Below are 115,343 nucleotides of genomic sequence, written 5' to 3'. Positions count from 1 at the left end.
TCCACGACGCCGCCCGGGAGGTGCTCGCGCAGTGCTGCCGCACCGCACCGCATGCCCGCTCGGTCATCAAGTCGAGCCTCGACAACTACATCGGCCTCTACGACCGCATCGGGATGCAGTCGAGCCTGGGCGCACCCGAGTCGATCGAGGGGTTCATGGCCTTCAAGGAGCGGCGCTCACCCGACTGGGTGCACCCTGAGCTGCGGATCGACGGGCGGTTGTGACCGCGGCATAGCTCAACTGGTTGAACTCGGGACCAATGGCCCTGGTGTGCCGGCCGGACGGAATGCGACGTTCGGTGCGTGGAGCACCTGACGACCCTGGACGCGGGCTTCCTCGAGGCCGAGGACGCGGACCCGCACGTGAGCCTCGCAATCGGCGGCGTCGCCGTCCTCGACGGCCCGATGCCCGACTTCGCCGCGCTGACGGCCACCCTCACCGAACGGCTGACGGCCGTGCCGCGGCTCACGCAGCTCGTCCACACCCGTCCGCTGGACCTCGGTGCGCCGGAGTGGGTGCCCGACGAACACTTCGACATCTCCCATCACATCCGGCGTGCGGCCCTGCCGCGACCGGGTGGCGATGCGGATCTCGACCGCCTGGTCGCCGACATCATGGAGCGCCGGCTCGACCGGGCCCGGCCGCTGTGGGAGTGCTGGGTGATCGAGGGGTTGTCGCGCCACCGGTGGGCGGTGCTGATGAAGGTGCACCACTGCCTCGCCGACGGTATCGCCGCGACGCAGATACTGACCGCACTGTGTGACGACGGGCCCACCGCGGCGCTGCGCCCGTATCCGCGGGCGGTGCCGTCGCCGGGCTGGTCGCTGCGCATCGATCCCGTCGGCTGGATGTCGAGCGCGGTGCGCACATCGTTGGGACTGACCACCGCGGCGGTCCGCGCGGTCCGTGGCGCGATCGACCTCGCGGGCGGCGTGCTGCGGCCGGCGCCCTCGTCGGTCCTGAACGGCCCGGTGGGCAGCATGCGCCGATACGCCGCCGTCGACGTGTCGCTGCCCGATGTGCGCCGCGTCTGCGACGAGTTCGGGGTCACGCTCAACGACGTGGCACTGGCCGCCATCACCCACAGCTACCGCGAGCTGCTGATCCGACGCGGCGAGAACCCCGGTCGTGACTCGCTGCGGACGCTGGTGCCCGTCTCGGTTCGTCCGGCAGACGCCATGGACGAACCGGACAACCGGGTGTCGTTGTTGCTGCCCCGCCTGCCGGTCGACAAGGCCGATCCGCTCCACCAGCTGCAGGCGGTGCACCGCAGGCTCACGTACGTGAAGGGCAGCGGACAGCGGCAGGCCGGAAGTGCCGTCATGTCGGCGGCGAATGCGATCCCCTTCGCGGTGACGGCATGGGCGGTCCGGAACCTGACGCGGTTGCCGCAGCGCGGTGTCGTCGCGCTGGCGACCAATGTTCCCGGCCCGCAGGAGGAACTGACGATCATGGGCCGCAAAGTCGGGCGGCTGTTGCCGATCCCGCCGATCGCCCTCCAATTACGCACGGGCATAGCGATTCTCAGCTATGCCGACAAACTGTTCTTCGGGATCATCAGCGACTACGACGCGGTGCCCGACGTCGACGAGCTGGCCCGCGGGATCGCGCAGGGAGTCGGGCGCCTCGCCGACCTCGCCTCCGTCCCGCATCGGTCGACACCGCTTGGCACGCTGGCGCTGGTGACCTGACACCTCCTTGTTGGCGCGAGGGTGTGCGCACGCGCGCTGACTCTCGAAACCTCTTTCGTCACAGTGGTTTCCACAGTCACATCGCCGGCGGTTTTGTCAGACCCTCGAACTAGTGTTCGAAGCATGGATGGATTGTCTGGCGCGGTCGACCACCTCGTGGCGTCCATCGCCGCTCTGCAAACCGCCTCCATCGACGATCTCTCCTACGAGCAGATCGTGGCCGAACTGGACCGCATCAAAGCAGCGGTGTGGGCGGTGCCCAGTGTGGAGCACCGCCTGACCGCGCGGCTGATGGACGCCGACCCGCATGAACTCGGCGCCACCTCTATCAAGGAGGTGCTGGCCAACCACCTGCGCATCTCCCGCAAAGCCGCCGGTGAGCAGCTCACCGACGCGCGCCAGTTGGGGCCGCGCTACACCCTGACCGGGGAGCGGGTGCAGACCGAGTTGGCCCACACCGCCGATGCGGTCGCCCGCGGCGACATCGGCACCGCCCACGTGCGGATCATTCAGGAGTTCGTCAAGAAGCTTCCGGCATGGGTGTCCTGGGAGCGCCGCGACCACTACGAACGCGACCTGGTCGGCCACGCCAGCGCACTGCGGCCCGAGGACTTCCGCAAGGTCGCCGACACCCTGCTGGGGTTCATCGATCAGGACGGCACCGAACCCGACCACCACACCCACCAACGTCGCCGTGAGTTCACCGTCGGCCGCCAGCAGGCCGACGGGATGAGCCGGGTCTCGGGGTGGCTCACCCCTGAAGCCCGCGGGCACTGGGATGTCATCGCCGCCAAATACGCCGCCCCCGGCGCCAACCTGCCCCACGACGACGCCCACACCGGCCGCGACGACCGCACCACCGGCCAACGCCACCACGACGCGCTCACCACCGTCCTACGCGACGCGGTCACCTCCGGCTCCCTCGGCCAGGTCGCCGGCGTTCCCGCCAGCATCGTCGCGACGATGACGCTCAACGAGCTCGAACGTGCCGCCGGGTGGGCGCACACCGGCGGCGGCAACAAGATCCCCATCCGGGATCTGATCCGGATGGCCGCCCACTCGCGGCACTACCTGGCGGTGTTCGACGACCACACCGAAGAAATCCTGTATTTCGGCCGCGCCAAACGCTGCGCCACCACCGCCCAACGCCTAGCCCTGTTCGCCCGCGACAGGGGCTGCACCCACCCCGGCTGCACCGTGCCGTTTTACTGGGCCGAAGCCCACCACACCGACGACTACTCCCGCGGTGGGCGCACCGACATCGACGACCTCACCCTGGCGTGTCAACCCGCCAACCTGCTCATCGAAAAGACCGGATGGACCACCCACCGCCCCGGCAACGGCCGCACCGAATGGACCCCACCCAAGGAACAGGACACCGGCCAACCCCGCATCAACAACCACTTCCACCCCCACCGCTACCTCACCGACAAGGCAGACGACGACGAACCCGAATAGTCAGCCCTTCGGGATCGCGTTCTCGATCTCGTCGAGCCACACTCGCGCGGACATGTCCGACGGCGCGCGCCAGTCACCGCGCGGGGACAGGGAACCCCCTGCGGACACCTTGGGCCCGTTCGGCAGCGCCGAGCGCTTGAACTGGCTGAACGAGTAGAACCGCTGGGCGAACACCTGCAGCCAGTGCCTGATCTCGTCGAGGGTGTAGCTGGGCCGCTTGCTGTCCGGGAATCCGGTGGGCCAGTTGCCGCTGTCGGCATCGCGCCAGGCGTGCCACGCCAGGAAGGCGACCTTCGACGGCCGGAACCCGTAACGCAGCACCTGGAACAGCGAGAAGTCCTGCAGGACATAGGGTCCCACCTTGGCTTCACTGCTCTGGATCTCCTCGTCCTCACCGGAGGGCACCAGTTCCGGGGTGATCTCGGTGTCGAGCACCGACTGCAGGACCTCGTTGACGGTGTCGTCGAACTGCTTCGAGAGGATGACCCATCGGATGAGGTGCTGGATCAATGTCTTCGGCACACCCCCGTTGACGTTGTAGTGCGACATCTGGTCGCCCACACCGTAAGTGGACCAGCCCAGCGCCAGCTCGGACAGGTCGCCGGTGCCCAGCACGATGCCACCGCGCTGATTGGCAAGGCGGAACAGGTAATCCGTGCGCAGTCCGGCCTGCACGTTCTCGAACGTGACGTCGTAGACCTTTTCGCCGCGCGAGAACGGGTGGTCCATCTCCGTGAGCATCAACTTGGCCGTCGACGTGATGTCGATGGTCTCGAATGTCACACCGAGCGCCTCGGCCAGCCGGGTGGCGTTGTTCCTGGTGTGCTCACCGGTCGCGAAACCCGGCAGCGTGAACGCGAGGATGTCGCTGCGCGGCCGCTCCTCCCGGTCCATCGCCCGCGCGGCGACGATCAGCGCGTGTGTGGAGTCCAGGCCGCCGGAGAGCCCGAGCACGATCTTGGGGTAATGCAGTGCGCGCAGCCGCTGTTCGAGGCCGGCCACCTGAATGTTGTACGCCTCGTAGCAGTCCTGTTCCAGCCGGGCGGGATCCGCGGGTACGAACGGGAACCGCTCCACCTCGCGATACAGACCGATGTCGCCGGTCGGCGGGTCGAGCGTGAACTCGATGCGGCGGAAGGAGTCCTCGTCGATCAGATGGTGGCGGCGGTTGTCGTCGAAAGTACCCATGCGCAGTCGTTCGTTGCGGAGCAGCTGGAGGTCGACATCGGCGATCGAGCGGCGTTCACCCTTGGGGAATCGCTCGGACTGCGCCAGGCACGACCCGTTCTCCCAGATCATCGTCTGCCCGTCCCAGGCCAGATCGGTCGTGGATTCCCCTTCTCCCGCGGCGGCGTAGACGTAGGCGGCCAGACACCGCGACGACGCCGAACGCGCCAACAGGCACCGGTCCTCGGACCGGCCGATGGTGATCGGGCTGCCGGACAGGTTGGCCAGCACCGTCGCCCCGGCCAGCGCCGCCTCGGCGCTCGGGGGCACCGGAACCCACATGTCCTCGCAGATCTCGACGTGCAGCACGAAACCGGGGACATCGGTCGCCTCGAACAGCAGATCCGGACCGAACGGCACCTCCTGCCCTCCGACCCGGATCTCACCGCGCTCCTCGTCGCCGGCGGCGATCTGGCGATTCTCGTAGAACTCACGGTAATTGGGGATGTAGGACTTCGGGACCACGCCGAGGACCTGCCCGCGGTGAATGACCACCGCGGTGTTGTAGACCCGGTGGCGGTAACGCAGTGGCGCACCCACCACGAGAACCGGCAGCAGCTCCGCCGACGCCGTCACCACCTGCAGCAGGGCGGCTTCGACCGCCTCGAGCAACCCGTCCTGCATGACGATGTCCTCGATCGAATAACCCGTCAGCGTCAGTTCGGGGAACACGGCCAGCGCCGCGTTGTCGTCATGACAGTCACGCGCCATCCGCAGTACGGACTCGGCGTTGCCCTTGGGGTCCGCGATGGACGTGTGGTGCGTGCACGCGGCGATCCGCGCGAAGCCGTGACGGTACGCCGAGTAAAAATCCATGCCACATTGTTGCCCGCATTGGTCGCGGGGTATGCAAGCGACATGACCAAGACCGCGGTGCTGATCATCGACATGATGAATACCTACGACCATCCGGACGCCGAGAAACTGACGCCGAACGTCGAAAGGATCATCGATCCGTTGGCGAAACTCATCTCCGACGCCCGCTCCAGGGACGACGTGGACCTCATCTACGTCAACGACAACTACGGTGACTTCACCGCCGAGTTCAGCGACATCGTGCGCTCCGCGCTCGACGGCGAGCGCCCCGACCTCGTCAAACCGATCGTGCCGCAACAGGGTTGCCGGGTCATGACCAAAGTGCGCCACAGTGCGTTCTACGCCACATCGCTGGCCTACCTGCTCAACCAACTCCGACCGGAGCGCGTCGTGCTGACCGGGCAGGTGACCGAACAGTGCATCCTCTACACCGCACTCGACGCCTATGTCCGGCACTTCCCGGTGGTCGTCCCCCGCGACGGGGTGGCCCACATCGACGCGGAACTCGGCGAGGCGGCGCTGCGGATGATGGAGCAGAACATGAGCGCCGAACTGATCGCCGCCGCCGATTGTCTGGACTGACGTTTAGTCTGGATGAGGTGGAATCACCGGAACTGGTCGCGCTGCTGGCGGGCCGCCGCGTCGCGGTACTCACCGGGGCCGGGATGTCGACCGACTCGGGTATCCCCGACTACCGCGGGCCGGACTCGCCGCCGAGCAATCCCATGACCATCCGGCAGTTCACGTCCGACCCGGCGTTCCGGCAGCGGTACTGGGCGCGCAATCACGTCGGCTGGCGGCACATGGCGGCCACCCTGCCCAACGCCGGACACCGCGCGCTGGCCGCAATGGAACGCACCGGGGTGGTCCTCGGGGTCGTCACGCAGAACGTCGACCTGCTGCACACCAAGGCCGGCAGCCGCAACGTCGTCGACCTGCACGGCACCTACGCCCGGGTGATCTGCCTCGACTGCGGGTACACGATGTCGCGGGCCGATCTCGCCGAGATGCTCGAGGCGGCCAACCCCGGATTCCTCGAACGCGCCGAACGGGTCGGCGGCATCGCGGTCGCCCCGGACGCCGACGCGATCATCGGCGACACCGACCGCTTCCGCATCGTCGACTGTCCGGCCTGCGGCGGCATGCTCAAACCCGACATCGTGTACTTCGGTGAGAGCGTGCCCAAACCCCGCGTCGAGCAGGCCTTCGCGATGGTCGACGACGCGGACGTGCTGCTGGTCGCCGGCTCCTCGTTGACGGTGTTCTCCGGCTACCGGTTCGTCCGGCACGCCGCCGCGCATGGGATGCCGGTCGCGATCATCAACCGGGGGCCCACCCGTGGTGACGATCTCGCGACGGTGAAACTCGACAACGGTTGTTCGCCGATGCTGGCGCTGCTGGCCGACGAGCTGCCCGCATTCGCCTCATCGGCGTAGATGGCATTAGATGGCGAGGTGCTCTCTGTATTCGGTCTACGGCCCGCACCCGGCGCGATCGACGGACGCTGGGCCGTGGGGCTCGGCGACGCCCTCGCCAGGCTGGTTCCGGCCCCCGAACCGCTGCGCGGCCTGCTGCGGCTGCTGAACCACTTCGGCGGCCTGGCCATCAGCGGTGACGAAGTGGAGTTCGACGGCGACGGCGTGCAGTGGTCGGACGTCAAGGAGATCGAGACACACAAGCTGGCCGGCTATCTGCTCTCCGGTGCCCTCGACAAGCAGATCGACAAACTGCCGGTGCCCTGGTTCCCGTTCCGCGGCCTCGCGCTCAGCGCCGCCTCGCAGGCGGCGCTCACGGTGATCGTCGCCACCGCTGACGGTGTGTTCCGCGGCGCCTTGGACGTGGCGATCCCCGCCGAGGTGCACTACCGCGGGTTGCTGCGGGAGCGGACGCTCACCCCGGGGATGCTGGCCACCGTGCTGCTCGCCGACCCGGCGGTGCGCAAAGCCCTCACCGCGACGGCCGAAGCGCACGGCGTGGAGATCCGCCCCGCCGACGACGACGTCCTCGATGCCGCGCGTCGCCGGGCCCGGCGGGTGAAGGCGCTGCTGAACGCCGTGCGCTCAGACGGCGACGAGGTCGTCGGCGTGGACGGCCGGCCTGCGCATGTCGGCGGGTAGGTCCGACGTCGAACGGCCCAGCATGGTGGCCAGTTCGGTCGCGTCGTAGGCCACCACGCCACGGGCGACCATGGTCGCATCGGGTGCGCGCAACTCCACGACGTCGCCGCCGTAGAACCGTCCCGACACCCCGGTGATACCCGCGGGCAGCAGCGAACGCCGTTGCCGCACAACGGCATTGACCGCACCCTCGTCGAGGGTCAACGCACCTGTGGACTCGGCGGCGTACCGCACCCAGAAGCGCCGCGCCGACATCCGCTCCGCGCGAGGGGCGAACACCGTGCCGACCGACGCATCCGACAGTGCGGTGGCAGCGTCGGCGGCGGCGGCCAGCAGCACCGGAACACCGGCATCTGCGGCCAGCAGCGCCGACGACAACTTCGACGCCATACCGCCGGTGCCGAGGTGGCTGCCGCGCCCGGCCACCACCCCGTCGAGGTCGTCGGCTCCGTTGACCTCGGCGATGAAGCGGGCCGGGTTGTCCGGGCCCGCTTTCCGCGGATCGCCGTCGTAGAGGCCGTCGATATCGGAGAGCAGCACGAGCGCATCCGCCCCCACCAGATGCGCCACCAGTGCCGAGAGCCGGTCGTTGTCGCCGAACCGGATCTCGTTGGTCGCGACCGTGTCGTTCTCGTTGACGATCGCCACGGCGTGCAGTGCGCGCAACCGGTCGAGGGTGCGGGCGGCGTTGGTGTGCTGCACGCGCATCGAGATGTCGTGGGCGGTGAGCAGCACCTGTCCGACGGTGCGCTCATACCGGGCGAAGGCGGTGTTCCACGAGTTGATCAGCGCGACCTGCCCGACGCTGGCGGCGGCCTGTTTGGTGGCCAGATCGGTCGGCCGCTTGGACAGCCGCAACGGTTCGATACCGGCCGCGATGGCGCCGGACGACACGATGACGACGTCGGAGCCCGCCTTCATCCGCTTCTCGATCGCCTCGACCAGCGTGGCCAGCCGGTTGGCGTCGAATACGCCGGTCGGCGTGGTCAGCGCGGTGGTGCCGATCTTGACGACGACACTGCGCGCGGTGCGGACGGCCTCGCGGTGCACGGACGGACGGGTGGCGGCCTCGGTCATTCCTCACCGCCGGGCTCGTCGGTGGACTGCCGACGCTCCCGCCGGGCGATCTTGCGCTCGGCCGCCGAGACGCGGTCGGTCTGCTCGAGGCGGGTGTCGGTGCCGCGGCCGGACATCTGCACGTCCACCCCGGCGGGCGTCTGGGGCTCCCAGTCGAACGTCATGTCCCCGATGGTCACCGCACAGCCGGGACGCGCGCCGAGCCGCAGCAGCTCCTCTTCGACGCCGAGGCGGGCCAACCGGTCACCGAGGTAGCCGACCGCCTCGTCGTTGTCGAAATCGGTTTGGTTGATCCAGCGTTCGGGCCGCGTGCCGCGCACCACGAACCCGCCCTGTCCGTCGGGGTGCACGGAGAACCCGGTCTCGTCGACGGCGATGGGCCGGATGATCGGGCGGCGCGGGACGACGGGCGGTTGGGCCTCGCGGTAGGTGCGGACCATGTCCCACAGCGCGAAGATGAACGGCCGCAGACCTTCTCGCGCCACCGTGGAGACCTCGAACACCGGCCAGCCGAACCGCTCGGCCACCTCGTCGCGGACGAAGTCGGCCAGTTCGCGGGCGTCGGGCACGTCGATCTTGTTGAGTACCACCGCGCGCGGACGTTCGGCGAGGTCGCCGAGCGTCGAATCACCCTGCAGTGTCGGGCGATAGGCGGCCAGTTCGGCTTCGAGCGCCTCGATGTCGGAGATCGGGTCGCGGCCGGGTTCCATCGTCGCGCAGTCGACGACGTGCACCAGCACGGCGCAGCGTTCGATGTGGCGGAGGAATTCCAGGCCCAACCCGCGCCCTTCGGAAGCGCCGGGGATCAATCCGGGCACGTCGGCGACCGTGAAGGTGTGGTCACCGGCCGAGACGACCCCGAGGTTGGGCACCAGCGTGGTGAAGGGGTAGTCGGCGATCTTCGGTTTGGCCGCCGAGATCGTGGACACCAGTGAGGATTTGCCCGCCGACGGGAACCCGATCAGCCCGACGTCGGCGACCGTCTTCAGCTCGAGGGTGAGCTCGCGGACCTGCCCCTTCTCGCCGAGCAGCGCGAAGCCGGGGGCCCTGCGGGAGCGGGAGGCCAGCGCGGCGTTGCCGAGGCCGCCGCGACCACCCGCCGCGGCTTCGAACCGGGTGCCCGCGCCGACGAGGTCGGCCAGCACTCGACCTTCTTCGTCGAGGACGACGGTGCCGTCGGGCACCCTGACCTCGAGGTCGGCACCGGCCGCACCGTCACGATTGCTGCCTGCGCCCTGCTTGCCGGAGGGCGCCACGACATGCGGGTGGAAGTGGAAGTCGAGCAGTGTGTGCACCTGCGGATCGACGACCAGCACGATGCTGCCGCCGCGACCGCCGTTACCGCCGTCGGGACCGCCGAGTGGTTTGAACTTCTCGCGGTGCACCGACGCGCAGCCGTTGCCGCCGTTGCCGGCCCGCGCGTGGATCACGACACGGTCGACGAAGCGGGGCATAGTCGATCACTCCTTCGCCGAATGAACAGATGGGCGCTAACTTGCGAGAAGCCGGCGCACAAACGTCGATCTCGGCGCCGGGATCAGGCCTCCGGTCGGGCGACCGGAACGATGTTGACGGTCTTGCGACCGCGACGGCTGCCGAATTCGACGGAGCCGGGGGCAGTGGCGAACAGCGTGTCGTCGCCGCCACGGCCGACGTTGACGCCCGGATGGAAGTGGGTGCCGCGCTGGCGCACGATGATCTCGCCGGCCTTGACAACCTGACCGCCGAAGCGCTTCACACCGAGCCGCTGGGCGGCGGAATCACGACCGTTGCGCGAGCTGGACGCGCCCTTCTTGTGTGCCATGTCATCGCCTCCAGTTACTTGATGCCGGTGACCTTCAGGACCGTCAACTGCTGACGGTGACCCTGACGCTTGTGGTAGCCGGTCTTGTTCTTGAACTTGTGAATCCGGATCTTCGGGCCCTTGGTGTGCTCGAGCACCTCGCCGGTGACGGCGACCTTGGCCAGATCCTCGGCCTTGCTGGTGACATTGGCACCGTCGACGACCAGGGCGACCGGCAGCGACACCGACGCGCCCGGCTCGGAGTCGAGCTTCTCGACCTTGACCACGTCACCAACGGCGACCTTGTACTGCTTGCCGCCGGTCTTGACGATTGCGTAGCTCGCCATCGTGTCCTAGTCCTCTTCCGTAGCCGGTGCGCGCACTGCGTTGCCCGGGGGCTGCGTGCGCGGGTCTGGGTGCGGGTGTCGATTCGATCCCGCCGCCGCCGGCAGTCAGCCTGGCGGCAACTGGTCAAGGGTACGTGACCAGCAGGTAAAGGGTCAAACCGCCTACTCGCTGCTGGGCGGACCCGCCGGACGTGCGGCAGCGCGTCGGCGCGGACGCCGCACCGGGACCGCGATCACCTCGGGTTCGTCCTCGTCATCGGAGTCCTCATCGGAGTCTTCATCGGAATCCTCGTCGGAATCCTCGTCCTCGTCGGAATCCTCGTCCTCGTCGGAATCCTCGTCGTCGAGGACCTCGATGTCGTCGTCCTCTTCGTCGTCGTCGTTGTCGAGGTCGATCTCGTCCTCATCGGAGTCGTCGGAATCCTCGTCCTCGTCCTCATCGGAATCGTCGGAGTCCTCCGCGTCCTCCGCGTCCTCGAAGTCCTCGTCGTCGAGTTCTTCACCGACGGCCTCGTGCACCTTCTCGGCGGTGTCGTCCTCGCGCGCACCGGACTGCTCATCGGCCGACTCGTCGGACTCGTCCTCGGACTCGTCGTCGCGGCCGTTCGCGGCGGCCATCGCCTTGAACATCGGGTGCTCACCGGCGGGGTGCGGCGGCACCTTGATCACCGGCACGGCCGCGGGCGCCTCCTCGGGCTTACCGCCCTTCTTGCCGCGCTTGCTGCGCCTGCCCGTCCCCGGCTCGGACTTGCGCCCGTTACCCGAGGCGTTGTCGATCGGATCGCCGTGCAGCACGATGCCGCGCCCCGCACAGTGCGGACACGGGGTGGAGAAGGCCTCGATCAGCCCGGTGCCCAGCCGCTTACGCGTCAGCTGCACCAGACCCAGCGAGGTCACCTCGGACACCTGGTGGCGGGTGCGGTCACGGGCCAGCGCCTCGGTCAGCCGCCGCAACACCAGATCGCGGTTCGACTCGAGCACCATGTCGATGAAGTCGATGACGATGATGCCGCCGATGTCGCGCAACCGCAGTTGGCGCACGATCTCCTCGGCCGCCTCGAGATTGTTGCGGGTGACCGTCTGCTCGAGGTTGCCGCCCGACCCGGTGAACTTGCCGGTGTTGACGTCGACGACGGTCATCGCCTCGGTGCGGTCGATGACCAGCGTCCCGCCCGACGGCAGCCACACCTTGCGGTCCATGGCCTTGGCGAGTTGTTCGTCGATGCGGTGCACGGCGAACACATCCGGACCCTCGCCGTTGGGGTTGCCTGCCGGTTCGTACTTGGTCAGCCGCGGCATCAGGTCGGGCGCCACGGACTCGACGTAGGAGTTGATGGTGTTCCACGCCTCGTCACCCGAGACGATCAGCCCGGAGAAATCCTCGTTGAACAGGTCGCGGATCACCTTCACCAGCACGTCGGGCTCTTCGTAGAGCGCGACGGCGGCGCCGGCCTTCTTCGCGGTGATCTCGGCGGCCTTGGCCTCGATCTGTGTCCAGCGCTCCTGCAACCGGTTCACGTCGGAGCGGATGTCGTCTTCCTTCACGCCCTCCGACGCGGTGCGGATGATCACCCCGGCGTCGGCGGGCACCACTTCGCGCAGGATCTCCTTGAGCCGTTGCCGCTCGGTGTCGGGCAGCTTGCGGCTGATCCCGGTCGACGACGCACCCGGCACGTACACCAGGTAACGGCCGGCCAGCGACACCTGCGTGGTCAGGCGGGCACCCTTGTGCCCGACCGGATCCTTGCTGACCTGCACGACGACGTAGTCGCCGGGTTTGAGCGCCTGCTCGATCTTGCGGTTCTGCCCGCCGAGACCCGCGGCCTCCCAGTTCACCTCACCGGCGTAGAGCACGCCGTTGCGACCGCGACCGATGTCGACGAACGCGGCCTCCATCGACGGGAGCACGTTCTGCACGATGCCCAGGTAGATGTTGCCGACCAGGGACGCCGAGGCCGGCGACGTCACGAAGTGTTCGACGACGACCCCGTCCTCGAGCACCGCGATCTGGGTGTAGCGCGCACCCTCGTGGGGCGGTTCGGTGCGGACCTTGTCGCGCACCACCATGACGCGTTCGACGGCCTCGCGGCGGGCGAGGAACTCGGCCTCGGACAGGATCGGCGGGCGGCGGCGTCCGGCGTCCCGACCGTCGCGACGGCGCTGCCGCTTGGCTTCCAGCCGGGTCGAGCCGCTGATGCCCTGGATCTCGTTGTCGTCGCTGTCGCCGGACTTGCCACCCCGCTCACGCGGCGGGCGTTCGTGCACGACGGTGTTCGGCGGGTCGTCGGGTGAACCGTTGTCGGAGTCGTCCGACGCGCCGGACTTGCGCCGACGCCGGCGGCGACGCCTCCGCGAACTGCCGTCGCCACCCGAGGTGTCCTCGTCGCCGTCCTCGTCGGAGTCGTCGCCGGTGTCCTGATCGGAGTCGGCCTGCCCGTCGGTCTTCGTCTCGGTGCCCTCGGCGGCGTCGGGCTCCCCGTTGTCGTCGCTCTGTTCGCCGCGCCCCCGGCCCCGGCCGCGGCGTCCCCGCCGGCGGCGCCGCGCGGCGGGCCGCTCCGACTGGTCGTCCTCGTCGTCGTCCTCGCTGTCGGCCGACGCGGCGACGTCGTCGTCCTCGTCTTCGTCGTCGTCCTCGTCGGCGGGCTCGAACCGCACCGGCTGGGGTGCGACAAACAGCGGCAGGTAGTCCGCCCGCTCGACGGGGGCCGTCTCGAGGATCGTCCGCGATTCCGGCTCGTCCTCGGGTTCCGGCACGTCCGGCGTGTCATCGACGGGAGCCACGTCGATCGTGACCTCGACCGACTCGACCGTCTCGATGACCACCTCGGGGGCATCGGCGACCGACTCGGCGATCTCCGCGGGCGCCGGGGCTTCGACGGGGGCGTCCCCGTCGCTGCCGGCGAGCACTTCGCGGACCCGCTCGGCCTCGGTCTTGTCGACGGTCGAGTGCGCGCTGCGAGCGCGGCCGTCGAGTTCGGCCAGTGCGTCGAGGACCCGCCGGCTGGTGGTGCCCAGCACCCGGGCCAGTGAGTGCACCCTCAGGCGTTCGGGAAGTCTTTCGCGAGGCGAAGCCTCTTCTGAAGAGTCCGGCGAGTCTTGGGCTTGAGTATTTTCACTGTCGGCCACGTATTCTCCTCAAGCCCCCGGGCGCGTCGTACGACGCGGCCACGCGAGGGCTTCCGCTGTTGTACCCGGTGAGACTTCCCCGGGTTTGTTGTGGTCTCGCTCCGAGCGGCCCCAGGTCAGAACCCACTCAGTGCCTGGCTGAATGACGGCTGGACGGTCGGCGCCGCACCGCGGTCGCGGTGGTCGCGCACGTCGAAGTCTTCATTCGGGCGACGAACTCTGGTTGAAGTCCGGCTACCCGCGACCAGTATCCCACACGACGCGGCGCCCACCGACCAGGCGCCGCAAACAAACGTCAGCGGCCGGGGAACCAGAGGTCGATTTCGCGGGCCGCGGACTCCGGCGAATCGGAGCCGTGCACCAGGTTGTCCTGGGTGACCAGGGCCAGGTCGGCGCGGATGGTGCCGGGTGTGGCCTTCTCCACCGGATCGGTGCCGCCGGCGATCTGACGGAATGCGGCGATCGCGCGCGGACCCTCGACGATCGCGGCGACCACGGGGCCCGAGGTGATGAATTCCAGCAGCGAACCGAAGAACGGCTTGCCCTCGTGCTCGGCGTAGTGCCGCCGGGCCAGTTCGTCGTCGACGGTCTTCAGTTCGAGCGCGGCGAGGGTCAGACCCTTGCGCTCGATCCGGCCGAGAATTTCCCCGACCAGGCGCCGTTGCACGCCGTCGGGCTTGATCAGAACCAGGGTCCGCTCAGTCACGGCGGACAGCGTACCGGCCCCGGTTTCGGGAACAGTCAATGCGCAGCTCAGAGGCGGTTCTGGGCCATGATGGCCCCACCCAGCCAGCGGTGCACGAAGCGGCGGAGATCGTCGCGGGAACGCGACGGCGGATTGGGCGCCACGAAGAACGACAGCATGGTGCGCAGCGTGAACTCCACGAGGTCCACCAGCGCCGCGTCGTCGTAACCGTGGTCGACCCAGTCGACGTCGAAGCGGTTGACCATCCGCATGCCGATCGCCCGCGCCTCGTCGGAGGCGACTTCCCCGGAGTGGGTGTTGACGTAGGGCTCGGACAGCAGGATGCCCAGATGCGGGGTCCGCGCCACCTCGTCGAGCACGTACAGCACGCCCTCGGTCATCGCCTCGGCGGGATCCTCGATGCCGCGGACGGCTTCGGCCAGGCGATCGAGGAAGTCGTCGACCGAGGCGATCGCCGCTGCCCGCATCAGCGCGTCGGCGGTCGGGTAGTAGCGGTACACGGTCTGGCGGATGACGCCGAGTGAGGCGGCGACATCCGAGATGCTGATCGCGGTTCCAGTCTGGGCCAGCAGCCCCACCGCCGCCTCGACGATGCGCCGGGAGGCCTCCTCGTCGTCGGCGGGCGGGCTACCGTTCCACCCTCTTCTACGGGCCATGGGCCTGCAGGGTAGCGCGCACGCTTGACGAGCAGCGCCTGAACATACAAACATACAGAGATCGTAGTGTTTGTATGATTACAGAGGGGCGTCGATGTCCGAGCTGATCGTCCGCAAGATGCGTTTCGCGTTCGCCGAATCGCCGGTTCCGTTCTGCTGGAACGAGGACAACCCCGCGTTCTCGTCGATGGCCAACGCCGTCTCGTTCCTCGCGGTGGCGTTCGAGAAGATGATCGGCGCGATGGTCCCCGAGGTGATGCCGCGGATCACCGATCCCGTGGTGGCCGCCGAGGCCGACGCCTTCACCCGGCAGGAAGGCCAGCACTCGATGGCCCACCGCCAGCACACCAAGGCGCTGATCAAGCAGTACCCGGGCCTCAAGCAGACCCTCGACGAGGTGATCGCCTCCTACGACGACCTGACGGCCAACACCCCCCTCGAGTACCGGCTCGCCTACACCGCCGATCTCGAGGCCACCTTCACCCCGGCGTTCAAACTGATGCTCGACAACGACGCCACCCTGTTCGCCCCGGGCGACGACCGGGTGGCCTCGCTGTTCCTGTGGCACTTCGTCGAGGAGGTCGAACACCGCAGTTCCGCGCTGACGATCTACGACGCGGTGGTCGCCAGCCCCTGGTACCGCATGCGGGTGGCGCCGTCGGTCTTCGCCCACGTGTGGGCCGCGCTCAAGATCGCCTGCGCGGGCTTCAACGTGCACGTCCCTCTCGAGGACCGGCGGATCGACGCGATCTCGATGTTCGGCATGCAGGCGCGGAAAAAGGCTCTGCTGCAGCGACTTCCACTCGTGACGGCGCCGTATGACGGTCCGGTCGCCAACGCCTTCGCCCGCCTGCCCAAACGCGAGATGCTCACCGCCCTGACCGGTGTCGTGCGCAGCCAGATACCCGGCCACGATCCCGCGCAGGAGGCGCTGCCCGATCTGGCCCAGAAGTGGTTCGATCGATACGACGCCGGTTACGAGGTCACCCGCTGGTACACCGCGGCGACGAACGAGAGCGACGCCCATGTCTGATCTGTGTTCCCCCACCTTCGCCGATCTGGCTGAGCGGCTCGGCTTCTCGTGCGACGAGGCGGGCGGTCTGGTCGAGTTCCGCAATCCGTTCGGGTTGGAGAACTGGACGCTGCCGGTGCTCGAGGTCCTGATCGTCGTCGGCGCGGTGCTGACGCTGGTGTACGCGATCAACCGCCTGCGCCGGCACGGCGATCCCACGAACCTGGTGCTGTGGTTCGGCGCGATCGCCTATCTGCTGATCATCGAACCGCCGCTGTACTTCCCGTCGGCGTTCGGCATCGACGAGCACGTCGACACGATGTTCGCCCACAACGTGTTCACGGTGGAGTTCCTGTGGGGCCGACTGCCGCTGTACATCGTCGCGATCTATCCGATGATGGCGACGGTCTCCTTCGAGATCGTCCGCCGGCTCGGCGTTTTCCGCCGCTACGGCACTTTCGTCGGCGCGCTGTGCGTCGGGTTCGTCCACCACGCGTTCTACGAGATCTTCGACCACCTCGGCCCGCAGTTGCGGTGGTGGGAGTGGACTCTGGACAACCCGCTCAACCAACCGTTCTTCGCCTCCGTGCCGTTGCCCAGCGTGGTGGTGTTCGCGGCGCTGTGGCCGACGTCGCTGGCGTTCTGCGTGCAGTTCTTCGTCGGACGCCACGTCGATGCGGGCCGCAGCTTCTCCGGGGGAAGCCTGGTGCTGCGCACGGTCGTGGTCGGTGTGCTGGCGTCGGTCGGTACCTTCGTGCTGCCGCTGCCCGCGACCATCGCCGGTGGCGTCTCGGGCAGCACCGACGTCGGCGGCGTCGTGTACGCGCTCGAACTGGTTGTCCTGAGCGTCATCTCGGCGGCGGTGCTGGCCGCGCAGTGGCGGCGCCTACGCGCGGGCCGGCCACACCGAGACCCGTCGCCCACACTGATTTTCGGTTACGCCGGCGTGTACCTCGCGGTGATGGCCGTACTGTGGCTCACCGCGCTGCCGGCCTTCTTCGGCGCGGTCGACGGTGTCACCGCCGACGGCGATCCGATCGGCAGCCTCTGGTACACCGTCGCGTGCTTCGTCGTCGCCGCACTGTCGTTGGCGGCCGCGGCGACGGTGCCGACCCGGCGGGTCACCGCCGCGGACGAAGCGGTCGACGTGACCACCTAGCGGCCTACTCGCGCGGCTGCTGGCCCGGCAGCAGTCCGCGCTTCTGCCTACGCAACACCTCCGCGCGCAGGTAGACGATCATCAACCAGACCACCGCGAAGATGACGCCGATGATCCCCACCCCGGGATAGACGGCCCATCCCGCGATCAGGCCCACCTGCACTGCGAGGTTGGCCCAGATCGCCCACGGCCGCCCTTGGATCCCGGACATCAGCACGAGCACGACCGCGAAGCCGATCAGGTAGCCCGTCGACGCCGCGGTCAGCCCGCCACCGACCGAACCCACCACCGGCAGCGCCAGTAGTACGACGATGGCCTCGAGGATGAGCGTGCCGGCCATCACGCCGCGGAAGCTGCGCCACGGGTCGGGCGCCTGGGGCTGACCGGACGGGGTCTGCTCGCTCATTGCGGATCCCGTCCGAACAGGGTCCTCGCGGCACCCGCGGTGACCACGGACCCGGTGATGACCATCCCGGCACCGGCGAGTCCTTCGCCGCCGGAGTCCTCGACCACCGCGGTGGCCGTCTCGATGGCGTCCGGCAGCGTGGCCGCCCGGATCACCCGTTCCGGGCCGAAACGCTCCTCGGCGCGTACGGCGAGCGCCTCGACGTCGAGCGCGCGCGGCGAACCGTTGTGGGTGACGACGATCTGGTCGAACGCCGGTTCCAGCGCCGCGAGGATGCCGTCGACGTCCTTGTCCCCCATCACCGACACCACCCCGACCAGGAAACGGAAGTCGAATTCGGTCTGCAGCGCATCGGCGAGCGCGGCGGCGCCCGCGGGGTTGTGCGCGGCGTCGATGAACACCGTCGGCGCGCTGCGCAGCCGCTCCAACCGGCCGGGACTGGCTGCGGCGGCGAATCCGGCCCGCACGGCGTCGATGTCGAGTTGGCGCTCCGCGCCCGCGCCGAAGAACGCCTCGACCGCGGCTAGGGCGAGTATCGCGTTGTGGGCCTGGTGTTCACCGTGCAGCGGCAGGAAGATCTCCGGGTACACACCGCCGAGGCCCTGCAGTTCGAGAAGCTGGCCGCCGACGGCGACCTGGCGGGACAGCACCGCGAATTCGGAGTCCTCGCGGGCCACCGCGGCGTCCGCGCGGACGGCCTGGGCCAGCAGCACCTCCATGGCCTCGGGTGCCTGGCGCCCGATCACCGCGACCGTGTCCGTCGGGACGAGGTCGTCGGGCTGGCGGGTGATGATGCCCGCCTTCTCCCCCGCGATCTCGGCGATCGTGTCCCCGAGGTAGTCGGCGTGGTCGATGCCGATCGGCGTGATCACCGCGACCGGGGCGTTGACCACGTTGGTCGCATCCCACCGGCCACCCATACCGACCTCCACGACCGCGACGTCCACGGGTGCGTCGGCGAATGCGGCGAAGGCCATCGCGGTGAGCACCTCGAACTTGCTCAGCCGCGGTCCGCCTGCCTCTTCGGACCGTTCGTCGACCATCAGGACGAACGGTTCGATCTCGCGGTAGACCTCGACATATCGGGCCGGGGAGATCGGTTCGCCGTCGATGGCGATGCGCTCGACCGCCGACTGCAGATGCGGGCTGGTGGTGCGTCCGGTGCGCCGGCTGAGCGCGGTCAGCAACGCATCGACCATCCGGGCCACCGACGTCTTGCCGTTCGTGCCCGCAATGTGGATCGACGGATAGCCGCGCTGGGGGTTGCCGAGCATCTCGAGCAGCGCGCTGATCCGCGCGGTGCTCGGCTCGATCTTGGTTTCCGGCCAGCGGGCGTCGAGCAGGTGCTCGACCTGCAGCAGCGCCGCGATCTCGTCGGGGGTGGGCTCGGGCCGGCTCATCGCAACGCGCTCAGGCGAGCCGTGATGCGCTCGACCTCCTCGCGCGCCACCTGCTGGCGGCCGCGGATCTTGTCGACCACCTCCGCGGGCGCCTTGGCGAGGAAGGCGTCGTTGCCGAGTTTCGCAGCCGTCCCCTTGAGTTCTTTCTCCGCGGCGGCGAGGTCCTTCTCGAGCCGGCGGCGTTCGGCGGCGACGTCGACGGTGCCGGAGGTGTCCACCTCCACCACGACCGTCGCAGCCGACAGCCGCACCTCCACCGACGCCGAGGGGGTGAATCCGTCACCGGCCTCGGTCAGCCACGCGAGTGCGCGCACCGCGGGAACGTGCTCGTCCAATCGGGCCGCCCCGATGTCGGACAACCTGGCCGGCACCCGCTGCCGGTCGGCCAGCCCCTGATCACTGCGGAACCGGCGCACTTCGGTGATCAGCTTCTGCGTGTCGGAGATGCGTTGCGCCGCAGCGACGTCCGCAACGAAGCCGGACGGCTCCGGCCAGTCGGCGACGACCAGCGACGCACCACCGGTCAGCGTCTTCCACAGCACCTCGGTGACGAACGGCATCACCGGGTGCAGCAGTTTGAGCAGGGTGTCCAGAACCGCGGCCAACACCGCTGTTGTATGTGAAACACCCTCGCCCAACTGGACTTTCGCCAGCTCGACATACCAGTCGCAGAACTCGTCCCACGCGAAGTGGTACAGCGATTCACACGCCCGGCTGAACTCGTAGGCCTCGAATGCGGCGTCGACCTCCGCGCGCACCTCTTCGAGACGGCCCAGGATCCACCGGTCGGCGTCGGTGAGCGCCGCGACGTCCGGAAGCGGCGCCGGGGCGGCGCCGTTCATCAACGCGAACCGCGTGGCGTTGAACAGTTTCGTGGCGAAGTTCCGCGATGCGCGCGCGTGGTCCTCGCCGATCGCCAGGTCACCGCCGGGGCTGGCACCGCGGGCGAGCGTGAAGCGCAGCGCGTCGGCGCCGAAGGTCTCCACCCAGTCGAGCGGGTCGATGCCGTTGCCGCGGGACTTGCTCATCTTGCGACCGTGTTCGTCGCGGATCAGCCCGTGCAGGAACACATTCTCGAACGGCACGTCGGCCGTGCGCTGTCCGTCGAGCGTGAGCGCGGGATCGTCGGCGACGAAGGTGCCGAACATCATCATCCGCGCCACCCAGAAGAACAGGATGTCGTAGCCGGTGACGAGCACCGTGGTCGGGTAGAACTTCGCCAGCTCCGGGGTCCGGTCGGGCCAGCCCATGGTGGAGAACGGCCACAACGCCGAGGAGAACCAGGTGTCGAGCACGTCGGGATCCTGCTCCCAGCCGTCGGGCGGGGTCTCGTCCGGTCCGACGCAGACGGTTTCCCCGTTGGGACCGTGCCAGATCGGGATCCGGTGGCCCCACCACAGCTGCCGGGAGATGCACCAGTCGTGCATGTTGTCCACCCACGCGAACCATCGCGGCTCCAGGCTGGGCGGGTGAATGACGGTGTGTCCGTTGCGGACCGCGTCGCCGGCGGCCTTGGCCAGCGACTCGACCTTGACCCACCACTGCAGCGACAGCCGCGGTTCGATCGGCTCACCGCTGCGTTCGGAGTGTCCGACACTGTGCAGATAGGGCCGCTTCTCGGCGACGATGCGGCCCTGGTCGGCCAGCGCCTCGCGGACCTTGACCCGCGCCTCGAACCGGTCCATCCCGTCGAACTGGGTGTCGGTGTTCGCGATCCGGCCCTTCGTGTCCATGATCGAGGGCATCGGCAGCGAATGCCGAAGCCCGATCTCGAAGTCGTTGGGGTCGTGTGCGGGTGTGACTTTCACTGCGCCGGTTCCGAATTCGGGATCGACGTGGGTGTCGGCGACGATGACGATGCGACGATCCAGGAACGGGTGCGGCAGCGAGGTGCCGACGAGGTGGCGGTAGCGGTCGTCGTCGGGGTGGACGGCGATCGCGGTGTCGCCGAGCATCGTCTCCACGCGGGTGGTGGCGACGATGATGTGGGGCTGTGCGTCATCCAAAGAGCCGTAGCGGAACGACACCAGCTCACCCTCGACGTCTTCGTACTTGACCTCGAGGTCGCTGATCGCCGTCTCCAGCACCGGCGACCAGTTGACCAGGCGTTCGGCCTGGTAGATCAGACCGGCGTCGTAGAGCTTCTTGAAGATGGTCCGCACCGCGCGGGAGAGCCCGTCGTCCATGGTGAAGCGGTCGCGGCTCCAGTCGACGCCGTCGCCGAGCCTGCGCATCTGCGCACCGATGGTGCCGCCGGACTCCCGCTTCCAGTCCCACACCTTGTCGATGAACAGTTCACGGCCGAAGTCCTCTTTGGTCTTGCCGTCGACCGCCAGCTGCTTCTCCACCAGCGTCTGGGTGGCGATCCCGGCGTGGTCCATCCCGGGCAGCCACAGCACCTCGAACCCCTGCATCCGCTTGCGCCGGGTGAGCGCATCCATCAGCGTGTGGTCGAGCGCGTGGCCCATGTGCAGGCTGCCGGTCACGTTCGGCGGCGGCAGCACGATCGAATAGGCCGGCTTGTCACTGTCCGGATCGGCGGTGAAGTACCCGGCTTCCACCCAGCCCTGGTAGATGTCAGCCTCTACCGCCCCCGGATCCCACGACTTGGGCAGGGATTCGGCGTGTGCGTCAGGGGTGGCGGTCACCCGTCAATTCTAGGGAGCGGCGCGACCGCCTACCGCCCGGGTCCCACCCCTGCTCAGGCCAGTCGCGAGGTCTCCAGCGAGACACCGGCACCCGGGAACCGCGCCAGCAGCGCGTCACCCATCGCCGCCGCCGGCGTGAGCACCCCGCGCAGGTCGGACAGCTTGTCGCGGTCCAGTGCCAGCGCCAGACCGCACTCCCCGAGCAACACCGACGTGGCCTTGTAACCGGGGTCACCCCGCTGCGACATCCGGGCGAGGTAGCGCGCCCCGGTGGTGGTCGTGGTGTAGGTCTCGACGGTGTAGTGCCCGCGTTCGCGGGTCTGCTCGCTGGGGCCGGTGCCCGGCGCGGGCAGCACCCGGTCGACGAGTTTGCGCGGCAGCCGGTTGAAGTAGCGCGAACCGAGACCCATGACGGCGGCGCTGCCCGCGGTGGTCAACGCGGCGACGGCGGGTGCGACCGGTGTGCGCCCGGTGCTCATCACCTCGGAGTATTCGAGTCTGCGTCCGTAGGCGTAGCCCAGCAGCGCGTTGCTGCGCCGGACGATGCGGGTGTTCGGCCCGGCCATCGCGAACGCCGCGGTCCAGTAGCCGGACAGTTCGGGCGCGATCTCCGCACCGCGCCGCCAGCGCATGTCGGGCTGGGCGCCGAGTTCGGGTTCGGCGCTGCGGTCCGGCGACAGCGTGTAGGGGTCGGTCATCTCCCGGCGGGCCTCGGGGTCGGTCGAGGCGGTGTTCAGGACTTCCAAGATCGACGCGATCGTGCCCCCGGACGCCCCGCCGGCGAGGGTGCGCACCACCATGCTGGTGTCGCCGAGCTCGCCCTCCCCGTCCGCGGCCACCTTGCGGTGCAATGCGTAGACGGTGAGATCCGAAGGGATGGAGTCGAATCCGCAGGCGTGCACGATCCGGGCGCCGGTGTCGACCGCCTGTTTGTGGTAGTGGTCGATGCTGTCGCGGACGAACATCGTCTCGCCGGTCAGGTCGGCGTAGTCGGTGCCGGCGGCCGCGCACGCGGCGACCAGGGGCAGCCCGTACTTGGTGTAGGGCCCGACGGTGGTGATGACGACGCGGGCGCGGGCGGCCATCGCGTTGAGCGTCGACGGCTGCGAGGCGTCGGCGGTGATGAGCTCCCAGTCGGTGGCCTTCGGCCCCAGCGACTCGCGGACCTCGAGCAGTTTGTCCTGCGAGCGGCCGGCCAGCGCGATGCGGGCCCCGGCACCGTGGTCGGCCAGGTATTCGGCGGTCAGTTTCCCGACGAATCCGGTGGCTCCGTAGACGACGATGTCGAACTCACGCTGCTGTGCGGGACTCATGGTTTCGACGCTACCCGAGCAGTTCGGGCAGCTCGACGTCCCGCCCGAGCACGTGCCGGGCCAGGAATGCGAAGACGACCTGGTACCAGAGCTTCGCATGCTGGGGAGCAAGCACCCAGTGGTTCTCCGAGGGGTAGTAGAGGAAGCGGTGCGGTCCGGTGCCGTCGTCCGCGGCGGGCAGGCGCGATCTGGTGAGCAGCTCGTACCAGAGCCGCAGCGCTTCGCCGATCGGCACCCGGTAGTCCTTGTCGCCGTGGATCACCAACATCGGCGTGGCGATGTTCTCCACGAACAGGTGCGGTGAATTGCGTTCGGCCATCTCGGGTGTCATCTCGCGCGCCCACCAGTACGCGCCGTCGGTGGTGGGACCGAACTGATCGAGCGCCCACAGGCTGGCGTGGGTGACGATCGCATCGAACCGGTCGGTGTGCCCGGCGATCCAGTTGGCCATGTATCCGCCGAACGACCCACCCATCGCCGCGGTGCGGGTGCCGTCGATGCGCGGGTCGGCGGTCACCGCGTCGGTGGCGGCCATCAGATCCGTGTAGGGCGCCTCGCCCCAGGCGCCCCAGCCCCGCTGGATGAAGTCCTGGCCGTAGCCGGTGGACAGGGCCGGATCGGGGAGCAGCACGGCGTAGCCCTGCGCGACCATCAGCCACGGATTCCACCGCCAGTGCCAGGCGTTCCAACTGGCGAGCGGTCCGCCGTGGATCCACAGCAGCAGCGGCGCCGGGGCGTTCTCGCCGGCGCCGTCGGGCAGGGCCAGCCAGGACCGCACGGCGGCGCCGTCGGGTGCGGTGGCGGTGATCTCGCTCAGCGTGCCCGGCAGCCTCGGGGCGTCGACGGTCGGCAGGACGGTGACGGTGCCGTCGGGGTCGATGCGCACCGGGTGCGGTGGGGCGGCGTAGTTGTGGCGGATCGCGAAGAGCACACCGCCGGGTGCGGTGACGACGTCGGTGTAGGTGTGGTCGTCGTCGGTCAGCTTGGTGACAGCGCCGGTGTCCGGGTCGATCAGGAAGATCGGCCCGCGGCCGTTGTCGTCGGCGGTGACGATTAGTTTCGCGCCGTCGCGGCTCCAGGTGACCGATGTCGGCCACCGGTCCCAGTGGGCTGTCAGTTCGCGCACCTCACCACCGAAATGCAGGCAGCACAATGTGATTCGCGGGGCCTGCAGCGGAGTGGAGATCGTCTCGCGGGTGAACGCCAGCATCCGGCCGTCCGGGGAGATGGCCGGATGGCCCAGATCGGCCCCGGGGTCGTCGGCGACCGTGGTGCGCTCACCGCTGCCGACCTCGACGCGTACCAGGGTGTCGCGCAGCGCCGCCCCGGCGGACGGGTTCTGCCAGGAGGTGACGAGAAAGCTGCCGTCGTCGCTGACGTCGACGGCGGCGTCGCGCAGACCGCCGCCCGGTCGGGGTGTGAGGTCGCGGCCGTCGGCGGCGTCGAGCAGATGCGGCTGATCGGGTCCGAGGTCGTGATCCCAGGAGCGCACCGGATACCCGCTGTGCAGGACCGCGGAGACCTTGTTGTCCTTTCTCAGCGCACGCAGCCTCTTGTCGTCGTCGAGGTCGGCGGCCGAGACCAGCATCGGCGCGCTCACCACCGCGACCCCCGCGGCCCGGGCGCAGCGCACGGACGTTACACCGCCGGGCGGGGTGAGTTCCTCGACCGCTTCCCCGCCCTGTGCGGGCAGCCGCCACAGCGCCGCGGGCGGCGAGTCCCCGTCCTCGGCGGAATCCCCGGTGGGGCGCGACGCGAGGAACAGCAGATCTCCGCCCGGGGTGAACGCCGGCGCCCGCTCCCCCTTCGCGCCGCGGGTGAGGCGGCGGGCGGGGCGCCTCCCGGCGGGGTCCAGTTCCCAGATCGCGGTGACGAACGCGGTGCGCTTGTCGTCGAGCTCGCTGATCGTGGTCACCACCCGCGACCCGTCGGGAGACACGGCGAGCCCGGCCACCCGTGGGAGTGCGAGGTAGGCGTCGAGCTCCGCGAACGGCGAGACAGTGTCCGGCATGACTTCAAGTAGGTAGCACACCGTGCGCGTTAGGTTCGACCGATGTCGCAGCAGATTCTGGTCGTGGGCGCGGGTATCGCCGGTCTGGCCACCGCGGTGGCGCTGCAGCGGATCGGCCACCCGGTCACGGTCGTCGAGGAGAAGGCGGACACGTCGGCCGGTGCGGGCATCAGCATCTGGCCCAATGCGCTGGCCGCTCTCGACGCGTTCGGCCTCGGCGACGCGGTGCGCGCCTCCGGTGGCCGGGTGACAGCGGGCGCGCTGCGGTGGCACGACGGCACGTGGTTGCGCAGGCCGTCGGCCGACCGGATGGTGCGAGCCCTGGGTGAGCCGCTGGTGGTGACCCGTCGGGCCGACCTGACCGCAATCCTGGCCGGCGCCCTGGCGCCGGGGACAGTGCAACGCGGTGTCGCCGCCAGCGTGATCGACACGACACCGGCCGGGGTGCGCATCACGCTGTCGGACGGATCGGTACGCGATGCGGCCGCGGTGATCGGCGCCGACGGGGTCGGCTCGATGGTGGCCCGCCACCTCAACGGACCGCTGCGCCACCGCTACGCCGGGTACACCGCGTGGCGCGGCATCGCGGCCCACCGCCTCGACCCGCAGTTGGCGGGCCAGACGCTGGGGGCGGGCACCGAGGTGGGCCACGTCCCGCTGGGACCCGACCACACCTACTGGTTCGCCACCGAACGCACCGCCGAGGGCGGTTCGATACCGCAGGGTGAGCTCGACTACCTGCGGGAAAAGTACCGCAGCTGGGCCGAGCCGATCCCCACGCTGCTGGCCACCAGTGCCGCACAGGACGTACTGCGCAACGACCTCTACGACCGGGAGCAGATCCGCGTCTGGTCGCGAGGCTTGGTGACCCTGGTCGGTGACGCCGCCCATCCCATGCGGCCGCACCTGGGACAGGGTGGTTGTCAGGGCCTCGAGGACGCGGCCGTCCTGGCGCGGTTCGTGGCGGCCGCCACGGGCACCGAGACCGACTTCGCGACCGCATTCGTCCGATTCGCCGGCTTCCGCCGAGCCCGGGTACGGGCGCTGGTCCGGGAGTCCAAGTTGATCGGCCGCGTCGTCAATCTGCGCCCGGCCGTTCTGAGCGCGCTGGCGAGCAGGGCGACGGTGGTGATCCCCGAGGCTGTCCTGGGCCGCCACCTGGCCGCGGTCGCGGCGGGCTCGGCATTCACGCTCCCGGAGGCGCCCGGATGACCGCCACGCTGGGGCCCTTGCTGGTGGACGCCGCCGATCCGCCGGCGATGGCGGCGTTCTGGTCGGCCGCGCTGGGGCGCCCGGAGCAGGAGCGCCTGTTGCGCTTCCGGGTCCAGCGGGCCCCGAAGACGGTGAAGAACCGCGTACATCTCGACGTCGCGGTCGGTCCGGAGGGCCGGGGTGTCGACCGGCTGCTGAGGCTCGGCGCCCGGGTACTCGCCGACCACCTACCCGACTGGGTGACGCTGGCCGACGTCGAGGGCAACGAGTTCTGCGCGTTCCCCGGTCGGCCCGACGACGACGCGGCTGCCCGGGTGTTCGCGGTGTGCACCGACAGTGCGCAGCCCGAACAGCTGGCCGCGTGGTGGGCGGCGAGGGTCGGCGCGCGGATCGGTCCTGGACCGGATCAGACGCCACGCTGGCTGCACGGGTGCGCCGGTTGGCCGGGACTCATCTGGAAGTTCGTCCGCGTCGACGATGCGCGCATCACGCCGAATCGCTGGTGGCCGACGCTGGCGGAGTCGGTGGACGACCTGGTGGCCGCCGGTGCACTGATGCGCTCCGACGGCACGCTGGTCGATCCGCAGGGCAACGAGTTCAGCGCTGACCCAGAGTCCCCAGCGGGCTGAGCACCGTCGAGCAGAGCTGCTTGAGGTCCACGATGCCCAGGACGCTGCCCGAGCGGACCGCGGCGCAGCCGGTGGCCGGACGCGGTGCGGCGGCCGGGGCGGCCACCCGGGGGGTCTGCGGGTTGTTCCACACGGCGGCGCGGGTGGCGACGCCACGCGGACCGCACTTCGGCCAGGCCTTGAGTCCCTGGGTGGCGAGCACGCGCTCGGCCACCTGGATCTGCTCGCTGCGCGATGCATTGGCCGGATTGCCGCGCCCGCCGTGCGACGACCAGGTGGTGGGCTTGAACTGAAGCCCACCGAAGTACCCGTTGCCGGTGTTCGTCGACCAGTTGCCGCCTGATTCGCACTGCGCGATGGCGTCCCAGTTGACCGAGTCGGCGCTCGCCGTTGCCGACGAGAAGAACGTCGGGACCAGCGCGAACGCCGCGCCGATGACGGTGAGCCAGATACCTCGGGTGAGAGCTTTACCGATGTTGATCATGTGCGGTCCTTCCCCGACCGTTTGACACCAGGACCGCGGTGGAAGGACTGCTCTCTCCCGATGCGGTTATGGGGAGTGTCGGGTGACGGACATCACGTGTTACCAGGGTTGCGAAAGTTTTAGTCGTTACTTATCTGACGTAAGAGGCCAATGAGAGCAAAGGGGCGGCACCTGTCGGTGCCGCCCCTTTTTGCGTCTCGATGTGCGTCAGCCACGCCCACCGCAGGTCGGCCATGCGCCGATGCCCTGGGACTGCAGCACGTTCTCGGCCACGCGGATCTGCTCTTCACGCGAGGCGTTGTGCGGCGAACCCGAGCCGCCGTTGGACTGCCAGGTGCCCATCGTGAACTGCAGGCCGCCGTAGTAGCCGTTGCCAGTGTTGATCGACCAGTTGCCGCCCGACTCGCACGCCGCGACGGCGTCCCAGTTGACGCCACTGTCCGCATTCGCGGTGCCGGCGCCCAGCGCCATCGGAGCCACAGCGAGCGCCCCGGCAAAGGTGGCCAGACCAAGCGTCTTGCGGATGTTCTTCAAAACTTCTTCCTTTCGCCAAGCGCGCGCCATCCACGCCCGGCAAGCCGGGCGCGCAGCCTGAAGCACAGGCAGGAGAGCTGAGCCGCACCGTCTCGGTCAGGTGCGACATGGGGAGCTCGACATGCTCCGCCGGACTTCAGCCCGACGTCCGCTGGGCGATCTCGCCGTCCGCGGCCCCACTCACGCGCAGGTTCGTGGTTTGGAATTATTTGCTCCGGGTCAGGAGCTGTCGAGGACGCTACAAAGCGTTCGCCGAGAAGTCATATCCACCGAACGCCGGATCACCGCAGATAACGAGATGATCACGACAGCCTGTGAGCCTCTTAACTCGCAGGTCAGCGCATGATCACCGAGGCGCGCGCGACCGCATGCGACGACCTGTTTTCGTGAGTCAAATCACGCACATTTTGTGAGCTGGACCACGTCGCAGGAGGTTTGACCAGCACAAATGTGGTCACGACGGCGATTCGGTGGTCCGGGGCGGGCACCTCCCCATGAACCGATTCGCTCACCGGCACCGGCCGATGCGACGCGTCTCCGTCCACCAATATCGTGGCACACCAACTACTTTCGTGCTTTAAGCCGCGGTGCCGCTTCGATCAGCCATACCGGCAAGACAGCGAATCACGTTGCCGCACAATTCGATTCCCGGTCGATGACCGCTCCCCTTCGAGGCCCACGACTGGCCCTTACGCCCGCGAAAAGGCCTACACCGGCCTATTCAGCCAATTTTCGAGGCTGCCGCCGGAATGTAGCACCCACCCGCGCCGAAAGCCACGGTCGGTCAGTGAGCCGAAATCCGCACTGCGCGAGGGGATTCGAGCAGAGTCATCCAAAAAATGGCCGGTGCGAGCGCATTGATGCCACACATTTTCGCGCCGTTGATCACGAACCGGTAAATGGCGTATTCACGCGGCGATTCCGCCGAATTGTTCACAACGGAACAAATCATGCCCGGCAAGACAATTTGCTGGGGAGATCAGCGGGTAACGGGCAGATCGGCAGGGGTGTTGGCGTTGGTGAGCGCCCGCTGTTCGGGCATGACGATCCGCTGGGTGTCGACGGTGTCCACCAGGGCCCGCATACTGCGCTCGCCGGCGGCCACCAGAGCGGAGATGTGGCCCGCGAGTGAGGTCCGGTAGACACCCGCCAGGTAGTGGTCGCGGCCGTCCCACGGCAGCACGACGTCGACGCCGAGTCGTGCGGCGGGCACGGCCAGGTCGTCGACGAAGTCCATCGTCAGATACGGCATGTCGACGGCGCAGACGAACGCCCACTCACAGCCGGCTTCGGCGGCCGCGCGCAGCCCCCGGCCGGTGGCCAACAGTGGACCCACCCCGCGCACCTCGTCGCGCAGCACGTGCGCCTCGAGTTCGGGAAGGGGTTGGCCCGGTGCGGCGATCACGAACACCTGCGAACAACGCCGTCCGACGGTGGTCACCACGTGCTCGACCAGGGTGGAACCGTCGACCACCAGCGTCGCCTTGTCGCGCCCCATACGGCGGGACGCCCCGCCCGCCAGCACGACTGCGGCCAACGGTACGGGTGAGGTCGTCGCCCCTTGGGTCACCTGGGCGACGTTAGTCGACGGTCCAGGTGTCCTTGCCGCGAAGCAGCGATTGCAGTGCCGCCGTGTCGTGCGGCTTGGCCTCGCGCGCCGAGCTGACCTGCTCGCGGGCGGCATCGTCATAGGTGGGCCGGTTGACCTGCCGGAAGATGCCCATCACCATGTGGTCGAGGTTCTGCTCGGACAGGCGGGACAGCGCGAACGCGTACGCCGGGTCGTCGATCTGGGCGTTGTGCACCACGATCTCCTCGGCAGGCACGTCGGCGGTCTTGGCGACCTCGAGGCCGTAGCCGGATTTCACGACGCAGTACTCGCCGTCGGCGCCGAAGGTGATCGGCTCGCCGTGGCGGACGTTGATCAGCCGCTCCTCGGCGCCCTCCTTGCGCAGCGCGTCGAACGAACCGTCGTTGAAGATCGGGCAGTCCTGCAGGATCTCGACCAGGGCGGCGCCGCGGTGCTGGGCCGCGGCGCGCAGCACCTCGGAGAGGCCCTTGCGGTCGGAGTCCAGCGCGCGGCCGACGAACGTGGCCTCGGACCCCAGCGCCAGCGACACCGGGTTGAACGGGTAGTCCAGCGAGCCCATGGGCGTCGACTTCGTGACCTTGCCGACCTCGGAGGTCGGCGAGTACTGACCCTTGGTCAGACCGTAGATCCGGTTGTTGAACAGCAGGATCGTGATGTTGATGTTGCGGCGCAGCGCGTGGATCAGGTGGTTGCCGCCGATCGACAGCGAGTCGCCGTCGCCGGTGACGACCCACACCGACAGGTCGGGACGCGCCAGCGCGAGCCCGGTGGCGATGGTCGGCGCGCGGCCGTGGATCGAGTGGAAGCCGTAGGTCTCCAGGTAGTACGGGAACCGGCTCGAGCAGCCGATACCGCTGATGAACGCGATGTTCTCCCGGCGCAGGCCCAACTCCGGCAGGAAGTTGCGGATCGTGTTGAGGATGACGTAGTCACCGCACCCGGGGCACCAGCGCACCTCCTGGTCGCTGGTGAAGTCCTTACCCTTCTGGGGCTGGTCGGTGGTGGGCACCCCCGCGGTCTTCGACAGCGGCGTCAGGCTCAGGTCGGTTCCGATCAACTGAGTGGCGCGATCCGCTTCGCTTCTCGCTGTTGTCATTCGTCAGCTCCCACGCCAGCTCCCACGGTGGCCGCAGCCAGCCGCGCGAACGTGGCCTTCTCGTTTTCCTTGTCTCCCAGTGTGCCGTCGATCGCCGCATCGATGATGCCTTCGACCTCGTCAGCCAGGAATGCCATGCCCTCGACCTTGGTCACCGACTGCACGTCGGCGAGGTAACGCCCGCGCAGCAGCAGCGCCAGCTGCCCCATGTTCATCTCCGGCGCCACGAGCTTCGGATACCGCGCGAGCACGTCACCGAGATTGGCCGGGAACGGGTTGAGGTGCCGCAGGTGCGCGTGGGCGACCTTGACGCCCTTGCGCCGGGCCCGGCGGCACGCCTCACCGATCGGTCCGTAGCTGCTGCCCCAGCCGATCAGGAGCAACTCCGCGTCGCCGGTCGGATCGTCGACCTCGAGATCGGGCACGGTGATGCCGTCGATCTTGGCCTGCCGCAGGCGGACCATGAGGTCGTGGTTCTTCGGCTCGTAGCTGATGTTGCCCGAACCGTTGGCCTTCTCCAGACCGCCGATCCGGTGTTCGAGACCCGCGGTGCCGGGCACGGCGAACTGGCGGGCCAGCGTCTCCGGATCGCGTGCGTACGGCGCGAAGTCGTCACCGGACTGCGCGAAGGTGTGGTCGATCCGCTCGTACCCGGTGATGTCGGGGATGCGCCACGGCTCCGAACCGTTGGCGATCGCGCCGTCGGACAGGATGATCACCGGCGTGCGGTAGGTCAGCGCGATCCGCGCCGCATTCACCGCGATGTCGAAGCAGTCCGACGGCGACCGGGGTGCGAGCACCGCGACGGGCGACTCGCCGTTGCGGCCGTAGAGCGCCTGCAGCAGGTCGGCCTGTTCGGTCTTGGTGGGCAGGCCGGTCGACGGGCCGCCGCGCTGCACGTCGACGATCACCAGCGGCAGTTCGGTCATCACGCCGAGGCCGATCGCCTCGGCCTTGAGCGCCACACCGGGACCCGACGTGCTCGTCACGCCCAGCGCGCCGCCGTAGGAGGCGCCGAGAGCCGCACCGATGCCGGCGATCTCGTCCTCGGCCTGGAAGGTGAGGACGTTGAAGTTCTTGTGCTTGGACAGCTCGTGCAGGATGTCCGACGCCGGGGTGATCGGGTAAGTGCCGAGCACGAGCTGCGTGTTCGCGAGCTGCCCGGCGGCGACGAGCCCGTACGCCAGCGCGGTGTTACCCGAGATCTGCCGGTACTCACCGGACTTCAGCTTGGCCGGCGACACCTCGTAGGTGGTGGCGAACGCCTCGGTGGTCTCACCGAAGTTCCAGCCGGCCTTGAGCGCCAGCACGTTGGCCGCGGCCACATCGGGCTTGCGGGCGAACTTCTCCTGGATGAAGGCTTCGCTCTGGTGCAGTTCGCGGCCGTACATCCACGACAGCAGGCCGAGGGCGAACATGTTCTTCGCGCGCTGCCCGTCCTTCTTCGACGCGCCGATCTCCTCGACGGCACCGAGGGTCAGCGTGGTCATCGGGACGGCCTGCACGACGTAGTCGGACAGCTCGTCGGTCTCCAGCGGGTTGGCGTCGTAGCCGACCTTGGCCAGGTTGCGCTTGGTGAACTCGTCGGAGTTGGCGATGATCAGGCCGCCGCGGGGCAGGTCGGAGACGTTGGCCTTGAGCGCCGCCGGGTTCATCGCCACCAGCACGTCGGGCCGGTCGCCGGCGGTGAGGATGTCGTAGTCGGCGATCTGGATCTGGAACGACGAGACACCGGGCAGGGTGCCCTGGGGGGCGCGGATCTCGGCGGGATAGTTCGGCTGGGTCGCGAGGTCGTTTCCGAACAGCGCCGCCTCGGAGGTGAACCGGTCACCCGTGAGCTGCATACCGTCACCGGAGTCACCGGCGAACCGGATGACGACCTTCTCGAGCTTCTGCCGCGGTGCGGCGCCGTTGCCGTTCAGCCCCATCCCCCTGCCTTTCCCACTGTGAGCAGCGGGTCCACCAGTTCGCGGGCGCTGCGGCGCGCCGTCGGCGGACGACCCACATACGTTCGAATAGAAGTTGATGTCACTCTTAGTACCGATTATTGCACTGTTCTTAGGCAACCCGGTACCACACGGCACACCGCCACGCCGGGCAGGGTGGATTGAATGCGCTGTTCAGCGCGGTGAAGCCCACCCGGAACACGGCGATGTGTGGTCTTCGTCACGTTTGGAGAACGCGATTCTCCTAAGAAAAAGTTACCCACCGGTAGCTGTCGGCTAGCACAGTTTGAGGCGGTGGATCTACGGCCGGCGACCGCCGCGCGGTGACGAGTGACGGCGCTCGGTCCACCGGAACCGGAGCATGAGGATCTGGCGGTGCGCACGCCACCCGGCCGACAGCGGGTCGCGCCAGGCCGGCGTACGCGACCAGTCGGATTCGACGTCCATGCCTCAATTGTGCAGATCCCGGCCCGGTCGGCACGCCGGCGCGCATGTGACGTCGGCATCGGATCGGTGAACAGTGTGTTGCGGATTCGGCGCGTCAGATCTTGAACCGGCCCGCGAACCCGCGCAGCGGTAGATCGGCGCTGGTCAACAGTCCGGGCGGGGCGGCGACGACGGAGGCGATCGCGTTGAGCGCGGGAAGCCCGGTGACGGTCATGCCGATCGAGGCGAACGATGCGGGGTCGGACAGGTCCACGCCGGGCTTCGGGAAGATCATGTGTTTGTTGTAGATGCACGGATCGCCCTTGATCTGGGTGATGTAGCAGCCCTTGATGTCCCAGCTGGGGTCGGTGTACGGGGTCATCTGCCACTCGAGGTGCGTCTCGACGCGGGGCACCCCGTCCACCATGCCCTGGTACTTGATGTAGTTGCCCCCGAGCGATCCCTTCGGCAGCTGGTACCAACCGAGGTCGACGTCCTTGGTGCAGGCACCGAGCTCGTAGGAGAAGGTCACCTCGTCGAGTTGCAGGCCGAAGCAGTCGGCCATCATCAGCACGCTGTCGGCGAAGACGCGCGTGTACTTCTCCAACTTGCCCGGGATGTCCGGATCGTCGACGGGTTGGCCGTAGCCGACCTCGATCCAGGTGTCCCTGCTGTGGTGGCACGACACGTCGACCGACTCGATGGTCGTGACGTTCTCGATCTCGGCGACGTCGGCGGAGCACACGACCCCGAGGATCTGGTTCACGCCGGGGTTCATCCCGGTGCCGTAGAACGTGGAACCACCACGTGCGGCCGCTTCCGCCAGGACCTGGGTGACCGGTCTCCCCGACGGGTGCGGGTGGTTGTGGTCGCGGTGCCATCCGGTGATCCAGTCGGCGGTGGTGACGATGTCGATGCCGGCCTCGAGGACCTTGACGTAGAGGTCCTCGTCGGGGAACACGCCATGAAACGTCAAGACGTCGGGCCGTGCCGCGATGATCTCGTCGACCGAACCGGTGGCGGTCACGCCGATCGGGTCGATGCCGGCGATCTCGCCGGCGTCGCGGCCGATCTTGTCCGGTGTGTAGCAGTGCAGGCCGACCAGTTCGAGGTCGGGCCGGTGCTGCAGCCGCTTGATCATCTCGGTGCCGACGTTGCCGGTCGCGACCTGGAAGACCCGGATCGGGGAAAGCCTGTCGGACATGGTGATTCAGCCCTTCTGTAGTGCGGCGTGGACTTCGGCGGCGCTGCCACCGATGCCGTCCGGGTAGAACTGCTTGGCCCACTGGCGGATCGCGGTGAAACCCTCGAACTCGGCGGTCGCCAGCGCGGGCGGATCGGAGTAGCGCTGGTGGCTCCAGATGTGGATGTCCTGGGCGAACTGCCGGATGACCTCCTCGCCGAAGCCGCGCGCCTTGTCCGCGGCCCGCTGGTCGTCTCGACCGGGAGTGCGTCCGATGTAGACCATGAACCGGACATCGGAGGTGCGCTCGTCGACGGGGGTGACCGCCGAGATCGTGCGGTTGTCGACCATCCCCCAGCTCTTGGTCACCGCGATGCCCAGCCCGCCGTTGATGGCCTCGACGCCGCTGCGCACATCGTCGATGGACTGACCCTCGTCACCTTCGAACGTGATGGTGAAGTCGACGTAGGACACGGGTGCGGAGAAGTCGTGACGGGTGAACACCGGGACGATCGGCGTCTGGTGCACGTACTTGAAATGCGCGAAGTCGACGCCGTTCTCGAGGACGTACTGCGGGTGCATCTCCAGCGACCCGCGGAAGAGCCGCTGCTGCGGGTAGTAGCCCGCGGCGCTGCTGCCGTCGGCGAACGAGGCGAACACGTCGGGGGCGTCGAAGAAGGGTTCGCGGCCGTCGACGTCGTGCCAGATCCAGATGGCGTCGTTGCGCTCGACCACCGGGTAGGTCCGCATCCGCCTGCCGCGGTTGGGCCGGTCCTGATACGGGATGCAGACGTTGCGACCCTCGGCGTTCCACTGCCAGCCGTGGAACGGGCACTGGATGACCTCGTCGACCACGTGACCGCCGTGGCCGAGGTGCGCGCCGAGGTGTTCGCAGTAGGCGTTCATCACGGTGACGCGGCCCGACTGTGTGCGCCAGGCCACCATCTCCTCGCCGAAGTAGTGCATCGCGCGCACGTCCCCGACGCCGACCTCGTCCGACCACGCCACGCAGAACCAGCCGGTCGGCTTCATCGACAACGGCGGTTTGGCCATTGGACAAGAATCACAGAGGGCTCTACGATTCGTCAAGTGGTAGAGGTGAACCGGCGCCCGAACCGGCGCGGACAGGCCACCCGTGAGGCGATGCTCGACGCCGCGCTGCGGACTCTCGCCACGGGTGACGCCACCGCGGCGTCGGCCAACCGCATCGCCAAGGACGCCGGTGCCACCTGGGGTGCGGTGAAGTACCAGTTCGGGGACATCGACGGGCTCTGGGCGGCCGTGCTCGCGCGCACCGCCGAGCGCCGCGGACAACTCGCCCCGGCGCTCTTCGCGAGGACGCTCATCGGCAGGTCGAGCACCACACCCGAAGCGCCCCTGCGGGCACGGGTCGCCGCCATCATCGACGTGCTCTTCGACGGTCTGTCCGCTCCGGACTCCCGCGCGATCGAGACGCTGCGCGCGGCGCTGCCACGCGACGGCGCCGAACTGGAACGGCTCTACCCTCGGACCGCGGCCGAACTGCAGTCGTGGGGCCAGAGCTGGATCGCGGCCTGTCAGACCGCGTTCGCCGATGTCGACGTCGACCCCGAGCGTGTCCGCGAAGTCGCCTCGTTCATCCCCGGCGCGATGCGCGGTCTGGTCTCCGAGCGCCAACTCGGTTCGTACTACGACCTGGACCTCGCCCGGCGCGGACTGACCAACGCGATCGTCACCTACCTGCAGCCGGCCCGGGGATCTGTGCCCGGCGCCGACTGACCGCCGCGCGGAACAGCCGTCACCATCGCGTCATCGCCGGCGCGCGCGTCAGCGTCGGCGAGCGGGTACCGCACCACCATGGCCCTGCTCCGCGCCGCCGCGGCCGCGGCCGCCGTCCTCACCGTGGTCGGCGGGTGCGCGTCGGAACAGTCGGCGCAACCACCGTCGACGTCCGCCGCCACCGCGACGACCACCGGGCTGCTGCCGTCCGGAGTGCCGACCGAAGGCAGCCGCCCACCCGTCGAGGGGCTGCCGCCACCGGCCGAACCACAGCGGGCGCCGGCCCCGACGACACCCGTGCCCGGTCGCACCGTCGCGGTCGGAGCCCAGCCGGAGGGCATCGTCGTCGACGCGCAGACGCGCACCGTCGCCGTACTGAAACGTCAGCCCGACGAGCTGGTACTTCTCGACGCCGATACCGGAGAGGTCACCGGCCGTACCGCGCTGCCCGGGTTCGGCCGTCACCTGCAGCTGGCGCGGCCCGGCGGCCCGGTGCTGGTCCCCGTCGAAAGTGCCGACGCGCTCATTCGCGTCGCGCTGCCCGGTGGCGAGTCCCAGTCGCAGATCGTCACCGGCACGTTCCCGCACGACGCGTCCGAAGCCCCCAACGGCACGGTCTTCGTGGCCAACGAACTCGGCGGGACGGTGACCGTCCTGCGCGGCGACGAGATCGTCAAGGTGTTCACCGACAGTGTCCAGCCCGCCGGTCTCGCGCCGGTCGGCGACTCGATGGGGTTGCTCGACGTCCGCAAGAACGACCTCACCGTCTACGACACCGAAGAGCTGACGATCGTCGGTGCAACAACCGCCGGCGAAGGACCGACCCACCAGGTCGCCGACAAGCACGGCCGGCTGATCGTGACCGACACCCGCGGTGACGCCGTGCGCGTGTTCACGCCGCGGCCGGAGCCGCGAGAAGTGGGGCTGGCGGCACAGCCCGGCGGGCCCTACGGCATCACCTATGACCCGAACCACGACCGGGTGTGGGTGGCGTCCTCGGGCACCAACGAGGTCGTCGGGTACGACATGGCCGAACCGACGCCGCGGGAGGTGGCGCGGTTCCCGACGGTGCAGAATCCCTACACCGTCGCCGTCGACCCCACGACCGGCAGGCTGTTCGTCGCCGGTGTGACCGGAGGCGTGGTCCAGATCATCGACGTCACCTCCTAGGCTGGAGGCATGGGTCGTGTCACCGCGCGGCGGCGCATACACCACATCACCGCCGAAACCAGCGTCGCGCGGCCCGAGACGCTGGCGGTCGAAGAGCCACTCGAGATCCGCGTCGGGGGCGAACCACTCACCGTCACGATGCGTACACCCGGGTCGGATGTCGAACTGGCACAAGGCTTTCTGCTCACCGAAGGAATCATCGGGCACCGCGACGACGTGCTGACGGTGCGGTACTGCCGCGGCGCGGGCGATGACGGCGTCAACACCTACAACGTGCTCGACGTGGCGTTGGCGCCGCACGTGTCCGCACCCAGTCCGGATCTGCGGCGCAACTTCTATTCCACCTCGTCGTGCGGGGTGTGCGGCAAGGCCTCCCTGGAGGCCGTGCAACTCATCAGCCGACACGGACCCGGAGACGACCCCACCCGGGTGGGCGCCGACACGTTGTCCGCACTGCCGGATCGGCTACGGGCGGCGCAGAAGGTGTTCGCCACCACCGGCGGGCTGCACGGCGCCGCGCTGTTCACCGCCGACGGCGGGATGCTCGTCGTGCGCGAGGATGTCGGTAGGCACAACGCCGTCGACAAGGTGATCGGCTGGGCACTCGAGGCCGACCGCATCCCCCTGACCGGAACGGTGCTTCTGGTCAGCGGCCGGGCATCCTTCGAGCTGACGCAGAAGGCCGTCATGGCGGGTATCCCGGTGCTCGCCGCGGTATCGGCGCCGTCGTCGCTGGCGGTCGACCTGGCCGGCCAGTCCGGCCTCACGCTGGTGGCCTTCCTGCGCGGCCAGTCGATGAACGTCTACACCCGGCCGGACCGCATCACCCGCTGATCTCCACGCGATCTCCACGAAACCTCCAAGTCCGTACGCCGTCACCTGGCTGACCATCGAAGTCCGATGGACACCGCCAAGCCAGGAGTTCGAGATGCCGGAAGTACTGATCGCGTCCATGTCGCCGATAGGCCACCTCGGGCCGTTGCTCAACCTCGCCCGCGGCCTCGTCGACCGCGGTGACCGGGTCACGGTCCTGACCTCGGCCGCGCGCGCCGGGATGATCCGCGCGGCCGGGGCACGACCCCGCGCCCTGCCGCCGCAGACCGACATCGACGAGAGCCGGCTCAACGAAAGCCTCCCCGGGCGCGAGAAGACGTCCGGCATCAAACGGGTCGACTTCGACATCACCAACGTCTTCGTGACCCCATTGCCCCATCAGGCGGCAGCCCTGGCCGAGGCGTTCGCCGAGACACGGTATGACGCCGTCATCGTCGACGCGATGTTCCTGGGCATCCTGCCGTTCCTGCTCGGTGAACACGCCGCCCGCCCACCGGTGCTGGCCTACTCGACCACGCCGCTGTTGATCAGCAGCCGGGACACCGCTCCTCCGGGGTTGGGTCTGCCGCCGTCGTCGAGCCCGCTCGGGTGGCTGCGCAACTCGGCGCTGACCACGCTGACGCACCGGGTCCTCCTGCGAGGCTGCCACCGGGCCGCCGACGAGGCGCTGCACCGGATGAACAGCCGCCCGCTGCCGATGTTCGTCACCGACGCCGCGTTGCTCGCCGACCGCTTCATCGCCCCTACCGTCCCCGAATTCGACTATCCGCGCGGCGATCTGCCGCCTCATGTGCGCTACGTGGGCGCTGTGCATCCCGCACGGACGCAGACGTTCACCCCGCCCCCGTGGTGGGGGGCGCTCGACGGCGGACGCCCGGTGGTGCACGTCACCCAGGGCACCGTCGACAACGCCGACCCCCGGCGGCTACTGCTGCCGACCGTCGAGGCGCTGGCCGGTGAGGAAGTCACCGTGGTGGTCACCACCGGTGGCCGTGGACTTTCCGTACCTCACACCGCCCTGCCGACGAATACCCATGTGGCCGAATTCATTCCGCATGACGTGTTGCTTCCGAAGGTCGACGTGATGGTCACCAACGGCGGGTTCGGTGCGGTGCAGCGCGCGCTGTCCCTCGGCGTGCCGCTCGTGGTCGCGGGCGACACCGAGGACAAGCCGGAGGTCGCCGCGCGCGTCGCCTGGACCGGTGCCGGTGTCGACCTGCGCACCGGCACGCCGACTCCCGGTGCGATCCGCTCGGCGGTCCGCGACGTGCTCGACCGCGCGCACTACCGGGAGAACGCCCGACGGCTCGAGGTCGCCTTCACACGCCGCGACGGAGTGGCCGAGATCGCCGCGGTGATCGACGAAGTCCTCGCCGAGCGTCGTCAGACAGTGCGGTGACGGTGACGAAAAACGCGGTTGTCGACCCATCGGCGGCCGCGGCCGGGAATCATCTCCGTCATCGGCCTTCTGAGCGGAAAGGCAGGGCCCATGGAATTCGAGACGTCGAACATGTCGCGGCGGCAGGTCGTTGTCGGAGCCGGGGTGGGCACCCTGGCCGCGGCGTTGAGCGCGTGCGGTTCCGGTGGTGAGGCGCCGGCCGAGCAGCCGGCCGAGTCACCCGACGCCGGCGCGTCCGCCGGCGAATCCCTTGTGAAGGTCGCCGACGTCCCCGTCGGTTCGGGTGTCGTCCTGGAGGACCTGGTCGTGACGCAGCCGACGCCGGGTGCGTTCACCGGATTGTCGAACGTGTGCACCCACAAGGGCTGCAAGGTGTCCGAGGTGGTCGGCGGCGAGATCGTCTGCCCCTGCCACGGCAGCCGCTTCGGCCTGGACGGTTCGGTCGTCAAGGGGCCGGCGACCGAACCGTTGAAGAGCCGGCCCGTCGCGGTCGAGGGTGACGAGGTCGTTCTCACCTGAGGCCGCCGGGTCCGTAGACTCACCTCGAGGAGCCGGTCCTGACCACGGGGCGCAACACACATGCGAGTGTGTACTCCCCCACCGACCCGAGGACTCATGTGGCAATAACGGACGTCGCCGCCTACGCGCATCTGAGCGAGGCGGATGTCGAAGCACTCGCAACGGAGCTCGACGCCATCCGCACCGACGTCGAGGCCTCACTGGGTGCCCGCGACGCCGCCTACATCCGCCGCACGATCCGTGCTCAGCGTCTGCTCGACGCGGCCGCCCGGATCCTGATCCACCGCAGCCGCGGGAAGGTGGGCTGGGTGCTGGGCACCGTCGCGCTCGCGACCGCCAAGAGCATCGAGAACATGGAGATCGGCCACAACGTCGGGCACGGGCAGTGGGACTGGATGAACGATCCGGAGATCCACTCGAACACCTGGGAATGGGATATGGCGGGTCTGTCGTCCCAGTGGCGCTACTCGCACAACTACACCCACCACGTGTACAACAACATCATCGGCGTGGACGACGATCTGGGTTTCGGCGTGCTGCGGGTGTCCCCCGACCAGGAGTGGAAGCCGGACTACCTCGCGGCGCCTGTACGAAACGTGTTGCTGGCGTTGATCTTCGAGTGGGGCATCGCGCTGCACGGTCTGCACTCGAGCCGGGACCGCGCACTGCTCGTCGGCGGTTCGAAGGGCGGCCGGGAACTGCTGGCCAAGGTCGCACGCCAGGTCGGCAAGGACTACGTGGTCCTGCCCGCGCTCAGCGGACGGCGGTTCCGGCGGACACTGCTGGCCAACGTCGCGGCCAACGTGCTGCGCAACCTGTGGGCGTACGTGGTCATCTTCTGTGGGCACTTCCCCGACGGCGCCGACAAGTTCGACCCCGCGGTCCTCGAGGACGAGACGCGGGGTGCGTGGTATCTCCGACAGATGCTGGGCAGCGCCAACTTTCACGCCGGCCCCGCGATGGGCTTCATGAGCGGACACCTGTGCTACCAGATCGAACATCACCTGTTCCCCGATCTGCCGAGCAACCGGTTGGCCCAGATCGCGGACCGCGTGCGCGCGCTGTGCGACAAATACGACCTGCCGTACACGACGGGTCCGCTGTCGCGTCAGTATCTGCAGACGTTCCGCACGATCCACCGATACGCGCTACCGAACCGGTTCACCGTCGCGAAAATGCACTGAGGGTCGTGAACCTTCGCGGTTCACGACCCTCAGTGCAATCTCGGCGTGAGCCTAGGCGCTCTTGTCGCGACGCTCGGGGCGTGACGGCTTACGCGGCACGATCGTCGGCAGCACGTTGTCCTGCACGGTCTCCTTGGTGACGACGACCTTCGCGACGTCGTCGCGGCTGGGGATGTCGTACATCACCGGCAGCAGGACTTCCTCCATGATGGCGCGCAGGCCACGGGCGCCGGTGCCGCGGTGGATGGCCTGATCGGCGATGGCGTCCAGCGCGTCACCGGTGAACTCCAGCTCGACGCCGTCCATCTCGAACAGCCGCGTGTACTGCTTGACCAACGCGTTCTTCGGCTCCGAGAGGATCTTGACCAACGACTCCTTGTCGAGGTTGGTCACCGACGCCACGACCGGCAACCGGCCGATGAACTCGGGGATCAGACCGAACTTGATCAGGTCCTCGGGCATGACCTCGGCGAAGTGGTCCTGGGTGTCGATCTCGGCCTTGGAGCGGACCTCCGCGCCGAAGCCGAGACCGCGCTTGCCGACGCGGTCGGAGACGATCTTCTCCAGACCGGCGAACGCACCCGCGACGATGAACAGCACGTTGGTGGTGTCGATCTGGATGAACTCCTGGTGGGGGTGCTTGCGCCCGCCCTGCGGAGGCACCGACGCCTGCGTGCCCTCGAGGATCTTGAGCAGCGCCTGCTGCACACCTTCGCCGGAGACGTCGCGGGTGATCGACGGGTTCTCGCTCTTGCGGGCGATCTTGTCGACCTCGTCGATGTAGATGATGCCGGTCTCGGCGCGCTTGACGTCGTAGTCGGCGGCCTGGATCAGCTTCAGCAGGATGTTCTCGACGTCCTCACCGACGTAGCCGGCTTCGGTCAGCGCCGTGGCGTCGGCGATCGCGAACGGCACGTTGAGCATCTTGGCCAGCGTCTGGGCGAGGTAGGTCTTACCGCAGCCGGTCGGGCCCAGCATCAGGATGTTGGACTTGGTCAACTCGACGGGCTCGGTGCGCGAATCGCGGCTCTTCTCGCCGGCCTGGATGCGCTTGTAATGGTTGTAGACGGCGACGGCCAGGGTGCGCTTGGCGGTGTCCTGTCCGATGACGTAGTTCTCGAGGAACTCGCGGATCTCCGCGGGCTTGGGCAGCTCGTCGAGTTTCACCTCGTCGGCGTCGGCCAGTTCCTCTTCGATGATCTCGTTGCAGAGATCGATGCACTCGTCACAGATGTACACGCCGGGGCCGGCGATCAGCTTCTTGACCTGCTTCTGACTCTTCCCGCAGAACGAGCACTTCAGCAGGTCACCGCCGTCTCCAATGCGCGCCATGGTGGTGGGGTCCTACTTTCCTGTTCGACGTCGGTGGGTCGTTCGGGTCGTTGAGAGGACCTGTGATGGGGCCCTGTTCCCGACGCTACCCGTTAACTCGCGCGCGGTGCGACCGATAGCGGCGAATCGCGCTGGTGGTATTCAGCTGTCGCGCCAACATAACGCCTCACACGTCCGGTTGCCGCGTGCCACGCGCCGCCGTGTCCCTGGCGTGTCGTCACCGTGACCGGAGCGAACGGCTGAGGCCAACAATACCGCGCACGGCATTGTTGGCCTCGTGACCGAAACGGGTCCCCGCCGGTGGTCAGGACGTCTGAGCCGACAGCTTCCGGTACTCGAGGACGGTGTCGATGATCCCGTAGTCCTTGGCCTCTTCGGCGGTCAGGATCTTGTCGCGATCGGTGTCCTTGCGGATCGTCTCGGGGTCCTTGCCGGTGTGCCGCGCCAGGGTGACCTCCATCAGCGTGCGCATCCGTTCGATCTCCTTGGCCTGGATCTCCAGATCGGAGAACTGACCCTGGATCACGCCGGACAGCGCGGGCTGGTGGATGAGGATGCGGGCGTTCGGCAGCGCGAGCCGCTTACCGGGTGTGCCGGCGGCCAGCAGCACCGCGGCGGCCGAGGCGGCCTGGCCCAGGCACACCGTCTGGATGTCGGCGCGCACGTACTGCATGGTGTCGTAGATCGCCATCAGGCTCGTGAAGGAGCCACCGGGCGAGTTGATGTACATGGTGATGTCGCGGTCGGGATCGAGCGACTCGAGGACCAGCAGCTGGGCCATGATGTCGTTCGCCGACGCGTCGTCCACCTGCACGCCGAGGAAGATGATGCGTTCCTCGAAGAGCTTGTTGTACGGGTTGGATTCCTTGACGCCGAAGCTCGAGTGCTCGATGAACGACGGCAGGATGTAGCGCGCCTGCGGCTGAAGGCGGGGATCGGTCTGGTTGCTCATTAGGGGGCCACTCCGTCGTTGATGCTGGCGCTGGTGATGATGTGGTCGACGAATCCGTATTCGAGCGCTTCCTGCGCGGTGAACCAGCGGTCGCGGTCCGAGTCGGCCTCGATGCGTTCGATGGTCTGCCCGGTGAACTCGGCGTTGAGGCGGAACATCTCCTTCTTGATCGCCGCGAACTGCTCGGCCTGGATCGCGATGTCGGCCGCGCCACCGGTGATACCGCCGAGCGGCTGGTGCATCAGGATGCGGGCGTGGGGCAGGGCGTAACGCTTACCCTTCGTGCCCGCGGCGAGCAGGAACTCACCCATGGACGCGGCCATGCCCATCGCGTAGGTCGCGACGTCGCACGGGGCCAGGACCATCGTGTCGTAGATCGCCATGCCGGCGCTGATCGAGCCGCCGGGCGAGTTGATGTAGAGGTGGATGTCCTTCGTCGGGTCCTCCGCCGAGAGCAGCAAGATCTGGGCGCACAGGCGGTTGGCGATGTCGTCGTCCACCTGCGAGCCGAGGAAGATGATGCGCTCGGCGAGCAGACGCTCGTAGACCGAGTCCTGGAGCGTGAGGCCCGGCGCCCCGCCACGCATAACAGTCACGACTGGATACCTGCTTTCTCTTACGTCTGGGGTCCGCCAGTTCGCGGTGTGTTCGTCGATGTCTTCTCGACACTAACCAACCTGCGTGAGCGTGCACTCCCTGACAGGCGAGCGTTCGCTCACAGCGTCACTTGGCCTCGTCGGCCTCGTCGGCTTCCGTGTCGGAGTCGGCGTCGGAGTCGGCGTCGGCCTCGTCGGCGCCCTCCGCCTCGGCCTGCGCGCCGCCCGACGGGCCGAAGAACTCGGTGGTGTCGATGTCGTTGCCGTCGGTGTCCTTGACCGTGGCGCCGTGCACGACGGCCGCGATGGTCAGGCCGCGGCGGACGTCGGCGAACATGGCGGGCAGCTGGTTGTTCTGCTGCAGGATCTGCAGCAGCTGCTGCGGCTCGAGCCCGTACTGCCGCGACATCAGCACCAGCCGCTCGGTCAGGTCGCCCTGGCCGACCTGGACCTCGAGTTGGTCGGCGAGCGCATCCATCAGCAGCTGCGTCTTGACGGCCTTCTCGGCCTCGGTGCGGGTGTTGGCGTCGAACTCCTCGCGGCTGCTGCCCTGTTCGGCGAGCTGCTCGGCGAAGCGGTCCTCGTCGTGGTCGAGGCCGTGGATCGCGTTGTGCACCGTGTCGTCGATCTGGGCCTGGACGATCTTCTCGGGCAGCGGGACCTCGGTCTGCTCGAGCAGCAGCTCCAGCGCCTTGTCGCGGATCTGCTCGGCCTGCTGGACGCGCTTCACCCGACGGACCTGCTCGGTCAGGCTCTCCTTGAGCTCGTCGATGGTGTCGAATTCGCTGGCGAGCTGGGCGAACTCATCGTCCGGCTCCGGCAGTTCACGTTCCTTGATGGACTTCACCGTGACGGTGACGACGGCCTCTTTGCCTGCGTGCTCGCCGGCGGCCAGCGTGGTGGTGAACTCCTTGCTCTCCCCCTCCGAGAGGCCGACGATCGCATCGTCGAGGCCCTCGATCAGCTGGCCCGAGCCCACCTCGTGCGACAGGCCCTCGGTGGTCGCCTCCGGGACGTCCTTCCCGTCGACGGTGGCAGACAGGTCGATGGAGACGAAGTCGCCGTCCTTTGCCGGACGGTCGACACCGGTCAGCGTGCCGAAGCGGGCGCGCAGGGACTGCAGTTCGGTGTCGACCTCCTCGTCGGTGATCTCGATCGGGTCGACGGTGATCTCCAGCGCGGACAGGTCCGGCAGGGTGATCTCGGGACGGACGTCGACCTCGGCGGTGAACACCAGGTCCTCGCCGTACTCCTTCTTGGTGATCTCGATCTCGGGCTGCCCGAGGGGCTGCACGTCCGAGCTCGTCACGGCCTCGGTGTAGCGGCCGGGGACGGCCTCGCCGACGACCTGGTCGAGCATGGCCTCGCGGCCGACGCGGGCCTCGAGCAGCTTGCGCGGCGCCTTACCGGGCCGGAACCCGGGGAGCCGCACCTGCTTGGCGAGCTCCTTGAACGCCCGGTCGAAGTCCGGTTCGAGTTCCGTGAAGGGCACCTCCACGTTGATGCGCACCCGGGTGGGGCTCAACTTCTCGACGGTGCTCTTCACTGCGGTCTCTCCTCATGTCTGGGTACTTCGTCATATCGTGCTGGGTCATACCGGTGCTGGTTGTCGGGGTGACAGGATTTGAACCTGCGGCCTTCCGCTCCCAAAGCGGATGCGCTACCAAGCTGCGCTACACCCCGCGCCGTCACGGTCCGCACCGTGCACTGACGCGCGGCGCTGACCACGCGAGATACTACGGCTTGTGCACCGAGCACCGACGCGCGAGGCAGCCAATTGGATTTGATCCGGTGCGCGCCGGTACGATCCTCTCGCGCAACGTGCGGGCGTAGCTCAATGGTAGAGCCCTAGTCTTCCAAACTAGCTACGCGGGTTCGATTCCCGTCGCCCGCTCCACTCGGCGTCCAGGCCGGACAGCAGACGACCCCCTCCCGAGGTTCGAGAGGGGGTCGACTCGTTTCCGGCGGGCCTACTCGTCGGCCCCGTCCGAACCCTTGTCGTTGCTGCTCGACGAGTCACCCTCGGAACCGTTGTCCGAGGTGTTGTCGCCGGCGGTGCCGCCGTTGTCAGAACCGCCGTCATTGGCGTCAGCGCCGTCGTTCTCACCGCCGTCCTCGTCGCCGGCATCCTCGTCGCCGCCGGTCACGTCGACGCTCTCCTCGAGGTCGCTGTCGTCGCCCTCGTCGGTGTCGCCAGCGAGGTCGACGTCATCGGTCCCGTCATCGGTCCCGTCGACGGGCTCGGAGTCGGTCGGCTCGGAGTCGACGTCGACCTCGTCGTCGGGATCGGTCACCGCCGCGCCGATCTTCTCGGGCTCCGGCGCCGACTCCTGGTAGGACACCTCCTTCACCGGCGGCTCGTCGGTCAACTCGTCGGTGGAGATCGAGATGAAGTTGGCGTCGGCGTCGGGCAGGTCGCTCACCTGCGACTCGGCCGCCGCACGTCCGAAGCCGAAGATGGTCCGGATGGAGTCGGCCAGGCCCGCTCGCCACAGGAGGAGTGCGCCGATGGGGCCGGCCAGTGAGAAGCCGAATTCCGGACCCGCGGCGGGGTTGATCAGTTCCGGACCCGTCAGCAGGCCGCCGGCGAAGATGCCGAAGGGCAGCGCTCCTCCGCCCAGCACTGCACCGAAGTCGGGACCGTAGCCGCCGCTGAGGAAGCCGTTGAGGATCGTGGCCGGCGCGTTGACGATCTCGCGCAGCGGATCCCCGCCGTCGAAGGAGTCGACGATCGCCTGGACCGACGCCACGGCCGCGGCGGCTGCATTGATGACGGGGCCGACCACCGAGAGCAACTGGATTCCGAGCGTGAGCGGATCGGTCACGAAGGTAAACGCGTTCACGGCGTTCGTCAGCGTCTGCGTGAGCGCTGCCTGAATCGGCTGCGCGAGGAAGATCAGCGGTGCCACCGGGGCGATGGCCGCGCCCACCAAGAGGTTCACGGCACTGTAGAAGTCACCCTCGCCGAGCGCGTCGATCGCGTCGCGGATCTGGTTGGGCACCGTTTCGGTCAGCGCCGTCCCGACCGCGTCGACCGTGTTGCGTGCCGCCTCGGCGATGGTCTCCAGGTTCGCGGTCTGATTCTGGATGATCACTTGGATGGGCGTCGCGTCGTTGTCGTACTGCTCGAAGAAGTACGAAACCAGAGCCTCGAAGTTCTCCGAAGCCCGCGTGAACACCTCCTCGTAGGTCGGGTTCGAGATGGCGGTGAGGCCCACCGGGCCGGAGAACACCGCGGGGATCCGCGTATCGCTCAACGTGGAGTCGACCGCCTGAATCGGCGCGAGCGCCAATGCGCCGGCTCCGACCACCGCTACGCCCGCCGTCAGATACGACCGAACTGTTTGCTGCATGTGCACTCCTCGTGTGCGAAGTGATCTTGAACATCGGAACGTTAACCTGAGAAAAAACTGAGCCGCAGGCGATTCGCAAAATTAGTACAAGTTTCAGTTCAAATCGGTATGCCTCCTCACAGGCAGTCAGCCAGCAATGATGCCGCCAACAGAAACTTAACGGCGTTAGTTCTTGACGGCTGCGAAAATTACGAGCTACGCTCATTCGTTTCCTTACGCAAGCACCGTAGTCGGCGGTTGACGCGTTCTGGTGCGAAACGCTTGCGCAGATAGCATTAGCCGATGGCGCAACAGCGACGCCGTTCACCTCCCACGAACAGTTTGCTCTTTCAAATTGCGTGGCCCGCATATAACCTGGTCCCGCCCAGCTTTTTGACGCGGGCGAAAGTAGGGGGGAGTTAGCAGTGGTCAGTCAGTCATGTCGCGCGGGAGGTGCGGCGCTGGCGGTGGGTATCGGCATGCTCCTCGCGCCAGGGATCGCGGCAGCAGACCCCTCCGCCGACGCGGCAGGCACCGATGTCTCCGCGCATGCACCGGCCGACACCCGGCAAGACGACCACACCGAGAAAGCCGACGAGGAAACGGACGCCCCCGAAGACAACGCGGAGGACATCCCCGAGGACAGCGCGGAGGACGAAGCGGAGGACGAAGCGGCGTCGGTGGAGGACGAAGATACCGACGCGAAAACCGGCCACCGCGACGCGGACGACGAAGAACCCACCGAGGATCTCGTCGACGAACCCGTTGCGGACGAACCCGTTGCGGACGACCCCGTTGAAGACAATGAAGTCGATCCAGAAGAACCCGCCGAATCGCCCGCGCCCGTCGCGACGCTCACCGACACCATCGGCGCCGGCGGCACGCCTGCCCCGGTCGAGTCACCCGCGACGTGGGCCGTACTCGCCTGGGCCCGCCGCCAACCGTTCAGCACCACCACGGCCGCGAACACATCCGCCAGGCACACGACCGCGTCATCCTCGACGGCGACGCCGGCCACGACCGTCGACGTCAGGGACTACGGCGCGGTCGGCGACGGCGTCACCGACGACTCGGCGGCGATCAAGGCCGCCGAGGCCGCGCTGGCCTCCGGCCAGCGTCTCTACTTCCCCGAGGGCAGTTACCGGTTCGCCCAGCAGAACCCGAATGGCGGCGCGGCGGTCCTACTCAAGGGTCTCTCCGACGTCACGGTGGAGTTCGCACCGGGCGCCCGGCTGCTGATGGACAACCTCGACGCCGCCGGGCACGGCACCAGCCACGGCATCCGCGTCGAGGGCGCGGCGTCGAACGTGACGATCCTCAACGCCACGATCGAGTGGAGGACCCGACCGTCTGCGCGCAGCTTCGGCGACGGGTTCTCGATCCTCGGGTGGGCGTCGAACACCCCGCCCCCGCCGGGTTGGACCGGATCGACCGGAACGGTCTCCAACGTGTCGCTCGTCAACGCCACGGTGATCAACGCGCCGCAGACCGGCGCGATCTTCATGGGCGCCTCCGACGTGACCGTCACGAACTTCACCGCGATCGGCACGCTGGCCGACGGGTTGCACTTCAACGCGAACCGCCGGGTGACCGTGCACGGGCTCCTCGCGCAGAACACCGGCGACGACGGCCTGGCGTTCGTCACCTACTACGACCCGACCCTGCCGTGGACGTACGGGCCCGGCGACGGCCCGTTCAACCAGCCCGGCCTCGGCGAGTGGAACAACGGCGGTTCGGTGGCGACGAACATCACCGTGACGGGTGGGGCGGCCAGCGGGGTGCGCGTCCAGGGTGGTTATGACATCACGATCACCGATGTCACCGTGACCGGTAAGGAGTTCGGCCTCCAGGTCAACTCCGCCAAGGCCACCGGTCCGGGCGACTGGACGAGTCTGGCGTCGCGCGACATCGCCGTCTCCGATGTGACCATCAGCGATACCGTGACAGGAATCGTCCTGGCCACCAACAACATCGACGGCACCGAGGCCTCCATGTGGTGGGACTTCTCGGGCCTGACGATCAGCGACGTCACCATCCACAACTCCCGCAACTGGTCGCTCGCCGTCGAGACGCCGGCGAGCACCACGAGCAGATTCGCCGGCGTCACCCTGCGCAACATCCATGCCGAAGTCGACGCGGACGTCGGCCCACTCGGCGGCGGCAACGGCGGCATCCTGCTTGCGTCGCTTCGGGATTCCGTGATCGACGGTGTGCGCCTGGTGTCGGTCCACGGTAGCGACATCAACGTCGTCGGCGCGGCTCAGATCCGCAGTCAGTACAGTGTCGCCGATCTGCCGTCGTCGAACCTGACGATCGACGATCTGGTCCTCGAGGGCCCGGGTCGGATCCTGATCCAGGACATCGCCGGCCTGGACGTCGGGACTGTGGCGTCCCACGGCGCCAACAGCGCCGCCATCGAACTCTTCCGCGTCAAGTCCGCCTCGTTCGACACCATCGGGGCGTACCTGCCCGGCCGCGGCAACGGGGCGGGCTGGGGCGTACGGCTGCTGCAGGTCCACGACCTCGACGTGGCGAACATCGAGGTGATCACCGACGACCACATCGGAACATCCTGGTGGGCAGTGGAACTCGGCGGTGGCAATCCTGCACAGGACATCGCCGGTGCCGGTGTGCGCATCGACGACGTCACCTATGTCAGCGGTCGTGACGCCACGGACTCCGACATCGTGGTCCAGGGTGGACCGTACGGACCAGTGGACTGGTACATCAACGCAACCTGGCTCCACGAGGGCGAGGCGTCGCCGCTGTGGCGCACCGGTCTGTGGGGCGACGCGATCCCCTCGCTCACATCCTGAGCAGTCCGGATTCCTGATAGCGCAGCTCCGTGTTGACCTGCCACGGATCCGCGTCGTCACCGAAATAGCGGGCGACGCTCTGCATCGCGCTCAGCATCGCGTGGTCCTGGTTGTCGTAGTGATGCATACCGTTTCGCCCCATCGGCCGAAGCGACGGGTGGTGGTGGCGCAGGAAGTCGCGGATCACCGCGACGCTTCTCTCGCGCTCGGAATCGTAGACCGGGTAGGCGAACTGCGAGCGGACGACCATGATCTTCTCGACCGCGGACGCGGCAACTCCCAGCGCGCGTAGATCCTGTTCGACGACCTTCGTCATACCCTCGTCGTCGGCCAACCAGAGGTCGCCGTCGGTGTTGGTGAAGTACTCCAGGCCGAGGTAGGTCCCGCCCCACTGCGCCGGGGCCAGATCCGGCGACCAGCGGGTGTAGTTCTGGATGCGACCCACCCGCATATGCCCACTCGGGGTGTACATCCAGTTGTACGGGAGGTCGACGCGCTCGCGCAGGGCGACGCCGACGGTGATCAGGGCGCGATGCCTCAGGGCTGCCGCGGCCGCCCGGACATGTTGGGGCGGTCCGGGTTCGAGGGCTTCGACGAGGGACCGGAGCGGCATGCTGGAGAACACCGCATCGCCGGAAGCGGTGTCGCAGTTCTGCAGTGTGACGATCCACGTCCCGCCGCGGTGACTCACCTTCACCACCGGCGACTCCAGTGACGTGACCACACCGCTGTCGGCGAGCGCCGCCGCCGCGGCCTCCCAGAGCTGCCCGGGCCCGAGGCGGGGATACCGGAAGACGTCGCGCGCGGCGAAAGCGTCGACCTTCCGCCATCGGATCGGCCGGATCCGTTGGTTCGCCCAGTCACTCGTCAGGTCGGCCGGCTCGGCGAGCCAGGTCTTGCGGACGTATCCGTCGAAGAACAATGTGTACCAGTGCCGCCCGAATTCGCGTGTGCCCCAGTCTTCGAAGCTCTCGGAGGCGCCACCGTGACGCCTCCGGCGAATCAGCCTGGCCCGCAGCAGGTCGCCGAGGCCGTGAATCCCGCTGCGGACCCCCAGCTGGGTGAGCAGGTCGCGGCCGATGAGCGGATACCGCACTCGGCGGCCCTGCACCAGCATGGCGGAGCGCCGGGCCACCGCGACCCACTCCTCCGCGGGCAGCAGAGACCTCCAGATGCCAAGGACCGCTTCGCTTCTTGTGAAGAACCGGTGCCCGCCGGGATCGAGGCGCCAGTCACCTCGCCGCGGCGTGCGGGCCAGACCGCCGACGTTCGCGGACGCCTCGTAGATCCGCGGCGTGACCCCGCGCTTCACCAGTTGCAGTGCAGCGGTGAGACCGGCGGGCCCGGCGCCGATGATCAGCGGATTCCTGTCGGGCTCCATGGCGTCACCGCCCACGCCGCTGCGGGAAGCGTCGGTAGTCGGCGATCAGATCGTCGATGTCCGCGCGTTGGAGATCGTTGAGCGCAGTGGTCAGGAACATCAGCTGGGCGTACTGGCTCTGCAAAGGCAGGAATCCGCTGAGCAGGGGTTCGGGCGTGGTGCGGATGACCAAGTCGACGTCGCCGATCTCGAGAGCGGCGGTGATGTCGCAGCCGTTCTGTCGGGCCCGGCGGTGGGCCGCCCGGAGTTCGTCGGCGGCGTCGTAGGCGGCGAGGATGTTGATCCGGAAATCGCGGCCGGTCATCGTTTGCTCCACCGACCGGGCGGCAGCGACGTATTCGTCCGGAAGAAGATCGAGATCGCCGTGGATTCGCACGCCACAGGCGGTGTGGTCGAAGTTAGCGGGAATCAGTGTGCTGAAGAAGTGGGTCGACGCCGCGAACACCGCCTCGAGCTCGTCGTCCCGTCGTGCCAGATTTGCGCGACTGAGGTTGTATACCGAGACGGTCTGCACACCGTGTTCTTGTAGGGCGAGCAGAATATCGACGACTTTCATCGCTCCGCGTCGGTACGCGTCGACCAATGTGGTTTTATTGGCGTCCGCCCAGCGCCTTAACCCGTCGGGAATCAATCCCACGTGCGCCGGCCCCCCCGGCGGCGATAAGTGCACTTATTGAGTGTAACGGAATTTGCCCGTGGAAAAGCTATTCTTCGGTGGGACGGAGCACCGCGAGAACCGTCAGGATCAATATCTTGAAATCCAGCAGCAGCGACCAGTTCTCGATGTAGTAGTTGTCGAATTCGGCGCGGTCGGCGATCGAGGTCTGCCCTCGCAACCCGTGCACCTGCGACCAGCCGGTGATGCCGGCCTTCACCCGGTGCCGCTCGCCGTAGCGTCGCACATGCATCTCGAACAGTTCGACGAACTCGGGCCGTTCGGGACGCGGACCGACCAGGGTCATGTCCCCCTTCACCACGTTGAGCAGCTGCGGAAGTTCGTCCAGCGACGTCTTGCGCATGAACTTGCCGATCCGGGTGCGGCGGTCCTCCCCCTCGACACCTCCGGGCGCGGCGCCGGCCTTCAACTCGAAGGTGGCGCCGGCCGGGGCGGGCCGCATACTGCGGAACTTCAGACAGTCGAAGACGACACCGTCACGCCCGACGCGTGGCTGGCGGAAGAAGATCGGCCCGGGCGAACTGAGCTTGACGGCGAGCGCCAGCCCGATGAACAGCGGCGAGATGAGCAGGACGCCGAGGGCGGCGATGGTCCGGCCCAGCGCGTACTTGAACGCGAACTGCCAGCCCTTGGGATCGACCGGGCTGAGCACCATCAGGGGGACTCCGCCCAGATGCTCGATCCGGGTGTTGCCGTTGACGACGTCCATCAGCCGGGGAACGACCCGCACCCGAACACCGAGCCTCTGCGCCAACTGGGCGCAGCGCGCCAGTTGCTCACCCGAAACCGGCGACGGCGCGATGATGAGGTCTTCGGCACCCGTTGCGCGAACGGCGTTCTCGAAATTGTCGACGGTCCCCAGATACGGCACGTTGACCAGCTCGGCGTCCGTGGGCGGCGCATCGTCGAGCACGCCGACCGGACGAAGACCGTAGTCGGGCACCTGAGCCATCCGCGTGATGATCTGGTTGGTGATCGGACCGGACCCGACGATCAGCGCCGGCGCTCCGAAGCGGTGTTTTCGCCGCAGGTAGCGCTGCGTGACCGACCTCATCAGGCGCACCGCGGGAACCAGGATGGCCGCACACAACCAGATCCGAACCATGACGTCACTGGGGCGGATGTGGGCCACCACCTGCTGACCCTCCGGGAGAGCGGGTATGCGCAGCACCATCACGCTCAACACCGCGAGTGCGGACACCGCCGCGGCCGTCTCCACCGGCTCGAGCTCGTCGAGGAAGCTGCGGTTCAGCTTCCGCTTGTACAGCGACCGGGTGGCCAGGACGAGCACGAGTACCGGCACGAACGCCCACGAGTACAGCAGGACGTTACGGTTGTCGGCCTGATCGCCGATCCACAGATGCGCCAGCACGACGGCCCATGCGCCCGCCCACACGTCGAGTGCGATGGTGATCGCGATGTACCCGGACTCGACGCGCAGCCGATCGAGGAAGCGGGGCCGCCGCCTGGCGGTCGCGCCGCCGGGAACCGATGCAGCAACGGCCGCCTGTCGTGGCACCGTGGCCTGGCTACTGGGCGGCATCGCGTGTCGCGTCCGCGTGTGAGTGCATGCGTCACTTCCCCCCGGGCAAATCTTTGCAGCTGCAACCTTATAGGTGTTCTGCCGGCAACGGGGAGAAAACCGTGCGCAACCTGAGAGTCTTTTGCCGACGGCGCGAGTTTCCCCGGGTCGCGGCGGCCCTCACTACTGCTGTCCGGCGCGTGACCCGAACATCTTCTCGGCGGCGAGTTGTGCGAGATCGCTGAGAATACGGACGTGACCGGTACCCCAGAGTCTCGGTTTGACATCGAATACACACAACGTTCCGACCGCGTTGTCGTCTTTGTCGGTCAACGGGATGCCGAGATAGGCGACCATGGTGCCGTCGCGGACCGCAGGATGATTCCTGAACACCGGATCGGTCCTGGCGTCTTCGAGTACCAGTGCGGAGCCGTTTGCCACCGCATATTGGCAGACGGACCGATCGAGTGGCGTCTGCCGTTCGTCGTCGCCCATACCCACCGAACTCTTGAAGAATTGCCGGTCGACGTCGATCAGTGACATGGCGGCCGACGGGGCGTCCAGCGCGGCGGCCGCCGCCCGGGTGATGCGGTCGTATGCCTCGTCCGGAGGTGAGTCGAGCAGCCCGGTGGCGTACAGAGCCTGCAACCGGTCGGGGGCGGTGATCTCGGATTCGACACTGGGCATCTCGGTCTCGGCAAACACCCTGCACTCGTTGAGGCGCGCCATGAGTTCGTCGATCGAGGCCCGTTCGGTACGCCTCAGATCCGCCACCATCTGAGACGCCACGGCGCGGGCGACATACGAAACGACATCTTCGCCCGCGTCACGCGCGCAGTCCTCGAGCAGGCGGTTGAGCCACTCGTCGAATCCTGTCAAAGAACCGGTCACGGGTGAAACGGTATCCGACCCAACCGATGCAATGAATACGAACAGATGTGACCGAGTCGGGACCTTGGCGGCGGCGACGTAGCCTTGTTTGGAATTGCAACAAAGGGAGGTCGTGTGAAAGACGCGCGGAACCGCGGTGGCCGGCGTGTCGATCTCCTATTCGATGCGCGGCATATCCGCCAAAGCGGGATCGGCACGTACATCCGGACCCAGCTGCCCTACCTGGAGGAGGCGGCCGACCGTGACGGCCAGACCCTGGCGGTGCTCGCCGACCCGCAGGCCGTTCCTGCGCTGCGCCCGAGCACCGAGCTCATCCTGGCCTCCCCTGCGCAGGCGCCGATGTACTCGGCCGCCGAACAATCGGTGTGGCGCCGCGCATTCGAGGCGGCGCGACCGCGCGCGGTGTGGCTGCCGCACTACCCCTACCCGTTGGCCCGTTTCCTTCCGGGCAACCGCCGCACGGCGCTGTACGTCACCGTCCACGACACGATTCATCTTCTGCCCGAGGCCATCAGCGGGCAGAGTCGGGCCCGGCGGCTGTATGCCCGCGCCATGCTGGGTGCCGACGCCAGGTTCTGCCGCCGGATCTTCACGGTGTCGGAGGCGACGGCCACGACGCTGAGGGACATCGAACCGTCCGCGCCGGTGCTGGTGACACCGATCCCCGTGGACGAGGTGTGGCTCGATCCGGTGGATCCGGCCCTGTCGCCGGTCGGTGGCCGTTACCTGCTGTACGTCGGAAACACGAAGATCTACAAGAACCTTCCGCTCGTTCTCGAGGTGTTCGCCGATCTCACCGACGAGATCCCTCACAAGCTCGTGATCGCCGGCGGCGGCGCCACCCTGCGGACTATGGACGACCGGGTCCGCAGACTCGCCGAGGACAATCCGGACCGCGTCCTGGTGACCGGCCAGCTCCCGTTCGCCGCGCTGCGGTCCTTGGTTGCGTCCGCGGAGTTGCTGATCATGCCGTCCCTGTACGAGGGCGCCGGCCTGCCGCCGCTGGAAGCCATGGCCTCGCGCACACCGGTGTTGGCGTCGGACATCCCCTCGATCCGTGAGACGTGCGGCGACGGCGCCGAGTTCTTCGACCCGCACCGGCCCACGGAACTGGCCGACCTGCTCCGGCGGTACTGCTCAGACGACGCGTCACGAGCCGACCTGGCCAGGCGCGGCCACGCGCACGTGCTGGCACGCCAGCAGCAGATCCGCCCGACCGCGGCGGCCGATGCGATCTTCGGCGAACTCGTCGGCAGCCGCACGTGACGTTGTCGAGGCGGGAACTGCTGGCACGCACGTCCGCCGCGGCCGCCTCGGCCCTGCTCGCGGGCTGCTCGACGAACGGCCCGCGCACCGTCGTCGACGTCCGCGCCCACGGCGCCACCGGTGACGGGATCACCGATGACTCCCGGGCGGTCCAGGCGGCTGCAGCCGCACTGCGCCCGGGGAGCACCCTTCGGTTCTCCAGGGGGACATACCGATTCGCACAGCGTTGGCCGCCCGGCGGGGCCGCGGTCGTCATCTCGGGTTTGGCCGATGTCCGCGTCGAATTCGATCCGGGCGCGGAGCTGTACATGGACAACCTGCATCCGACGAAGCACACCGGGAGCAGTCACGGCCTGCTCGTCCGCGGTCCGGCGTCCCGAATCCACCTGCGGGGACTGAACATCCGGTGGGCAGACGGCGCACGGCGCTCACTCGGTGACGGCATCCGGGTGGAGGGCTTTCCCGATCTGGACGGCGCACAACCGAAGGGCTGGTCCGGGCAGTCCAGGCCGGTCACCGAGGTGACCGTCTCCGACTGCACCGTGAGGTCGAGCCCGCAGACCGGGGTGGTCATGATGGGTGTCTCCGGCATCGAGGTGACGGGGCTGCGGGTGACCGACAGCGGCGCGGACGGACTCCACTTCAACGCCTGCCGGCGCGCGACGGTGACCGAGTACAGCGCGGTGAACACCGGCGACGACGGGCTCGCGCTGGTGACGTACTTCGAAGCCGAGCCGACTTTCGATCCTGCCGCGCACACCTTTTCGTTGCCGGAGCTGACCGACTGGTCGAACGCGGACTTCACCGTCGAGAACGTCAACGTGTTCGGCTGCCGGGCGAACGGGGTACGGCTCGCGGGTGCCCACCGCGTCACCGTCGAGGGTCTCGACGTCGTCGGCGTCCATGCCGGTTCGGCGTTTCTCATCGACTCCGCGGAACCGGGCACCGACGTCGGGTGGCACTACGTCGCCAGCCGTGCGGTCCGCCTCGACGACGTCACCGCGACCGACTGCGACATGGGGATCCATCTGCTGGCCCGGCCTGGCACGTCCGGGGACCCGCGCTTCACCGACTTCGACATCCACGTCGGCGACGCGACGATCGACGATTGCCCCACCTGGGCGGTCCGCGCCGAGTCGCTGACGGACACGCGGGTCAACGGCATGCGCATCGACAACTGCAGCGTCACGACCGCCTCCACGACGGGCGGCAACGGCGGCGTGGGCGTCGGCGATGCGAACGGAATCACGTTCGGCATCATGACGATACGCCACGCCGAACCGGTCATCGCATTTCAGACCGTGAACGCCGGAGCGCTCACCGTCGAGAAGCTCGGCGTGGCGATCACGCGACGGGACCGGCCCGAGGGGAAGCTCGATCCCTGTGTCCGGCTCGACTATTCCGACGGCGTCATCGATCAGCTGACCATCGGCTGGCCGGCCGCCGGCGACGGGTGGGTGCCAGTCCGTCTCTCCGAACCCGGGCCGTGCGAGGACGACATCGGCGAAACGCCGCTCGCCATCCGCGGCCTGACGGTCACGCCGCCGGTCGAGCGTCCTTCGGCGGTCGTATGCGGGCGGTGACCAGTGCGCTGCCCGCGGTCAGCAGCAGCAGGAAGATGACGATGCCGTACACCAGGATCTGCACCCGCCAGACCTCGAGGAAGCAGTACGCCACCACGCCGGCGGACGCGGCGATGACGGGGCTGAAGCTGAAGATCCGCGCGAACGCGTACCCCGCGAATCCGTACGCCAGGATGGTGTAGAGCCATCCCCAGGCGCCGTGTTCCGAATAGATGTCGGCGAACACGGAATTGGTGAAGAAGTTGCCCGCGAACGTCACCGAGTACCCGTAGACGGCGGCCTGCTTCCAACTGTCGTCCTTGGCCACCTTGTTGAACTGCAGGAAGGTGGGCTTGACCGCATCCAGCGATGCGACCGCCCCGACCTTGTTCTCCCAGGCGCCGCCGGCCACCGCGTCCGAGACCCCGATCTGAACCTGCGCGGGCACCGCCAGGTAGGCCCCCGACTGGTAGAGGTTCATGGCCACCGGGTTCGACACCCCGGCGTCCCGGTAGTAGTTGGCGTTGCGGAAGTAGTTGAGCGCGGTGAGGACGGCGAACCCGCAGAGCACGATCACCGCGACCGTCATCCACGTGCGTGCGCCCGGTCCGCCGGTCGGCTGCCGAGGTCGCCGACCCCGCACCCAGACCGCGAGGTAGACCACGCAGGACATCAGCAGTGCCAGTCGTGAGGCGATCATGGCGTTGGAGATGAGCAGCAGCACCCCCGCGACCATGTAGGGCCACCCGATGACCTTCTTGCGCCAGAGGTAGACCCCGATGGGCGCGGCGAGGATCGTGGCGTAGCGCAGGGTCTGTGGACCCGCGAACCCCGACAGCGCATTGCTGAAGTCGTTGGCGGTCTGTTCGCTCAACGAGGCGACGATCGCCGACGGACCGCCCACCTTCATGAACGAGTAACCGACGCCGACGGCGCCCGCCGCGAGGATCAGGAAGAAGTAGCGCCGCTCGAACCATGCGGCGCTGGTCAGATCGTCCCCGGTCGCGGGCCGTGATCGGCTTGTCCCCCACCAGAATCCGACCATCGACACCATGACGGTCGCGCAGTACCACAGCAGCAGCAGCGCGACGCCGCGCCCGCTGATCTCGGCGGGGAGCGCGAAACCGGTCAACGCCTCGGATGCGGCCTGCGGCCCCACGAACTCGTGGCGCGCATACAGCGCCGACCACGCCAGGAACGACAGGGCCACGGGCGCCAGGATCAGCACCGCGGGGCTGAACCATGCGGGCGGGCGGGTGGCGCTGGGCATCGTCAGCCGAACCGTTGGCGTAGTCGACGGGTGCCGAACGTCGCGGCGTAATCCGGCGCCCCCATCACCGCGGCGAAGTGGTAGACGACCGCCGTGATCATCTCCGCGACCACGAAGGCCAGGAAGATCGCCGCCGTGTTCTGCCACACGAACAGCAGGCCCACGCTGACCACCAGGTAGACGACGGTGCTGGCACCCCGGATCCAGAAGACGAGCACCGTCTTACCCGCCTTGCGCAGGGCGGCGAACGGCACGGTGGACACCAGCATGGCGGCCTTCCACAGACAGGCCAGCAGCATGGCAGCGACTCCCACGTCCTGCCATGCCGGACCGAAGACCAGGCTGCCGACTCCACCGAACGCGGCGATCAGCACGGCGGCCATCCCGACGGCGAACACCGCGACGAACGCCTTGAGCTCACCCCGGTGCCCGTGCGCGAGCAGGCGATAACGCCCGTAGGCCAGGATCGGCTCCAGGGCGCCGGCGACGGTCGAGATGACGCGGAACGTGACCGAGGCGGCCGGTCCGACCAGGACCAGAAGTAACGAGGTGATCGCCGGTTGAACGGCGCCGACGACCGCGGTCTCCGCGGTGACCCAGCTGGATCTGCGGACGTCCGGCGGAAAGCCCATGCGGGGCATCGCTTTTCGCCGCCGGTACCGGACCACCACCGCGAGCAGCGCGCCGATCGCCAGCACCCGCACGCTGTGCGGGCTGCCCTGGTCGGCCATCCACAGCGCGATCAGGCTGGCCACGATCAACGCCCCCGCGGCCGCGCCCTCGTTCTTCCATTCGCCGGTCACCACCCCGATCGAGCGGGTCATCAGCAGGCCGGTCATCACGCCGATGGCGCTCGCCATCAGGATCGCCGACGAGGCGACCGCGGGGCCGAATACGAGCAAGCCGCACGCGGCGGTGCTGAGCAACACCACCCACGTCGGCAGGCCCAGCTCTCCGTCGGCGTCGGGAGTGGCCAGCCGACCCTCGACGATGAAGGCGTTGAACAACTGCGCGACGTAGACGCCGACGGCGAGCGCCAGCGCGAGGAACCCCTGGGTCTCGATCGGCGCGATGCGCGCGTAGATGGCGATGAAGATCGCCGGGAAGACGTTCAACGCCAGACCGGCGGCGACCTGCACGCCGGCCTGCAGGTGCTTGGTGTCAGGCACTGCGGTGGGTCGCCAATGTCTGCGCCACCACGTCGGCCATCCTGGCGCGGAACGCTTCGGGTGAGAACTGTTCGGCGCGTTGGCGAATCGCGACCGGGTCGAAGCGACCGCCGTCGAAGGAGGCGAACGTCTCGGCGAAGTTGCCGACGATCTCCGCGTCATCGCGCCCCGTGACGAAGGCGCCCGTGACACCGTCGACGACGCTGTCCAGGGCGCCGCCGACACCGAGTGCGATCACCGGGGTGCCGCACGCCATCGCCTCGACCGGGGTGATGCCGAAGTCCTCCTCGCCCGGCATGACCATCGCCCTGGCGCGTCGATACAGGTCGCGGAACTCCTCGTCGGAGACGCGGCCGACGAAGGTGACGTCACCGCCTTCGGCGAGCTTCCGGCATCGGGCGGCCTCTCTGCCGTCCCCGGCGACCACCAGTCTGACGCCGGCTTCCACGGCCGCTCTGATCGCGATGTCCGGGCGTTTGTAGCCCACCAAACGACCGGCCAGCAGGAAGTAGTCGCCACGCGTCGATGCGGCGTCGGGTGTGTAGAAGTCGATGTTCACCGGGGGGTGGACGACCTGCGCGTCTCGGTTCCAGTGGTCCCTGACCCGTTGCGCCACCGTCGCACTGTTGGCCACGATGGAGGTGATCCTCGGTGCGGCGGACAGTTCCGTGGCGATGGCCAACCGGGACAGCACGTCCAGCGCCAGACGGCCCGGCAGCGACGACGCCTCTTCACGGCGCATCGCCTTGTCCCATGCCCACCGCGCCGGTGAATGCACGTAGACGACCGTCGGTGTGTCCCCGGCGGCGTGGACCGCCGCGGCGGCGAATGCATGGTGGCTGATGAGGACGGCCTCCGCCGCACCGAAGTCCAACCGCTTCATCCAGCTCGGGACGAGCGGCAACAGCGGCGCGTAGGTCCGGTAGCGCGCCGCGCGGTACGCCGACGAGAGCGGACCGGTCCGCACCCGCGCACTGAACGCGGCGGTGACACGGGGATCGACGATCGGGATGTTGACCGGCGCGTCCGGCCACTGCCGGGCGAACTCGGCGACCACGTGTTCCGATCCGGCGATCTCGGTCAACCGTTCGTGGACGATCGCGACCGTCACTGCATACTCCGCTCTGCATCGTCGACGTCCTGCCGGGGTGACACCTCGGGCTTCCGTTTCTTCCGGTGTGCACCGCCGGCGCGGTGGTAGGTGAACGCGGCGACCACCGGAGCGTCGCTGTCGGCGGTCGCGGAGCGCAGCGCCACCGCCTGTGCCGCGGTGTCGGCGTCGATGCGGGCCACGAGGACGATCCCCGTCGCGGCGGCGATCAGCTCGGGGGTCAGCGTCGGATCACCCACGACTCCGCCGTGGCGCACCCGGACCGACGGGGGCTGGTCGGCCGCCCCGAGTTCGAGAAGCTCGGCCACCTCGGCGCTACCCGAGGACGGTGACGCACCGATGACGAGCAGCACGCCGCCCCGCGCCGTCGGGCATTGCGCATAGAGGGTGCGGGCGACCCGGGCCTGCTCGCCGTCGTGGTTGTCGGGGGATGCGGCGCCGAGATCGACCGCGGGCACGAGCACACCGTCGACGCTGTCGGTCAGCGTCGCCGTCATCGCCGCGCGGCCGGAACGCCGCCCACGCGCGAGCAGGATGGCCACCGCGACGGAGCCGCCGAGGAGCCCGCCGAGGAACACCCCGATCAACCACTGACCGGAGCTGTCGTGGTTCGGCGTCGGGGGCTGCACAACCAGCAACGTCGAGGCCTCGCTCGCCTGGAGTTCGACGGCGGCCCGGATGCGCGCGAGTTCTTGCATCCGCACAGGATCGACGGTCTCGTCCTGCTGCCACCGCGACAGTGCGGCGAGGATGGTCCGAAGTTGCTCGTCGACCCGCTGCGCAAGCTCCTGCCGGTACAGATCGATCGCCACCTGAACGGTCCTGATCGCATCGCCACGAGATTTGCTGCTATTGCTGATCGTGACCACAGCCGACTCGCTGGCTTGCGCGACATTCAGCTCCGCCGGCTCGTCCATCGCCATTTTCCTGGCCACCGCCTGGGCGAAACCCTCGCCGGACAGATATGCGATTTCCCCGCCGACGAAATTGCTCGTATTGCCTTGATTGTCCGGAGTGACCTGACTCGCGCCCGCCGCGATCGCCGTCAGGTCTGCCGGATTCTGTAGACGCACAAAGGCTGTCGCTGTCGTATCGGTGCCCATCGCCGCGAAGGCCAACCCACCCAACAGGGCGCCGACGCACACGCCGACGAGCGCGGCGGCGATGTATTTGACCCTCACAAGGCGTGATTCCAGCGAAGAAATCATCGCGATCGCGGGTGCCGGAACTCTCGACCCATTGACAGACAACTGTGCGGCGCTCCGTCCTGACCCTCGATGCGACCAATATCGTAGTGGCCCGAAACGCTTCGCCGGGCGCGACACAGATATCGGCGAACGCCCAGTAAACACGTTGGGGTTCAAGGGGCGAAGCGGCGCGTCGGACTTTTTGCGAAGATGGTTTGCCGGTAACGTCCGGCGCCCAGGGGTGATTTCCGGAAGCCCACTGACTCGAGACTGGAGCAGCGGTGTCTGTTGGGTTCATCCGCCGGGTCGTCGGCCTGGTGTCGTCGGTGTTCATGGTGGCCGCTCTGGGCGCACCCGCCGTGGTGCACGCCGCCCCACTGAACGCCGACCCGGCCGCGGGACCGGAGGTGGCGCTGCCGTGGCGGACGCTGGGTCTGCCCGGTGACATCACCCTCGTCGGCGCCGATACGAACCAGGACTTCACGGTGCCCGTGCCAACCGGTTTCGCGGCGATCCGGTTGCGGGGGCTGATCCACGCGCCGGTGGACCTCGGCGCCGGGTTCGTGGAGATCTCCGACAGCACCGGCAGATCACTGGCGACGGTGAACCTGCCCGCCGTCGCACCCGATCAGGCGGTGGTGCCGTTCGACGTCGACATCGCCGCGGGACGGGTGAACGCCTCGAAGCTCGGGCTGTCGTTCACGGTGCGGGAGGCCGCGCTTCCGGTCGGTGACCGGTGCGGGCTCGGGGAGCGCGTCACGCTCAGCGATCTGGCCACGGTGTTCACCGGTGTCGAACCCGCACCCACCACCGTTGCCACGTTCTTTCCGCCTGTGCTGCAACGGCTGACGATCTACGCACCGATCGACGCCGACGACGCCGAGGAGCAGGCGGTGCTCACGCTCGCGTCCGCGGTCGCCCGGATGTACCGGCCGCAGTCGCCGGTGGTCACGGTGGTCAAAAAACCGCGCGGCGCGACTCCCCCTGCGGCGCCGCAGTTCACCCGCGCCGTGGTGGTCGAGAACGGTGACGCCGCACTCGAGGTGGTCAACCCGGACACCCCCGACGTCTATCTCGAGTTGAACGGCCGCGGTGACCAACTCGCGGCCCAGGCGTCGCTGGTGGCCAACCAGATGCAGTCGTTGGCACAGGTTCCCGGGGTCCGCGTCGACAAAGCCGGTTCCGCCGGTGAATCCAGCGTCGACGAGATGAGTTTCGGCGAGCTGAACATGGCCGGTGAGAGCTCGGTCCTGCGGACGTCGACGATGACAGTGGGTGTCGACCGGGCCGCGCTGGGCGCCGGGCGTGTCGACGGTCTGCAGGTGCATCTGCTCGCCACCCACACGCCGGTGCAACCCATGGACTCGGCATCGGTGATGGTCAGCGTCAACGGTCAGGCCGTGCACACCGCCCCGTTGGGCGAGAGCGGTCGCGTCGACACCGTGTTCTACGTACCCGGCGAATTCCTCGACCAGAGAATCAACCTCGAATTCGACCTGACTTTCAGCCCGCGTCAGCTGTGCTCGCCGACGATTGCGCCGCTGACCTTCCAGGTCGACCCCCGGTCGACGTTGACGATGCGGCGCGGCGGGCCGCCTCTCGGCGGTTTCGGCGCGGTGCCTTCGGAATTCGGGCCGGAGTTCCTCGTCGCGCTCGACGGCGGCAACCCCAACCAGTTGCACTACGCCACCCGCGTGGTCACCGCCGTCGCGCGGCTGACCGATGCCGCGCTCACGCCGCGCATCGTGGACGTCAAGGCCGCGGCCGACGCCGGGATCGGGGCCTTGATCGTGGCCAATGCCGCGACGATCGAACAGACTTCGATCCGGCCGCCGGTCGGCGGGGAGAGCGCCGAGGTCAAGGTCGACCTGGGCGACGAGTTGCGCGCCGACATCAACCGTGGGCTGGGTTCGGTGCAGGCGTTCGCCGACCCGCCGCGCAACCGCAGCGTCGTCCTCGTCACCACCAGCGGCGCCTGGACCCTTGTCGAACCCCTCTTCGGCTACATCGACCAGCAGCCCGACGGCTGGTCGAGTCTGGACGGCAACGTGCTGGCCGCCGGTGCGGCGGGCAGTGTCACCAACCTGTCGATCGGATCTGAAGACACCGCGCCGCCCCCCGCCCAGGACTCCGCCGATTCACGGGTCTGGGTGGCCGTCGGGGTGGGATGCGCAGCCCTCGCGGCGCTGGCGGTCGGCGCGGCACTGTGGTGGCGCCGCCGTCGCGGTTCCGCCGCGTAGCGACTACGGCACCGAAGGCGGCCGCTTCGCCTTGATCTCGTCGACCTGACCCGGAACCGCACCGGTCACCGTCGACACCTGATCGGTGGCCGCCGCGGCGGTCTGTTCCGGAACCGCTTTGGCCGCCGCAACCGCCAGCTGCCTGCGTTTCACCCACAACCAGATCGCGGCACCGATCGCACCGCAGGCAAACAGTATCGCGCCCGGCACAACGGACAGACGTCCAGCCATGTTCCGCCTCCTCACAGACCGGCGAACCCGCTAGCCGCACACTACGCCGCTCCCCGGTCTGCGCTCCGGATTCCGCGGATCGGTAAGACAATCGGCGTCAGCTCGCGACGGCCTCGTCCGCGACCTTCTGGACCTCCACCAGGTTGTCGCCGTACACGCCGGCGTTGCCCAGACCGCAGTGCCGGTCGGCGGTGATCGCGTTCACGGTCGTGCCCGAACCCCCGCTCTGCCAGTGTCCGACGTTGGCCATCACCAGACCCGGCATCAGGTCCGGCTCGTAGGTGGCCGGTCCCACGAAGGATCCGCGGTCGTTGAACACCCGCACCATCTCCCCTTCGGCGATACCGCGTGCGGCGGCGTCGTCGGGATGGATGAACACCCGCTGGCCGCCCTGGACCCGCTGCTTGTCCGGCGCGTTGCCGTACTGACTGTTGAGGAAGGCGTGCGGTTTCGGCGAGATGATGCTCAACGGGAACCGTTGCGCCAATTCCGGATTCGACTGCGGGGATTCGAAGGGCGGAACGTAGTCGGGTACCGGGTCCACGTATCCGCCAGGCTGCATCGCCTCGTACATCGACCGCCAAACCGGGACCACGAAGTTGCCACCCTCGGCGAGGCTGGACTTGAACTCGCACTTGCCCGACGGGGTGGGGAAGTTGCCCTCGGCGTGCGGGGCCCTGGTGTCCGGGGTGCCGACGTTGAGCCGCATCCACCCGACCTCTTCGAGCTTCTCGTACGTGATGCCCTGCAGCGCAGGCGCTTCCCAATCGTGGAAGTCGATGAGCATCTCGCGGTCGGTGCGGTTCCAGTAGGCCATCGACTCCTCGTCGAACTCCATGGTCCGCGCCAGCCGGCGGAACAGTTCGACGTTGGGGATCGCTTCACCCGGCGGCGCGATCGCGGGCTGGTTGAGCGAGATGTATAGGTGGCCCCACGTCACCATGATGTCGAGCTGCTCGGCCTGCATGGTGGCAGGCAGCACCAGATCGGCGTATTTCGCGGTGTCGGTGATGAAGTGCTCGCTGACGACGGTGAACAGGTCGTCGCGCATCAGCCCGCGCATCGTCTTCTCCTGCGCGGGACCCTGTGACACCGGGTTGGAGTTGTAGACGAACAGCGATTTGATGGGCGGGTCGAGTTCGAGTTCACCGGTCAGCGCCATCCCGAGGTCGAGTTCGTTGACCACGCGGGTGCCCTCGGGAATCCACTCCGGCATGCAGATCTTGTCGAACCGGGTGGGGAACTCCCAGATCGGCATCTCCATCGTGCCGCCGCCGACGTGCCGCCATGCCCCGACCAGCGCGGGCAGACACGTGATGGCCCGGATCGCCTGTCCCCCGCCGCGGCTGCGTTCCAACGCCACCCCCTGCCGGATCGCCGCGGGCTGACTCGTGGCGTACTCGCGGGCCAGCGTGCGGACGTCGTCGGCGGGCACACCGGTGATCTCCTCGACCCGCTCCGGCGGATAGTTCGCCGCACGCGCTGCGAGTTCGTCGAATCCGACGGTGTAGCGCTCGATGTAGTCGGTGTCGGTCAGCCCCTGCGCGATGATCTCGTGGATCATGCCCATGGCGAGGGCGCCGTCGGTGCCGGGCCGGATGCGGATGTGCCAATCAGCCTGTCGCGCAGTCCGGTTGCGCACCGGATCGATGACGACGATCTTCGCGCCGTTGTTCTTGCGCGCCTCCAGCAGGAACGGCCAGCCGTGCAGGTTCGTGCTGGTCATGTTCATGCCCCACACGATGATGTACTTCGAATGCGCCATCGACTCGACGTCGAGACCACCCGACCCGCCGACGGTCATATGCCACGCCGTCGACGATCCCGACTCGCAGTACGTCTTTTCCGCCACCGTCGATCCGAGCCGGTTGAAGAACGCGTCACCCGAGGTCAGACCATTGAGCACACCCTGGTGGCCGAGGTAGGCGTGCGGCATGATCGCCTGGCTGCCGTACTCGTCGATGATCGCGGTCCACCGCTGTTTGATCTCCGCGAGCGCCTCGTCCCACGAGATCCGCTCGAACGCACCCGAACCCTTGGGCCCCACCCGGCGCATCGGGTACAGCAGACGGTCGGGCTGGTAGTGGTGCTCGTGGAAGTTCTTGACCTTGACGCACAGACCGCCCCTGGTCATCGGGTGGTCCGGATCTCCCGTCACGTCAACGAGTTTCCCGTCCTCGACGTGGTAGAGCATCGCGCACGTGTCGGGGCAGTCGTGCGGGCAGGCGCCTCGGACGATGGTGAGTTCCTTCACGGGGGTCCTCCTGGGCTGCAGTGGGTGCTACCAGTTATGCCGAGGTTTGTGGCCCGCCAATTGCACGGACATTAAGGTGCTGTGACCGAACCTCCCCCGGACCGTGATCGGCTCGCGGTGGCACTCGATGTGGGCCCGTCGTTAGGCTTTTCACTTCGACCCGATCCGCAGGAGGAGTGTTGATCTGCTCGACGGCGCCACTCATCTCCGGGTGCTGCGCCGACGAGTTCACCGGCGTCCGCGAGGCATTCGCCCGCAACTTCACCGATCGCGCCGAGGTCGGTGCCGCCGTCGCGGTCTGGGTCGACGGCGAACTGGTGGTCGACCTGTGGGGCGGGTCGGCCGACGGCAGCGGCGCGCGGCCGTGGCGCCGTGACACCCTCGCCAGCATCTACTCCGGCTCCAAAGGTCTCACCAGCACCTGTGTGCACCTCCTGGCCGAGCGCGGGGACATCGACCTCTACGCCCCGGTCGCCCGGTACTGGCCGGAGTTCGGGCGGGCGGGGAAAGAGGACATCACCCTCGCGATGGTGATGTCACACCGCTCCGGTGTGATCGGGCCGCGGAGCCGGCTGCACTGGTCGCAGGCGACGGACTGGGATGCGGTGTGCGCCCACATCGCGGCCGCCGACCCGTGGTGGGCGCCCGGCACCGCGCAGGGCTACCACATGGTGACCTTCGGGTTCATCCTCGGTGAGGTGGTGCGCCGGGTGACCGGCCGCACCATCGGGCAGTACCTGCGCACGGAGATCTCCGAACCACTCGGTGCCGACGTCCACATCGGGCTGCCCGCCGCCGAACACCACCGCTGCGCCGAGATGGTCGGCAAACCGCACATCCGTGACGTGCTGGCCGCGGGCACGGCGCCGGACCATCCACACTCCCTGACCGAGCACCCGATGGCGGGCCTCGCGGTGGCGATGGGCTTCGTCCCGGACGACGAACTCGGTTCGAACGCGCTGGACGCATGGCGCGAAGCGGAGTTCCCCGCGACCAACGCCCACGTCTCCGCGCTGGGCATGGCCACGTTCTACAACGCGCTCGCGCAGGAGAAGCTGCTCTCACGTCGGCACATGGAAACGGTGCGGGTCTGCCAGGGCGGGTTCGACACCGACATGGTGCTCGGTCCGCGCGTCGCCGACCACGGCTGGGGTCTGGGCTACATGCTCAACCAGCGCGGCGTCGCGGGCCCGAACCGGCGCACCTTCGGCCACGGCGGCTCGGGCGGTTCGTTCGCCTTCGTCGACCTCGAACACCGCATCGGCTACGCGTACGTGATGAACCATTTCGACGCCACGAAGTGCAACGCCGACCCCCGCACCGTCGCTCTGTCCGACGAGGTCTACCGCGTCCTCGGCGTGCGGGTCCGCTGATTTTTCGCGCAGCGCGAACGCCGAGGTCGCGTCGGTAGGCTGGACGCATGAACGGCGTCCTGCTCGTCCTGATCATCGTGGTCGTCGCCGCGCTCGCGCTGGCGGTCTACAGCTCCTCGAAGGCGTCGGGCCGGCGTGACGCCCAGACCCTGGCCGACGCGAAGGCCGACGCCCGGCGGGTGATCGAACGGCTCGGCGGTCAGGTGCTCAACCTCAGCGGCACCGACGAGGCGTCCAAGCAGGCGCTGGCCGACGCGTCGGAGCGCTACACCGCCGCCGCATCGCAGATCGACCAGGCCACCTCGGCCAAACAGGCGCAACTGGCGAAGGAGAGCGCGGTCGAAGGCCTCTACTACGTACGCGCGGCGCGAGTCGCCATGGGCATGGACCCGGGTCCCGAACTCGAGACGCTGGCCGGGCAGCGTTCGGCGGGTGCGGTCACCGAGGACCGCCGGGTGCAGTTCGACGGCCGGGAGATCGAGGCGTCGCCGACACCGTCGCAGCGCACCCCGAACTACTACCCCGGCGGCCGGGTCGCGGGCCGTCCGGTGCCCGCGGGCTGGTACTCCGAGCCCTGGTGGAAACCCGCGCTGGTGGCGGGCGCCTGGGGGCTGGGGTCGGTGCTGCTGTTCGACGCGTTGTTCTCCGGGATGCACGGCAGCGGATATGAGCAGGGTTTCGCCCAGGGATACGACCAGGGCTTCGATCAGGGTCAGGATCCCGGGGCCGACGGCGGCTGGGACGGCGGCGACTCCGGTGGCGGCTGGGGCGATTTCGGTGGTGGGGACTTCGGCGGGGGCGACTTCGGCGGCTTCTGAGCCGGTCGGTCAGATCCGGCTCTCCAGCCGCGCCGACACCCCGGCCTCCTGCAGGTCGAGCCGCTCCAGCATGGCGCGCACCGCCTCGTCCTCGATGCGGCCGGCGTCGCGTTCGGCGATCAGCGCATTGCGCTGCGCGCACAACACATCCCGGTAGAGCTTGGAGAAGACCTCGGCGCGGGGCGTATGCGATTCCGGGTCGGGCATCTCGTCGGCGTCCTGGGCGTGCCGGGCGATGGTCTGCCGGATGTTGGCCAGCGTCGCGTCGTCGAGTCCGGGCGGCGGTGCGTCGGCGAACCGGTTCAGCACGTCGTCGGCGGCGGCGTGCACCACCTGTTCGGCCTTGCGGGTCTCGGTCTCGTCGGACTGGCGGTCGTGCTCGAATGACGGTTGCAGCCAACGGATCAGCGGCGGCAGCGTCCATCCCTGCAGCAGCAGGGTGCCGACACTGACGACGAACGCGATCGCCTGGATGGTGGCGCGCTCGGGGAACGGCTCGCCGTCGATCGTCATCATCGGGATGCCCGAGGCGGCCGCGAGCGTCACCACCCCGCGCATCCCGGTCCACGACACCACGACGTTCTCCTGCCACGTCAGCATCCGGCGGTCGACCAACCCCGACAGCCGGCCCGCCCCACCCCGGCGGCGCACCCCCAGCGCGCCCCGGCCGCCCTGTTCGGGTTTCGGCACGCTCAACTTCGACTCGACCTTGCGGGAGAGCACGCCGCGGCCGAACATCGCGAACACGCACACCGGCCGGATCAGCAGCACCACCAGCAGCACGACGGCGGACGCCACCGCGACTTCGGCCAGTGACTCGTGCGCCTCGTTGAGGTCCTCGAGCACGAAGCGCAGCTGTAATCCGATGTAGGCGAACACGAACGCCTCGAGCATGACGTCGACGGAGTTCCACACGTAGCGCTCCTGCAGCCGGGTCTGGTAACCGGCGTCGAGTGAACCGTGGCCGACGACGAATCCGGCGACCACGACGGCCAGCACGCCGGAGGCGTGCAGGTGCTCGGCGGAGATGAACGCCGCGAACGGCACCACCAATCCCTGGATCGTCTCCAGTCCCGGATTGGCCAGGCGGCGGCGGATCCACAGCGTGATGAAGCCCAGCGCGGCGCCGACGACGGGGCCGAGCAGCGCGCTGTAGCCGAACAACAGCACCGGGTTCTCGATGAACGCGCGGGTGCCGGCCACCTGGGCCACCGCGATCGAGAACAGCGACAGCGCGGCGGCGTCGTTGACCAGGCTCTCGCCGGTGAGGATCGCCATCACCTTCTTCGGCAGTCCGAGCCGGCGGCCCACCGCGACGGCGGTCACCGCATCGGGTGGCGCCACCACCGCGCCGAGAATCAGGGCGGTCCCGAATGTCAGCGACGGCACCAGCCACGACGCCAGCCCGGCCACGGCGAAGGTGGTGATCACCACCAGCCCCACACCGAGGCCGAGGATCGGCCGGATGTTGCGCAGGAACGTCGGGAACGAGAAGCTCAGCGCCGCCGAGTAGAGCAGCGGTGGCAGCACCACCGACAGCAGCACATCGGATTCCAGTTCGATGCCGTTGAAGTCGGGCGCGAAGGACACCGCGAACCCGACGACGACGAGGACGAGTGCGGGTTCCAGCCCGCGGCGGTGGGCGATGGCGGTGACCACGATGGCGCCGACGACGACGAGGATGAGTTCCACCGGGCGATTGTCGCCGCAAACCCGCGCGTATGCGGGCTTCGCCTCACCTCTGGCAGGTCGGGCACCAGAACAGGTTGCGGCCCTCCAGGACGGCGGTGTTCACGGGCGTCCCGCAGATCCGGCACGGTTCGAGCGCCCGGCGATACACGTACGTGCGCGGCCGGCCGGTGCGGTACGACGGTGCCCCGTGATCGTCCTCGGGCCGGACGGTGACGATCTTGCCGCGCCGCACACCGACTTTCATCAACTCGACGAGGTCGGTCCACATCGCGTCGAACTCCCCCGGCTCGAGGTTGGTGCCCAACCGGTAGGGGTCGATGCGGTGGCGGTACAGCAGTTCGCTGCGGTAGACGTTGCCGACGCCGGCGATCACCGTCTGGTCCATCAGCAGCGCGCCCACGGGCCTGCGCGACCGGTTGAGCCGCGTCCACGCGGGCGCCGGATCGGCGTCGCGGCGCAGCGGGTCGGGTCCGAGCCGGGCCAGGATGTCGGACACCTGCGCCTCGTCGACGATCTCGCAGGCGGTGGGGCCGCGCAGGTCGGTGCCGTGGCCGTCACCGACCATGCGCATGCGCACCTGTCCGACGGGATCGGGTGGCGGATCGTCGGCCGACACCGCGAACTCGTCGAAACGTCCGTAGAGGCCCAGGTGCACGTGGATGATGCGGCCGCCGCGGTAGTGGTGGAACAGGTGCTTACCCCAGGCGCTGGCACCGGTGAAGGTGCGGCCGTCCACCATCGCCGCGCCCTCGGCGAACCGGCCCTGCGGACTGCTCACCCGCACCCGCTGGCCCTTGTACCGCTTCTGGTGCAGCCGGGCGAGCCGGTGCAGCGTATGGCCCTCGGGCATCCGTCAGGCAGGGGCGCCGGGCACCGGCGGCGCTTCGTGGGTCCGCTCGTATTCGGAGAGGATGTCGATACGCCGTTGGTGGCGTTCGGCTTTCGACCACGGCGTGGCGAGGAACGCGTCGACGATCGCGAGCGCGTCGGCCTCGGAGTGCATGCGCCCACCGAGCCCGATGAGCTGCGCGTTGTTGTGTTCGCGGGCCAGCTTGGCGGTCTCGACGCTCCAGGCCAGCGCGCAGCGGGCGCCGGGCACCTTGTTCGCGGCGATCTGCTCACCGTTACCCGACCCGCCCAGCACGATGCCGAGGCTGCCCGGATCGGCGACGGTCTTCTCCGCCGCGGCGATGCAGAACGCCGGGTAGTCGTCGTCGGCGTCGTAGTCGAACGCACCGCAGTCCACCGGTTCGTGGCCGGTGCTGCGGAGGTGCTCGATGATGACCTGCTTCAACTCGTAGCCGGCGTGGTCGGCTCCCAGGTAGACGCGCATGGCGGCCATTGTGACAGGTCAGCCGACGGTGATTGCGTCGAGGCGCTCCTTGATGAAGTCCGACGACGTGACCGGGTCGAGCCCGGCCACCCTGCCGATCGGCGGGCCGAGCGGCGTCACGACGGCGTCGTGATTGGCCTCGTAGAAGTAGATCAGCGAGACGAGGTCCTCCTCGGGTGCATCCGGCTGCGGCGGGAGTACCCGGTGCCGGCCCGACGGCCAGCGCCGCCCGCTCCAGTACTCGAGCAGGTCGCCGATGTTGACGGTCAGCGCGTCGGAGCGGTACGGGGCGTCGGCCCACCCGTCGGCCTCGGAGTACACCTGCAGCCCGCCGGCCCCCGGTTCCCGGTCGAGGATGGTGACGGTGCCGAAGTCGGTGTGCGGTCCGATGCGGAACTGTCCCGGTTCGGGTTCGCCGACGACGGAGACAGGCGGGTAGTGGTTGATGTTCATCGTCCACGTCGGCCGGTCGGCGAGCCGCTCAAACGGGTTGTGCGACAACCGGAGTGCGTGCGCGAAGAGGGCCAGCAGATCGTCGGCGACGCGGCGCATCTGCGCGGTGTACGCGGTCACCAGCGGACGCAGTCCGGGCACCTCGTCCGGCCACACGTTGGCGGCGAACCAGATCCGGTCGATGTCGGGGTCGCCGGTCGGGGTGTCGGCGCCCAGGCTGAAGCTCTCCTTCAGATCCGGCGGGGTCTCGGTGCCCTCGGCGTACCCGTTGGCCTCGGCGCCGGGGCCGATCCAGCCGTGGCCGCCGACCGGCACCGAGTAGCGCGACTTGACGGCATGCGGCTGGGCGAAGAAGGCGCGCGCGGCGGCGCGGACGTCGGCGGCCAGCACCGGGTCCACCCCGTGGCCGGTGACCAGGATGAACCCCGCCTGCTGCAGTCCTTCGTCGACCTCGGCGGCGACGGCGTCGGCCTCGGCTCCCCCGGCGTACCAGCGGGACAGATCGATGGTGGCGATCATCGGCCGATGTCCTCGTTCCACAGGTCGGGTTCGGCGTCGATGAACTCGGTCATCATCGACACGCAGCGGTCGTCGTCGAGGACGGTGACCTCGACCCCGTGTTCGGCCAGCCACTCGTGGCCGCCGGTGAAGGTGCGGCTCTCCCCCACGATCACCGCGCCGATGTTGAACTGGCGCACCAGCCCACTGCAGTACCAGCACGGGGACAGGGTCGTCACCATCACCGTCGACCGGTAGTCCCGTTGGCGGCCGGCGTTGCGGAACGCATCGGTCTCGGCGTGTACGGACGGATCGTCGTCCTGCACGCGGCGGTTGTGACCGCTGCCGAGCAGGGTCCCGCCGGCGCTGAAGAGCGCGGCACCGATCGGGATTCCGCCTTCCGACAAGCCTTTTCGCGCTTCGGCGTAGGCGACGTCGAGCATGTCGGCGACGCTGGTCACGGGGCGGGGTGGGCTCGGCACAGCCCAGAAACTAGCACCCGGCGGCGGTTACGGCGCGACGAAGGCCCTCACGTGTAGAACGAGTCCAGCAGGTCCTTCTGCTTCTCCTCGACAACCCCCCGCTTGACCTTCAACGACGGTGTCAGCTCGTTGTTCTCGATGGACAGGTCGTGGTCGAGGATCGCCCACTTCTTGATGGTCTCCCACCTGTTGAGCTCCGAGTTCAACCGCTCGATGTAGCCGCCGATCAGCTCGCGCACCGCATCGGACTTCACCAGGTCGGGGTACGACTTGTCCCCCATGCCGTGTTCTGCGGCCCAGCCGGAGATGGCGTCGGGGTCCAGCGTCACCAGCGCGACGCAGAAGTTCCGGGACTCGCCGAACACCAGCATGTGCCCCGCGTACGGGCACAGCGCCATGAACCTGCCCTCGATGGCCGGTGGCGCAACGTATTTCCCGCCGGAGGTCTTGAACAGCTCCTTGATCCGGCCGGTGATGGTGAGGAAGCCGTCGTCGTCGAGTTGACCACGGTCACCGGTGCGCAGCCATCCGTCGTCGGTCAGCGTCTCGGCGGTCTTGTCCGGCAAGTTGTGGTAGCCGTCCATCACACACGGCCCCTTGATCTGGACCTCGCCGTCGTCGCTGATGCGCACCTCGCTGCCGTCGAAGACCTGCCCGACCGTGCCGAGCCGGTAGTTCTCCAGCCGGTTGATGAACGCACCGGCGGCGGTCTCGGTGAGCCCGTAACCCTCGAGGATCAGCAGGCCGGCCGCGTGGAACCACTCGGCGATGTCGCGGTTGAGCGGTGCGGAGCCGGAGATCATGAACCGGATCCGGCCGCCGAACACCGCACGCACCTTGCTGAAGACGAGACGGTCGAACAGGGTGTGCGCCAGCGCCAGATGCGGCGGCACGGACTTGCCCTCACGCCGCAGGCGGCTGACCTGACGGCCCACCGCGAACGCGGCGTTGAACAGCTTCTCCTTGACGCCGTGCTGCTGCATGACGACCTTGGCGTGGGCCTTCTCGAAGATGCGCGGCGCCGCCCCCATGAAGGTCGGCTTCACCGTCCCCATGTTCTCGACGATCTTGTCCACCCGACCGTCGATGGCGCTGGCGAACCCGCAGGCCAGCTGCGCCGAGATCAGCACCTTGCCGAACGCGTGGGCCAGCGGCAGCCACAGAAGCTGCAGATCGTCCTCGTGCAGGATGTCGAAACCGGCGACCGTCTCCCCCTCGTACACCCACGCCCGGTGGGCGAGCCGGACGCCCTTGGGTTTGCCGGTGGTGCCCGAGGTGTAGATCAGCGTGGCCAGCTGATCGGAGGTGATCGCCGCGGAGCGGTCACGCACGGCCGACGGCTGCTCCTCGAGGTGTTTGCGGCCCAGGTCGACGACGTCGGCTAGGTTCAGCACCCAGTCGCCGTCGCCGGTGCCGTCGAACAGCACCACCTTCTCGAGGTTCGGCAGTTCGTCGCGTTTGTCCCGCAGCTTCGCGAGCTGCGCGTCGTCTTCGGCGAACACGAAGCGCGACCCGGAGTCGGCGAGGATGTAGGCCGTGTCGGCGGCATTCGTCGTCGGGTACACCGTGGTGGTGGCACCGCCGGCACACATGATCGCCAGGTCGGCCAGGATCCACTCGTAGCGGGTGCTCGATGCGATGCCCACCCGCTGTTCGGGTTCGATGCCCAACGCGAGCAGGCCTGCGGCCAGCGCCTCGACCTGACCGGCGGCGTCCTGCCACGTCAGCGACGTCCACTTGCCGTCGTCGAGTTTGCGGAAGGCTTCGGACTGCGCGGATTTCTCGACACGGTCGAAGAACATCCGGGCGACGTTCGCGGAGGTGGTTCCGGGCCGCTTCTGGCTGTCGATGGACATCGTTGTCTCCGGGACTCGGGGCTGGGTGCGACGCCGCCCCTCACGGGGTGGTCATCGATGGTTGCACACTCATACCCGGTCCACGCCGTTTCGACGCAGCCCACCGCGACGCCGGCGTCAGTCGAACGACGGCTTCTCCGTGCGGGTGCGCTTGAGCTCCCAGAAGTGCGGATATGACGCGAAGGTGACCGATGCGTCCCACAGCTTCCCGGCCTCTTCGCCGCGCGGAATCTTCGACAACACGGGACCGAAGAACGCCACACCGTTGACGTGGATGGTCGGGGTTCCGACGTCGTCGCCGACCGGGTCCATGCCCTCGTGGTGGCTCTTGCGCAGCGCCTCGTCGTACTCACCGGACGTCGCGGCCTCCGCCAGTTCCGCGGGCAGGCCGACCTCGGCCAGCGATTCGGAGATGACGGCGGAGAAATCCGGGTCGGATTCGCCGTAGCCCCGGTTGTGGATCCGGGTGCCCATCGCGGTGTACAGCGGGCCGAGGACGTCGGCCCCCTTGGCCTGCTCGGCGGCGATCGCGACCCGCACCGGACCCCACGCCCGCTTCATCGCCTCCTGGTACTCCTCGGGCAGATCGCGCCCTTCGTTGAGCACCGCGAGGCTCATGACGTGGAAGTTCACGTCGATGTCGCGCACCTTCTCCACTTCGAGGATCCAGCGGGAGGTGATCCAGCACCACGGGCACAACGGGTCGAACCAGAAATCAGCTCTCGACTTCTCGGGCATCAGGTAGGTCCTTTCGGTGACTCTCGGCGACTCAGTGACTCTCAAGAACGGCGAGGACAGCGTTCCGTGCAGCACAACTTCGCCTGCGCACCCGATGTTCCCGGAAAAGGTGATTCGCACCCACCGACCCGCGGGACACGCAGTGGTGGGTCAACCTTGACCCAACCGTGTTGTTCCTGTGACCAAAGTAAACCAGTGTGGCAGAGGACAGACGAGGAGCACCATGTCCGCAACAGTTCGAACCCGGATGGCGGTGGCGGCATGTGCCGCCGCGCTCGCCGGCGCCCTGATGACCGCGCCGGCCGCGGCCGCCGATCCGCTCGATGATGCGTTCCTCTCGGCGCTCAACAGGGCGGGGGTGCGCTACGACAACCCGGTGGACACCGTCGCACTCGGTAAGCGGGTGTGCCCGATGCTCGTCGAACCGGGTAAGGATTTCGCGAAGGTCGTCGCGACCGTGCGCAACGACGGCGTCCCGCCCGACCTGGCGGCGTTCTTCGCCGGCATCGCCATCCAGATGTACTGCCCGCAGATGGTGTCCTCGGTGGGCAACGGCACGTTCCTGAACTGGCTGCAGACGACGAGGTTCCCTCGCGCCCGATAGGTTGGGGGGCGTGGCACTTCCCAACCTGACCCGCGAGGCGGCCGTCGAACGCGCGGCCCTGATCACCGTCGACAACTACCGCATCGAACTGGATCTCACCGACGGTGCCGGTGCCCCCGGTGAGAAGACCTTCCACTCGGTCACCACCGTCACGTTCGACGCGACGCCGGGCGCCGACACCTACATCGACATCGCCGCGGACACCATCCGCGCGGCCACCCTCAACGGCCACGACGTCGACGTGTCGGGTTACGACGAGTCGACCGGCATCCCGCTCGCGGGGTTGGCCGAGCACAACGTGCTCGTCGTCGACGCCGACTGCCGCTACTCGAACACCGGCGAGGGACTGCACCGCTTCGTCGACCCGGTCGACGACGAGGTGTACCTGTACTCACAGTTCGAGACCGCCGACGCCAAGCGCATGTTCGCCTGCTTCGACCAGCCCGACCTCAAGGCGACGTTCGACGTCACGGTCACCGCGCCCGCGCACTGGGAGGTGGTGTCCAACGGCGCGCTGGAGGGCAGCCGTGACGACCGCGCCGCTCAAGCGAACGGCGCCTCCAAGACCCACGTGTTCGTGCAGACGCCGCGGATGAGCACCTACCTCGTCGCCCTGATCGCCGGACCGTACGCCCGCTGGGACGATCTGTACCGCGACGAGCACGGTGAGATCCCGCTCGGGCTGTTCTGCCGCAAGTCGCTGGCCGAGTTCATGGACGCCGAGCGGCTGTTCAGCGAGACCAAGCAGGGATTCGGCTTCTACCACAACAACTTCGGGGTGCCCTACGCGTTCGGCAAGTACGACCAGCTGTTCGTCCCGGAGTTCAACGCGGGCGCGATGGAGAACGCCGGAGCGGTGACGTTCCTGGAGGACTACGTCTTCCGCAGCAAGGTCACCCGCGCCTCGTACGAGCGTCGCGCCGAGACCGTGCTCCACGAGATGGCGCACATGTGGTTCGGCGATCTGGTCACCATGACCTGGTGGGACGACCTGTGGCTCAACGAATCGTTCGCGACGTTCGCCTCGGTGCTGTGCCAGGCCGAGTCGACGGAGTACACCGAGGCGTGGACGACGTTCGCCAACGTGGAGAAGTCGTGGGCATACCGTCAGGACCAGTTGCCGTCGACGCATCCGGTTGCCGCCGACATCCCCGATCTGCACGCCGTCGAGGTGAACTTCGACGGGATCACCTACGCCAAGGGCGCCAGCGTCCTCAAACAACTCGTCGCCTACGTCGGCCTGGAATCGTTCCTCGCCGGGCTGCGGGACTACTTCCGTGACCACGCCTTCGGCAACGCGACGTTCGGCGATCTGCTCGGTGCGCTCGAGAAGGCTTCGGGCCGTGACCTTTCCGGGTGGGGCAGGCAGTGGCTCAAGACCACCGGGCTCAACACGCTGCGCGCCGACTTCGACGTCGACGCCGACGGCCGGTTCACCCGCTTCGCCGTCACCCAGAGCGGTGCCGCACCGGGTGCCGGTGAGACACGCGTACACCGGCTGGCCATCGGCGTGTACGACGACGATCCGACCACCGGAAAGCTCGTGCGGGTGCACCGCGAGGAGCTCGACGTGGAAGGCGAGAGCACCGAAGTCCCCGCACTGCAAGGAGTTCCGCGCGGAAAACTGGTGCTGGTCAACGACGACGACCTGACGTACTGCGCGTCGCGGCTGGATCCGGATTCGCTGCAGACGGTGCTCACCCGCATCGCCGACATCGCCGAACCGTTGCCGCGCACGCTGGCCTGGTCGGCGGCCTGGGAGATGACCCGCGAGGCCGAACTGCGGGCCCGCGACTTCGTCGCGCTGGTGATGAGCGGTGTGCACGCCGAGACCGAGGTCGGCGTGGCGCAGCGGCTGCTGCTGCAGGCGCAGACCGCGCTGAACTCCTACGCCGATCCGCAGTGGGCGCGTGAGACCGGCTGGCCGGCGTTCGCCGACCGGCTGCTCGATCTGGCGCACGAATCGGCCCCGGGTTCGGACCACCAGTTGGCGTTCGTCAACGCGCTGTGCGCGTCGGTGTTGTCGCGTAACCACGTCGCCGTGTTGGCGACCCTGCTCGACAACGAACCCGCCGCGGTGAACCTGACGGGGCTGGTGCTCGACACCGACCTGCGGTGGCGCATCGTCACGGCGCTGGCCGCCAGCGGCGACATCGACGCCGACGGACCCGAGACGCCGTTCATCGACGCCGAGGCGGAGCGCGATCCGACCGCGGCAGGCCGGCGCCACGCCGCGGCGGCGTCCGCGGCGCGACCGCAGCCCGCTGTGAAAGAGGCTGCGTGGCAACAGGTCATCGAGGACGACACGCTGGCCAACATCACCACGCGCTCGATCGTCGGCGGCATCGTGCAGCCGGGTCAGCAGGCGCTGCTGGCGCCGTACACGGAGAAGTACTTCGCCGCCATTGCGGGGGTGTGGGAGCGCCGGTCCAGTGAGGTCGCCCAGACGGTGGTGATCGGCCTGTACCCGTCGTGGGACATCAGCGACGAGGGTCTGGCGGCCGCGGACCGCTTCCTCTCCGGTGACGTGCCGCCGGCGCTGCGCCGACTGGTGCTCGAAGGCCGCGCGGGGGTGGAACGCGCACTGCGGGCGCGCAAGCACGACGTGAGCTGACCCCACCTCTCCTCGCGCGAGCGTGCGGGTCGGCACACGACACGCCGCGGTGGTTTCCGCGGTTGCGCACGCTCGCGCGGCATCCTCGGGCGGTGGCGGTCAATCGCACTCGCAGGGCACGCGCCGCGCGCCGACGCAAGCTACGCGTCGCGCGCGCCGGTAACGATCTCACCGCCGCGCAATGGTCGGCGCTCAAGGCGGCGTGGGACGGCTGCGCCTACTGCGGCGCCACCGAGGGCGTCATGCAGCGCGACTGCGTCATGGCGATCTCGCGGGGTGGGCGGTACACCCTGGACAACGTCGTGCCGGCCTGCGCGTCCTGCAACACCAGCAAGTGCAATGACGAGGTCACCGGCTGGATGCGCCGCAAACGCCTCGACGAGCGCCGGTTCCTGACCCGCTACATCGAGATCCGGTCGGCGCTCACGCGGGCGGATTCAGCGGGGTGAGACGCCCGCGGACAGCACCCGGATCCCGCTGATCAGCCCGTCGATGAGGTTGCCCTCCTTGAACGACGCGGCCGCCGCCGAGACGCCCAGCGGTGCGGCGGTCTCGATACCGCGGCCCTTGACGTCGACGCCGTAGACCACCTCGATCGCGCGCTGGTCCGGCGACACCGCCAGCAGCACGGCGTTGTTCGGTGTCGGCACCTGCGACAGGATCTCGCGGGCCGTGGCAGCGGTGTCCGCGCCGAGGTCGCCGATGTACACCGCGAAGCGGGCCTTCGCCGCCCGCGACCCGTACTTCAGCGCGTCGTCGAGCACGACCAGGTCCTTGGTGGCGAACGGATAGTCCACCGACATGGTGCCGGGCTCCGTCACGCCGGACAGGCGTCCGCTCGAGGTCAGCGCCCAACCGTAGGGCAGACCCTGGCGTTCGACCGCCGCGCGGTGACCGGTGACCTGAACTTCACCACTTGCCACTTGCGCCGCCTCCAATCGTCACGGGATGTGAGTGATGCTCGCCGACATTGCCGCCATGCGCGGCGGAGTCGGCCTGAATGCTGTGTCCGGTCGCATGCTCCTGGTGCGCCGGCTCGTCGGCCGCCCACAGGATCGGCGAGTGCCGCCACGGTTCGGACAGTTTGTAGCTCGCTGGGTGCGGACCCTTGCCACGGAAGATCAGCAAGGCCAGGACCGCGGTCAGTCCCAACGGCACGAGGACGAGGACGAGGATCACGGAGGTGGTCACGGTGTGAAACGGTATCCCACCGCGGTATCAGGCCGCGCCCTCACCCAGGTATCGCATCCACGCCGGGTCGAGTTCCTTGACCGTCGACAGCAGCCGCCAGTGCTGCCCCTTGGGCGGCAGCGGCACGTGGCGCAGCGTCCAGCCCAGTTCGGCCAGCAGGTGATCGGCCTTGCGGTGGTTGCACGGTGCGCACGCGGCGACACAGTTCTCCCACGAATGGTCGCCGCCGCGACTGCGGGGCACCACGTGGTCGACGGTGTCGGCCTTCGCGCCGCAATACGCGCAGCGGAACCGGTCGCGGTGCATCAACGCCGCCCGGGTCATCGGGACGCGGGCCCGGTAGGGCACGCGCACGAAACTGCGCAGCCGGATGACCGTCGGCACCGAGATGCTGCGGGTCGCCGAGTGGATCACCGGTCCTGAGGGATCCTCGTGGACGACGTCGGCCTTACCGCAGATCAGCATCACCACCGCGCGACGCAGCGGCAGCGCGGTCAGCGGTTCGTAGGTGGAGTTGAGCAGCAGGACACGACGGCGTCCCCACAGCGAACCGTCGTGGATGGAGGCCGCGGTCTCTCCGCCGTGGATTTCGACACTGTGCAGCACACGGGCGCTCGCCGCGGGACCCGAGGGGCCGACCGCGGCCGCACGCTTGTGGCCGGTCGGTCTCGACGGGCTTTTCTTGCGATGCGCCATACGTCCTCCGAGGAGACAGTCCACCATGGATCGGCGGCCACCGCACGGCAATTCCGCACGTGTTCGCAGGTCAGTCCGGTGAACATCCGATGACGTCACCGGGATGCCGGGGCCGGGCCGCCGACAGGCCACAATGGAGTCGTGACGCAACCAACACGGTCGTTCTACGACGAAGTCGGTGGCCACGAGACGTTCCGCGCGATCGTGGCGCGGTTCTACGAACTGGTGCGCGAGGACGAGATCCTGCGCCCGCTGTACCCCGATGACGAACTCGAGGCGGCCGAGGTCCGGTTGCGGATGTTCCTCGAGCAGTACTGGGGCGGTCCTCGAACCTACTCGGACCAGCGCGGACACCCCCGGCTGCGGATGCGCCACGCTCCGTTCCGGATCGGCTACATCGAACGCGACGCCTGGCTGCGCTGTATGCACACCGCCGTCGCGGAGATCGACGCGGTGACGCTGGACGACGAGCACCGCAGGGAGCTGCTGGCCTACCTCGAGATGGCCGCGCAGTCGATGGTCAATTCGCCGTTCTGAGCGCAGGCGGCCACAATGGGCGCAATGGCTCACCCCCCGACAGCTGACCAGCCCTGGTGGTCGCGCGCGGTGTTCTACCAGGTCTATCCCCGGTCCTTCCACGACAGCGACGGCGACGGTGTCGGCGACCTCGACGGCGTGACCGCCAAACTCGACTATCTGAGTGAACTCGGCGTCGACGCACTGTGGCTCAACCCGGTCACCGTCTCCCCCATGGCCGACCACGGCTACGACGTCGCCGACCCCCGCGACATCGACCCGCTGTTCGGCGGCATCGACGCCCTGGATCGGCTCATCGCCGCCGCGCACGACCGCGGTATCCGCATCACCATGGATCTGGTGCCCAACCACACCAGCTCGGCGCACCCGTGGTTCCAGGCGGCGCTGGCGGCGGGTCCGGGCAGCGCCCAGCGGGAGCGCTACATCTTCCGGGAGGGCACCGGTCCCGACGGGCTGCTCCCGCCCAACAACTGGATCTCCGTCTTCGGCGGGCCCGCGTGGACGCGGATCGTCGAACCCGACGGGCAGCCCGGCCAGTGGTACCTGCACCTGTTCGACCCGGAGCAGCCCGACCTCAACTGGGACAACCCCGAGGTCTTCGAGGATCTCGAGAAGACGCTGCGCTTCTGGCTCGACCGCGGCGTCGACGGTTTCCGGATCGACGTGGCGCACGGGATGGCCAAACCGCCGGACCTGCCCGACATGGAGATCGCCGAGAACAGGATGCTCGCCGAGACGGCCAGCGATCCGCGGTTCGACCACCAGGGCGTCCACGACATCCACCGCAACATCCGCTCCGTGCTCGACGACTATCCCGGCGCGGTCGCCGTCGGCGAGGTGTGGGTCTACGACAACGCCGCGTTCGCCGCCTACCTGCGGGCCGACGAACTGCATCTGGGCTTCAACTTCCGGCTGGTGCGCGCCGACTTCGACGCCGACGAGATCCACGACGCGATCGAGAACTCGCTGGCCGCCGTCGCCCTGGAGAACGCGACGCCGACGTGGACGCTGTCCAACCACGACGTCGAGCGGGAGGTCACCCGGTACGGCGGCGGGGCGCTCGGGCTGGCGCGGGCCCGGGCGATGGCCCTGGTGATGCTGGCGCTGCCCGGCGTGGTGTTCGTCTACAACGGCGAAGAACTCGGCCTGCCCAACGTCGACCTGCCCGACGAAGTGCTTCAGGACCCGGTGTGGGAACGCTCCGACCGCACCGAACGCGGGCGCGACGGATGCCGCGTGCCGATGCCGTGGAGCGGTGACGCTCCCCCGTTCGGGTTCTCGACGACGGCCGACACCTGGCTGCCGATGCCGGCGGAATGGTCGTCGCTGACCGTCGAACGCCAGCTGGCCGAGCCGGACTCCGTGCTGCACTTCTTCCGCCGGGCGCTGCGCCTGCGCCGGGACCGCTGTGGCGTCGACGGGGCCACGCTGACGCAGCTGTCCGCCGAGGACGGGGTGGTGACGTTCCGCACCGACGGCGGACTCACCTGTGTGCTCAACGCCGGTGAGCGCCCGGTCGACCTGCCCCCCGGTGAGGTGCTGCTCGCCAGCGCGCCCCTGCAGGCACCTTCCCCGTCGCTTCGCTCGACCCAGGATCGGCGGCTACCCCCCGACACGGCCGCCTGGGTGGTCTAACGCAACACGACCGCCGGGTCGCCGCGCCGTCGCAGCACCGAACCGAACGGCGCGTCGATCCGCAGCCAGGTGGGCGAGACGCGGATCCGCACGATGTCGCCGGCATCGAGCGCGGCGCTGCTCTGCGGTAGGAAACCCATTGCGGTGAGCGCGAATACGCACCGCATCGGGACACCGACGCTCTCACCGTCCCCGCTGACCGCGATAACCTCCTGATCGAGCAGCGACGACGGCGGACCGTGGGCGCCGCTGTGCTGGCGCGCCAGCGCGCCACCCTGCGTCACCAAATCGAGCATCACCCGGGCCGGCACGTCGTCGAGATGGGTGAAGCCCGTCTCGGAAGGCACCGCACCACGCCACGCCGAGTCCATCGGGAAGCCGGTGTCGACGAACCCCGACGCGTCGATACCCGCCAGCCCCGCCACGAGGGCGTCGGCGCCGGCGCACAGGTCCTTCGGGCGCAGCCGTCCGCTGACCACCCGGCTGGCCAGTACGTCGAAACCCGTTGCCACGAAGGCGACCACGCCGCCGCCGGCCCGTTCGCGCAACCGCACCACAGCGGCGCCGTCGAGCCGCACCGCCCGTTCGGCGAAGGTGGCCAGATCGTCGCGGTGACCGGGATCGGTCAGCCAGAGCCCACGCTCATGGCCGGTCATCGCAGATAACGTTGCAGATAGGTGCGCTGCTCGGGCGTCAGCCGTTCGAGCCGCTGCTCCTCGATGTGCACCGCGGCCAACTGGGTCTCGGCGATGACCGACGGTTTGGAGTCCGCAGGCGCGCCCATGGAGCGGACCTCGTACCCGATCGTGAAGTCCACCGCGCGAACGCGTTTGGACCACATCGTCACCTGCAACGGCGAGTCGATCAGGCGCAGCTGCCCCTTGTAGGTGATGTGCACGTCGGCGATCAACAGACCGATGTCGGTGATCCGCGCCTCGAACGGCTCACGCAGAAACGGGATGCGCGCCTCTTCGAGGATGGTGACCATCGTGGCATGGTTGATGTGCTGGTACATGTCGATGTCGGACCACCGCACGTGCACCGGCGCCACGAAACCTGCTGTCACCCGGAAGACCCCGTTCCACTCGATCGTGTCATGCTGCGAATCTGACGGGCCGCCACCGACAAGGTCGCCAGGTCCCGTTCACCGTCCTCGTAGATCTCGGCGAGCGTGCGCCGCGCCCGCGCCACCCGCGACCCGTTGGTCATCTCCCACTCGGCGATCTTCTCCTCGCCGTTCTCGTCGGGTTCGCCGACCGCCAGCACGTCGAAGCACAACGACCGTATCGAACCGTAGATGTCGTCGCGAATCGCCAACCGCGCCAGAGAATGCCAGCGGTCGCCGCGGGGCAGCTGGGACACCGCGGTCAGCAGGCTGTCGGTGTTGAGGTGGTCCATCAGCGCGAAGTACGTGTCGGCGACCTCCGCGGGGTCCCGGTCGTCGATGTCGGCGATGTCGATGACGTCGAGCAGGCTGAACTGGTAGAGCCCGGTCGCCACCGAATAGGCCAGCTCCTTCGACGCCCCGTGGGAGCAGAACTCGCCTGCCTCCTTGTCGACGATGGCCGCGTCGTCACCGCGCAGCCACTCCTCCATCCGCGGGGTCAGCGCCGCCACCTTGTCGGCGAACCGGTTGATCTCCGCGCCGACGGCCAGTGGTTGCGGCCGGTAGTTCAGCAGCCAGCGCGCCGCCCGGTCGATGAGCCGGCGCAGGTCGAGGGTCATCCGGTCACTGACCGCGACCGGCAGGTTCGCGGCGCGGATCTGCCGCCACACGTCACCCACCCGGAAGATGGCGCTGACCGCGACGAAGCTGCGCACCGCGTCGATCGGCCCGACGCCGGCGTCCTCGCTGATCCGGTACGCGTAGGTGATGCCGCTGGTGTCGACGACGTCGTTGACCAGCATCGTGGTGACGATCTCGCGGCGCAGCTGATGTGAACGGGTGTCGGCGGCGAACTGATCCCGCAGGGTGGACGGGAAGTAGCGCGGCAGCCGGGCGGCGAACGCCTCCTGGTCGGGGAGTTCGCTGTCGAGCAGGTCGGCCTTGAGCGCCAGCTTGACGTGTGCCATCAACGTCGCCAGTTCCGGTGAGGTCAGGCCCATCCCGGCGTCGAGCCGGCGGCGGATCTCCTTGTCCGAGGGCAGCGCCTCGAGCTCACGGTTCATACCGTGCTGCTGGACGAGGTGGGTGATCATCCGCGAGTGCACCGGCAGCAGGCCCGCCGCGTTGGCGCGGCTGGTGCCCATCAGGTCGTTCTGGTCCCGGTTGTCCGACAGCACCAGCTCACCGACCTCGTCGGTCATCGACAGGAGCAGGTCGGTGCGTTCGTCGGCACTCACCTTTCCGGCCGTGACCAGTGAGTCGATGAGGATCTTGATGTTGACCTCGTGGTCGGAGCAGTCCACACCCGCGGAGTTGTCCAGGGCGTCGGTGTTGATCCGGCCCCCCGCGAGGTCGAACTCGATGCGCCCGCGGGACGTGACGCCGAGGTTGCCACCTTCGCCGATCACCTTGGCGCGCACCTGATTCGCGTTCACCCGCACCGGATCGTTGGCGCGGTCGCCGACGTCGCCTTCGGATTCGGCCTCGGCCTTGACGTAGGTGCCGATACCGCCGTTCCACAGCAGGTCGACCGGCGCCTTGAGGATCGCCTTGATCAGCGCGGGCGGTGTCATCTCCTCGACGCCGTCGTCGAGGCCGAGCACCTCGCGGACCTGTGGGCTCACCGGGATCGACTTGTGCTCACGGCTGTACACACCGCCGCCCTCGCTGATCAGGGACCGGTCGTAGTCCTCCCACGACGAGCGGGGCAGGTCGAACAGCCGCCTCCGTTCCTCGAATGACGTCGCGGCGTCCGGGGCGGGGTCGAGGAACACGTGCCGGTGGTCGAACGCGGCGACGAGCCGGATGTGTTCGGACAGCAGCATTCCGTTGCCGAACACGTCGCCGCTCATATCGCCGATGCCGACGACCGTGAAGTCCTCCGACTGGGTGTCGACGCCCATCTCGCGGAAGTGGCGTTTGACCGACTCCCAGGCGCCCTTGGCGGTGATGCCCATCGCCTTGTGGTCGTAACCGACCGACCCGCCGGAGGCGAACGCGTCTCCCATCCAGAAGCCGTAGGACTTGGCGACCTCGTTGGCGATGTCGGAGAACGTCGCGGTGCCCTTGTCGGCGGCCACCACCAGGTAGGCGTCGTCGCCGTCGCGGCGGACCACGTCGGGCGGTGCGACCACCTCGCCGCTGATCTTGTCGACGTTGTCGGTGATGTCCAGCAGGCCGCTGATGAACAGCTTGTAGCAGGCCACCCCCTCGGCGCGCTGGGCGTCGCGATCGGCTGCGGCGTCACCGGTCGGCACCGGGGGCTGTTTGACGACGAACCCGCCCTTGGCGCCCACGGGCACGATGACGGCGTTCTTCACCGCCTGCGCCTTGACCAGACCGAGGACCTCGGTGCGGAAGTCCTCCCGCCGATCCGACCACCGCAGACCGCCGCGGGCCACGTAGCCGAACCGCAGGTGGACGCCCTCGACCCGAGGGGAGTACACGAAGATCTCGAATTTGGGCCTGGGCAAGGGCAGTTCGTCGATCAGCCCGGGATCGAGTTTGATCGCGAACACGTCGCGGGCCCGGGCCGACTCCGCCCGCGCGACGAAGTGGTTGGTGCGCAGCGTGGCCTGGACCATCGAGGCGAACGCGCGCAGCACCCGGTCGGTGTCCAAACCCGTGAGGGCGTCGATGTCGGCGGCGACGGCCGCGGCCGCACTCTGGGCGTCGCGTTCCTTTGCGCTCTCGGTCGGATCGAACAGCGCCTCGAACAGCTCCACCAGCGACCGGGCGGTGTGCGGGTTGTCGTTGACCACGGATTCGATGAACGACTGGCTGTACGGAAAACCGGCCTGCCGCAGATACTTCGCGTACGCCCGCAGCACCATGACCTGCTGCCAGCTCAGCCCGGCCCGCAGCACCAGTTCGTTGAACCGGTCGATCTCCGTGCGGCCGTTCCAGATCGCGGTCACCGCGTCGGCGAACCTGGCGGCGGTCGCGTCCCGGTCGGACCCGTCGCCCACCGACTCCGGCATGGTGTGGTGCGGCCGGATCTTGAACTGGTAGATCCAGACGGCCAAACCGTCGGCCCGGGTCACCGTGAACGGTCGTTCCTCGAGGACCACGACGCCCATGGACTGCAGCATGGGCAGCAGCTGGCTCAGTGACGCCGATCGGCCGCCGAGGTACCAGGTGAGCTTGCCGACGCGGTCCTTACCGCCCTCGGCGAACACGAGTTTGACCGAATTGTCCTGCAGCGCCTCGATGATCGCGATGTCGTTGATCGCCTCGGCCGGTGTGACGGCCTGCTTGTAGTCCTCGGGGAACGCGCCGGCGTAATGCTCCGCCGCGTCCTGTCTCAGGTCGCCGGATGCGGCGGCGCCGAGCAGCCGGTCGCCCCACGTGCGGGCCGCCTCGGTGAGCTCACGCTGGATGCGCTCCTCGTTCTCCGGGGACACGTCGACGTCCCCGGGCCGCGAACCATCCGGCAGCCGGACGGTGAAATGTACGACTGCCCAGGGTGATTCACTGACCCGGGCCGAGTAGTCGATGCTCTCACCGCCGAGTTCGCGGACCAGGATGTCCTGCATCTCGAGGCGGACGGCGGTGGTGTAGCGGTCACGAGGCAGGTACACCAGGGCCGCGATGAAGTGCGCCAGGCTGTCGGCGCGCAGGAATAGCAGGGTGCGCCGCCGGGAGCCCAGATCGATGACCGCCATAGCCATGTCGAGCAGTTCGTCGGCCTGCAGGGCGAACAACTCCGGACGCGGAATGGTCTGGATGATGTCGAGCAGCAGCTGCGCGGGGTGGCTGGGGTCGCGCTGGGCGATGGCCAGCGCCTCGTTGACCCGCCGCGAGATCAGCGGTATGCCGAGCACATTGGCGTTCATCGCGGCGACGGTGAACAGGCCGACGAAACGGTGTTCGACCGCGTCGTAGCCGTCGCCTCCGGCTCCCTCTTCGCGGATGACCTCTTCACGGATGACCACGACGTACGGGTTGGCGCCGTAGCGCACATAGCTCGGGATCGTGGCCTGCGCGAGCGCCAGCAGGTCACCCTCGCGGGTCAGCGGCGCCAGCACGTCTTCGCGCAGCCGAAGGACGCCGAGGCGGCTGTCGGCCTCGACCGACGATTCGGTCGCGGTGACCGGACACCGCTGGCAGCCGATGAGGATGAAGTGCCCGTCGGCCAGCCACCGCGCCAGCGCGGCGACGTCCTTGCGTTCCGGTGCGGTGAAGTGGCCGCGGGTGTCGGCCTCGATGTCGTTGGCCAGCGACTGCAGCCGCGCCACCATGGCGCTGCCGTCGATGCTGACCTGACGGGCGTCGGCGAGGATGCGCGGGAGCATCCGCCTGGCCGCCGCCACCGACGAGCGGTCGGCGGATTCGGAGAGCTCGATGTGGATCCAGGCCTCGTCGTCACCCTCGCCGTCGGCCGTTTCGGAGGCCGGACGCGCCTCGAGCAGCTCACCGGCGGGTCCGCGGCGCACCCGCAGCACCGGATTCATGATCGCGCGGTAGGCCACGCCGAGCCGGTGCAGCAGCACCGTCACCGAGTCGATGAGCGTCGGCGCCTGATCGGTCACCACCTGCAGCGCGGGGCCGAGCCCCTCGGCGTCGTCGGCGCCGTCGACGCCGTACGCCGCGACCAGGGTCTCCCCGGCCTGCCTGCGTTCGGCGAGTCGGTGATGGGCCCGCACGAGTTCCGAGGACTCCAGCATGTCCGCCGGGTCGACCGCACCCGACGTCGCAGTGTCCGCCGCCGACTCCCCCTGCTGCGGTCCGCGGTACGTCTCGGCGTAGGCCTTCGCCAACCGGTCGAGCGTCTCCGTCGAAGGGTTGCGCGCAGCGTCGGCACCGGTTCCCGTCATGCGGATCACTCCTGACTCACACCCGCGCACCGCCCGCCGTTGGACGGTGCACGAGCGACACTATCCCTCGGTCGCTCCGCTCTGCCCCGCCGGATCAGTCCCGCGTCAGCCTGCGGTGTGTCACCCGGTGCGGGCGGGCCGCCTCGGCCCCGAGTCGTTGCACTTTGTTCTCCTCGTAGGCACCGAAGTTGCCTTCGAACCAGAACCATTTCGCTTCGTTGTCGTCGTCACCCTCCCACGCCAGGATGTGCGTGCAGGTGCGGTCGAGGAACCACCGGTCGTGGGAGATGACCACCGCGCAACCCGGGAACTGCTCGAGAGCATGCTCCAGCGAGCTCAGCGTCTCCACGTCGAGGTCGTTGGTCGGTTCGTCGAGCAGGATCAGGTTGCCGCCCTCCTTGAGCGTCAGCGCGAGGTTGAGCCGGTTACGCTCACCGCCCGACAGCACACCGGCCGGCTTCTGCTGATCGGGCCCCTTGAACCCGAACGCCGAAACGTAGGCGCGCGAGGGTATCTCGTTCTGCCCGACCTCGATGTAGTCGAGGCCGTCGGACACGACCTCCCACACGTTCTTCTTGGGGTCGATACCCGCACGGTTCTGGTCGACGTAGCTGAGCTTGACCGTGTCACCGACCCTGACGACGCCGCTGTCCGGCTGTTCGAGGCCGACGATCGTCTTGAACAGCGTGGTCTTGCCGACGCCGTTGGGCCCGATCACCCCGACGATGCCGTTGCGCGGCAGCGTGAAGGACAGGTCCTTGATCAGGGTGCGCCCTTCGAAACCCTTGTCGAGGTGTTCGACCTCCACCACGACGTTGCCCAGCCGCGGCGGCGTCGGGATCTGGATCTCCTCGAAGTCGAGCTTGCGCGACTTCTCGGCCTCGGCGGCCATCTCCTCGTAGCGCCCAAGCCGGGCCTTGTTCTTGGCCTGCCGGGCCTTGGCGCCCGAACGCACCCAGGCGAGCTCTTCCTTCAGCCGCTTCTGCAGCTTCTGGTCCTTCTTGCCCTGCACTTCGAGGCGTTCGGCCTTCTTCTCCAGGTAGGTGGAGTAGTTGCCCTCGTACGGGTAGGCGCGGCCGCGGTCGAGTTCCAGGATCCACTCGGCGACGTTGTCGAGGAAGTACCGGTCGTGGGTGACGGCCAGGATGGCGCCCTTGTAGGAGGCGAGGTGCTGTTCGAGCCACAGCACGCTCTCTGCGTCGAGGTGGTTGGTCGGCTCGTCGAGCAGCAGCAGGTCCGGCTTGCTCAGCAGCAGCTTGCACAGCGCGACGCGGCGGCGCTCACCACCGGAGAGGTGGGTGACCGGCTCGTCGGGCGGCGGGCAGCGCAGCGCGTCCATCGCCTGCTCGAGCTGGCTGTCGATGTCCCACGCGTCGGCGGCGTCGAGCTCTTCCTGCAGCCGGCCCATCTCCTCCATCAGCTCGTCGGAGTAGTCGGTGGCCATCAGCTCGGCGACCTCGTTGTACCGGTTGAGCTTGCCCTTGATCGGGACACCCTCTTCGACGTTCTCGCGGACCGTCTTCGTCTCGTCGAGATGCGGTTCCTGCTGCAGGATGCCGACGCTGGCACCGGGCGCGAGGTAGGCGTCGCCGTTGTTGGGGGTGTCGAGGCCGGCCATGATCCGCAAGACGCTCGACTTACCGGCCCCGTTCGGACCGACGACGCCGATCTTCGCGCCAGGAAGGAAGTTCAGGTTGACGTCGTCAAGGATGACCTTGTCGCCGTGCGCCTTGCGGACCTTGCGCATCGTGTAGATGAATTCGGCCATGCCGTGGTGTTGCCTTTCTCAAAGCGTGGTCAACGTCTGTTGCCGCGGGCCCCATCCTAGGCGTGGCCGGATGTGGCTAGGCGCTCAGTGGCAGCGCCTCCGCGGCGTCGGGGTCGCCCGGACCGGTGCCCGGACCGGTGTGGCCGGCCTCGGCGTCTGCGCCGTCGGCTACTTCACCGCCGGTTTCGGGGGCTTCCGGTGCCTCACCGGCTCCGGCGGGACCGGACTGGCGCAACGTCTCGACCCGGGCGACGCAGCGGCTGAGATCCGGGCCGACCGCGGTCGCGCGCACCTCGACCGACGAACGGCGTACGCCCTCACGGTCGTCGTACTCGCTGGTGTGCACGTGTCCGACAACGATCACGGCGTCACCCTTCCCGAGCGAGGCACCGACCCCGGTGACCAGTTTGCCCCAGCAGCTCACGCTGACGAACAGCGAGTTGCCCGGCTCCCAGGAGCCGTCGGCGGTGCGGCGCCGGGAGTTGCTGGCCACGCGGAACCTCATCACCTCCTGATCGCCGACGCGCTGCCGGTACGGGTTGTTGACGATGTTGCCGACGACGGTGATGGGCGTCTCGAACATGGTGAGCCTCGATTCCTGTCTGATCCACGGGCCGACGGTGTCTCGCCGGTACCGCCATTCACCGGGACGCCACCGACGGCGGGCGGCACCCGGTGCGGACCCGCGGGGGTGCTGTGGATGAATCGGGCGCTGTGGACAGGCGCCGTCAGCGGCCGTCGCGCCGGGCCAGTTCGGCCAGCATCGCGTTGTAGGCGGCCAGGTCGGCATCGTGGTCCCGCTCGGCCGCCCGGTCGAGCCGTTTCGCGTCGCGATCGTCGCTGCGGCGCCACTGGATGAGCAGCGCGAGCAGCACCAGCACCAGCGGGATCTCGCCCGCGGCCCAGGCGATGCTGCCGCCGAGCTTCTGGTCGGCGAGCAGATCGTTGTGCCAGCTCAGGTGCAGCGACCGGTAGAAGTCCTCGGCGAGCACCGAGTTCATGCCCATCAGCACCACCCCGAAGAATGCGTGCAGGGGCAGCGAGGCGAACACGATCGCGAGCTTGGCGAGCTGCGGGATGCGCCGGGGGGTCGGGTCGACGCCGATCACGACCCAGTAGAAGAGGTAGCCACTGAGCAGGAAGTGGATGTTCATCACGACGTGGGCCGCGTGGTCGTCGACGGCCGCCTCGAACAGTCCCCCGAAGTACAGCCCGTAGAAGCCGGCGACGAACAGCGCGAGCGCGACGATCGGATGGGTGAGCACGCGTGACACCCGCGAGTGCAGGGCGGCCAGCAGCCACTCCCGCGGGCCCGGCGGCTTGCCCTTTCCCGCCACCGGCAGCGCGCGCAGCGCCATCGTGACCGGCGCACCGAGCACCAGCAGGATCGGTACCAGCATCGACAGCAGCATGTGCGCGACCATGTGCACGCTGAACATCGCCGGCATGTACCGGCCGAGTCCCGAGGACGTCGTGATCAGCAGCGTCGCGCAACCGAGCAGCCACGCGACCGTGCGCCCGGCCGGCCAGGCGTCACCGCGTCGCCGCAGCCGCCACCACCCGGCGAGGTAGACCAGCGCCAGGATGATCGCCGCACTGCCCAGGATCAGGTCGAAGCGCCAGTCGAACAGGATGCGGGTGACGGTCGGCGGACCGGCCAGGTCGTAGCCGATCTCGACCTCCACCGGGGTGGGCTGGCGTCCCGGCGGAGGGGGCGGTGTGCGGCCGAGACCGACCGCGATGCCGAACGTCGCGCCGAACAGCACGGCCTCGACCAGCGCCAGGCGCACCAACGGACCCCGCGCGCCGGGGTCGGCCTGCAGACCCGCCACCCCCTTGCGGCGCTGCAGGTAGCCGAGCACCCCGAGCACCGTCAGCGCCGCCGCCTTGGCGAGCACCAGACCGCCGTACTCGGTGCGGAACAGGTCGGCTGGCGACATCCGCACCAGCGCGTTGATCACGCCGCTGAGCGCCATCGCGACGAAGCACCACAGCGCGACCGCGGAGAACCGGCGGGCCGCGACGTCCCCGTGCTCGCCGCCGCGCAGGGCGTGCACCAACAGCGCCAGCAGACCGCCGGCCCACAGCGCGCCGGCGACGAGATGGATGACCAGGCTGTTGGTGGCCAGGTCGTGCGCACCGCCCGACGACGAATGCCCGGTCAGCGCGAGCGGCATGAGCGTGAGCAGGGACCCGGCGAACAGCGGCGGCGTCCAGGCCCATCGCAGCACCGGCAGGGCGGCCAGCGTGACGACGGCCGCCAGCAGCGCCGTCCACCGCCAGGCACTCGCCACGTCGACCTGACCCGCCACCGACCAGATCTCGACCGGGTTGAGGTGGTCGCGCAGCGCCTGGCCCGATACGTCCGACACGGTCAACGGCACGAGGAGCACCGCGCACACCGTCCACACCGCCGAGGCCGCCGTGCCCAACCGCAACGCCCGGTATCCCGCGACGTCGAGCACGCCGTTGGCCTGCGGCGGCACCAGGAACGCCGCGAACAGGAAGGCGCCAACGGCGGTCACCGCGGCGATCTCCCCGGCCGCCCGCACGAACGGCAGCCCGTAGGTGGTGACCGGGCCCGGATCGGGCAGCCCGGTGGCGGTCAACGCGTCCGCGAGCGACAGCGCGCCGATACCGGCGGCGGTGAGACCGGCCAGGGCGGCCACGCCCACCAGCACGGGCCACACCGCGCTGGGGCGTGTCTTCACCGCAACCGTGGTCATGTTCCCAGGGTATGGCGTGTTCGGCGTCACCCTGCCGGGCGGTTCACCGCGGCTCGACCCGTCTTGGCCCGGTGACGTTCGGCCTCCCGCGCCATGAACTGCTCGCGGGCGTACCGGTCGACCTTGTCCATGTCGGCCAGGATCCCGCCCAGCTCCTCACAGAACGCCGTACGCCGCACCTCGAGGTCCGGACCGGATTCCAGCAGGTGCTGATCGGCGGCGACCTGCCGGGCGGTGCTGAACAGCAGTGCCGACACCGACTCGTTGCTGCGCACCCGGTCCTGCGCGACGTACTGGCGGCCCAACCCCATGGCCCGCTTGATGAGGTCCTTCTCCTCGATGTCGGCCGGGGCGTCGCGCAGGGCGCTCGCCAGGATCTCGTAGGCCTCGAAGAACGGCCGCAGCATCGCGCCGGCCATCAGGGGCCGCTTCTCCCGCAGCAGTGCGTCGATCCGCTCACCTCCGGCGGCCACCTGCGACTCCCAGTCGGCCCGCCACGACATCTCCTCGACGACGTGCTCGCGGAACGCCGCCGAGTCGGCGAAGTAGAAGTCGAACTTCAGAAGATCGCGCAACCGTGCCGCCTGTGTCCAGAACGCCTCCAGCGGATCCCCGTCCGCGCGTGCGGCGTACCCCAGCGCCAACTCCACGATCGACGTCTCGAGGAACGCGTGGATGAGGGTGTTGCGGTAGAACGCCGCCTCGTGCTCGTCGTCGGCCGCGATGTACCAGACCGGTTCGCGACCACTGTCCACCTTGGTGACGGGGTGGCCGTTGGACAACGCATCGACCGCGGCCTGCACCCCCTCGGGGGTGCGCAGGCGCAGCGCGCTGTTGGTCAGCGGCTTGTCCTTGCGCATCAGGTAGTCGAGCCCGTCCTGCAGGGTGTGGTGCAGCTGGTCGAGGGTGAGTGCGACGCCGCGGGTGGTCAGCAGCAGTCCCGACACCAGTGCGGTCGCGTTGATCGGCGTCACCTGCAGGATGCGCCAGGCCACTTCGAAGGCCATCTTCTGCATCGCGAGCCGTTTGGCGGACTCGTCGGTCGCGATCGGGCCACCGGGTTCACCGAGGTACTGGCGCATCGAAACCGCTTCGGGGAAGCGGACATAGATCTTGCCGTAGCTTCGCTCCCCCTGCGCCTTGATGTAGTTGTACAGCCAGCTCAGCCCCTCCGGGGTCTTCTCGCCCCCGCGGGCGTAGTCGGCGTACTCGGAGATCTCGTGCAGCTGATCGAAACTGATCGACACCGGCTGCAGCAGGATGTCGTCGCTGCGGCCGGCGAGGTACGCGTCGGCGACGTAGGCAAGCAGACCGAGCTTGGGGGGCAGCATCTTCCCGGTGCGCGACCGGGTGCCCTCGATGGACCAGCTGAGGTTGAACCGCTTCTGCACGACGTAGCCGACGTACTCCTTGAGCACGTACTTGTACAGGGGGTCTCCGGCGACGTTGCGGCGGATGAAGATCACGCCGGACCGACGCAGCAGCGGCCCCATGAAACCGAAGGACAGGTTGATGCCGGCGAACATGTGCACCGGGGGCAGCCGGTTCTCCTGCATCGCGACGGGGACGACACCGCCGTCGAGATACGACCGGTGAGAGAACAGCAGCACCGCCGGATGGTTCTCCAGATCGCTTCGCAGCCTGGCGATCTCGGTGTGGTCGTAGTCGATGTTGGTGTCGAAGCCCCGTTTGACGATCAGCCGGCTGAGGTTCGGGATGAGGTCCACCGACACCCGGCTCCACCCGGTGGCCAGTTCGTCGAGCATCTTGCCTGCCTCGTCCACCGTCGCACCGGGGATCTTCTCCAGTCCGGCACGGAATTTGGTGGAGGCGAGGATCTCCGGCTTCACCAGCCGGGGCGACTTGTACTCGGGGCCCAGCAGCCGGTACTCGACGCGCTCGATCGCCAGCACCGCGCGGCGGACGACGAAATGCGCGAAATCGCGTGGGTTCTCGGCGACGGTGTGGTCGTGCCACTGCTGACGGAGTTCGGAGACCTTGGCGGGTTCACCGGCGATGACGCGGGCCCGGGTCCGGTCGCGTTTGAGGATGCGGCGCTGCAGGATCTCGGGTGGACGGTAGGTGTCGCGACCGGAGATCAGCGCCACCACCTTCGACCGCGTGGGCAGACCCGCGGGCACCCAGAACACCCGCACCGGCACGACGGTGCGGTCCTCGTCGGCCTCGAGTTCTTCGACCAGTTTGGCGAGGACGCCGGGCGACGGTTCCCCGTCGACGGGTAGCTGCAGCACGTCGACCTCGACGTCGGGGTTGTCGTGGCGTTGGGCGGCCAGCCACTCGTCGAGCAGTTCCACCTCGGCCGGCGACGACGCGGCGGCCAGCACCAGCGCGTCGTCCGTGGTGGTGAAGCTGGCGTAGTAGTCGTCGGGCAGCTTCACTGTCGACCTTTCACCCCGGGCTGCGACCTGCCGTTGGCCGACGTTTTCTGTTGCGGCTCAGCGGTCTTGGCGGCCTTCTTCGCCGGCGTCTTCTTCGCCGGTGTTTTCTTGGCGGCCTTCTTGGCGGCCTTCTTGGCCGGCTTGTCCTCGACCTTGCGTGGCTCCACCGCCTCCCCCGGCGACCGTTTGTAGAGGGCGGGGACCGGCAGGTTTCCGTGCGGCCACGCCTTGAGGGTGTCGAGGTAGATCTGCCGGATCTCGGCGATGCGGTCGGGCAGATCCTGCAGCGTCCAGTCCTCGGTCGGGATGGGCGGATAGACCGCGATGTCGACGGTGCCGGGATTGAAGGTGCTCGAATCACGCGCGGCGACGACCTCCGCGTTGCGGATGACGATCGGCACGATCGGTATCCGCGCCGACATGGCGATGCGGAACGGACCCTTCTTGAACTCCCCGACCTCGGTGGTGTCCAGGCGGGTGCCCTCGGGCGCGATCAGGATCGAAAGACCCTTTCCGGCAAGCTCTTCGACCTTGCGAAGACCTTCGACGGCGGCCTTGGGATCGTCGCGGTCGATGAACGCCGCGTCCATCACCTTGCCGATGGTGCCGATCAGCGGGTCGTTCTCGAGTTCCTTCTTGCCCACCGTCGTGAAGTCGGTCTCGACCAGCCTGCCCGCGATGAGCGGGTCGGCCTGATTGCGGTGGTTGAAGATGAACACCGCGGGGCGCTGTGCGGTCAGGTTCTCCCGGCCGAGCACGTTGAGGTTGATGCCGGCAGTGGTGAGCAGCAACCGGCTCCACGTCGAGGTGAAGAAGTTCACCCCGGTACGCCTGTTGCGGGTGAGCAGTCCCACGCCGAGCGCGCTGGCGGCGACCGGTAAAACCGATCCGATGCCGGCGACCGTGCGCAGCTGGGAGAGTGGACTGCTACCGCTGCGGCTGCTGAACCGCAGCACCGGCCACCCGCGCTTGGCGGCGACGGCGGCGAGCTTGCCCGCCGGGTTGGTGGGCCGCGGGTTGCCGACGAGGTACATCAGCGCGACGTCCTCGTCCCCGTCGGCGTAGAAGTAGCTCTTCGACAGGTCGACGCCGTTGCGGGCCGCGAACGCCTGCACCGCATGGGCTTTCCCCGGCCCCCACAGAATGGGCCGGACCACCTCACCGGTGATGCACCCGTTGTCGTCGGTCTCGAACTTGTTGCTCAGCACGTTCTGGATGCCGAGGTACCGGGCCACGGGTTCGACCTGCACCGTCAGCGCCGACGAACTGAGCACGACGGTGTGACCCCGCGCCATGTGCGCACGGACCAGCGCGCGCATCTCGGGGTAGATACGGTCGCGGACGTGCTGCAGGAAGAGGCGTTCGGCGAGTTCGTCGATGTCGCTGAGCGAACTGCCGCGTAGCATGCGCGCGCCCTTGCCGATGAGGTCTTCGAACTCCGACCGGCCGAGTTGGTGGTTGAGCCCGGCCTGCACCATGCCGATGAACTCCCCCACGCTCATCTGCCTGCGGCGCAACCGGTCCCGGGTCATGATGACGCCGGTGAACCCGGCCACCAGCGTGCCGTCGAGATCGAAGAACGCGCCGACCTGCGGCCCCTCCGGTGCGGCGAGGATCTCCGCGACCGACCCCGGCAGACGCATGGGACGCCGCTCGGACTGCTGACCGTCGTCCGGACTCATTGTGGCGCACTCCCATTCGGTGACGGTTTTTCGGACTCCAGGGTGAACGACGCCGGGCTGGCGCGGCCGGGACCGCCGATGGCGAGCACCTCGTCGAAACCGGCGAGCAGGCACTCGGCGAACAGGTCGGGGTCGGTGATGGACGCGCGGTCGTAGCGGGCGGTGACCGTGCAGAAGCCGGAGCGCGACACCAGAACCACCATCATCGCCACACCGGGCAGCGGTCCGATGCCGTACTGGCGGAGGATCTTTGCGCCCGCGATGTAGGTGTCACCGGCGTAGACGGGCACGTTGCTGGCCTGGACGTCGGAGTTGACGACCGAACCGGCCATCGCCTCGAGCACCGTGTCGGGTAGCAGGCTCGCGACGGGTGCCACGGCGCCGATCATGTCGAGGGCGCGCTCCTCGCGCTTTCGCGTCATCTGTGCGCGCAGCTTGGTGATGCGCTCGCGCGGATCCGTGACGCCGATGGGTGCGGCGAGGTTCACCCCGACGAAGCGGTTGCCGCCCGCGGGATCGGCGTCGGACCGCAGGCTCACGGGGACGGCCATCGGCAGCGTGGCGACGGGTAGGCCGAAGGCGTCGTGGTAGAGCCGCAGCGCCCCGCACACGCCCGCCAGGTACGCGTCGTTGATGGAGCCGCCGGCCGCCTTGGCCGCCTTGTGCAGGTCGCCGAGGGACATGTCGATCGCCTCGCTGCGTGTCGAGAGGCTGCGCCGGCGCAGCAGCGGCGAGGGTTCGGCGACCGAGCCCACCACACGCGCGCCGGAGCGGGCGTAGTCGACCACGCCGCCGACGGACGAGACGGGGTCGCGCACCACCTTGCCGACCGCGCTCGCGGCGCCGCCCAGCGCGTTGCGGACGCCGCCGAGGAGGGAGAACGGCAGCCGGTTGAGCCCCTGACGCATGAGGTCGTTCGGCGAGAGGTCCTGCGGAATCGGCAGCGGCGGCACATCGCTGGGCGGCGGGTCGCGTTCCAGGTCGTAGACGCTGGCGAACATCTCGACACCGCCGACTCCGTCGGTCACCGCGTGGCTGAAGTGCAACATCGTCGCGGCGCGACCACCCTCGAGCCCTTCGACGAGCGTGGCGGTCCACAGCGGGCGCGAGATGTCCAAGGGCGACTGCAGGGCGATCTCGGCGAGATCGATCAGCTGCCGCATGTTGCCGGGCTCCGGGATGCGGACCCGGCGGACGTGGAAGTCCAGGTTGAAGTCGGGGTCGACGACCCACCGCGGTGCGGCCGTCGGCAGGGTCGGCGTCACGACCTTCTGGCGCAGGCGCAGGACTTTGCGAGAGGCGTGTTCGAAACGGGTGCGAAACCGGTCCCAGTCCGGCGTGGTGTCGAGGATCTCGATGGTCAGGATGCCCGAGCGTGTCCGCGGGTTGGCCTCGCCGCGGTGCAGGATCTGGTCGAACGGGCTGAGCTCTTCGGGCAACCCCGCGGCATCCAATTCCGGCACGTCGCTCGTCGCCACCCTGAAGCCCTCCTGTCGACAGTGCCTGCTCGCATGACTGCTGACACCACGCTAGTCCGCGGCTGCCCACTGGGAGGCGAGATACACTCACCCGCGCTGCCTCCGTAGCTCAGCGGATAGAGCAGCCGCCTTCTAAGCGGTTGGTCGCAGGTTCGATCCCTGCCGGGGGCGCTGGGTGCTCGCGCCGAGACTGCGCGGAGATCACGTCCAGCCGCGTCGTCGCGATCTGGCAGCAGTCTCGGCGCTAACGGCCCCGGGCCACGATCACCGGAGAGCGCGCAGCCTGCACCACGGCCGTGCTGACCGAACCCAGCAGCATGCCCGCGAACCCGCCCCGCCCGTGGCTTCCGACGACGAGCAGTTGCGCCGACTCCGAGCGCTCGAGCAGATGCTCGACGGGCCGGTCGAAGACCGACTCACGGTGCACCGTCACGTCCGGGTAGCGCTCGCACCAGCCGGCCAGGCTGACGGCCAGCGTCTCCTCGGCCGGGGCCCGGACCGTCGCCCAGTCGACGTACGGGTGCAGGGACTCGTTGCGGTCGCTCCAGCTGTGCAGGGCCACGAGGTCGACGCCCCGCATGGACGCCTCTTCGAACGCGATCTCCACCGCGCGCTGCGAAGCCCGCGAACCGTCCACCCCGACCACGACGGGGCCGGTCTCCGACGGCTGGTCCGCATCGGGGCCGATGACAGCGACAGGGCATCGCGAGTGGTGCAGCAGTCCGGTGGTCACCGAGCCGAGCAGCAGCCGCTTCACCGCACCGTGCCCGCGGGTTCCGACCACCAGCATGTCGGCTTCCTTGGCCACGTCGACGAGCCCGGGCACCGCCGCGGCCTGGACGAGCTCGGTGGTGACGTCGACCGCACCGGCGTCCTTCGCGACGGTTTCCGCTTCGGCGAGAACCGCGCGGGCGTCCTGTTCGCGGCTCTCGAAATACTGCGCGGGCAGCGGCGCGGCAGGCACGGCCATCGCCCACGCGGCGGTGACGTCGGTGGCCAGGACGTTGACCAGGACCAGCGGCACCCGGCGCATCACCGCCTCACGAGCCGACCAGCGCACAGCGGCGTGCGAACCGACGGATCCGTCGACTCCCACGACGATTCCCGGGTGGACCGCAGTGGACATCTCGACATCCCTTCGCCGTTGCGGGCTGGTACGTGATCAGTATGGGTCGGAGCAGGTCGGACGGCGTAGGGCCTTTGGTCCCTTCCCCGGCGTGGGACGCTTGGCGGACACTGATGGATGCGGCGAAACCCGGCGACCGGGTTCCGCTCAACTCGCACAGGGAGATTGATGACCATGACCAAGGGACAGCAACTCGATGTCCTCAACCGCAGGCAATGCCTCGATCTCCTGGAAGGTGTGCGCGTGGGCCGTCTGGTCTTCACCGAGGACGGCCTGCCCGCGGTCCACCCGGTCAACTTCCGGATGAAGCGCGACGACGTGATCATCCGCGTCGCCGGCGGGGCGAAGCTCGCCGCCGCGAACAAGAACATGGTGGTGGCGTTCGAGGCCGACGAACTCGACCCGGATCTGCGCACCGGATGGAGCGTGACCATCGTCGGAACGGCGCACCCGATCTCCGATGTCGACGAATTGGTCGAAGTGTCCGGCACATTCCTCGAGCCGTGGGTGGAGGGTCGTCGCGACCACTTCATCCGGATCGAGGCACAGAAGATGACCGGACGCCGCTTCCGCGAGCACGGCCTCCCGAAGTACCAGAGCGCGGGCGAATAACGCGCGCCCGCCGCGTGGAACCCGAAATCGGCAAGCGCCACATGACATTTGGACCACGGTGCCGCAGGTCCACACCTTAGATCGACCGCTGTCCGATGCCCGTCACCGGGGCCGACGACGGGCCCGAATAGGGTGATCGCGTGGCTGATTCCGTACTGATGCAGGTCGACGACCACGTCGCCCTGGTCACCGTCAACGATCCCGACCGTCGCAACGCGGTGACCTTCGAGATGTCGGCGGCCCTGCGCGCAGCCGTCGACGCGGCGGAGGCCGACCCCGGGGTGCACGCGCTGATCGTCACCGGGGCAGGCAAGGCGTTCTGCGCGGGCGCGGATCTGACCGCCCTCGGCGAGGCCACCGAGGACGGTCTGCGCCGCATCTACGACGGCTTCCTCGCGGTGGCGCACTGCCCGCTGCCGACCATCGCGGCGGTGAACGGGGCGGCCGTCGGCGCCGGCCTCAACCTGGCGCTCGCGGCGGACGTCCGGATCGCAGGCCCGAATGCCCTCTTCGATCCGAGGTTCCAGAAGCTCGGCATCCACCCCGGTGGCGGGGCGACCTGGATGCTGCAGCGGGCGGTGGGTCCGGAGGTGGCGCGCGCGGCGCTGTTGTTCGGGATGCGCTTCGACGCCGAGGCCGCGGTCCGCCACGGCCTCGCCCTCGAGGTCGCCGACGATCCCGTCGCCACCGCACGTCAGTTGGCCGCCGGGCCTGCGGCCGCACCGCGCGAGGTGGTGCTGGCGACGAAGGCGTCGATGCGCGCGACCGCCAGCCCCGGCACGGTCGACACCGAACAGCACCGCACGGCGGTCGACATCGAACTCGGTCCTCAGGCGGCGTCCATCGAATCGCCGGAGTTCGCCCGCCGCCTCGCCGCGGCCAAACGCAAGTAGGTCACAGGTCGAGCAGCGCGAGCTCCGGCGCTTCGACGAGCTCGCGCAACTCGCCCAGAAAGGCCGCCACGGTGGCCCCGTCGGCGATGCGATGGTCGAAGGCGCACGTCAACGTCATCGTCGGCCGGGCGACCACCTCACCGTCGACGACCACCGCGCGCGGCTTCAACGAACCCATGCCCAGGATCGCGGCCTCCGGATGGTTGATCACCGGCACGCCCTCGTCGAGCCCGAGCGCACCGAAGTTCGAGACGGTGAACGTCGACCCCGACAGCTCCGCCGGCCGCACCCGTCCGGCGCGAGCCTCCGCCACCAGCCGCCCCACCGCGGCCGCGAGTTCACGCGTGGTCATGTCCTGCGCGTCGGCGATCACCGGCACCAGCAGCCCGCGCGGCGCGGCGACACCGAATCCGACGTGGACTGCAGTGTGCCGGTGGATCTGCGGCCCCTCCGCCGTCTCGATCCAGGTGGCGTTCAGCGCCGGGTGGTGCCGCAGCGCCAGCGTCAGCAGTCGCAGCGTCAGCACGAAGGGCGTCACCGGCGGGTCGGTGCCGAGCAGTCTGTCCCGCAGCCGCAGCAGTGCGCTGCCGTCGACCGTGACGCTGGCGTGGGCATCCGGGATCTCCCTCCGCGACAACGACATCCGTCGCACCATCTCCGCCTGGACACCCCGCACCGCGACCTGCTCCGCGGCCGGCGCCCAGCCTTCCGCCGCACGCTGCACGTCCTCGCGGGTGACCACGCCGTCGGGTCCCGATGCGCTGACCGCGTTGAGATCCACGTCCAGTTCGGCCGCCAGCTTGCGCACCGGCGGTTTGGCGCGCGGCCGCGCCGACCGGCGCCTGCTGGTATCCATCGCCTCATCGGCGCCGTATCCGACCAGTACCGATTTGCGTTGCGGCACCGGTTCATCCGCTGATGTCGCGATCCGCACCAGCAGGGATCCCACGTCGAGCGTCTGACCTTCGTCGCCCCCGCGTTCGACCACCCGGCCGGCGTACGGGCTGGGGATCTCGACCTCCGCCTTGTTCGTCTCGACGGTGCACAGCGTCTGGTTCAGCTCGACCTCGTCACCGACATCGACCGCCCACGAGGTGATCGTCGCGTCCTGCAGACCCTCACCCAGATCCGGCACCAGGAAATCCTGCACGGTCATGGCATCTCCAGGGTCCGCTGGACGCAGTCGAGCAACCGGTCCACCCCCGGTAACCACAGCTTCTCCAGCCGGGCCGGTGGATACGGGGTGTCGAACCCGGTGGCGCGCAACACCGGCGCCTCCAGGTCGTAGAACAGCTCCTCGGAGATCCGTGCCGCCAGTTCGGCGCCGAAGCCCAGTGTCCGCGGACCCTCGTGCATCACCACCGCGCGGCCCGTCTTGCCCACCGACGCCGCCACGGTGTCGAAGTCGAGCGGGTTGAGCGACCGCAGATCGACGACCTCCAGCGACCAGTCCGACTCAGCCGCGGCGTGTTCGGCGGCGGACAGCGCCGTCGCGACCAGCGGCCCGTACGTGAGGACCGTGACGTCGGTGCCCTCGCGGCGCACTGCGGCCCGCCCGATCGGCAGGCCGGGCTCGGTGGTGTCCACGGCCCCCCGCGCCCAGTACCGTCGTTTCGGTTCCAGGTAGATCACCGGGTCGCGGGCGGCGATCGCGTGCCGCAGCAGCCAGTACGCGTCGGTCGGACTCGACGGTGTCACGACCTTGAGGCCCGCGGTGTGCAGCCAGTACGTCTCGGTCGATTCCGAATGATGTTCCACCGCACCGATTCCGCCGAACGACGGGATGCGGATGGTCACCGGCATGTCGACATCGCCGCGGGTGCGCATCCGGTACTTGGCGAGGTGGCTGACCACCTGGTCGAACGCCGGTGCGGCGAACCCGTCGAACTGGATCTCGGGCACCGGGACGAAACCGCGGATCGCCATCCCGATCGCGATGCCGACGATCGCCGACTCGGCCAGCGGCGTATCGAAACACCGCTGCTCACCGAAGGTCTCGGACAGGCCGTCGGTCACCCGGAACACCCCGCCGAGGGTCGCGACGTCCTCCCCGAAGACCAGCACGCGGTCGTCGGCGGCCATCGCATCGTGTAAAGCCCGGTTGATGGCCTGCACCATGGTCAGTTCGGTGACGGTCGGGACGTCGGTGATGAACCGGTCGTGATCGTCTGCGCCGGTGGGCCGTTCGATGAGTTGGGTCATGTCACGCCTCCTTCGCCAGTTCGGCGAGCAACCGGTCGCGCTGCTCGGCGAGGTCCGGGGTGATGTCGTGGTAGACGGTGTCGAACACCTCTGAGACATCGAAGTCGGGCGCCCCGACCACCGCGTCGCGCAACTCCGCGCGCAGCCGCTTCGAGCGAGCCGCCACCCGTTCCTCCAGCCGTTCGGACCACACCCCGGCGCCCTGCAGGTACGTGCGGTAGCGCGGGATCGGATCGCGTGCCCGCCACCGGTCCACCTCGGACTGGTCGCGGTACCGGGTGGGGTCGTCGGAGGTGGTGTGCGGGCCCAGCCGGTAGGTGACCGCCTCGATCAGCGTCGGCCCGCCGCCGGCGCGGGCGCGGGCGGCCGCCTCGGACATCACCGCGAAACACGCCAGCACGTCGTTACCGTCGACCCGCACGCCGGGCATGCCGTAGCCGGCGGCTCGGTGGGCGATCGACGGCCCGGCCACCTGGCGCTGCACCGGCACCGAGATGGCCCACTGGTTGTTCTGCACGAAGAACACGCACGGCACCTGGTAGACCGCGGCCAGATTCATCGCCTCGTGGACGTCGCCCTCGCCGGTGGCGCCGTCGCCGAGGAACGCCACCGTCACCGAGTCCTCGCCGAGGCGCTGCGCGGCCATCGCGGCGCCGACCGCGTGCAGACCCTGGGTGCCGATCGGAATCGAGATCGGCGCACAGCACTTCGCCGTGAACTCCAGACCGCCGTGCCATTTGCCGCGCCACACCGCGGCCATCTGCGCCGGGGCGATGCCGCGCAGCAGGAACGCCCCGATCTCCCGGTACTGCGGGAACAGCCAGTCGGTCTTGCGCAGACAGGCGGCGGCGCCGACCTGGGCGGCCTCCTGCCCGCGGCACGAGGCGTAGAGCGCCAGTTCACCCTGGCGCTGCAGGTGGACGAACTCCGTGTCGAGGTCGCGGGTGACGACCATCGTCTCGTAGAGCCAGGCCAGGGTCTCCGGAGGCAGGTCGCGGCTATAGCGCTGCTGTGCGCTCGGTGCGCCATCGGCGCCCACCAGCTGCACGGGGTCCAACTCGACGCCTGCCATACCGCCTCCTTCAGGTCGCATCGACGGCATGTTTCGCCGTCCGACGACTTCAGGTGCTCAGCGTGTGGCGGTCAGAGCAGGAACCCCCTGGTGTAGGGCTGCCGGTCAGCTGCCTGGGTGTGGCGCCAACGCGACGATGCGCTCTGCTCGCCTCAGCACTGGGGCATCCACCATTATGCCCTCGAACTGGAAGACGCCGCGTTCATCGCGCGCCGTGTCCAGGACGCGACGGGCCCAGTCGACCTGTTCGTCGGTGGGCCGGTAGCCGTCGCGGATCACCGCGACCTGGGTGGGGTGGATGGCGACCTTGGCGTCGAATCCGACCGCGACCGCATCGTCGGTTTCGGCCCGCAGCCCGTCGAGATCCTTGATGTCGAGGTAGACCGAGTCCAGTGCCATCCGGCCGTAGGCCTTGGCGGCCAGCAGCGACCGGGAGCGGACGTGCACGGCGAAGTCCCGGTAGGAGCCGTCGGGCCACCGACTCGACGTGCCGCCGGTGACCGCCAGCAGATCCTCGGCGCCCCACATCACCGCGACGGTGTTGTCCACGCGACTCGATTCGACGACGGTGAGCGCCCCCAGCGGGGTTTCGATCAGCGCCACCACCTCCAGCGGCGCCAGTGCGCTCACCTGTTCTGCGCTCTCGGTCTTGGCGAGCATGACGGTCGTGTAGTCGGTCCGTGCCAGCGCCTGCAGGTCGAGGGCATGGTCGGGCGTGGTGGTCGGGTTCACCCGGACGACGGTGCGCGACGGGTCGAGCGGGGTGTCGACGAGCGCCGCGCGCGCCGCCTCCCGGTCCCTGGCGGCCACCCCGTCCTCGAGGTCGAGGATCACCACATCGGCTGCCGCGGCGGCCTTCTCGAAGCGCTCCGGCCGGTCGGCCGGGCAGAACAGCCACCCGGGCCCGTTGTTGCCGAGCGTCACTGCGGGTCTCCTTCAGGTCGCTTGCGCACCATGGTCTTTCGCGACGCGGTCGCGACGACGTCGCCGTGCTGATTGCGTCCGACGTGGGAGAACGTCACGATCCCCTCGCCCGGCCGGCTCTTGGACTCCCGCTTCTCGAGCACCTCGGTCTCGGCGTACAGCGTGTCCCCGTGGAACAGCGGTTTCGGGAACGCCACCTCCCCGAATCCGAGATTGCCGACGATCGTGCCCTGCGTGAGCTGGGCGACCGACAGACCCACCAGCGTCGACAACGTGAACATCGAGTTCACCAGCCGCTGGTTGAACGGCGGCAACGCATCCGAGAACGCCGCGTCGAGATGCAGCGCCTGGGTGTTCATGGTCAGCGTGGTGAACAGCACGTTGTCGGCCTCGGTGATGGTGCGCCCCGGCCGGTGCTGGTAGACCACGCCGGTCTCGAACTCCTCGAACCACAGCCCGCGCTGCGTGACGACGCGCTTCACAGGCCGAGCTCCCGCCCGATCAGCATCAGCTGCACTTCCGTTGTGCCCTCACCGATCTCGAGGATCTTGCTGTCGCGGTAGTGCCGGGCGACCGGGTACTCGTTCATGAAGCCGTAGCCGCCGAAGATCTGGGTGGCGTCGCGCGCGTTGTCCATCGCGGCCTCGCTGGCCACCAGCTTGGCGATCGCGGCCTGCTTCTTGAACGGTTTACCCGACAGCATCAACGCCGCGGCGTCGTAGTAGGCGGCGCGGGCGGTGTGCGCACGGGCCTCCATCCGGGCGATCTTGAACGCGATGGCCTGGTTGCTGCCGATGGTGCGGCCGAACGCTTCCCGCTCCTTGGCGTAGCGGACACTCTCGTCGACACAACCCTGCGCCGCGCCGACCGACAGCGCGGCGATCGCGATGCGGCCCTCGTCGAGGATGCGCAGGAAGTTGGCGTACCCGCGGCCCCGCTCACCGAGCAGGTTCTCCTCGGGTACCCGGACGTCGTCGAACGACAGCGGATGGGTGTCCGAGGCGTTCCAGCCCACCTTGTTGTAGGCCGGTTCGGCGGTGAACCCCTGCGTGGGCACGGGGACGAGGATCGACGAGATCTCCTTGCGCCCGTCGACCTCACCCGTGACGGCGGTGACGGTCACCAGCTTGGTGATGTCGGTACCCGAGTTCGTGATGAACTGCTTGCTGCCATTGATGACCCACGTTGATCCATCCGATTTTGCGGTGGTCTTGGTGGCGCCGGCATCGCTGCCGCCACCGGGTTCGGTCAGCCCGAACGCGGCGAGCGCCTGCCCACTGGTCAACTGCGGCAACCACTCCCGCTTCTGGTCCTCGTTGCCGAACCGGTACACCGGCATCGCCCCCAGCGATACGCCGGCCTCCAGCGTGATCGCCACGCTCTGGTCGACCTTGCCGAGTTCCTCGAGCGCCAGGCACAGGGCGAAGTAATCCCCGCCCATCCCGCCGTACTCCTCGGGGAACGGCAGTCCGAACAGGCCCATATCGGCCATCCCGCGCACGACCTCGTACGGGAACGAATGCTCCGCATCGTGTTTGGCGGCCACCGGCGCCACGACGCTGCGGGCGAAGTCGCGCACGGTCTTGGCGAGTTGTTCGTAATGGTCCGGCAGCGTGCCGGACGCCAGAAAGTCGGTCATGACTGGTCTCCTTTGTCGGTAGCGAGGATCCGTGCCAGCGGCTGGCCCACTTTGACCTGGTCGCCGACCGCGACGAGCAGTTCGACCACGCCGTCGACGGGCGAGGTCAGGGCGTGTTCCATCTTCATGGCCTCGACGGTGACCACGACGGTGCCGGTCGTCACCGTCGCCCCGGCTTCGACGCCGACCGCCACCACCGAACCCGGCATGGGGCTGGTCAGCTCGGCGTCACCGCCGTGGGCGTCGTCCTGGCGCACCGGCGCCTCGCGGACCTCGGCGACGGCGACCGTCCGACCGGCACCGGCCAGCCACATCTGTCCGCCGTCGGCGGCGACGAGATACTCGGCGCGCAGTCCGTCTAGTGTGACCACGAGCCGATCCCCGTCGAGTACGGCCGACAGCGAACGTGTTTCACCGTCCTCGATCCGCGCGGTGGCGGCCTGCGGGGAACCGGTCAGGTGGACGTGGTCGGTGCGCTCACCGGACTGCAGGCGATGCGTCGTGGGTGCGTGGTCGCCGACGCGCCACCCCGTCGGCACCGCCCACAGGTCGCCGCCCGGTGCCGGCCACGCCCGCAACCACAGATACGCCCCCGCGGCGATCAGATCCGCGTCGCTCACCGCCACCGGCGCGTAGTCGGGCGCCCGGCGGTCGAGTAGACCGGTGTCGAGCCGTCCCGCCGCGACGTCGGGGTCGGTGAGCAGGAACCGCAGGAACTCGATGTTGGTGTCGACCCCCAGGACGGCGGTCTGTGCGAGCGCACGGTCGAGTGCGCGCAGCGCCGCCGGACGGTCGGCTCCGTGGGCGATCACCTTGGACAGCATCGGGTCGTAATCGCTGCCGACCACCGCGCCACCACGCAGTCCCGAATCGACCCGGACGCCGGCGCCGGTGGGTTCGGAAAGGGCGTGGACGGTGCCACCGGTCGGCAGGAAGCCGCGACCGGGATCCTCCGCATACACGCGGGCCTCGACGGCATGGCCGTGCATCACGACGTCACCCTGGGTGATCGACAGCTTCTCCCCCGCGGCGATGCGGACCTGCTGCTCGACGAGGTCGACACCGGTGACCATCTCGGTGACCGGGTGCTCGACCTGCAGCCTGGTGTTCATCTCCATGAAGAAGAACTCGTCGGGCCGGTCGGCCGAGACGATGAACTCCACCGTCCCGGCGCCGGCATAGTCCACGCTACGCGCGGTGTCGCAGGCCGCCGCGCCGATCCTGGCGCGGGTGGCCTCGTCGAGCAGGGGCGACGGCGCCTCCTCGATCACCTTCTGGTGGCGGCGTTGCAGGCTGCACTCACGTTCACCGAGATGGATGACGTTGCCGAAACCGTCGGCGAGGACCTGAACCTCGATGTGGCGGGGGTTGAGCACGAAGCGTTCCAAAAACAGCGTGTCGTCGCCGAACGCGGCGGCCGCCTCCCGGCGCGCCGAGACCAGCGCGGCAGGCAACTCGGCCGGGTCGTGGACGACGCGCATCCCCTTGCCGCCACCGCCGGCCGACGGTTTCACCAGGACCGGGAAGCCGACGTCACCGGCACCGGCGATCAGGTCGTCGTCGGTCAGGCCCGGACGCGAGACGCCCGGCACCACAGGGACTCCGAACGCCGAGACGGCGGCCTTGGCCGCGATCTTGTCGCCCATCGTCTGGATCGCCCCGACGGGCGGGCCGATGAACACGATGTCCGCGGCCTGCAGCGCCGCCGCGAAATCGGCGTTCTCCGAGAGGAATCCGTAACCTGGGTGCACCGCCTGCGCACCGGTGCGGCGGGCCGCGGACACCACCGCGTCGATGTCGAGGTAGCTCTGCCGCGCGGCGGCCGGGCCGATGCGCACGGCGACGTCGGCCTCGGCGACGTGACGCGCACCGGCGTCGGCATCGCTGTGCACCGCCACCGAGCGGATACCCATCGCGCGCAGGGTGCGGATCACCCGGACCGCGATCTCCCCGCGGTTGGCAATCAGGACGGTGTTGAATGTCACGGGATCACATCCGGAAGACGCCGTAGGAGACAGGCTCGAGTGGCGCCTGCCCGACAATGGAAAGAGCCAACCCCACAACGGTTCTGGTGTCCGCCGGGTCGATCACGCCGTCGTCCCACAACCGCGCTGTCGAATAGTAGGGGTTGCCCTGACGTTCGTACTGTTCGCGGATCGGCGCCTTGAATTCCTGCTCCTGCTCGGGCGTCATCTCACCTCGCACCGTGGCCAGCACCGATGCGGCCTGTTCACCGCCCATCACCGAGATCCGTGCATTCGGCCACATCCACAGGAAGCGCGGCGAATACGCGCGACCGCACATCGAATAGTTGCCCGCCCCGTAGGAACCTCCGATGACGACGGTCAGCTTGGGCACCCGTGCGCACGCCACGGCCGTGACCATCTTGGCGCCGTGTTTGGCGATCCCGGAGGCCTCGTAGTCGCGGCCGACCATGAACCCGGCGATGTTCTGCAGGAACAACAGCGGGATCACCCGTTTGTCGCACAGCTCGATGAAATGGGCGCCCTTCTGCGCGGATTCGCCGAACAGCACGCCGTTGTTGGCGACGATGCCGACCGGATGGCCGTGGATGCGCGCGAACCCGGTGACCAGCGTGGTGCCGTACTCGGCCTTGAACTCCGCGAATTCGCCGCCGTCGACGATGCGGGTGATGACCTCGTGCACGTCGTAGGGCACCCGCGAGTCGACCGGGACGACGTCGTAGAGCTCGGACTGATCGGCCACCGCATCCACCGCGGGGGCCACATCCCAGGGTGGCGGCTGCGGCCGCCCGAGGGTCCCGACGATGCGGCGCACGATCCGCAGCGCGTCGCGGTCGTCGTGGGCGAGGTGGTCGGTGACGCCGGAGGTCTTGGAGTGCAGGTCACCGCCGCCGAGGTCCTCGGCGGAGACGACCTCGCCGGTGGCGGCCTTCACCAGCGGAGGGCCGCCGAGGAAGATCGTGCCCTGATTGCGCACGATCACCGCTTCGTCGCTCATGGCCGGGACGTAAGCCCCACCGGCGGTGCAGGATCCGAGCACCGCGGCGATCTGCGCGATGCCCTGGGCGCTCAGCGTGGCCTGGTTGTAGAAGATCCGGCCGAAGTGGTCGCGGTCCGGGAACACCTCGTCCTGACGCGGCAGGAACGCACCGCCGGAGTCGACCAGGTACACGCAGGGTAACCGGTTCTGCCCTGCGATCTCCTGGGCGCGCAGGTGCTTCTTGACCGTCACCGGGTAGTAGGTGCCGCCTTTGACCGTCGCGTCGTTGGCGACGATCATGCATTCGCGTCCGGAGATCCGGCCGACACCGGCGATCATCCCCGCGCCCGGGCATTCGTCGTCGTACATACCGTCGGCGGCCAGCGGGGCGATCTCCAGGAAGGGGCTGCCCGCGTCCAACAGCCCGTCGACCCGGTCGCGCGGCAGCAGTTTGCCGCGGCTGACGTGGCGCTCGCGCGATTTGGCCGGCCCACCGAGCGCCGCACCCGCGAGCTTGGTGCGCAACTCCTCGACGAGCGCTGTGTGCGCGTCACGATGTGATGCCCGCGGTGCCATCCGTGAACCCGTTCATTTGAGTTAATGACGACTAACTCGTGGTATGTTAATCACGATTAACACCCGATGTCCACCTCCCACCGCAAGAGGCCGTCCATGGCGCCGACGTCAGTCGCGAGCACCCGCCGCAGCCGGGCGAAGTCGGACCGTCGCAGCCAGCTGATCGCCGCGGCGGAACGCCTTGTCGCCGAGAAGGGTTACCTCGCGGTGCGCCTCGAGGACATCGGCTCGGCGGTCGGCGTCAGCGGACCCGCGATCTACCGGCACTTCCCCAACAAAGAGGCGATGCTCGTCGAACTGCTCGTGGGCATCAGCACCCGGCTGCTGGCCGGTGCGCGCGAAGTGCTGACCAACTCCCCGGACGCGGAGACCGCCCTCGACGGGCTGATCGACTTCCATCTCGACTTCGCGCTCGGCGAGTCCGACCTCATCCGGATCCAGGACCGGGACCTCGGCCATCTGCCGGACCCCGCCAAACGACAGGTGCGCAGAGCGCAGCGCCAGTACGTGGAGATCTGGGTGGAGGTGCTGCGGGCCGTCGACCCCTCGCTCGACGAGGCTCAGGCCCGGCTGATGGCCCACGCGGCGTTCGGGCTCCTCAACTCCACACCGCACAGCGTCAAACCCGGGGCAACCAAAACGGCCGAGGCCAGCTCGCGCACTGTCCTTCGAGCGATGACAGTGGCGGCGCTGGCCTCGGCCGGTCGGCTACAGGGTTAATACCAGACTTTTCGGCCTCCGACGGCGCGGCCGGTCGCTCCGAGGATCCAGAAGACCGCACCGATCACGATGAGAACCGCACCGATGGTCGTCAAGATGTTCATGCCCAGGACGAATCCCAGCACCACCAAGATGATTCCAAGAATGATCATTGCCTACTCCATCTCTTTAATTGTTGGCGCCAGTCATTACTGGCTGGGCTGCGGGATCTGCACCTCGGCGCAGTTCACCTTCGGATTGACGCCCGTGTAATTGAGCGGGCCCGCGACAACGGTCAAGGCGACGTTGGCCGCGGTGGCGCAGTTGGCGTCGCCCGATTTGAAATAGTCACGCTGAAAGGCAGCCACCACGCCGATCAGCAACCAGACGAGCACAATTAAGCCGAGTATGCCTCTCATGCCCCAGCCTCCATCCTGTTCGCGCCGGAGTGGCGCGCAACACCGTTTACCCCCAGGACAATTTGTCCAAACCTGTTGTCCGGGGCGGATGATCGTCAGAGCACCGAAGCCGCCGAGAACGCCTTGAGCAGCCACGTCGTCATCGCGTTGACGAGCGCGGCCCGGTTCTCCCGCTTGACGATCTCGTGACCGTCGTCGTCGAACACCAACAGCTCGACGGTGCGGTCCAAAGCGCGCAATGCGTCGAACATTTGCTGCGATTCGCTGGGTGGCACGTTGGTGTCGTTCCCGCCGTGCACCAGCAGCAGCGGGGCGGTCAGCGCGGGGGCGCGCAGCAGCGGTGAGAGCCGCTCGAGAAGGTCGCGGTCGCCGATCGGGTGCCCGTACTTCGGGTAGGCGGCCGCCGCGATCCACGGCTCGGTGTTGCGATACCAGGTGTTCAGATCACTCATCCCACAGATGCTGATGCCGGCGGCGAACAACTCCGGGTGAAAGGTCAACGCCGCCTGCGTCAGATAACCGCCGTACGACCAGCCGCAGCAGGCGACGCGGTCGGCCGGCACGGCTTCGTGCTCGATCAGATAGCGCACACAGTCGGCCACGTCGTCGATCGCGGCGAACCGCAGCTCCTTGTCGTCGGCGTGCATGAACGCACGGCCGAAGCCGCCCGAGCCGCGCACGTTCGGGGTGAACACGGTGATGCCCGCGGCCAGCAGAGCCGGGTAGTACTCGTTGTAGCCGGGCCGGGACTGACCCTCCGGCCCGCCGTGCAGGAAGATCATCGCGCCGACGGGTTCGACCGGTGCCGGCGGGCGGTACAGCCAACCGGTCAACTCCATCCCGTCACGGGCGACGACCACCTCCAGCGTGGGATCCGCCGTCAGCGGGCCCTCACTGGGTTCGCGGTCCACCCGCTGCCACTCGCGTGAGCGCGGATCGACCAGTTCGACGGTGGGCGGCAGCGACGGGCTCTCCACCGTCATCGCGACCATCGAACCGCCCGCGCTGATCGTCAGTTCCGTCGCGACGAGACCGGGCAGCGGGATGGGTTCGGACAACGTGTTGTCCGCGTATTCGAGGATCTGTAATTCACTGCAGCCGTTGACATTCCACAGGAGCGCGACGGTCGACATATCGTCGCTGACGACGAACTCGTCGAGGTCGAAGCCCGGCTTCTCCGCGACGACGTGGTAGGAGACGCCCTCGGCGGTGGTGGTCACCTCGATGAGGCGCGCGTGAGATCCGCCGTTGTCGCTGCGGATCAACGCCCGCACGTACCCCTCGGTGCTGTTGAGCCCGTAGTCCTTGGCCGGGTGGTAGAGCGTGAAACTCTCCCCCATCGGGCCCGACCGCAGGCGCCGTGGGCTGTGGTCGTCGAGGATGAACCCCAGGTCGGTGGTCGAACCCGGATCGTAGGGCAGCAGCGCGGTTTCGGTGAGCCCGCGCAGCATGATGAGATCGCGGTAGCCGCGTGGGCCCACCCGCACCAGCGCCGCGCCGGCCCAGGCGTCGACCAGGCGTCCGGCCGTCCGGCGGTCCAGCACGATGGTCGCGCCGTCGGCCGGGTCGATCAGACACGAACTGCCGACACCGTCCTCACCGGTGAGGATCGCCGCGACCTGGGTGCCGTCCCAACCGATGAGTTCGGCGCTGCCGTCCGGCTGATCCATGGGCCACGAGTCGATGCGGCGGGCGTCCCGGTCATCGGGATCGGTTGTCACGACCCAGATCTGGAACCGGTCACTGCCGTCGGGGGCGACCTGGCAGGCCAGCCAGTGCCCGTCGGCGGAATGCATGACCCGGGTGACCGGGCCCTCGACCGGCAACTCCACGTCTCGTGAGGAACTCGCCCGCCAGCCCAGCAGGAACCGCTGCACCGCCCGGGGGAAGCCGCCGTCGTCGACGAGGTGCGCGAAGGCCGTCGCGTCAGGCGACAGCGACGCACCGTAGTTCGCCCGCACCTGGCGTCTCACGCGCTGGTTCTCCTCACTCTTCGTGGTCCTCGTCCTCGCGACCGACCGGCCACCCCTGACGGTATCCGCGTCTGCAATCACCGGCACACCCAACACCGTGACGGCGCGACGGGATCCGCAGGTACCCTGCGACCATGAGGTGGGTATGACCGAGTCACCACGTCGTGACGGCGCCGAGCCGACCCAACCGCTGGGTAACGGCTACCAGGGCCAGCCGGACCCCGCGTACGCCAACCAGGCCCCGTACGGTCCGGCGTATCAGCCTCCCGCCGCACCGAATCCGACGGAGCAGCTGTCGCCGTACTACCAGTACGGCCAGTACGGATACGACCCGTACGCGACCGGTCAGTACGGGCCAGGCGGCCCCCAGCAACCGCCTCCCGAGGGCCCCAAGTCGCCGATGTGGTTGTGGGTGCTGGCGGGCGCGGTCGTCCTGCTCGTCGTGGCGCTGGTGATCGCACTGGTCATCACCAACAGCTCCCGGCAGCAGACCGTGGTCGCACCGGCCCCCTCGATGCCCGAGCCCACCGCGACGACGTCGGAACGGCCCACCACCACCTCGCGCATCCCGACACCGGTGGTCCCGCTGCCGACCACACCGCGGTCGTCGACCGCGCCGTCCACGCCGCCGCCGTCGGAGTCGACCGAGACCGTCACCTACGACGTCGTCGGCGAGGGGCGCGTCATCAACATCACCTACACCGACACCGGCGGCGTCCCGCAGACCGAGTTCAACGTCGCCCTGCCGTGGAGCAAGCAGGTGGAGTTGCCGTCGCCGGCGCGCAGTTCGGCACGCATCAGCATCATCAACGTCGGACGCGACGTCACCTGTTCGGTGACGATCAACGGCGCGCAGGTGGAACAGAACACCGGGTCAGGGCTGACCTTCTGCGTCGGCATGCGCTAACGCCGGCCGGCGGTGCGGTGCGCGCACCGCGAGCATGGCCGCCAGCCCGGCGGCCAGCACCACGCACAGCCCCGCCATGCCCGCGCGGTCGCTGTCGAACAGGTCGATGAACATGAAGAACAGCCACGGCGCGAGG

The 115,343-nt window shown here is 68.6% G+C and carries 99 protein-coding genes and 3 tRNA genes (2 of these 102 only partly in view); 33 read left to right on the top strand and 69 right to left on the bottom strand.

What is annotated here, in order from left to right; translation table 11 throughout:
- The 3 genes from G6N49_RS05255 to G6N49_RS05245 form a co-directional block, all read left to right on the top strand.
- Positions 1-224, top strand: the end of a protein-coding gene (locus G6N49_RS05255) for an enoyl-CoA hydratase/isomerase family protein (RefSeq protein WP_011856146.1). The gene continues 598 nt to the left of window position 1, outside the view; the window shows 224 of its 822 coding nt (coding positions 599-822); the start codon falls outside the window, past its left edge; it ends in the stop codon at positions 222-224.
- 78 nt (positions 225-302) lie between these two features.
- Positions 303-1,691 (top strand): WS/DGAT/MGAT family O-acyltransferase, encoded by a 1,389-nt coding sequence (locus tag G6N49_RS05250; RefSeq protein WP_011856147.1) that lies wholly within the window; start codon positions 303-305, stop codon positions 1,689-1,691.
- A 123-nt stretch (positions 1,692-1,814) separates the two neighbouring features.
- Positions 1,815-3,149, top strand: a complete 1,335-nt coding sequence (locus G6N49_RS05245; RefSeq protein WP_011856148.1) for an HNH endonuclease signature motif containing protein — start codon at positions 1,815-1,817, stop codon at positions 3,147-3,149.
- On the opposite strand, the gene G6N49_RS05240 is transcribed toward G6N49_RS05245, so the two are convergent.
- Complete coding sequence (locus tag G6N49_RS05240) at positions 3,150-5,192, bottom strand: NAD(+) synthase (protein ID WP_011560925.1); 2,043 nt, start codon at positions 5,190-5,192, stop codon at positions 3,150-3,152.
- Positions 5,193-5,234: 42 nt separating this feature from the next.
- On the opposite strand from G6N49_RS05240, the gene G6N49_RS05235 reads away from it, so the two are divergent.
- Genes G6N49_RS05235 through G6N49_RS05225 form a run of 3 tightly spaced genes read left to right on the top strand, consistent with a single transcriptional unit; the run spans position 5,235 to position 7,309 of the window.
- Complete coding sequence (locus G6N49_RS05235; protein ID WP_011560926.1) at positions 5,235-5,774, top strand: cysteine hydrolase family protein; 540 nt, start codon at positions 5,235-5,237, stop codon at positions 5,772-5,774.
- Between the two features lie 17 nt (positions 5,775-5,791).
- The gene (locus tag G6N49_RS05230; protein WP_011856149.1) at positions 5,792-6,628 is read left to right on the top strand and encodes an NAD-dependent protein deacetylase; all 837 of its coding nucleotides are present in this window, start codon (positions 5,792-5,794) and stop codon (positions 6,626-6,628) included.
- The gene (locus G6N49_RS05225) at positions 6,629-7,309 is read left to right on the top strand and encodes a hypothetical protein (protein WP_011856150.1); all 681 of its coding nucleotides are present in this window, start codon (positions 6,629-6,631) and stop codon (positions 7,307-7,309) included. It begins immediately after the preceding gene.
- Here G6N49_RS05225 and proB read toward each other — a convergent pair.
- The 7 genes from proB to G6N49_RS05190 form a co-directional block, all read right to left on the bottom strand.
- Complete coding sequence (gene proB / locus G6N49_RS05220) at positions 7,253-8,386, bottom strand: glutamate 5-kinase (RefSeq protein WP_011560929.1); 1,134 nt, start codon at positions 8,384-8,386, stop codon at positions 7,253-7,255. The two genes, G6N49_RS05225 and proB, sit on opposite strands and share 57 nt — an antisense overlap.
- A complete protein-coding gene (gene obgE / locus G6N49_RS05215; protein ID WP_011560930.1) occupies positions 8,383-9,840 on the bottom strand; it encodes a GTPase ObgE in 1,458 nt (485 codons plus the stop codon). Before obgE ends, proB begins: the two co-directional genes overlap by 4 nt.
- 83 nt (positions 9,841-9,923) lie before the next feature.
- Positions 9,924-10,190 (bottom strand): 50S ribosomal protein L27, encoded by a 267-nt coding sequence (gene rpmA, locus G6N49_RS05210; RefSeq protein WP_011560931.1) that lies wholly within the window; start codon positions 10,188-10,190, stop codon positions 9,924-9,926.
- Positions 10,191-10,204: 14 nt separating this feature from the next.
- A complete protein-coding gene (gene rplU, locus G6N49_RS05205) occupies positions 10,205-10,516 on the bottom strand; it encodes a 50S ribosomal protein L21 (protein ID WP_011560932.1) in 312 nt (103 codons plus the stop codon).
- A gap of 162 nt (positions 10,517-10,678) precedes the next feature.
- Positions 10,679-13,642 carry a ribonuclease E gene (locus G6N49_RS05200; protein WP_011856151.1) on the bottom strand — a complete coding sequence of 988 codons (2,964 nt, stop codon included), beginning with the start codon at positions 13,640-13,642 and terminating at the stop codon, positions 10,679-10,681.
- 295 nt (positions 13,643-13,937) lie between these two features.
- Positions 13,938-14,348, bottom strand: coding sequence for a nucleoside-diphosphate kinase (gene ndk / locus G6N49_RS05195; protein WP_041309748.1), 411 nt, complete (start codon positions 14,346-14,348; stop codon positions 13,938-13,940).
- Between the two features lie 47 nt (positions 14,349-14,395).
- Positions 14,396-15,004, bottom strand: coding sequence for a TetR/AcrR family transcriptional regulator (locus G6N49_RS05190; RefSeq protein ID WP_011560935.1), 609 nt, complete (start codon positions 15,002-15,004; stop codon positions 14,396-14,398).
- 94 nt (positions 15,005-15,098) lie between these two features.
- Between G6N49_RS05190 and G6N49_RS05185 the strand changes: the two genes are divergently transcribed.
- Together G6N49_RS05185 and G6N49_RS05180 are read left to right on the top strand one after the other, a co-directional pair.
- Positions 15,099-16,037, top strand: a complete 939-nt coding sequence (locus tag G6N49_RS05185) for a metal-dependent hydrolase (protein ID WP_011856152.1) — start codon at positions 15,099-15,101, stop codon at positions 16,035-16,037.
- Positions 16,030-17,175, top strand: coding sequence for a DUF7802 domain-containing protein (locus tag G6N49_RS05180; protein WP_011856153.1), 1,146 nt, complete (start codon positions 16,030-16,032; stop codon positions 17,173-17,175). Before G6N49_RS05185 ends, G6N49_RS05180 begins: the two co-directional genes overlap by 8 nt.
- Positions 17,176-17,179: 4 nt before the next feature.
- Here G6N49_RS05180 and G6N49_RS05175 read toward each other — a convergent pair whose 3' ends face one another.
- From G6N49_RS05175 to G6N49_RS05155, 5 genes are read right to left on the bottom strand one after another with little or no spacing between them, the layout of a single operon-like run.
- Entirely contained in the window at positions 17,180-17,581 is a 402-nt protein-coding gene (locus tag G6N49_RS05175) for a DUF4233 domain-containing protein (RefSeq protein WP_011560938.1), read from the bottom strand.
- Positions 17,578-18,981 (bottom strand): bifunctional tetrahydrofolate synthase/dihydrofolate synthase, encoded by a 1,404-nt coding sequence (folC, locus tag G6N49_RS05170; protein ID WP_011856154.1) that lies wholly within the window; start codon positions 18,979-18,981, stop codon positions 17,578-17,580. Before folC ends, G6N49_RS05175 begins: the two co-directional genes overlap by 4 nt.
- Positions 18,978-21,629 carry a valine--tRNA ligase gene (locus tag G6N49_RS05165; protein WP_011856155.1) on the bottom strand — a complete coding sequence of 884 codons (2,652 nt, stop codon included), beginning with the start codon at positions 21,627-21,629 and terminating at the stop codon, positions 18,978-18,980. Before G6N49_RS05165 ends, folC begins: the two co-directional genes overlap by 4 nt.
- Before the next feature lie 53 nt (positions 21,630-21,682).
- On the bottom strand, positions 21,683-22,942 hold the full coding sequence (locus G6N49_RS05160) for a saccharopine dehydrogenase family protein (RefSeq protein WP_011856156.1): 1,260 nt from the start codon (positions 22,940-22,942) through the stop codon (positions 21,683-21,685).
- Between the two features lie 10 nt (positions 22,943-22,952).
- A complete protein-coding gene (locus G6N49_RS05155) occupies positions 22,953-24,953 on the bottom strand; it encodes a S9 family peptidase (RefSeq protein WP_011856157.1) in 2,001 nt (666 codons plus the stop codon).
- Between the two features lie 42 nt (positions 24,954-24,995).
- On the opposite strand from G6N49_RS05155, the gene G6N49_RS05150 reads away from it, so the two are divergent.
- Positions 24,996-26,165 (top strand): FAD-dependent monooxygenase, encoded by a 1,170-nt coding sequence (locus G6N49_RS05150; RefSeq protein WP_011856158.1) that lies wholly within the window; start codon positions 24,996-24,998, stop codon positions 26,163-26,165.
- Entirely contained in the window at positions 26,162-26,794 is a 633-nt protein-coding gene (locus tag G6N49_RS05145; RefSeq protein ID WP_011856159.1) for a VOC family protein, read from the top strand. The genes G6N49_RS05150 and G6N49_RS05145 overlap by 4 nt, the downstream gene beginning before the upstream one ends.
- On the opposite strand, the gene G6N49_RS05140 is transcribed toward G6N49_RS05145, so the two are convergent.
- The 8 genes from G6N49_RS05140 to G6N49_RS05105 form a co-directional block, all read right to left on the bottom strand.
- The gene (locus G6N49_RS05140) at positions 26,763-27,278 is read right to left on the bottom strand and encodes a transglycosylase family protein (protein WP_011560945.1); all 516 of its coding nucleotides are present in this window, start codon (positions 27,276-27,278) and stop codon (positions 26,763-26,765) included. The two genes, G6N49_RS05145 and G6N49_RS05140, sit on opposite strands and share 32 nt — an antisense overlap.
- Before the next feature lie 207 nt (positions 27,279-27,485).
- Positions 27,486-27,812 carry a transglycosylase family protein gene (locus G6N49_RS05135; protein WP_064875025.1) on the bottom strand — a complete coding sequence of 109 codons (327 nt, stop codon included), beginning with the start codon at positions 27,810-27,812 and terminating at the stop codon, positions 27,486-27,488.
- Positions 27,813-28,791: 979 nt separating this feature from the next.
- The gene (mobA, locus tag G6N49_RS05130) at positions 28,792-29,382 is read right to left on the bottom strand and encodes a molybdenum cofactor guanylyltransferase (RefSeq protein WP_011560947.1); all 591 of its coding nucleotides are present in this window, start codon (positions 29,380-29,382) and stop codon (positions 28,792-28,794) included.
- A 10-nt stretch (positions 29,383-29,392) separates the two neighbouring features.
- A complete protein-coding gene (locus G6N49_RS05125) occupies positions 29,393-30,499 on the bottom strand; it encodes a 2-oxoacid:ferredoxin oxidoreductase subunit beta (RefSeq protein WP_011560948.1) in 1,107 nt (368 codons plus the stop codon).
- On the bottom strand, positions 30,496-32,427 hold the full coding sequence (locus G6N49_RS05120; protein ID WP_011856160.1) for a 2-oxoacid:acceptor oxidoreductase subunit alpha: 1,932 nt from the start codon (positions 32,425-32,427) through the stop codon (positions 30,496-30,498). The genes G6N49_RS05125 and G6N49_RS05120 overlap by 4 nt, the downstream gene beginning before the upstream one ends.
- Before the next feature lie 318 nt (positions 32,428-32,745).
- Positions 32,746-32,892, bottom strand: a complete 147-nt coding sequence (locus tag G6N49_RS05115; RefSeq protein WP_163647400.1) for a hypothetical protein — start codon at positions 32,890-32,892, stop codon at positions 32,746-32,748.
- 94 nt (positions 32,893-32,986) lie between these two features.
- The gene (locus G6N49_RS05110) at positions 32,987-34,075 is read right to left on the bottom strand and encodes an NAD(P)H-dependent amine dehydrogenase family protein (RefSeq protein ID WP_011560950.1); all 1,089 of its coding nucleotides are present in this window, start codon (positions 34,073-34,075) and stop codon (positions 32,987-32,989) included.
- Positions 34,076-34,081: 6 nt separating this feature from the next.
- Entirely contained in the window at positions 34,082-35,107 is a 1,026-nt protein-coding gene (locus G6N49_RS05105) for a Rieske 2Fe-2S domain-containing protein (RefSeq protein ID WP_011560951.1), read from the bottom strand.
- Between the two features lie 45 nt (positions 35,108-35,152).
- On the opposite strand from G6N49_RS05105, the gene G6N49_RS05100 reads away from it, so the two are divergent.
- The 6 genes from G6N49_RS05100 (at position 35,153) to G6N49_RS05075 (ending at position 40,918) form a co-directional block, all read left to right on the top strand.
- Positions 35,153-35,812, top strand: coding sequence for a TetR/AcrR family transcriptional regulator (locus tag G6N49_RS05100; protein ID WP_011560952.1), 660 nt, complete (start codon positions 35,153-35,155; stop codon positions 35,810-35,812).
- A 78-nt stretch (positions 35,813-35,890) separates the two neighbouring features.
- The gene (locus G6N49_RS05095; RefSeq protein WP_083044569.1) at positions 35,891-36,982 is read left to right on the top strand and encodes an NHL repeat-containing protein; all 1,092 of its coding nucleotides are present in this window, start codon (positions 35,891-35,893) and stop codon (positions 36,980-36,982) included.
- Positions 36,983-36,991: 9 nt separating this feature from the next.
- Positions 36,992-37,816, top strand: a complete 825-nt coding sequence (gene fdhD, locus G6N49_RS05090) for a formate dehydrogenase accessory sulfurtransferase FdhD (RefSeq protein WP_011560954.1) — start codon at positions 36,992-36,994, stop codon at positions 37,814-37,816.
- 94 nt (positions 37,817-37,910) lie between these two features.
- Complete coding sequence (locus tag G6N49_RS05085; protein ID WP_083044570.1) at positions 37,911-39,215, top strand: nucleotide disphospho-sugar-binding domain-containing protein; 1,305 nt, start codon at positions 37,911-37,913, stop codon at positions 39,213-39,215.
- A 90-nt stretch (positions 39,216-39,305) separates the two neighbouring features.
- On the top strand, positions 39,306-39,734 hold the full coding sequence (locus G6N49_RS05080) for a QcrA and Rieske domain-containing protein (protein WP_407665036.1): 429 nt from the start codon (positions 39,306-39,308) through the stop codon (positions 39,732-39,734).
- Positions 39,735-39,832: 98 nt separating this feature from the next.
- Positions 39,833-40,918, top strand: a complete 1,086-nt coding sequence (locus G6N49_RS05075) for a fatty acid desaturase family protein (protein ID WP_011856165.1) — start codon at positions 39,833-39,835, stop codon at positions 40,916-40,918.
- Between the two features lie 51 nt (positions 40,919-40,969).
- Here the strand turns inward: G6N49_RS05075 and clpX are convergent, their stop codons facing one another.
- From clpX to G6N49_RS05050, 5 genes are all read right to left on the bottom strand, one after another.
- Positions 40,970-42,250: an ATP-dependent Clp protease ATP-binding subunit ClpX gene (gene clpX / locus G6N49_RS05070; RefSeq protein ID WP_011560958.1), complete on the bottom strand. Its 1,281-nt coding sequence runs from the start codon at positions 42,248-42,250 to the stop codon at positions 40,970-40,972.
- A 304-nt stretch (positions 42,251-42,554) separates the two neighbouring features.
- The gene (locus tag G6N49_RS05065) at positions 42,555-43,202 is read right to left on the bottom strand and encodes an ATP-dependent Clp protease proteolytic subunit (RefSeq protein WP_011560959.1); all 648 of its coding nucleotides are present in this window, start codon (positions 43,200-43,202) and stop codon (positions 42,555-42,557) included.
- The gene (locus tag G6N49_RS05060) at positions 43,202-43,789 is read right to left on the bottom strand and encodes an ATP-dependent Clp protease proteolytic subunit (RefSeq protein WP_011560960.1); all 588 of its coding nucleotides are present in this window, start codon (positions 43,787-43,789) and stop codon (positions 43,202-43,204) included. The genes G6N49_RS05065 and G6N49_RS05060 overlap by 1 nt, the downstream gene beginning before the upstream one ends.
- 136 nt (positions 43,790-43,925) lie before the next feature.
- Positions 43,926-45,344, bottom strand: coding sequence for a trigger factor (tig, locus tag G6N49_RS05055; protein ID WP_083044571.1), 1,419 nt, complete (start codon positions 45,342-45,344; stop codon positions 43,926-43,928).
- Positions 45,345-45,407: 63 nt separating this feature from the next.
- Positions 45,408-45,481, bottom strand: a tRNA-Pro gene (locus G6N49_RS05050).
- 140 nt (positions 45,482-45,621) lie between these two features.
- On the opposite strand from G6N49_RS05050, the gene G6N49_RS05045 reads away from it, so the two are divergent.
- Positions 45,622-45,695, top strand: a tRNA-Gly gene (locus tag G6N49_RS05045).
- Positions 45,696-45,768: 73 nt separating this feature from the next.
- Here G6N49_RS05045 and G6N49_RS05040 read toward each other — a convergent pair.
- Positions 45,769-47,151, bottom strand: a complete 1,383-nt coding sequence (locus G6N49_RS05040) for a hypothetical protein (RefSeq protein ID WP_083044572.1) — start codon at positions 47,149-47,151, stop codon at positions 45,769-45,771.
- A 458-nt stretch (positions 47,152-47,609) separates the two neighbouring features.
- Here G6N49_RS05040 and G6N49_RS05035 point away from each other — a divergent pair, with 458 nt between their 5' ends.
- Positions 47,610-49,946 carry a glycosyl hydrolase family 28-related protein gene (locus G6N49_RS05035; protein WP_235679494.1) on the top strand — a complete coding sequence of 779 codons (2,337 nt, stop codon included), beginning with the start codon at positions 47,610-47,612 and terminating at the stop codon, positions 49,944-49,946.
- On the opposite strand, the gene G6N49_RS05030 is transcribed toward G6N49_RS05035, so the two are convergent.
- The 4 genes from G6N49_RS05030 to G6N49_RS05015 all read right to left on the bottom strand — a co-directional run bounded on the left by G6N49_RS05030 (position 49,936) and on the right by G6N49_RS05015 (position 54,404).
- The gene (locus G6N49_RS05030; protein WP_083044582.1) at positions 49,936-51,327 is read right to left on the bottom strand and encodes an NAD(P)/FAD-dependent oxidoreductase; all 1,392 of its coding nucleotides are present in this window, start codon (positions 51,325-51,327) and stop codon (positions 49,936-49,938) included. The two genes, G6N49_RS05035 and G6N49_RS05030, sit on opposite strands and share 11 nt — an antisense overlap.
- A gap of 4 nt (positions 51,328-51,331) precedes the next feature.
- Positions 51,332-51,964, bottom strand: a complete 633-nt coding sequence (locus G6N49_RS05025) for an undecaprenyl diphosphate synthase family protein (RefSeq protein WP_083044574.1) — start codon at positions 51,962-51,964, stop codon at positions 51,332-51,334.
- Between the two features lie 67 nt (positions 51,965-52,031).
- Positions 52,032-53,546 carry a sugar transferase gene (locus G6N49_RS05020; RefSeq protein ID WP_083044575.1) on the bottom strand — a complete coding sequence of 505 codons (1,515 nt, stop codon included), beginning with the start codon at positions 53,544-53,546 and terminating at the stop codon, positions 52,032-52,034.
- Positions 53,547-53,708: 162 nt separating this feature from the next.
- Positions 53,709-54,404, bottom strand: coding sequence for a GAF domain-containing protein (locus tag G6N49_RS05015; protein WP_083044583.1), 696 nt, complete (start codon positions 54,402-54,404; stop codon positions 53,709-53,711).
- 126 nt (positions 54,405-54,530) lie between these two features.
- On the opposite strand from G6N49_RS05015, the gene G6N49_RS05010 reads away from it, so the two are divergent.
- Both G6N49_RS05010 and G6N49_RS05005 read left to right on the top strand, forming a co-directional pair.
- On the top strand, positions 54,531-55,682 hold the full coding sequence (locus G6N49_RS05010; RefSeq protein WP_011560968.1) for a glycosyltransferase family 4 protein: 1,152 nt from the start codon (positions 54,531-54,533) through the stop codon (positions 55,680-55,682).
- Positions 55,679-57,265, top strand: a complete 1,587-nt coding sequence (locus G6N49_RS05005) for a right-handed parallel beta-helix repeat-containing protein (protein WP_083044576.1) — start codon at positions 55,679-55,681, stop codon at positions 57,263-57,265. Before G6N49_RS05010 ends, G6N49_RS05005 begins: the two co-directional genes overlap by 4 nt.
- Here G6N49_RS05005 and G6N49_RS05000 read toward each other — a convergent pair.
- From G6N49_RS05000 to G6N49_RS04985, 4 genes are read right to left on the bottom strand one after another with little or no spacing between them, the layout of a single operon-like run.
- Positions 57,219-58,514 carry an O-antigen polymerase gene (locus G6N49_RS05000; protein WP_011560970.1) on the bottom strand — a complete coding sequence of 432 codons (1,296 nt, stop codon included), beginning with the start codon at positions 58,512-58,514 and terminating at the stop codon, positions 57,219-57,221. The two genes, G6N49_RS05005 and G6N49_RS05000, sit on opposite strands and share 47 nt — an antisense overlap.
- A gap of 2 nt (positions 58,515-58,516) precedes the next feature.
- Positions 58,517-59,683, bottom strand: a complete 1,167-nt coding sequence (locus G6N49_RS04995) for a hypothetical protein (protein WP_083044577.1) — start codon at positions 59,681-59,683, stop codon at positions 58,517-58,519.
- Positions 59,676-60,794 carry a glycosyltransferase gene (locus G6N49_RS04990; protein ID WP_011560972.1) on the bottom strand — a complete coding sequence of 373 codons (1,119 nt, stop codon included), beginning with the start codon at positions 60,792-60,794 and terminating at the stop codon, positions 59,676-59,678. Before G6N49_RS04990 ends, G6N49_RS04995 begins: the two co-directional genes overlap by 8 nt.
- Entirely contained in the window at positions 60,791-62,158 is a 1,368-nt protein-coding gene (locus tag G6N49_RS04985) for a hypothetical protein (RefSeq protein ID WP_235679492.1), read from the bottom strand. Before G6N49_RS04985 ends, G6N49_RS04990 begins: the two co-directional genes overlap by 4 nt.
- Before the next feature lie 104 nt (positions 62,159-62,262).
- Here G6N49_RS04985 and G6N49_RS04980 point away from each other — a divergent pair, with 104 nt between their 5' ends.
- Positions 62,263-64,221, top strand: a complete 1,959-nt coding sequence (locus G6N49_RS04980) for a cellulose biosynthesis cyclic di-GMP-binding regulatory protein BcsB (protein ID WP_011856175.1) — start codon at positions 62,263-62,265, stop codon at positions 64,219-64,221.
- Positions 64,222-64,224: 3 nt separating this feature from the next.
- Here the strand turns inward: G6N49_RS04980 and G6N49_RS04975 are convergent, their stop codons facing one another.
- Both G6N49_RS04975 and G6N49_RS04970 read right to left on the bottom strand, forming a co-directional pair.
- Positions 64,225-64,452, bottom strand: coding sequence for a hypothetical protein (locus tag G6N49_RS04975; protein WP_221222840.1), 228 nt, complete (start codon positions 64,450-64,452; stop codon positions 64,225-64,227).
- 97 nt (positions 64,453-64,549) lie between these two features.
- Positions 64,550-66,706: a molybdopterin-containing oxidoreductase family protein gene (locus G6N49_RS04970; protein ID WP_011856176.1), complete on the bottom strand. Its 2,157-nt coding sequence runs from the start codon at positions 66,704-66,706 to the stop codon at positions 64,550-64,552.
- A gap of 179 nt (positions 66,707-66,885) precedes the next feature.
- Here G6N49_RS04970 and G6N49_RS04965 point away from each other — a divergent pair, with 179 nt between their 5' ends.
- Together G6N49_RS04965 and G6N49_RS04960 are read left to right on the top strand one after the other, a co-directional pair.
- Positions 66,886-68,079 (top strand): serine hydrolase domain-containing protein, encoded by a 1,194-nt coding sequence (locus tag G6N49_RS04965; protein ID WP_011856177.1) that lies wholly within the window; start codon positions 66,886-66,888, stop codon positions 68,077-68,079.
- A gap of 47 nt (positions 68,080-68,126) precedes the next feature.
- Positions 68,127-68,897, top strand: a complete 771-nt coding sequence (locus G6N49_RS04960) for a hypothetical protein (protein ID WP_011560978.1) — start codon at positions 68,127-68,129, stop codon at positions 68,895-68,897.
- 9 nt (positions 68,898-68,906) lie between these two features.
- Here G6N49_RS04960 and G6N49_RS04955 read toward each other — a convergent pair whose 3' ends face one another.
- The 7 genes from G6N49_RS04955 to G6N49_RS04925 all read right to left on the bottom strand — a co-directional run bounded on the left by G6N49_RS04955 (position 68,907) and on the right by G6N49_RS04925 (position 75,949).
- Entirely contained in the window at positions 68,907-70,589 is a 1,683-nt protein-coding gene (locus G6N49_RS04955; protein WP_011560979.1) for a cation:proton antiporter, read from the bottom strand.
- A 43-nt stretch (positions 70,590-70,632) separates the two neighbouring features.
- Positions 70,633-71,439, bottom strand: a complete 807-nt coding sequence (locus G6N49_RS04950) for an Fpg/Nei family DNA glycosylase (RefSeq protein WP_011856178.1) — start codon at positions 71,437-71,439, stop codon at positions 70,633-70,635.
- 3 nt (positions 71,440-71,442) lie between these two features.
- Entirely contained in the window at positions 71,443-71,922 is a 480-nt protein-coding gene (locus G6N49_RS04945) for a ribose-5-phosphate isomerase (RefSeq protein WP_041310239.1), read from the bottom strand.
- Positions 71,923-71,940: 18 nt separating this feature from the next.
- Positions 71,941-72,894 carry an isopenicillin N synthase family dioxygenase gene (locus G6N49_RS04940; protein WP_011560982.1) on the bottom strand — a complete coding sequence of 318 codons (954 nt, stop codon included), beginning with the start codon at positions 72,892-72,894 and terminating at the stop codon, positions 71,941-71,943.
- Positions 72,891-73,316 (bottom strand): nucleoside deaminase, encoded by a 426-nt coding sequence (locus G6N49_RS04935; protein WP_085975481.1) that lies wholly within the window; start codon positions 73,314-73,316, stop codon positions 72,891-72,893. The genes G6N49_RS04940 and G6N49_RS04935 overlap by 4 nt, the downstream gene beginning before the upstream one ends.
- An 86-nt stretch (positions 73,317-73,402) precedes the next feature.
- Entirely contained in the window at positions 73,403-75,211 is a 1,809-nt protein-coding gene (locus G6N49_RS04930; protein ID WP_011856179.1) for an AMP-dependent synthetase/ligase, read from the bottom strand.
- Between the two features lie 117 nt (positions 75,212-75,328).
- Positions 75,329-75,949 carry a mycothiol-dependent nitroreductase Rv2466c family protein gene (locus G6N49_RS04925; protein ID WP_011856180.1) on the bottom strand — a complete coding sequence of 207 codons (621 nt, stop codon included), beginning with the start codon at positions 75,947-75,949 and terminating at the stop codon, positions 75,329-75,331.
- Between the two features lie 223 nt (positions 75,950-76,172).
- Here G6N49_RS04925 and G6N49_RS04920 point away from each other — a divergent pair, with 223 nt between their 5' ends.
- From G6N49_RS04920 to G6N49_RS04910, 3 genes are all read left to right on the top strand, one after another.
- Complete coding sequence (locus tag G6N49_RS04920) at positions 76,173-76,553, top strand: DUF732 domain-containing protein (RefSeq protein ID WP_011560986.1); 381 nt, start codon at positions 76,173-76,175, stop codon at positions 76,551-76,553.
- A gap of 10 nt (positions 76,554-76,563) precedes the next feature.
- A complete protein-coding gene (gene pepN / locus G6N49_RS04915; RefSeq protein WP_011856181.1) occupies positions 76,564-79,167 on the top strand; it encodes an aminopeptidase N in 2,604 nt (867 codons plus the stop codon).
- 62 nt (positions 79,168-79,229) lie between these two features.
- Positions 79,230-79,616: an HNH endonuclease gene (locus G6N49_RS04910; RefSeq protein WP_011856182.1), complete on the top strand. Its 387-nt coding sequence runs from the start codon at positions 79,230-79,232 to the stop codon at positions 79,614-79,616.
- Here the strand turns inward: G6N49_RS04910 and G6N49_RS04905 are convergent.
- From G6N49_RS04905 to G6N49_RS04895, 3 genes are read right to left on the bottom strand one after another with little or no spacing between them, the layout of a single operon-like run.
- Positions 79,605-80,090, bottom strand: coding sequence for a DUF5130 domain-containing protein (locus G6N49_RS04905; RefSeq protein ID WP_011560989.1), 486 nt, complete (start codon positions 80,088-80,090; stop codon positions 79,605-79,607). The two genes, G6N49_RS04910 and G6N49_RS04905, sit on opposite strands and share 12 nt — an antisense overlap.
- Positions 80,077-80,358, bottom strand: coding sequence for an aa3-type cytochrome oxidase subunit CtaJ (gene ctaJ / locus G6N49_RS04900; protein WP_456320104.1), 282 nt, complete (start codon positions 80,356-80,358; stop codon positions 80,077-80,079). The genes G6N49_RS04905 and ctaJ overlap by 14 nt, the downstream gene beginning before the upstream one ends.
- 27 nt (positions 80,359-80,385) lie before the next feature.
- Positions 80,386-81,054 (bottom strand): HNH endonuclease, encoded by a 669-nt coding sequence (locus tag G6N49_RS04895; protein ID WP_011560991.1) that lies wholly within the window; start codon positions 81,052-81,054, stop codon positions 80,386-80,388.
- A 141-nt stretch (positions 81,055-81,195) separates the two neighbouring features.
- Between G6N49_RS04895 and G6N49_RS04890 the strand changes: the two genes are divergently transcribed.
- Both G6N49_RS04890 and G6N49_RS04885 read left to right on the top strand, forming a co-directional pair.
- Positions 81,196-81,591, top strand: a complete 396-nt coding sequence (locus G6N49_RS04890) for a globin (RefSeq protein WP_011560992.1) — start codon at positions 81,196-81,198, stop codon at positions 81,589-81,591.
- A 15-nt stretch (positions 81,592-81,606) separates the two neighbouring features.
- Positions 81,607-83,226 carry a glycoside hydrolase family 13 protein gene (locus tag G6N49_RS04885; protein ID WP_064876153.1) on the top strand — a complete coding sequence of 540 codons (1,620 nt, stop codon included), beginning with the start codon at positions 81,607-81,609 and terminating at the stop codon, positions 83,224-83,226.
- Here the strand turns inward: G6N49_RS04885 and G6N49_RS04880 are convergent.
- The 9 genes from G6N49_RS04880 to G6N49_RS04840 all read right to left on the bottom strand — a co-directional run bounded on the left by G6N49_RS04880 (position 83,223) and on the right by G6N49_RS04840 (position 99,201).
- Positions 83,223-83,882: a DUF8010 domain-containing protein gene (locus G6N49_RS04880; RefSeq protein ID WP_011560994.1), complete on the bottom strand. Its 660-nt coding sequence runs from the start codon at positions 83,880-83,882 to the stop codon at positions 83,223-83,225. The two genes, G6N49_RS04885 and G6N49_RS04880, sit on opposite strands and share 4 nt — an antisense overlap.
- Complete coding sequence (locus tag G6N49_RS04875; RefSeq protein ID WP_083045432.1) at positions 83,879-84,292, bottom strand: acyl-CoA thioesterase; 414 nt, start codon at positions 84,290-84,292, stop codon at positions 83,879-83,881. Before G6N49_RS04875 ends, G6N49_RS04880 begins: the two co-directional genes overlap by 4 nt.
- On the bottom strand, positions 84,289-89,148 hold the full coding sequence (locus G6N49_RS04870; RefSeq protein ID WP_011856185.1) for an NAD-glutamate dehydrogenase: 4,860 nt from the start codon (positions 89,146-89,148) through the stop codon (positions 84,289-84,291). The genes G6N49_RS04875 and G6N49_RS04870 overlap by 4 nt, the downstream gene beginning before the upstream one ends.
- Positions 89,149-89,242: 94 nt before the next feature.
- Positions 89,243-90,916: an energy-dependent translational throttle protein EttA gene (ettA, locus tag G6N49_RS04865; protein ID WP_011560997.1), complete on the bottom strand. Its 1,674-nt coding sequence runs from the start codon at positions 90,914-90,916 to the stop codon at positions 89,243-89,245.
- Between the two features lie 76 nt (positions 90,917-90,992).
- Positions 90,993-91,499 carry a single-stranded DNA-binding protein gene (locus G6N49_RS04860; protein WP_011560998.1) on the bottom strand — a complete coding sequence of 169 codons (507 nt, stop codon included), beginning with the start codon at positions 91,497-91,499 and terminating at the stop codon, positions 90,993-90,995.
- A 145-nt stretch (positions 91,500-91,644) separates the two neighbouring features.
- Complete coding sequence (locus G6N49_RS04855) at positions 91,645-93,642, bottom strand: bifunctional copper resistance protein CopD/cytochrome c oxidase assembly protein (RefSeq protein WP_011560999.1); 1,998 nt, start codon at positions 93,640-93,642, stop codon at positions 91,645-91,647.
- Between the two features lie 26 nt (positions 93,643-93,668).
- The gene (locus G6N49_RS04850) at positions 93,669-96,041 is read right to left on the bottom strand and encodes a glycerol-3-phosphate 1-O-acyltransferase (RefSeq protein ID WP_011561000.1); all 2,373 of its coding nucleotides are present in this window, start codon (positions 96,039-96,041) and stop codon (positions 93,669-93,671) included.
- A complete protein-coding gene (locus tag G6N49_RS04845; protein WP_083045431.1) occupies positions 96,038-97,723 on the bottom strand; it encodes an HAD-IB family hydrolase/lysophospholipid acyltransferase family protein in 1,686 nt (561 codons plus the stop codon). Before G6N49_RS04845 ends, G6N49_RS04850 begins: the two co-directional genes overlap by 4 nt.
- Entirely contained in the window at positions 97,720-99,201 is a 1,482-nt protein-coding gene (locus G6N49_RS04840; protein ID WP_011856188.1) for a wax ester/triacylglycerol synthase family O-acyltransferase, read from the bottom strand. The genes G6N49_RS04845 and G6N49_RS04840 overlap by 4 nt, the downstream gene beginning before the upstream one ends.
- Positions 99,202-99,299: 98 nt before the next feature.
- Here G6N49_RS04840 and G6N49_RS04835 point away from each other — a divergent pair.
- Positions 99,300-99,372: transfer RNA gene (locus tag G6N49_RS04835), tRNA-Arg, on the top strand.
- A gap of 73 nt (positions 99,373-99,445) precedes the next feature.
- On the opposite strand, the gene G6N49_RS04830 is transcribed toward G6N49_RS04835, so the two are convergent.
- Positions 99,446-100,327 carry a universal stress protein gene (locus tag G6N49_RS04830; protein WP_011856189.1) on the bottom strand — a complete coding sequence of 294 codons (882 nt, stop codon included), beginning with the start codon at positions 100,325-100,327 and terminating at the stop codon, positions 99,446-99,448.
- Between the two features lie 174 nt (positions 100,328-100,501).
- On the opposite strand from G6N49_RS04830, the gene G6N49_RS04825 reads away from it, so the two are divergent.
- Together G6N49_RS04825 and G6N49_RS04820 are read left to right on the top strand one after the other, a co-directional pair.
- Positions 100,502-100,939, top strand: coding sequence for a pyridoxamine 5'-phosphate oxidase family protein (locus tag G6N49_RS04825; RefSeq protein ID WP_041309749.1), 438 nt, complete (start codon positions 100,502-100,504; stop codon positions 100,937-100,939).
- 140 nt (positions 100,940-101,079) lie between these two features.
- Positions 101,080-101,832: an enoyl-CoA hydratase gene (locus G6N49_RS04820; protein ID WP_011856190.1), complete on the top strand. Its 753-nt coding sequence runs from the start codon at positions 101,080-101,082 to the stop codon at positions 101,830-101,832.
- A gap of 1 nt (position 101,833) precedes the next feature.
- Here the strand turns inward: G6N49_RS04820 and G6N49_RS04815 are convergent, their stop codons facing one another.
- From G6N49_RS04815 to G6N49_RS04780, 8 genes are all read right to left on the bottom strand, one after another.
- Positions 101,834-102,988, bottom strand: coding sequence for a dihydrolipoamide acetyltransferase family protein (locus G6N49_RS04815; protein ID WP_083045430.1), 1,155 nt, complete (start codon positions 102,986-102,988; stop codon positions 101,834-101,836).
- Positions 102,985-104,034: an alpha-ketoacid dehydrogenase subunit beta gene (locus tag G6N49_RS04810; RefSeq protein WP_064872069.1), complete on the bottom strand. Its 1,050-nt coding sequence runs from the start codon at positions 104,032-104,034 to the stop codon at positions 102,985-102,987. Before G6N49_RS04810 ends, G6N49_RS04815 begins: the two co-directional genes overlap by 4 nt.
- A gap of 1 nt (position 104,035) precedes the next feature.
- On the bottom strand, positions 104,036-105,106 hold the full coding sequence (gene pdhA / locus G6N49_RS04805) for a pyruvate dehydrogenase (acetyl-transferring) E1 component subunit alpha (RefSeq protein WP_064872067.1): 1,071 nt from the start codon (positions 105,104-105,106) through the stop codon (positions 104,036-104,038).
- Positions 105,107-105,211: 105 nt separating this feature from the next.
- On the bottom strand, positions 105,212-106,030 hold the full coding sequence (locus G6N49_RS04800; protein ID WP_064872065.1) for an HpcH/HpaI aldolase/citrate lyase family protein: 819 nt from the start codon (positions 106,028-106,030) through the stop codon (positions 105,212-105,214).
- A complete protein-coding gene (locus tag G6N49_RS04795) occupies positions 106,027-106,512 on the bottom strand; it encodes a MaoC family dehydratase (RefSeq protein ID WP_011561010.1) in 486 nt (161 codons plus the stop codon). Before G6N49_RS04795 ends, G6N49_RS04800 begins: the two co-directional genes overlap by 4 nt.
- Complete coding sequence (locus G6N49_RS04790) at positions 106,509-107,669, bottom strand: acyl-CoA dehydrogenase family protein (protein WP_011856191.1); 1,161 nt, start codon at positions 107,667-107,669, stop codon at positions 106,509-106,511. Before G6N49_RS04790 ends, G6N49_RS04795 begins: the two co-directional genes overlap by 4 nt.
- Positions 107,666-109,654, bottom strand: a complete 1,989-nt coding sequence (locus G6N49_RS04785) for an ATP-binding protein (protein WP_011856192.1) — start codon at positions 109,652-109,654, stop codon at positions 107,666-107,668. The genes G6N49_RS04790 and G6N49_RS04785 overlap by 4 nt, the downstream gene beginning before the upstream one ends.
- A 4-nt stretch (positions 109,655-109,658) precedes the next feature.
- Positions 109,659-111,209 (bottom strand): carboxyl transferase domain-containing protein, encoded by a 1,551-nt coding sequence (locus G6N49_RS04780; RefSeq protein ID WP_011856193.1) that lies wholly within the window; start codon positions 111,207-111,209, stop codon positions 109,659-109,661.
- 96 nt (positions 111,210-111,305) lie between these two features.
- Between G6N49_RS04780 and G6N49_RS04775 the strand changes: the two genes are divergently transcribed.
- Positions 111,306-111,929 carry an SACE_7040 family transcriptional regulator gene (locus tag G6N49_RS04775; protein ID WP_064872063.1) on the top strand — a complete coding sequence of 208 codons (624 nt, stop codon included), beginning with the start codon at positions 111,306-111,308 and terminating at the stop codon, positions 111,927-111,929.
- On the opposite strand, the gene G6N49_RS29180 is transcribed toward G6N49_RS04775, so the two are convergent.
- From G6N49_RS29180 to G6N49_RS04765, 3 genes are all read right to left on the bottom strand, one after another.
- A complete protein-coding gene (locus tag G6N49_RS29180; protein WP_011768318.1) occupies positions 111,926-112,081 on the bottom strand; it encodes a DUF6131 family protein in 156 nt (51 codons plus the stop codon). The two genes, G6N49_RS04775 and G6N49_RS29180, sit on opposite strands and share 4 nt — an antisense overlap.
- A 36-nt stretch (positions 112,082-112,117) precedes the next feature.
- Positions 112,118-112,327, bottom strand: a complete 210-nt coding sequence (locus G6N49_RS04770; protein ID WP_011561016.1) for a hypothetical protein — start codon at positions 112,325-112,327, stop codon at positions 112,118-112,120.
- A 95-nt stretch (positions 112,328-112,422) separates the two neighbouring features.
- Entirely contained in the window at positions 112,423-114,300 is a 1,878-nt protein-coding gene (locus G6N49_RS04765; RefSeq protein WP_179967728.1) for an alpha/beta hydrolase family protein, read from the bottom strand.
- A 145-nt stretch (positions 114,301-114,445) separates the two neighbouring features.
- Here G6N49_RS04765 and G6N49_RS04760 point away from each other — a divergent pair, with 145 nt between their 5' ends.
- Positions 114,446-115,207, top strand: a complete 762-nt coding sequence (locus tag G6N49_RS04760) for an MmpS family transport accessory protein (RefSeq protein ID WP_011561018.1) — start codon at positions 114,446-114,448, stop codon at positions 115,205-115,207.
- Here the strand turns inward: G6N49_RS04760 and G6N49_RS04755 are convergent.
- A protein-coding gene (locus G6N49_RS04755; RefSeq protein WP_011561019.1) for an MFS transporter crosses the window boundary here: on the bottom strand, positions 115,175-115,343 show its end. Its footprint extends 1,196 nt past the window's final position; 169 of the gene's 1,365 nt are visible here — the last part of the coding sequence; the start codon falls outside the window, past its right edge; its stop codon occupies positions 115,175-115,177. The genes G6N49_RS04760 and G6N49_RS04755 overlap by 33 nt on opposite strands.

This window comes from Mycolicibacterium monacense, assembly GCF_010731575.1.
Classification (GTDB): domain Bacteria; phylum Actinomycetota; class Actinomycetes; order Mycobacteriales; family Mycobacteriaceae; genus Mycobacterium; species Mycobacterium monacense.
Note: the sequence above shows the minus strand (reverse complement) of the source record. Positions and strands in the feature narration are given on the sequence as shown.

Excerpts from the sequence above, each read along its gene's own strand:
- G6N49_RS04930 (WP_011856179.1), bottom strand. The coding sequence starts at position 75,211 with ATGTCCATCGACAGCCAGAAGCGGCCCGGAACCACCTCCGCGAACGTC.
- G6N49_RS05155 (WP_011856157.1), bottom strand. The coding sequence starts at position 24,953 with ATGCCGGACACTGTCTCGCCGTTCGCGGAGCTCGACGCCTACCTCGCA.
- G6N49_RS05115 (WP_163647400.1), bottom strand. The coding sequence starts at position 32,892 with ATGGACGTCGAATCCGACTGGTCGCGTACGCCGGCCTGGCGCGACCCG.
- G6N49_RS04830 (WP_011856189.1), bottom strand. The coding sequence starts at position 100,327 with ATGTCCACTGCGGTCCACCCGGGAATCGTCGTGGGAGTCGACGGATCC.
- G6N49_RS04925 (WP_011856180.1), bottom strand. The coding sequence starts at position 75,949 with ATGCCCGAGAAGTCGAGAGCTGATTTCTGGTTCGACCCGTTGTGCCCG.
- G6N49_RS05125 (WP_011560948.1), bottom strand. The coding sequence starts at position 30,499 with ATGACAACAGCGAGAAGCGAAGCGGATCGCGCCACTCAGTTGATCGGA.
- G6N49_RS05150 (WP_011856158.1), top strand. The coding sequence starts at position 24,996 with ATGTCGCAGCAGATTCTGGTCGTGGGCGCGGGTATCGCCGGTCTGGCC.
- G6N49_RS04815 (WP_083045430.1), bottom strand. The coding sequence starts at position 102,988 with ATGACCGTGCAGGATTTCCTGGTGCCGGATCTGGGTGAGGGTCTGCAG.
- G6N49_RS05105 (WP_011560951.1), bottom strand. The coding sequence starts at position 35,107 with ATGGCCAAACCGCCGTTGTCGATGAAGCCGACCGGCTGGTTCTGCGTG.
- G6N49_RS04790 (WP_011856191.1), bottom strand. The coding sequence starts at position 107,669 with ATGACCGACTTTCTGGCGTCCGGCACGCTGCCGGACCATTACGAACAA.
- G6N49_RS04945 (WP_041310239.1), bottom strand. The coding sequence starts at position 71,922 with ATGCGCGTCTACCTGGGAGCCGACCACGCCGGCTACGAGTTGAAGCAG.
- G6N49_RS04960 (WP_011560978.1), top strand. The coding sequence starts at position 68,127 with ATGAACGGCGTCCTGCTCGTCCTGATCATCGTGGTCGTCGCCGCGCTC.
- G6N49_RS04825 (WP_041309749.1), top strand. The coding sequence starts at position 100,502 with ATGACCAAGGGACAGCAACTCGATGTCCTCAACCGCAGGCAATGCCTC.
- ettA (WP_011560997.1), bottom strand. The coding sequence starts at position 90,916 with ATGGCCGAATTCATCTACACGATGCGCAAGGTCCGCAAGGCGCACGGC.
- G6N49_RS04860 (WP_011560998.1), bottom strand. The coding sequence starts at position 91,499 with ATGTTCGAGACGCCCATCACCGTCGTCGGCAACATCGTCAACAACCCG.
- G6N49_RS04975 (WP_221222840.1), bottom strand. The coding sequence starts at position 64,452 with ATGGCTGGACGTCTGTCCGTTGTGCCGGGCGCGATACTGTTTGCCTGC.
- G6N49_RS04880 (WP_011560994.1), bottom strand. The coding sequence starts at position 83,882 with ATGACCGGCCATGAGCGTGGGCTCTGGCTGACCGATCCCGGTCACCGC.
- obgE (WP_011560930.1), bottom strand. The coding sequence starts at position 9,840 with ATGCCCCGCTTCGTCGACCGTGTCGTGATCCACGCGCGGGCCGGCAAC.
- G6N49_RS04775 (WP_064872063.1), top strand. The coding sequence starts at position 111,306 with ATGGCGCCGACGTCAGTCGCGAGCACCCGCCGCAGCCGGGCGAAGTCG.
- folC (WP_011856154.1), bottom strand. The coding sequence starts at position 18,981 with ATGAGCCGGCCCGAGCCCACCCCCGACGAGATCGCGGCGCTGCTGCAG.
- proB (WP_011560929.1), bottom strand. The coding sequence starts at position 8,386 with ATGACCGAGGCCGCCACCCGTCCGTCCGTGCACCGCGAGGCCGTCCGC.
- G6N49_RS05095 (WP_083044569.1), top strand. The coding sequence starts at position 35,891 with ATGGCCCTGCTCCGCGCCGCCGCGGCCGCGGCCGCCGTCCTCACCGTG.
- G6N49_RS05080 (WP_407665036.1), top strand. The coding sequence starts at position 39,306 with ATGGAATTCGAGACGTCGAACATGTCGCGGCGGCAGGTCGTTGTCGGA.
- G6N49_RS05185 (WP_011856152.1), top strand. The coding sequence starts at position 15,099 with ATGTCCGAGCTGATCGTCCGCAAGATGCGTTTCGCGTTCGCCGAATCG.
- G6N49_RS05060 (WP_011560960.1), bottom strand. The coding sequence starts at position 43,789 with ATGCGTGGCGGGGCGCCGGGCCTCACGCTCCAGGACTCGGTCTACGAG.
- G6N49_RS04950 (WP_011856178.1), bottom strand. The coding sequence starts at position 71,439 with ATGCCCGAGGGCCATACGCTGCACCGGCTCGCCCGGCTGCACCAGAAG.
- G6N49_RS05030 (WP_083044582.1), bottom strand. The coding sequence starts at position 51,327 with ATGGAGCCCGACAGGAATCCGCTGATCATCGGCGCCGGGCCCGCCGGT.
- G6N49_RS05235 (WP_011560926.1), top strand. The coding sequence starts at position 5,235 with ATGACCAAGACCGCGGTGCTGATCATCGACATGATGAATACCTACGAC.
- G6N49_RS04810 (WP_064872069.1), bottom strand. The coding sequence starts at position 104,034 with ATGACCCAACTCATCGAACGGCCCACCGGCGCAGACGATCACGACCGG.
- rplU (WP_011560932.1), bottom strand. The coding sequence starts at position 10,516 with ATGGCGAGCTACGCAATCGTCAAGACCGGCGGCAAGCAGTACAAGGTC.
- G6N49_RS04935 (WP_085975481.1), bottom strand. The coding sequence starts at position 73,316 with ATGCTCGACGTCGCCTACGCCGAAGCGCGAAAAGGCTTGTCGGAAGGC.
- G6N49_RS05035 (WP_235679494.1), top strand. The coding sequence starts at position 47,610 with ATGCTCCTCGCGCCAGGGATCGCGGCAGCAGACCCCTCCGCCGACGCG.
- rpmA (WP_011560931.1), bottom strand. The coding sequence starts at position 10,190 with ATGGCACACAAGAAGGGCGCGTCCAGCTCGCGCAACGGTCGTGATTCC.
- clpX (WP_011560958.1), bottom strand. The coding sequence starts at position 42,250 with ATGGCGCGCATTGGAGACGGCGGTGACCTGCTGAAGTGCTCGTTCTGC.
- G6N49_RS05040 (WP_083044572.1), bottom strand. The coding sequence starts at position 47,151 with ATGCAGCAAACAGTTCGGTCGTATCTGACGGCGGGCGTAGCGGTGGTC.
- G6N49_RS05065 (WP_011560959.1), bottom strand. The coding sequence starts at position 43,202 with ATGAGCAACCAGACCGATCCCCGCCTTCAGCCGCAGGCGCGCTACATC.
- fdhD (WP_011560954.1), top strand. The coding sequence starts at position 36,992 with ATGGGTCGTGTCACCGCGCGGCGGCGCATACACCACATCACCGCCGAA.
- G6N49_RS04870 (WP_011856185.1), bottom strand. The coding sequence starts at position 89,148 with ATGACGGGAACCGGTGCCGACGCTGCGCGCAACCCTTCGACGGAGACG.
- G6N49_RS05225 (WP_011856150.1), top strand. The coding sequence starts at position 6,629 with ATGGCATTAGATGGCGAGGTGCTCTCTGTATTCGGTCTACGGCCCGCA.
- G6N49_RS05110 (WP_011560950.1), bottom strand. The coding sequence starts at position 34,075 with ATGTCCGACAGGCTTTCCCCGATCCGGGTCTTCCAGGTCGCGACCGGC.
- G6N49_RS05020 (WP_083044575.1), bottom strand. The coding sequence starts at position 53,546 with ATGCCGCCCAGTAGCCAGGCCACGGTGCCACGACAGGCGGCCGTTGCT.
- G6N49_RS05190 (WP_011560935.1), bottom strand. The coding sequence starts at position 15,004 with ATGGCCCGTAGAAGAGGGTGGAACGGTAGCCCGCCCGCCGACGACGAG.
- G6N49_RS05180 (WP_011856153.1), top strand. The coding sequence starts at position 16,030 with ATGTCTGATCTGTGTTCCCCCACCTTCGCCGATCTGGCTGAGCGGCTC.
- G6N49_RS04855 (WP_011560999.1), bottom strand. The coding sequence starts at position 93,642 with ATGACCACGGTTGCGGTGAAGACACGCCCCAGCGCGGTGTGGCCCGTG.
- G6N49_RS05160 (WP_011856156.1), bottom strand. The coding sequence starts at position 22,942 with ATGAGTCCCGCACAGCAGCGTGAGTTCGACATCGTCGTCTACGGAGCC.
- G6N49_RS05120 (WP_011856160.1), bottom strand. The coding sequence starts at position 32,427 with ATGGGGCTGAACGGCAACGGCGCCGCACCGCGGCAGAAGCTCGAGAAG.
- pdhA (WP_064872067.1), bottom strand. The coding sequence starts at position 105,106 with ATGGCAGGCGTCGAGTTGGACCCCGTGCAGCTGGTGGGCGCCGATGGC.
- G6N49_RS05140 (WP_011560945.1), bottom strand. The coding sequence starts at position 27,278 with ATGATCAACATCGGTAAAGCTCTCACCCGAGGTATCTGGCTCACCGTC.
- G6N49_RS04885 (WP_064876153.1), top strand. The coding sequence starts at position 81,607 with ATGGGCGCAATGGCTCACCCCCCGACAGCTGACCAGCCCTGGTGGTCG.
- G6N49_RS04920 (WP_011560986.1), top strand. The coding sequence starts at position 76,173 with ATGTCCGCAACAGTTCGAACCCGGATGGCGGTGGCGGCATGTGCCGCC.
- G6N49_RS04845 (WP_083045431.1), bottom strand. The coding sequence starts at position 97,723 with ATGAGTCCGGACGACGGTCAGCAGTCCGAGCGGCGTCCCATGCGTCTG.
- G6N49_RS05175 (WP_011560938.1), bottom strand. The coding sequence starts at position 17,581 with ATGAGCGAGCAGACCCCGTCCGGTCAGCCCCAGGCGCCCGACCCGTGG.
- G6N49_RS05085 (WP_083044570.1), top strand. The coding sequence starts at position 37,911 with ATGCCGGAAGTACTGATCGCGTCCATGTCGCCGATAGGCCACCTCGGG.
- G6N49_RS05145 (WP_011856159.1), top strand. The coding sequence starts at position 26,162 with ATGACCGCCACGCTGGGGCCCTTGCTGGTGGACGCCGCCGATCCGCCG.
- G6N49_RS04760 (WP_011561018.1), top strand. The coding sequence starts at position 114,446 with ATGACCGAGTCACCACGTCGTGACGGCGCCGAGCCGACCCAACCGCTG.
- G6N49_RS04895 (WP_011560991.1), bottom strand. The coding sequence starts at position 81,054 with ATGGCGCATCGCAAGAAAAGCCCGTCGAGACCGACCGGCCACAAGCGT.
- G6N49_RS05245 (WP_011856148.1), top strand. The coding sequence starts at position 1,815 with ATGGATGGATTGTCTGGCGCGGTCGACCACCTCGTGGCGTCCATCGCC.
- G6N49_RS29180 (WP_011768318.1), bottom strand. The coding sequence starts at position 112,081 with ATGATCATTCTTGGAATCATCTTGGTGGTGCTGGGATTCGTCCTGGGC.
- G6N49_RS04770 (WP_011561016.1), bottom strand. The coding sequence starts at position 112,327 with ATGAGAGGCATACTCGGCTTAATTGTGCTCGTCTGGTTGCTGATCGGC.
- G6N49_RS04780 (WP_011856193.1), bottom strand. The coding sequence starts at position 111,209 with ATGGCACCGCGGGCATCACATCGTGACGCGCACACAGCGCTCGTCGAG.
- G6N49_RS05000 (WP_011560970.1), bottom strand. The coding sequence starts at position 58,514 with ATGCCCAGCGCCACCCGCCCGCCCGCATGGTTCAGCCCCGCGGTGCTG.
- G6N49_RS05240 (WP_011560925.1), bottom strand. The coding sequence starts at position 5,192 with ATGGATTTTTACTCGGCGTACCGTCACGGCTTCGCGCGGATCGCCGCG.
- G6N49_RS04940 (WP_011560982.1), bottom strand. The coding sequence starts at position 72,894 with ATGATCGCCACCATCGATCTGTCCCGCTGGTACGCCGGGGGAGCCGAG.